Source organism: Pseudomonas sp. A-B-19 (genome assembly GCF_019947515.1).
Classification (GTDB): Bacteria; Pseudomonadota; Gammaproteobacteria; order Pseudomonadales; family Pseudomonadaceae; genus Aquipseudomonas.
Genome location: NZ_JAGYGN010000016.1, coordinates 1 through 115024, shown reverse-complemented (window position 1 = coordinate 115024; position 115024 = coordinate 1). Strand labels below are relative to the sequence as shown.

The window sequence follows — 115024 nt, the reverse complement described above, 5'->3', positions numbered from 1 at the left end:
ATGTCTGGCAGGACGATTCGACCTACATCCAGCATCCACCGTTTTTCGATGACATCGGCGGCCCGCCGCCTGTGGTCAAGGATGTCAACGGCGCCAGGGTCCTCGCACTGCTCGGCGACTCGGTGACCACCGACCACATCTCCCCGGCCGGCAACATCAAGGCCGACAGCCCGGCAGGCCAATACCTGCGCGGCAAAGGCGTGGAGCCACGGGACTTCAACTCCTACGGCTCGCGGCGCGGCAACCATGAAGTGATGATGCGCGGCACCTTCGCCAACATCCGCATACGCAACGAAATGCTCGGCGGCGAGGAAGGCGGCAACACCCGCTACATTCCCACCGGGGAAAAAATGCCGATCTACGACGCAGCCATGCGCTATCAGGCGTCGGGCACGCCGCTGGTGGTGATCGCGGGCCAGGAGTACGGCACCGGATCGAGCCGCGACTGGGCAGCCAAGGGCACCAATCTGCTGGGGGTCAAAGCGGTCATCGCCGAAAGCTTCGAGCGGATCCACCGCTCCAATCTGGTGGGCATGGGCGTGTTGCCGCTGCAGTTCAAGCTGGATCAGAACCGCAAGAGCCTGAACCTCAATGGCAGTGAAATCCTGGACATCCTCGGCTTGACCGGCGTCGAGCTGACGCCACGGATGAACCTGTCGCTGGTCATCACCCGTGAAGACGGCAGCAAGGAAAAGGTCGAGGTGTTGTGCCGGATCGACACGCTCAATGAAGTGGAATACTTCAAGTCGGGAGGCATTTTGCATTACGTGTTGCGGCAGTTGATTGCCTCATAACGGCTCGCTCCCACGCGTGCAAATCAGGCAAACTCCTCGCGCAGCATCGCCACGAACGCCTCGCGCGCCGGGTGCACCCCGGCGTTTTCGTGCCAGTAAAACAGGTTGTCGACGGCGGTCAGTTCGGGGAACTCGAACCCCGCGCACCCGGCACCTTTGGCGTACTGGTCGAACACGCCTTTGGGCACCAGTGCCACCCCGGCCCCGGCGCTGACGCAACCGACAATCGCGCCATAACTGGCCAGGCTGACAATCGGCAGTGCCTGACCCTGTCGCAGCAACCAATGCTCCAGCGCCGCCCGGTACGGACAGCCCTGTGGCCACATGAACACGGTCTGGTCCCGCAAGTCGCCGATGTCCCGCAGCGGCCCCAGGGAGGTCGAGGCGATCAGCAATAAATCCTCGCGGTACATCGGCGTGCGCTTGAGGTGCGAGCGCTCGACATCCACCGCCACGATGGCGCCGTCGAGTTTGTGATTGAGTGTGTCGTCGAGCAATTGCCCCCAGGAGCCGGTGGTCAGCTCCAGCGCCACCTGCGGAAAACGCTTGTGGAATTTCGCCAGCAGGCGCGGCAAACGCCCGGTGGCCGACGACTCGATGGCGCCGATGCGCAACGGGCCTGAGGGTTCGGCCGAAGGGTCGACCGCACGTTTGGCTTCGGCGGTGAGGGCCAGAATTTTCGAAGCGTAGGCCAGGAAGGTTTGCCCCGACGGGCTGATGCGCAGCCCTCGCCCCTCACGCAGAAACAGCGCCACGCCGAGTTCGACCTCCAGCGCCTTGATCCGTGCCGTGATGTTCGACGGCACGCAATGCAGCACCTCGGCTGCGCGGGCGATGCTGCCGACGTCGGCCACGGTCTTGAACATGCGAATCTGTGCCAGCTCCATACATCACCCATAGTGAACGGTTAGAGCATTATAAGTCAGTTGTGGTGAATGATACGCTTTCTGATACTCGGTGCATCCGCCTACAGGTGCACGACCATGACGCCGCTCACACCCTCCCCCGTTTCACCCTGGAAAATCATCCTGGCCATGGCGTTTGTCGTGGCGTGCTGGGGGTATTCCCCAACCGGCATCCATATCGGCCTGCAGGCCTACGACCCCACGCACCTGGCACTCCTGCGCTTCCTGCTGGCCTCCGTGTTCATGGCCGTGGTCGCGATATTCAAGGGCATTCGTTTGCCGGGGCTTCGAGATCTGCCGCTGATGTTCGGCCTGGGTTTCTTTGCCGTGAGCCTGCACCACGTTGCGATCAACTTCGGGCAACAGGGTGTCAGCGCCGGGGCTTCGAGCGTCCTGGCCCAGACCACGCCGTTGTTCAGCACATTGATCGCGCGCTTCGTGTTCAAGGATCAGGTGAGCCTGTGGCGCTGGGGTTGTGTGCTGCTCGGGTTGTTTGGCGTGCTGATTGTGGTGGCTGGTGATCATGGCCTGGGCAGCCTCGACGCCCACGGCTTGCTGATCCTGTTGGCGGCGGTGTCCTGGAGCCTCTACTTTGCCCTGCAAAAGCACCACACCGGGCGCTACGACGGGCTGACGCTGGTGTGTTACACGGTGTGGTCCGGGACGGTGTTGTTGTTGATTTATCTGCCCGGCCTGATGGATCAAGTCACCGCCGCGCCAATGAGTGTGCAACTCGCGGTGATCGCCTTGGGGATTTTCCCCAGTGCCCTGGCGTATCTGGCCTGGGCTTATGTGCTGGCGCATGTCGATTTGAGCCGGGCGACGATGACTCTGTATCTGACGCCACCGACGGCGATGGTCATTGCGTCTTATGCGCTCGGCGAACGGCCGACACTGATGATCGTGGTTGGTGGACTGGTGGTGTTGGTGAGTGTGCTGGCGTTGAATCTGGAGCGGCGGGTTGTGGTTGCTCAGGTTGCTCGGGTCTGATCCATGCTGTTTGCCGTCTGGACTGACGCCTTCGCGGGCAAGCCCGCTCCTACAGGGTCTTATGGTTGCCGCGGTTCTTGAGCACGCCCCGGAACCTGTGGGAGCGTGGCTTGCCCGCGATGAACGATGACGCGGTGCAACTGAATGACAGTCAAGCGGTCAGGGTCTGCTTCAGGTTCTTCGCTGTCAGGTCTGGCGCTATCGCGAGCAAGCTCGCTCCCACAGGGTTTGATGGTTGCCGCGGTTCTTGAGCACGCCCCGGAACCTGTGGGAGCGTGGCTTGCCCGCGATGAACGATGACGCGGTGCAACTGAATGACAGTCAAGCGGTCAGGGCCTGATTCAGGCTTTTTGTTGCCTGAACTGACGCCTTCGCGGGCAAGCCCGCTCCTACAGGGGTTCTACGTTTGTCGTGGTTCTTGAGTACGCCCCGGAACCTGTGGGAGCGTGGCTTGCCCGCGATGAACGATGACGCGGTATCACTGACCATCAACTGGCCGAAAACCGGTCACGACTGTTGGTCAGGTGCAACCACATGGCCGCCCTGGCCGCGTCCGGGTCCTGGCGTTTGATGGCGTTGAGAATCGCTTCGTGCTCCAGGTTGGCCAACTGGCCGAGCTTGCTCAAGTCCACTGCGCCGCGCTCGGCGGCATTGACCCGGGTGCGCGGGATCATCGCACTGCCCAGGTGCTGCATGATCTCGGTGAAGCACACATTGCCGGTGGCTTCGGCGATCAGCAGATGAAAACGCCGGTCGGCTTCGACACAGCTGTCGTTGTTGGCCAGCAGGCGTTGATAGTCATCCAGCGCTTCACGCATCTGTGCCAGCTGCAGATCGGTGCGGCGCATTGCCGCCAGCGCCGCCGCCTGGGTTTCCAGGCCCATGCGCAACTCCAGAATGCTGCGCACCCCCAACGCGGTATCGACATTCAGCCGCAACCCCTGCTCCGGCGCGCGCTCGATCACGAACGTGCCAATGCCGTGCCGGGTTTCCACCAGCCCCGAGGCCTGCAACTTCGAGATCGCCTCACGCACCACCGTGCGACTGACCCCGTGCTCCTGAACGATGGTGTTTTCCGACGGCAACTTGTCGCCGGGCAACATCTGGCCGAGCAGGATGCGCTGGGTCAGTTTTTCGACCAGATCATGGGCCAGGTTGTGAGTGCGCTTGCGGGCAGGCGCGTCGAGGTCTTCTTGCATGGAGATATCCGGAACACAGGGCTATCGAATCGTAGCACCGCGCCTGGTGGGAATCCTGTAAAAATTTCAGCCAACTTGTATGACAACACTCAACAAAACGCCCATATCAAGTCATTTTGATAGCCAGCCAGCAGCACCACAAGAATAATAATTTACCGAATAAGCGCCATTTCATTGGATAAACGGGGTTGCACGAAGAAAAAATCTAGTTGTATGATGTCTAGCAACATCGCAACACCCAGCCCTACCCCGCATAAAAATAACGAGTGGGAGAAAACGCAGTGAATACATCCATCTCCGGGATGCACGACGACGCCAATTCAGCGCTGAAGTCCGCCATCGCCAAAGTCAAACGACACGTCTTGCCGCTGTTCGTCATCATGTTCATCGTCAACTACATCGACCGCGTGAACATCGGTTTCGTCCGCGCCCACATGGAACACGACCTGGGCATTGGCGCTGCCGCCTATGGCCTGGGTGCCGGTCTGTTCTTCATCGGTTATGCACTGTTCGAGGTGCCGTCCAACATCCTTCTGCAGAAAGTCGGCGCACGTATCTGGCTGACGCGGATCATGCTGACCTGGGGCCTGGTCGCCGCGGGCATGGCGTTCATCCAGAACGAAACCCACTTCTACATCCTGCGTTTTCTGCTGGGCGTGGCCGAAGCCGGGTTCTTTCCCGGGGTGATCTACTACTTCACCCGCTGGTTGCCCGGCGTGGAGCGCGGCAAGGCGATTGCGATCTTCCTCAGCGGCTCGGCGATTGCCTCGCTGATCTCAGGTCCCCTGTCCGGGCTACTCCTGCAAATCAACGGCCTGGGGATGCACGGCTGGCAGTGGATGTACTTCATCGAGGGCATGTTTTCGGTGGGGTTGTGCGTGTTCGTCTGGTTCTGGCTGGACTCCAGGCCCCACGACGCCAAATGGCTGAGCCGCGAGGAGCAGGACGCGCTGGTCAAGGCCATCGACGACGAACAGCTGGCCCGGGAAGCGGCGACGCCGATCAAGCCGTCACTGGGCAAGTTGCTCAAGGATCGCCAGATCATCCTGTTCTGCCTGATCTACTTCTTTATCCAGCTGACCATCTACGCCGCAACCTTCTGGCTGCCGAGCATCATCAAGAAGATGGGCGACCTGAGCGACATCCAGGTTGGGCTGTTCAACTCGATTCCGTGGTTGCTGTCGATTGTCGGCATGTACGCCTTCGCGTCCCTGTCGGCCAAATGGAAACACCAGCAAGCCTGGGTCGCTGCCGCCCTGCTGATCGCCGCTGCCGGGATGTTCATGTCCACCACCGGCGGGCCAGTGTTCGCCTTCGTTGCGATCTGCTTTGCCGCACTGGGCTTCAAGTCGGCCTCGTCACTGTTCTGGCCGATTCCCCAGGCCTACCTGGATGCGCGAATCGCGGCTGGTGTCATCGCGTTGATCAACTCGGTGGGCAACCTCGGCGGTTTCGTTGCGCCGACCACTTTCGGCCTGCTCGAAGCAAACACCGGCTCCATTCAGGGCGGGCTGTACGGCCTGGCCGCGACCTCGATCATCGCCGCCATCATCGTATTTGCCGCCCGCAACACACCCAAATCCGCACCCGCCGTCGAATCGGCCAAAGCTGCGCCACGTCACGCCTGAAAGGATAAAAAAATGACTGCACAAGAAATCGCCAAGGCTCCGATCATCACCAGCATGCAGATTGTTCCGGTCGCCGGCCACGATGGCATGCTGCTCAACCTGAGCGGCGCCCACGGGCCGTTCTTCACTCGCAACATCGTGATCCTCAAGGACAACGCCGGCCACACCGGCGTCGGCGAAGTACCGGGGGGCGAGCGCATTCGCCAGACCCTCGAAGACGCACGCAGCCTGGTGGTCGGCAGCCCGATCGGCACTTACCAGAAGATCCTCAATCAGGTGCGCCAGACCTTCGCCGACCGCGATGCCGGTGGCCGCGGTTTGCAGACCTTCGACCTGCGCATCACCATCCATGCGGTCACAGGCCTTGAAGCCGCATTGCTCGATTTGCTCGGCCAGCACCTGGACGTACCGGTGGCCGCCCTGCTCGGCGAAGGCCAGCAGCGCGATGAAGTGAAGATGCTCGGCTATCTGTTTTATGTCGGTGATCGCAACGAAACCGGCCTCGCCTACCGCAGCGAACCGGACGCCGACAACGACTGGTTCCGCGTACGACACGAGAAAGCCATGACCGCCGACGCGGTGGTCCGCCTGGCCGAGGCGGCCCATGCCCGTTACGGCTTCAAGGACTTCAAGCTCAAGGGCGGCGTGCTCAGCGGCGACGCCGAAATCGAGGCGGTCACGGCCCTCGCCGAACGCTTCCCCGAGGCGCGCATCACCCTCGACCCGAATGGTGCCTGGTCACTGAAAGAAGCCATCCGCCTGTGCCGCGATCAGCACCGCGTGCTGGCCTACGCCGAAGACCCGTGCGGGGCGGAAAACGGTTACTCGGGACGCGAAGTCATGGCCGAATTCCGCCGCGCCACGGGCCTGAAAACCGCGACCAACATGATCGCCACCGACTGGCGTGAGATGGGCCACGCGATCCAGTTGCAGTCAGTCGACATTCCCCTGGCCGACCCGCACTTCTGGACCCTGCAAGGCTCGGTGCGCGTGGCGCAGATGTGCCACGAATGGGGCCTGACCTGGGGTTCGCACTCCAACAACCACTTCGATATTTCCCTGGCGATGTTCACCCATGTCGCAGCCGCCGCGCCGGGTGAAATCACCGCCATCGACACCCACTGGATCTGGCAGGACGGCCAGCGCCTGACCAAGGCCCCGCTGCAAATCGTCGACGGCTGCGTGCAGGTGCCGCAGAAACCGGGGCTGGGGGTGGAGCTGGACCTGGATCAGGTCGCCAAGGCTCATGAGCTATACAAAGGCATGGGCCTGGGTGCGCGGGATGACAGCGTGGCGATGCAGTTTTTGATTCCGGGCTGGACGTTCGACAACAAGCGGCCGTGCCTGGTGCGTTGAATCGACGGTTGCGCACTTTGTAACAATAAACCCGACCCGCCTGTAGGCGGTCGGATTTAAAAACAGGGTTTCCCCCCCTAGAATGGCGCGCACCTGAATCAACGACGGATGCAACCAACATGGACAGGCTGAAAACCATCGCCGCTTGCATGGCGATACTCGCCGCGGGCCAGTGCATAGCGCAGGATCAAATCGAGACGGCGGTAAACGCCGCTGTACAACCGGTGATGCAGGCCGAGGGTATTCATGGCATGGCCGTGGCAGTCACCGTCAACGGCCAGGCGCATTACTTCAACTATGGCGTCGCCTCGAAAGAAACCGGCAACCCCGTCACGCAAGACACCCTGTTCGAGATCGGTTCCGTCAGCAAAACCTTCACCGCCACCCTCGCCGCCTACGCCCAGGCCACCGGCAAGCTATCGCCGTCGGACAAGGCCAGCCAGGTCCTGCCGGCCTTGCGCGGCAGCGCGTTCGACCACATCAGCGTGCTGCAATTGGGTACCTACAGTGCCGGCGGTTTGCCGCTGCAATTCCCGGCTGAATATGATTCAACCGACAAGATGCTCGGCTATTACAAACAATGGAAACCGCTCTACGCCCCCGGCAGTCACCGACTGTATTCGAACCCCAGTATCGGCCTGTTCGGCTACCTCGCTGCGCAAAGCATGGGCCAGCCGTTCGACGACCTGATGGAGAAAAACCTGCTGCCGAAACTGGGCCTCAAGCATACCTATGTGCGCGTGCCGCAGGATCAGATGGCGCTGTACGCCCAGGGCTACAACAAGGACGGCAAACCGGTACGGGTCACTCCGGGGGCGCTGGATTCCGAGGCGTACGGGGTGAAAACCAGTGCAGCGGACTTGCTGCGCTATGTCGACGCGAACATGAAGCCGGCGTCCCTGGAAAAGCCGTTGCAGCAAGCCATCGCCCTGACTCATAGCGGTTACTACACCGTTGGCGATATGACCCAGGGCCTCGGTTGGGAGATGTATCGCTACCCGATCACACTGGATCGCCTGCTGGACGGCAACTCCACGCCGATGGCCATGGAGGCGCACAAGGTCCAATGGCTGAACCCGCCGCAGGCACAGCCGCAGAGCGTGCTGGTCAACAAGACCGGCTCAACCGGGGGCTTTGGTGCTTACGTGGTGTACGTGCCATCGAAGGACATCGGCATCGTGATGCTGGCCAACAAGAATTATCCCAATGCGGAGCGGGTGAAGATCGCTCATCAGATATTGAGTGCCCTGACTCAATAAGCCTTGCTGCCCTCTCCATAGATAAGGGCGACCTCCAGAGGTTAATGCCGATCAGTTAAGCCGAGACACTGACCCCGTGGCGAGGGAGCTTGCTCCCGCTGGACTGCGCAGCAGTCCCATTTTTAGGGCCGCTTCGCTGCCCAGCGGGAGCAAGCTCCCTCGCCACAGGTTAGTCAGCGCTGGTCGATCCCTTAACTGACCGGCATTAACCTCCAGAGGTCACCTTTTTTTACTTTATCGGCACACCTTCGGATGGGTCGATATTGTCCAGCGCGCGGTTCACCAACAACTCGCCCACCACTGCCAATTGCTGAATCGACAGCGCCACATTGCGGTTGGAGCTTTCCAGGTTACAGGCCAGGTCGGTGACCAGCACGTTCAGGGACGCGAGGGTTTCACAGGCGTGGCACAGCAGTGTTGGGGTATCGACGTTTGGCAGGATGGTGAAGATGTGGCTGACCGGGTCGGCGTGCTTGGGGTTGCGCAAGCGAGCGCTGATGGCGGGTTCGGTGATGTCGGAGAGTGGGGTATCTGAGTCGGATGGGGATTCCGGGGGATTCGGACTTAGCTTTTTCATGAAGAAGTACCATTGGGGATTGTCGAGAAAACTACCCATCTCACTTCCACATGAGGGTGGCAGCTGTACGCAGGTGTGGAAGTCCAGGTCAATCCACCAAAACCCGGTGCACTCGAAAGTGCTCCCGCGCACAGCCGCCAAAACGCGGCGATGTTGACATAAAAAATGTCGACTTGCGCTCTGGGGGCATTGGTAGATGGCTTGAACCAACGGACTTCCACATCCGACCGCTGATTTTCAGCGGCTGAAGAAGGTTATCGATACGGCCCAATGGGCACCAGTTCACGGGGTGCGCCACGTCATGCAGGAAATTTCCGACGCAGCTGAAGTCCTTTGCCTACGCTCGATTTTCTGAGCATCCAGTTACAAATACCTTTTTGCTCATGACCGTTGTGATGCGGGTGAAACCGTTGTATCTAATGGACCTCCCAAGCCTTGATGTCAGTCAGTCAAGGGATCGACCAGCGCCGATTAACCTGTGGGAACTCGCTCCCACAGAAAAACCTTCCATCGCCACAAGATTGAGGGTTAATCATCCGGCATTTCAGGCGGCTTGGCGGGCTTGGCCGGTTTGCCAGGTTTTGTGCCTTTGGTACCTTTGGCGTCCTTGGCCGCAGGCTCCGCTTCAGTGACCGGAGCCGCCACTGTTGCGGTGAATTCTTTCTCGGTCGCCGGTAACTGATCGACAGCGCTGAAAATCGTTTCCAGCTTGATGGCGTCCGATTGTTCGAGTTTCTTTTCGCCGTCCTTGCCGACCAGGATGACCTTGGTCCTGGCGCCGGCACCGAGCTTGAGCGAGCGGATCAGCGCCGCCGTGTCCTGTGGCCCCAGGTCCTTGCCGTCGCGCTGGCCCATCAGGTTGAGCACGGTGTAGAGCACCATGTTGCGGTCGGTAAACCCCTTGCGATTGGCCGGTTCATCCAGCGACTTTTTCAGGCCGGTCCAGATCGGATCAACAGCACTCGGAGCGATGACAATCAGTGGTCGGGCCCTGCCCTTGTCCATGTCCAGCGGTGAGTCGCCATCAGCGGCGAACGAGAGGCCGGCAAACGCCAGCAAAGTAGCCAGGGTCAGTGACCTGATGAGCATGCGCATCTCCTTTTGATATCCACGCTCTAATGATTGCGCATTGCGGCGATCGTTCCGGGTGACGTACCGCAAATATGTCTCGCCTGCCCCAAGCTTAGGTCAGGGCGGACATTGCGCAACAGGCTGGGCTAATCTGAAGACACATGACAACCCGCCTGATCCGTCGTGAGGACTCGCCCATGAGCGCTCAGTTGAACCACACCATCGTCTGGTGCCGGGACAAGCAGGTTTCGGCGAATTTCCTGGCCAGCCTCCTTGGCCTGCCCGTCCCGCAGCCTTTCGGGCCCATGCTGATCGTCAAACTGGATAACGGCGTGTCACTGGACTTCTACGATAACGACCCGCCGATAGCGTCCCAGCACTATGCATTCCTGATGGGCGACGAGGATTTCGATGCGGCCTTCGCACGCCTGCAAGCCAACGGCCAGCCTTGGTGGGCCGACCCGTGCAAGCAGCGTCTGGGGGAGATCAATGATTACGCGGGAGGTCGGCGGGTGTATTTCGATGACCCGGATGGGCATCTGCTGGAAATATTCACCCGCGAATGAAGCCGACGTGGCGCCTTGAATCAGAACGCCAGTTTGTAGCCGATCAACAACAGCATGGTCGCCAGGCAAGGGCGCAGCAGTTCGTCAGAGATGCGCCCGGTCAGGTGGCTGCCCAGGTAAATCCCCGGCAACGAGCCCACCAGCAAGTAACCCAGGACGTGCCAATCCATGTTGCCCATGCTGGCATGGCCTAGGCCCGCGACCAGGGTCAGCGGCACGGCGTGGGCGATTTCAGTCCCCACCAGGCGGCGGGTCGGCAGCATCGGATAGAGAATGAACAGTGCCACGGTGCCCAGTGCGCCGGCACCGATGGAGGTCAGTGCGACCATGGCGCCAAGAACCAGCCCGGTGATGACCGTCATCACATTCAGGCGCAATCCGCTGGGGTTGTAATGGCCGCCCGCACGTTTGTGGGCGAAGTCGAGCAGGCGCTTCTTGAACAGGATCGCCAGTGCCGTGGCAAACAACACAAAACCCAGGGCCTGCTTGATGATCGCGTTCATCGCCTCGGGGGCGCTGTGCAGGGTGCTGAGGAACCACAGCGTCAACGCCACCGCCGGCACGCTGCCCAGGGTCAGCCAGCCGGTGATTGCCCAGTCGATGTTGTTGTTCTTGCGGTGAACCAGTACACCGCTGGATTTGGTGATGGCGGCGTACAGCAGGTCGGTACCGACCGCCGTCGCCGGGTTGATGCCGAACCCTAGCAGGATCGGGGTCATGAGCGACCCGCCACCCACGCCAGTCATGCCGACGATGAAGCCGACGACCAGCCCGGCAACGACCAACCCGATGTTCACTAATTCCATGAATACGTCCACAAAGATCGCAAGGGAAATCTGGCCCGCAGCATAGCGATATTTCTTATAACCAGTTATATCGATGCGATCTATCTTTATGCCTTAGTCACTTCCCTTGTGGGAGCAGGCTCACTTGTATGTTCAGACTTGAAGGGGTGGGCCGACGGTGGGGATCGCCGCAAGCTGCCATGGATAGAGCCGGCCATGGCGAAAAAGTGCAGTAGCGGGCGGTACTGGCAAGGGAATGTTCAACGAAAAAACGGATCAGAAAATCATCAGTTCGGTACACACTCCCTGTAGGAGCTGCCGCAGGCTGCGATCTTTTGACTTTGATTGTTCAAGATCGAAAGATCGCAGCCTGCGGCAGCTCCTACACCGAATACACACAGGAGGTTTGCATGCGCACGCTTGAATTGGCCGGCGCCAGGGTCCCGGTTATCGGCCAGGGGACCTGGCAGATGGGCGAAGACCGCTCACGGCACACGGAAGAAGTCGCGGCCCTGCGCCTGGGCATCGAACTGGGCATGCCCCTGATCGACACCGCTGAAATGTACGCCGAAGGCGGCGCTGAGGAAGTGGTCCGCGATGCCATCGCCGGCCAGCGCGACAGCGTCTTTCTGGTCAGCAAGGTGTACCCGCACAACGCCAGCCGCCAGGGCATTCCCCTGGCGTGCGAGCGAAGCCTGCGCAGGCTCGGCACCGATTACATCGATCTGTATCTGCTGCATTGGCGCGGCCAGTATCCGCTGGAAGAAACCGTCGAAGCCTTCGAACGCCTGCGCGAAGACGGCAAGATCGGTCGTTGGGGCGTGTCCAATTTCGACCTCGACGACCTGCTGGAACTGGACGCCCCGGCCTGCGCCACCAATCAGGTGCTCTACAACCTGGCACAACGGGGCATAGAATTTGATTTACTGCCCTGGAGCCAGCAACAGCGGTTGCCGATCATGGCGTACTGCCCGATCGACCAGGGTGGAAAAATGCTCGCCAATGCCACGCTCAAGCAGGTGGCCGCCCGACACGGCGTGACGCCGGCACAAATCGCGCTGGCATGGATTGTGCGCCAGGACGGCGTGATCGCTATCCCCAAAGCGGTCCGCCCCGAGCATGTACGGCTCAATGCCCAAGCTGCCCGGTTGCAGCTTGAACCCGGGGATCTGGAGGCGCTGGACCAAATATTTCGCGCGCCACAACGCAAACAGCCGTTGGCCATGGTCTGAGCCAATGCAGTCTGTCAGAGAGCTTCACCATGAGAAGCACCGACCACCTGGACCCGTTCAATCTGCAACGTTTTCTCGAGGCTCAGGACCCGGTGTTCGACCGGGTTCAAACCGAGCTGAGCAACGGACACAAGCGCAGTCACTGGATGTGGTTCATTTTTCCGCAGTTTGCCGGGCTCGGCGGCAGCGAGATGTCGCGCCGCTTTGCCATCCGCTCGCGGGAGGAAGCCCTGGCCTACCTTGAGCACCCATTGCTGGGCGCCCGGCTACGCACCTGCACCCAGGAAGTGCTGAATATCCGGGAGCGTTCGGTGGCCGGGATTTTCGGCCATCCCGACGACCTGAAGTTTCATTCCTCGATGACCCTGTTTGCCCAGGTCACCGCCGCCGACAGCCTTTTCCAGCAAGCCCTGAACCAATACTTCCACGGCATCCTGGATGACTGGACCTTGTCGCTGATGGACTCAAAACAGGCCCAGTTGCCCCCCAATCAGGGTTGAGAAGTCGTCGTCGACAAACGGCAGTATCGCGTCCGCCACCGGTTGCAGTTGCCGGGTGATGTAGTGGTCGTAATCGATGGGCGCGCTACGCACTTCCAGCGGCTCGGGGCCGGCGACGGTGATCACGTAGCTGATCCAGCCGCCGTTCTGGTATTGCCGCGGGCGGCCCTGACGGTCGTTGTACTCGTCGGCCAGGCGCGCTGCGCGCACATGGGGCGGCACATTACGCTGATAGTCATCGAGGCTGCGGCGCAGGCGCTTGCGGTAGACCAGCCGGTCATCGAACTCACCGGCCAGGGTCTTGCGCACGTAGTCACGCACATAATCCTGATAGGACTGGCGCAGGAAAATCCGCGAATACAGCTCCTGCTGGAATTGCCGGGCCAGCAGCGACCAGTCGGTGCGTACGGTTTCCAGGCCTTTGTAGACCATTTCGTCGCGGCCATCGTCGCGGGTCACTAGCCCCGCGTAACGCTTTTTACTGCCTTCTTCGGCGCCGCGGATGGTCGGCATCAAAAAGCGCTTGTAGTGGGTTTCGAACTGCAGTTCGAGAACGCTTTGCAAGCCGTATTCCTGCTGCACGTGCTCGCGCCACCACTGATTGACGTGCGCCACCAGCGCGTGGCCGATCTGCGCCGCCTCCTGCTGACCATGGGCGCGACGCAGCCAGACGAAGGTCGAATCGGTGTCGCCATAAATCACTGTATGCCCTTGGGCCTCGATCAATTGGCGGGTGCGCAGCATGATCTCGTGCCCGCGCAAGGTGATGGACGACGCCAGACGTGTGTCGAAGAAGCGACAACCGCTGGAGCCGAGCACACCGTAGAACGCGTTCATGATGATTTTCAGCGCCTGGGACAACGGCGCGTTGTGTTCACGCTTGGCGATTTCCCGGCCTTCGGCCACCCGGGCGACGATGGATGGCAGGCAATGCCGGGTGCGCGAAAAGCGCGCGCCACGAAAACCCGGTACCGACTCGCTGTCGTCCGGGTGCTCGAGCCCTTCAATCAGCCCCACGGGGTCAATCAGGAAGGTGCGGATGATCGACGGATAGAGGCTTTTGTAGTCGAGCACCAACACCGATTCGTACAGTCCCGGTTGCGAATCCATGACAAAACCGCCGGGGCTGGCTTCGGGTGGCTTGCTACCAAGATTCGGCGCAACGAAACCCTGACGGTGCATCAGCGGCATGTACAGGTGCGTGAACGCCGCCACCGAACCGCCCATGCGGTCGGCCGGCAAACCGGTGACGCTGGCCCGTTCCAGCAGGAAGGTGAGCAACTCGGTCCTGGCGAAAATCCGCGTGACCAGTTCGCAGTCCTTGAGGTTGTAGGTGGCCAGCGCCGGTTTGTCCTCGGCGAACATGCGGTTGATTTCGTCCATGCGCTGGTAAGGGTTGTCGATGGACTTGCCCTCGCCGAGCAAGGTCTGCGCGACGTTTTCCAGGCTGAACGAAGGAAAACTCCAGGTCGCCGAGCGCAGGGCCTCGATACCGTCGATGATCAGGCGACCAGCCGCTGCAGCGAAGTAATGGTTGCCGCTGCCGTGTTCACGCCACTGCATCTCCTCGCCGCCACGCCCCAGTTTCAACGGCACCGCCAGGCGCCGGGCGTGTTCGTGAAGCACCCGCAAGTCGAACTGCACGACGTTCCAGCCGATGATCGCGTCGGGGTCGAAGCGGGCAAACCAGTCGTTGAGTTTTTTCAGCAGCAGGGTTCGCGAATCGCAGTATTCGAGCTGGAAATCCACCTGGCTGGCATCGCCATTGGGTGGACCGAGCATGTACACCTGACGCTCGCCGCAGCCTTCCAGGGCGATGGAATACAACTCGCCCTGGGCGGTGGTCTCGATGTCCAGGGACACCAGTTTCAGGTTCGGCCGGTAGTCGGGATCGGGTTTCATCTGGGCGTCGAGCAGCAGCCCCTCGGCATTCGGCGTGCCACAAAAGCGCACCGGCGCGGTGATGAAGCGTTCCATCATGTAGCGTTCCGGCGGGCGCACGTCGGCTTCGAACACCTCGACACCGGCCCGGCGCAGCGCGGTTTCCAGGCGCATCAACTGGCCATGTTGCTGGCAGTACAGTCCCAGGACCGGGCGATGTTCGAAATCCTGCAGGGCCAGGGGCCTGAGCTCGACGTTCTTCTCGTCATGCAAAACGCCTTCGGCCGCCTGACGCTGCGCAGCAGGAATGAACGCCACCGACGGTTGATGAGGCAGGCGGATGCGCCGGGGACCGCTGTCGGTCGCCAGCCAGAACTCGACTTCCGTACCGGCCGGGGTGTCGCGCCAATGCCGGGTCAGGACGAAGCCCTGCTGTAGATCCACCACTGCAAACCTCAACGTTGATTCAGAAGGGGATTCTACCCGTCATCCGTCGCGATAGCGCGCTTGCCCCCGGTACCAGCGGTAAACAACACCCCTGTAGGAGCAGGCTTGCCTGCGAAGGGGTCAGTACATTCAACATTGATTTTGGCTGGCAGGCCGTCTTCGCTGGCAAGCCAGCTCCTACAGGTTGCCCGGCGGCGTGACGGTGGGTTTATCGAAGAAAAACCGCCGAATGACGTTTTTTGCGCGTTATCTGCCGCTTTCGCCCTTGCCCTGATCGCTCGCGTCTACGATTCTTCAAGAACAACGACAACACCCGAGTAACCGCCATGAAAACCGTCGCCCAACTGCTCAAGCTCAAAGATCAGAAGAATCAGGAAGTGCATCAGATCAAACCCGATCACATGGTGCTTGAAGCGCTGATGAAGATGGCCGAGAAAAACGTCGGCGCCTTGTTGGTGGTGGACAATGATGAAGTGCTGGGCATCATCAGCGAACGGGACTATGCACGCAAACTGGTGCTGCACGGCCGCTCTTCGGTGGGCACGCCGGTACGCGACATCATGGTGTCGCCGGTGATCACCGTCGACACCCATCAAACCGTGGAGACCTGCCTGGGCATCATGTCCGAAAAACGCCTGCGGCACTTGCCGGTGGTGGAAGACGGCAAATTGATTGGCCTGTTGTCGATCGGTGACCTGGTCAAGGAAGCGATCGCCGAACAGGCGGAGCTGATCAAGCAGCTGGAGCAGTACATTCGCGGGGAATAAGCCTGGTTGCACTAAACACCGAAGATCCCTGTGGGAGCGAGCTTGCTCCCACAGGGTGAGTGGTGTGTTCAGGCTGGCCAATGCCGGGCGAACACCGGTGCCAGCGCCGGGTGGCGGTCGATGCGTCCCAGCCAGGCGAAAAAACCCGGCCGGGCATTACGCAAATGCTCTCGACTGCCCGCCCATCGCGAGACCACCGCCGCCAGCACATCCAGCGCCCCAGGCTTCTCGCTGCCCAGGTACAACTCGCCCGAGAACTGATCGGCAAACACCTCCCAACTCCAGTGCAGGCGCCGGCGGGCGCCCTCCATGAGGTTGTGCCTGGACGACTCGTCCGCCTCGATCAGCCAGCGTTCGGGGTAATCGATGATGCCGATGGCCGCATAGCAATTGCTGACGATGTACGCCATGCCGCGAATGGCCTGGGCCCGCTCGGCCGGGGCTTGCGGCAACAACCCCGATGCGGGAAAGGTCAGCCCGAGGTGAATCAGGATCGCGGCGCTCTCGGTCAGGACGCCGCCATCGGGTAGCTGCAAGGTCGGAATCTGTTTGAGCGGGTTGAGTTTCTCCAGCGCCTGGGCCGCCTCCGCGGAGGTCTCGACATCGATGAAGCGATAAGGAATATCACAGAGTTCAAGGGCGGCTTCGATGGCCGCCGCCCCGGAGTTCTGATAACCGTAGAGCTGGTACATAAACGTCTCCTTTCACACCGCGATCTCTGCAGTGCCTCATCATCCGTCCCGGCAGAGGAACGCGCCAGCTATCCAGTGTAGAAGCCGTCACCCGCTACACCGCGGCCATCCGACGATCGCACCATCACGCTCACAAGGGGCATGGCGCGGGTCCTATCATTGCCGTCGATGTTCACCATCACGTCAATGAAGTTCTCATAAAAAATCCCCGGCGTAACATCTGCTCCATACCCACCCACAAGCACCCCGGAGCACACCATCATGAAACGCCAGACCCTCCTCAGCATCGCTTTCTCGGTTTTCGCAGTTAACGCTTTCGCCGCAACTTCTGCTCAACCCGTGGTCGCTGAAGGCGGCTCGGATCGTCTGATTGAAAGCCGTGTGGCCGAGGGTGGTTCCGATCGCCTGATCGAGAATCGGGTGGCTGAAGGCGGCTCCGATCGTTTGATCGAAAAACGCGTCGCTGCCGATGGATCTGATCACCTGAATGGCAACCGTGTTGCTGCTGACGGCTCCGATCACCTGAATGGCAACCGTGTTGCTGCTGACGGCTCTGATCACCTGAATGGCAACCGTGTTGCTGCTGACGGCTCCGATCACCTGAATGGCAACCGTGTTGCTGCTGACGGCTCCGATCACCTGAATGGCAACCGTGTTGCCGAAGGCGGTTCCGACCGTCTGATCGAAAGCCGCGCTGTCTGAATGCAGTGCTTTACCGCAGGACTCAATGAAAACCCGGCCTCACCCGCCGGGTTTTTTATGCTTTTTTTGCAGCGCAATTACTTCCCTGCCCGCACCATGCAGCGCTGGTAACGTTCATCGACCCGTTTGGCGAACCACGCGGTAGTGAGCTTTCGGGTGATTTTCGGGCTTTGCAGCACGATCCCCGGCAACACCTCACGGGGTAACGGCCGGCCCTCAGCCCGTTCGGCCAGTTCGAAAACCCGTCGATAGAGTTTGCTGTCTTCGAACGCCAGGGTTTTCCCCTCTTCCAGTTGCTCGCGGATCGTCGGATTGCGCATGTCCAGTTGCTTGCCGAGGGTGCGCACGGCCAGCTCCGTGGTGCCGGGCATGATCGAACCGTAGTTCACCAGATCGCCATCCAGTGCCAATGGGATACCGGACGCCCGGCTCACGGCGTTCTGAAACGCGGCGTTGCGGCTGGCGTACCAACCCGCGTTGAAGTCCGCAAAACGGTACAGCGGCTGGGGGTAGCTCACCGGGTACCCAAGCAGATGCGCGATGCCGAAATACATGCCGCCGCGCCGGGTGAACACTTCATGGCGAATCGAGCCCTTCACCGGGTACGGATAACCCTTGGCCTGCTGTTCGGCAAAATCAATGCCGACTTGCATCGGCCCGCCGGTATGCACCGGATTGAAGCCGCCGAACAGTTTTTTGCCCATCGGCACCATGTCGATGAAGTCGTCGAAAATCGCGCTCAGTTCCTTTTCACTGCGCGCGGCATTCAGGCGGTCGCTGTAGCTTTTGCCGTTGGGCGAATCGAGCATTAATGCGCCGCTCACCAACAGGCCGGGAATATGTGCCCTGGCGGCACGGCGGTCGATCTCGTCGCGGGCGATTTTGCCCAGGCCCGGTACGCTCGGATCGGCCTGAAAGGTCGACTCCTGTTCAGTCACGGCCAACACCGAGCACAGGTTTTGTGTGGTCGGCGAGAGGTCTTGCGCGGTAAACGCCACCTGGATATCCGTGGCCCAACCTTGGGGATCGGCGGCCTTGGCCGGCAGCAAACGCACAATCTCGGCCTTCACTTGGGCCGGAGTGCGCGCCGCCGGTTCCTGGGTCCGTTGGCTGCCGCAACCGGCCAATATCAGCAACACGGCGACGCTTGTGATCAATCTGATTTGCATGTCTTTCCATCTGATCCGTTTGTCCGGGCCAACCATACGACCAATGGCAGGTCAGCGGCTACGTCCGTGGCAGTCCGACGGTTGCCGCCCTCCCCGACTGGACCATACTTGATTCACACAGCGAGGAGGACAGGCTCATGCACCGTAGCGACGTGTTGATCGTCGGCGCCGGCCCGACCGGGCTGGTCCTGGCGTTGTGGCTGAGCAAACTGGGTGTGCGCGTGCGGATCGTCGACAAAACCTCCGCCCCCGGCACAACCTCCCGGGCGCTGGCCGTGCAGGCACGGACGCTGGAGTTGTATCGCCAGCTCGGACTGGACGATGCCGTCGTGCAACACGGCCATCACGTAAAGGCCGGCAACTTCTGGGTCAAGGGTGAGCCCGTGGCGCGCCTGCCCCTGTCTCAGATCGGTGAGGGCCTGACGCCCTACTCGTTCCTCGAAATTTTCCCGCAGGACGAACACGAACGACTGCTGATCGAGCGCCTGGAAGCCTTCGGTATCACGGTGGAACGCAACACCGAACTGACAGGCTTCGAGCAATCCGCGGACGGCATCACAGCCACACTGCACCTGCCCGACGGCCAGCAGGAAATCTGCCAGGCCTGTTACCTGGCCGGATGCGACGGTGCCCGCTCGATTGTACGCAAGACCCTCGACACCGGGTTTCCCGGCGGGACCTACCAGCAGATTTTCTACGTCGCCGACGTGCAGGCCAGCGGCCCGACATTCAATGGCGAACTGCATGTGGATCTCGACGAGGCGGACTTCCTCGCTGTGTTCCCGCTGGCAGGCACGGGTCGCGCGCGCTTGATCGGCACGGTGCGCGACGAGCGCGCCGAACACGCCGAGACCCTGCGCTTCGAGGACGTCAGCAGCCGGGCCATCGAGCATATGAAGGTGAAAATCGAGCAACTGAACTGGTTCTCGACCTACCGCGTGCATCACCGGGTCGCCGATCACTTCCGCGACGGCCGGGCGTTTTTATTGGGCGATGCTGCCCACGTCCATAGTCCTGCGGGCGGCCAGGGCATGAACACCGGAATCGGCGACGCCATCAACCTGGCCTGGAAACTGGCGGCCGTGTTGAGCGGCAGTGCCGAGGCCAGATTGCTCGACACCTATGAAACCGAGCGCATCGCGTTTGCCCGCAAACTGGTGGCGACCACCGACCGGGTCTTCACGTTCGTCACCGCCGACGGACCGATTGCCGATGTGCTGCGTACGCGCCTGGCCCCGTTCTTGTTACCGAAAATGACCTCGTTCGAAACCTCCCGTCAGTTCCTGTTTCGCACGGTGTCACAGATCACCCTGAATTATCGTGGGATGCCGCTGAGCACGGGCGTTGCCGGGCACGTGCATGGTGGTGATCGCCTGCCCTGGGCCCATGACGGTGAGGGGGATAACTTTGAATCGCTCAAATGCCTGACCTGGCAGGTGCATGTCTATGGCGACACCAGCGACGAGATGATCGCTTGGTGCAACGAGCACCATCTACCGCTGCATGTGTTCGACTGGCGACCGGCGTTCGAAGCGGCGGGCCTGGGGCGCAACGGCTTTTATCTGCTGCGCCCCGATACCTATGTGGCGATTGCCGAGACGTGTGCGGACCCGAAAGTGATCGAACGGTATTTGCGCGATCACGGGATCCGGCCGTTTTTTGGCGCGCCTTGATTCAACACACCCCTGTAGGAGCTGGCTTGCCAGCGAAAGCGTAGTGTCAGGCAACATTGATACTGTCTGACCCACCGCCTTCGCCGGCAAGCCGGCTCCTACAGGGGATGGTGTTCAAACCGAGACCGGGCTCGGAATCTGCAACCCGCGCACCACTGCCGGCCGCGCCAGGAATCGCTCCAGTACCCGCGTGACGTTAGGGAAGTTCTGGATACCCACCAGGTCGCCGGCTTCATAGAAGCCGATCAGGTTGCGTACCCACGGGAAGGTGGCGATATCGGCGATGGTGTAGCGCTCGCCCATGATCCAGTCGCGCCCTTCAAGCCGGCCGTCGAGCACCTTGAGCAGGCGTTTGCTTTCCTCAACGTAGCGGTCACGGGGACGCTTGTCTTCGTAGTCCTTGCCGGCGAATTTGTTGAAAAAACCGAGCTGGCCGAACATCGGGCCGATGCCGCCCATCTGGAACATCAGCCACTGGATCGTCTCGTAGCGCGCAGCCGATTCCTGGGCCAGCAGTTGCCCGCTCTTGTCGGCCAGGTAGATCAGAATCGCCCCCGACTCGAACAGCGCCAGCGGCTGGTCATCCGGACCGTGGGGGTCGAGGATCGCCGGGATTTTGTTGTTGGGGTTCAACGACAGGAATTCCGGGGACATCTGGTCATTGGTGTCGAAGCCTACCCGGTGCGGTTCATAAGGCAGGCCGATCTCTTCGAGCATGATCGAGACCTTGACGCCGTTGGGGGTCGGCAAGGAGTACAGCTGAATCCACTCCGGGTACTGGGCAGGCCATTTGCGGGTGATGGGGAATGCGGACAAATCGGTCATGGGCGGGATCCACGAAGACATTGAGAGTGACGATCATAATGGAGATATCGGCTCAACGATCCCTTGAAGCCATCGATATCGCTGATAGAGGAGATCAAAAGAGATCACGACGGTTTCAGCACCATCGGGTGTAGTGTGTCCATTATTTCGAAACATCCTGTCGATAACCTTCGCTGCAACCCGTTGAAGGTTAGCGGTACATTGCTGCGCTTTTGGTCGGAATCGAACCAAACGGGTTCAGGGGACTCTGAGCACCACTCCTTTGAAAACGGACCGGTTTCAACGACATGGAAAGCACCAGGCAAATCGTGGTGTAAAGGTTTGTCAGCCTTACTTAACCGAATAGCGCTGAAGATCCCTTTATTCATGAATCTGTTCAATTTTGCCAAACGCTTTAAACATCGCGCTTACCTGTTGTTGCCTGCCTTGTTGGTGATCTGCGCATTGCTCCTGTCGCTGGAGTCCGGCCCAAGCCGCGCCCAACCGATGGATGGCACCCAGACGCTGGTGTTCCTGCGCCACGGGGAAAAACCCGCCGGCGGCCTGGGCCAGCTCAATTGCCAGGGCCTGAACCGCGCCATCGGCCTGGCCACGCTGCTGCCGGAAAAGTTCGGCAAGGCCAACTATGTGTTTGCGGCCAACCCGACCCGTAACGTCGAGGAAGGCGAGTTAGACAACTCCTACAGTTACATCCGCCCGCTGATGACCATCAGCCCCAGCGCCATCAAGCTGGGCCTGCCGGTGAACATCAGTTTTTCCGCCAATGACACCGATGACCTGGCCGAAGAACTGCTCCAGGGCAAGTATCACAACTCGGTCATCTACACCGCCTGGTCCCACGGCTACCTGCCGGAGCTGATCAACACGGTGGCCGGCGAAGCCACCGGCAAGGATGCGAAGATCATCGACGACTGGGAGTCCAGTGATTACGACTCGCTGTATGTGCTGACCCTGACCTGGCACAACGGCAAGGCCAGTTTGCAGAGTCATGTGTATCAACAAGGGCTGAACAATGGCTCGGAACTTTGCCCGACCTGAGGTTGTGCATTGCCTGAGCGGGCCCCATCGCGAGCAAGCTCGCTCCCACATTGGATCTGCGCCAAACACAAAACCTGTGTTCACCGAAGATCTACTGTGGGAGCGAGCTTGCTCGCGATGGGGCCAGTAAAACCGACATCACTTTCGTTGATTCACTCGCTCGCGCAAATACTCAAGCACCGCCCCCCGCTCCCCGGCAAACTCGATCCGCGCGTCTTTCTTCTCGCGCTGGAACGCATACATCGGATCGTAATACTCGCGCAGCAACCCTTCGATCCAGCCCCGGTGCAGATCCACCGCGCCACTGCGGGCCTGCTCGGCCAATGCCTCTTCCATCAAAGCCAGCAGGCGCCGATGACGTTCGCCGCCCAGGCGTTTCTGCACATTGTTCAGGCTCGCCAGCAACCGTTCGGAAAACAGCGCAAAGCCCTCCTCGCCATGCACGCCAATGAACTCGGCGCACAGATCCACCACGTAGTCGCGCAGGATCCGCTCGACCCGGCCTTCAAAGCTGTCTTCCAGCCAGACCATCGGGAACTGCTGCATGCCCTGGTAGAGCGGTAACGGCAGCGCACAACTGCCCACCGCACGGCTTTCGTCTTCCAGTACGAACTGCTCGATGCCCCGGGCGCGTTTTTTCAGCACGTCGATGGCCAGGCGGTTTTCGAAGTCGATATTCGAGGGTTGGCCCGTGGCGCGCTTGCCGAAACTGGAGCCGCGGTGGTTGGCATGACCTTCCAGGTCCACGCTGTTGTTCAGTTGCGTGAGCACCTCGGTCTTGCCGGTGCCGGTCATCCCGCCCAACAGGACGAAATCGCACTGGGCCACGGCTTGATCGAGGGTGTCCAGCAGGAAGGTGCGCATGGCCTTGTAGCCGCCGCCCACCCGTGGATAGTCGATGCCGGCCTCGTCCTTGAGCCATTGCTGGACAATCTGCGAGCGCAGGCCGCCGCGAAAGCAATACAGCAAGCCATCCGGATGCGCCCGGGCAAAATCGGCCCAGGCCTGGATGCGTTCGGCCTTGACCGCGCCCGACACCAGTTGATGCCCCAGCACGATGGCCGCTTGCTGGCCGTGCTGCTTGTAGCAGGTGCCGACCCGCTGGCGTTCATGGTCATTCATCAACGGCAGGTTGATCACGCCGGGAAACGCGCCCTTGCTGAATTCGACCGGCGCGCGGGTGTCCATCATGGGCCGGTCATTGAGGAAAATGTCGCGGTAATCGGTGTAATCGCCAGACATCAAAACACCTCGACCGCGTTGCTCTGTCGCTCGACCAGTTCACCGATCGGTTCCAGGCTCAGGCCCAGCTCAGCGGCCACAGAAAGGAATTGTTCGTTGCCTTCGGGCGCCACGGCGATCAGCAGGCCGCCGCTGGTCTGCGGGTCGCAGAGCACGCGTTTGTGCAGCTCCTGGAGGCGTCCGAGTTTGCTGGCGTAGCTGTCGAAATTGCGCAACGTCCCGCCCGGTACGCAGCCCTGTTCCAGGTAATATTCGACCCCTGGCAGGAGCGGTACGCGGTCATATTCAATGCGCGCCGTGAGCTGGCTGCCGTCGGCCATTTCCACCAGGTGCCCAAGCAGCCCGAAACCGGTGACGTCGGTCATCGCGGTCACGCCATCGAGCTTGCCGAAGCGGCTGCCGGGTTTGTTCAGGGTGCACATCCAGTCCCGGGCCAGGCCGATGTCACTATGGCGCAGCTTGCCCTTCTTTTCAGCGGTGGTGAGGATGCCGACGCCCAGGGGCTTGGTGAGATAAAGCAGACAACCGGCGGTGGCGGTGTCGTTGCGCTTCATGTGGCGCTTTTCCACCAGACCGGTGACGGCCAGGCCAAAGATCGGTTCTGGCGCGTCGATGGAGTGCCCGCCTGCCAGCGGGATACCCGCCGCGTCACACACCGCACGGCCGCCGCGTATCACTTCCCGGGCAACTTCCGGGGCCAGCACGTTCACCGGCCAGCCCAGAATCGCAATCGCCATCAACGGATCGCCGCCCATGGCGTAGATGTCGCTGATGGCATTGGTGGCGGCAATTCGGCCGAAATCGAAGGGATCGTCGACGATCGGCATGAAAAAGTCAGTGGTCGAGACCACGCCGCGTTCTTCGTCGATGGCATACACCGCCGCGTCGTCGCGCGAGGCGTTACCGACCCAAAGCTTCGGGTCGAGGTTCTGCGCCCCGCTGCCGGCCAGGATCACTTCCAGCACCTGGGGGGAAATCTTGCAACCGCATCCAGCGCCATGGCTGTACTGGGTCAGGCGAATCGGTTCGCTCATGGGGGCACCTCATTGGGTCAATGGGGCCGATTCTAACAGAGCGAGGCCGGCGCAAGGCGTTGCGCAGCCACAACCCCTGTAGGAGCTGGCTTGCCAGCGAAAGCGGTCCGTCAGTTACGTTGATGTTGGATGTACCGCCATCTTCGCTGGCAAGCCAGCTCCTACAGGGGTTGGGTCAAGGCAGCAGAATCACCTTGTCACCGCTGCCCTGGTTCACTTCGGCATAACGCTCCAGGCCTTCAGCCAATGGCGACTCGAACAGGCCCTGGGGCAATGGCAGCAAGTCCTGATCGAAAAACTTGCCAAATTGCTCGAGCATCGCCGCACACGCCTGTACCCCGTACAGCAACGAGTTGATCCCCACCACTGAGCCACCCTTGCGATACAACGCCAGGGCCGGCAACTGCACGTGACCGTCCACGGGCGCCGCGATGATCGCGATACGGCCGAACGCGGCCAGGGCGGGTACCGAGGCCGGCAGCCAGAATCCGGTGGTGTCGAAAATCACGTCGGCGCCGCCGGCGAACACGGCGTTGACCTGAGCCCCGAGGTCTTCGGGTTTATCCAGTTGCAGGGTCTGATAGCCCTGATCCTGCAAGTCCTTGACCTGTTCCGGACGTCGCGCGGCCGCCAGCAACCGGGCACCACGCACCTTGGCCAGGGCCAGCGCGGCACTGCCGACCGCTCCGCCACCGATGACCAGCAATCGGGTTTCGGCCGTCACCAGGCTGCGCTCCAGCGCATCCCACGCGGTGGTGTACGGCACGCCGAGGCTGGCGGCCTGGGCAAAGCTCAGGTGCGTGGGCTTGAGCGCCACGCCATTGGCCGGCAGCTTGACGAACTGCGCGTGGGAACCGTCGGCGAAAAAACCCAGTTCCCGCCCTGTGCCCCAGACTTCCCGACCGATCAGCGCCTGCGGGCCGGCCACGACCACCCCGGCAAAATCACGACCGGGAATCCGCGGCAAGGTGGTGTAGGGAAAACGTCCCAGCACGTTCTTCACATCGCTGGGGTTGAGGCCAGCGGCCTTGATCTCGACCAGCACTTCATCGGCGCCGGGCACGGGGGTCGGCACCTCGACGTAGCGCAGGGCCGAGAGATCACCGGTTTTGTCGAATTGCAGAGCTTTCATGGGCGTGTCCATTGAATAAAGGAAGGGTTCAGGAGATCCAGCCAGCCACCAGTTCTCGGCCCATCGGCCAGAGCTTTTCGCCGGCGAGCATGCCAAGCAGGCCGACCAGCGCGATGGCCGGGGGTGCGGGGGAACGAAAATCCAGGGCGCCGTAGAGCAGACCGACGCCCAGACCGATGGCCAGTGAGATGAGTAAGTTCATGGCAGACTCCGGGGGCAATTGAGGTATGCGCCGAGTCTAGAGGGCGACGCCTTTGAGCATCGGCCAAGTGCTTCTGAATTTCGGCCAAAGCCTGGCGCCTGTGAACTCAGCCCTGGCGTTGCGCCGCAGGAAACTGCGAGGGGGCGACACCCAGCTCACGCCGAAACATGTCACTGAAGCTGCTCGGCGAATAGCCCAGTTCCCGGGCAATCGCACTGACCGGTACGCCCTGGATCAACTCGGCCACCGCCGTCGCCAATTGCACCTGACGCCGCCACTCGGCGAAGCCCATGCCCAGACCGTCCTTGAACAACCGCGCCAGGGTCCGCACGCTGGCCCCACTGTTATCCGCATGTTGTTCGAAAGGAATATCCAGTGACGGCGTAGCCATGACCGCCTGACACAAATTCATCAATCGCCGGTCGGAATCGTCCGGCAGCGGGATTTTCAGCAGCGAACGCCTGGCGCGCTTGAGTTCCAGCAGCGCCAGGCCCACCAGCGCGTCGTAATACTCGGGCGGCCCGTTGTTGCCCTGTTCCACCAGACCGACGATCAGTTCGCGCAGCAAACCGCCGACCTCAATGACTTGCACGCTGTCATCCAGGGTCGCCGCCAGGGACGGGCGCAAGTAGATGTTGCGCATTTGCAGGTCGGACACCACGCGAATCCCGTGGGGCACGCCGGGCGGCAACCACACCGCCCGCTGCGGCGGCACCACCAGCGCCTCGTGCGGCGTCTCGACCCACATCACCCCGCTCATTGCATACAGCAACTGGCCCCAGACGTGCTCGTGAGGCTCGATGTACAACCCGCGCGGGTAGGTGCGAGCCAGCGGTTGCACGGGCACATCGGTGTCACTCAAGTCGGGTGGTGCGGCGAGGGCCATGGTCTATGTTCATTGGGGGAGCGGGAAGACCTTATGGTAACGAGGCGCCGACCTTGTCGCCAGCAACCGCCGCCGTCCGACAAACCGAGTGAATTTTCCAGATGGCGCGCGATCCGTTTATGTACAACAGGGAGGAACCGGAGCTTTATGAACAATGCAAAATTATTCGTCATCGAGTACACCCTCCACGGCGCTCCAAAATCATTCATCATCCGCCTGGATAAAATGGATAACGCAGAAGCCTGGCATTGGGCGAGCTGTGACGCGGGGGTGGGGCGAATCCCCCGATTCGGACGCGAGAAGGTGCAAAAGACCAGCAAGCCGATGGCAGAAAAATTCGGCGTGGAAAACGTCAAGTGGCGGCCGGCGAACTGATCACTGGCAACCATCGGGATCGGGGAGAGGGAAAATGACCGCGACACCTGTCAGCAGCCCTGCTTGGCTGGACTACGGTCTGGACACGCTATCAGGGCATATCAGCAAAAGCGCCGAGTGCCTGATCGGACTGGAGCAGGTCGAAAATGACCCATTTTGCTTCGCCATACGCGTCCTGGCACCACTGCCGGAAGATCTGGAGCAAGCGAAGACCTTGGTGGTGCGGGTCGAAGGCCGGCGCCTGCAAGGCACGGTCCGCCACAGCGAACGCCTGGAAGATGACAGCCTCAGGCTGGAAGTGGAGCCGGACTAGGCTCCACTTTTGCGTGTGCCGTGGTTATCAGTGGGCACACTTGCAGCCTTGGGAAGCGCACTCTTCGCCATGCTCGTGATGCTTGGCACAGGCTTCGCAGCAATAGTGCTTGCCGTGACGGGCAATCGGATGTTCACCGAGTTTGCAGGAACATTTCGGGCAATCGCAGATACTTTCGCGGTCAATCATGGAACTGACTCCTCTTGTGTGGTCGCCAGTGCTCAGATGCACACAGTAAGTGTAGGAGCTGCCGCAGGCTGCGATCTTTTGTGGCGAGAGGAGTATGCCTCCTCGCCACAAAAAGTTGTTCCATCAGATCCGGAACTGCCCCACCAGACCGCCCAGGCGCTGACCGAGGTCGGCCAGGCTGCGCGAAGTCTGCGCGCCGAGCTGGGTTTCGTCGGCGACGCTGTCCACCGCCACGGCAATCTGATGCACGCTGCGATTGATCTCTTCGGCCACGGCGGTCTGTTCTTCGGCGGCGCTGGCGATCTGCGCGTTCATCGAGTTGATGGTCGCGATCAGTTGGGCCATGGCGTCCAGCGAAGCCCCCGCCTCGTTGGCCTGGGCCGAGGTGCCGTCGCCGGCCTCGCTGGAGCGACGCATCGCTTCTACCGCCGAGCGGGTGCCAGCCTGCAAGCGGTCGATCATGCCCTGGATTTCCTGGGTGCTGATCTGCGTGCGGCTGGCCAGCGCCCGCACTTCATCGGCCACCACCGCAAAGCCGCGCCCGGCCTCGCCGGCACGGGCGGCTTCGATGGCCGCGTTGAGCGCCAGCAGGTTGGTCTGCTCGGCAATCGAGCGAATCACCCCGAGCACGCTGACGATCGACGACACGTCTTTTTGCAGGCTGTCCAGAGACACGCCACTGCTGCGGATGTCGTCCACCAACGCATGAATTTTCTCGATGCTGCCGGCCACCACACGCTTGGCCGCCTGGCCTTCTTCGTCGGTCTGCCGGGCAGCCACCGCGGCATTCTGCGCGCTTTTGGCCACTTCCTGAGCCGCCGCCGACATTTCGTTGATGGCCGTGGCCACCTGATCAGTCTCCTGGCGCTGGCGTTCCATGGCCTGGTCCGAACGATTGGCCTGGTCGGACACCTGATTCACCAGCCCGGTCAGTTGCGAGGTCATTTCGGTGATCTGCCGTACCAGGCCGTGGATCTTGTCGACGAAACGGTTGAACGAACCGGCCAGTTCGCCGAGCTCGTCCTGGCTGGTGATGGTCAAGCGGCGGGTCAGATCGCCCTCGCCTGCCGCGATGTCGTCGAGGTTGGCTTTCATCAGATGCAGCGGACGCAGAATGGTGTTGGCCAGCAGCATCCCGGCAGCGGCGATCACCAGCAGCACTACGAGCGCCACGCCGACGATGCTCAGCACCATGCCTTGCATGCGCTCCTGGACCTTGGCTTCGACCACCGCCACCTGTGCTTCGATGCCATCGAGATTGACCGAGGTGCCGACCGCCATGTCCCACTTGGGCAGGTATTCGGTGTAACCGAGCTTGGGCACCAGTACCTGGGTGTTGCCGGGCAAGGGCGAGCTGTATTGCAGGTAGTGCGTACCGTCCCTGGCGACTTTCACCAGGTCGCGGTTGACGTAGACTCCGTTCGGGTCGCGGTTGTCCTTGAAGCTCTGGCCCACGCCTTCGGGGCTGTTGGCCTTGAACAGGCGCACGGTGTTGGAGTCGTAGCCGAAGAAGTAGCCGTCCTTGCCATAGGTGATGCTCGACAGCAGCTTGATCACCTGGGCCCGTGCCGCCTCATCGCCGGGGGCGGCGGCGTCGTAGAGCGGTTTGATCGTGGTCATGGCCACGGCCACGTAGCTTTGCAAGGTCGCCTTGGCATCGCTGAGCAGGCGCTCGCGGGTCTGCTCGACTTCCTTGCGCGCCTGATCCTGCAGAATGAACAGCGTGGTCAGGCTGATGACCAGCGCAAACAGCAACACCGGGAGGACGGCAAGGGACAGGACTTTAGCCTTGAGACTCATGCGCATGACGTTCACTCTTTTGATTTTGTTGGCGTGGTTAAAGCTTTAACGGCACGCAGGGTCAAAAGTTGAACACTGTAGGAGCGGGCTTGCCCGCGAAGGGGCCGGTCCATTCAACATGGATGTTGGCTGGCAAGCCGCCTTCGCTGGCAAGCCAGCTCCTACAGGGGTTCCGGGTTACAGCACCATCGCGGCGATCCAGCCAAACACCAGCAGTGGCAGGTTGTAGTGCAGGAAGGTCGGGACCACGGTGTCCCAGATGTGATGGTGCTGGCCGTCGATGTTCAGGCCGGAGGTCGGGCCCAGGGTCGAGTCCGATGCCGGCGAACCGGCGTCGCCCAGGGCACCGGCGGTGCCGACGATGCACACGATCGCCAATGGGCTGAAGCCCAGTTGCACGCACAGCGGCACGAAGATCGCCGCCAGGATCGGCACGGTGGAGAACGACGAGCCGATGCCCATGGTCACCAGCAACCCCACCAGCAGCATCAGCAAGGCGCCGATGCCTTTGCTGTGATCGATGTACGCCGCCGACGACTCGACCAGTGTCTGCACCTCGCCGGTGGCCTTCATCACTTCGGCAAAGCCTGAGGCGGCGATCATGATGAAGCCGATCATCGCCATCATTTTCATGCCTTCGGTGAACAGATCGTCGGTGTCACGCCATTTGACGATGCCCGACACCGAGAAAATCAGGAAACCGGCCAATGCACCGATAATCATCGAATCCAGCAATAATTGAATGATGAACGCCGCCGCGATGGCCACGCCGGCCACGATCAGGCTCAGCGGGTTGTACTGCACCGCCACCTGCTCGACTTGTTCGATCTTTTCCAGGTCGTAGACACGTTTCTTGCGGTAGCTGACAAACGCGATCAACAGGCCCGCCACCATGCCCAGGGCCGGAATGCCCATGGCGTGGGTCACATTGATGCCGCTGATGTCCACACCGCTGCGGGCGACGTTGGCCAGCAGGATCTCATTGAGGAAGATATTGCCGAAGCCCACCGGCAGGAACATGTAGGGCGTGATCAAACCGAAGGTCATGACACAGGCGATCAGGCGACGGTCCAGTTGCAGCCTGGTCAGCACATATAAAAGCGGCGGCACCAGCAACGGAATGAACGCGATATGGATCGGCAGGATGTTCTGCGAGGCGATGGCCACGACCCAGAGCAGGCCGATCAGCAGCCATTTGACCTGGCCACCGCCGTTGGCGTGCTGGCGATCGACCATCGCCAGGGCCTTGTCGGCCAGCGCATGGGCCATGCCGGACTTGGCAATGGCCACGGCGAAAGCCCCGAGCAAGGCGTAGGACAACGCCACCGTCGCCCCGCCACCGAGGCCACTGTTGAAAGCCTTGAGCGTCGCTTCGATCCCCAGGCCACCGGTCAAGCCACCGACCAGCGCACCGACGATCAGGGCGATCACCACATGCACGCGGGACAGGCTGAGTACCAGCATGATGCCGACCGCGGCAATTACTGCATTCATTGTCATACCTCTGGGCAAGCGAAAAGAGTCCGTCCGGCAGCCTGCGTGAGCCGCCAGCGGATAAAGGAATGGGTTTTATTAGAGGGCGCGCACTTTGCCGCAGAGCACGCGCAGTGTCAAAGCCAACGCACACCTGTAGGAGCTGGCTTGCCAGCGAAGACGCCTGAATGATCGATGCAAGATTCACGGCCGCCTTCGCTGGCAAGCCAGCTACAGGGGATTCGATTTTCAAGGGGATGCATAAAGAAAGCCGGATCGCGGCCGCTACAGTGCAAAGTCTCAGATATTTATCGAATAAGGACGTCTCCATGCCGCTCAGACAACTTTCCATTCAATGGAAAATCACCCTGCTGGCCGGGTTGTGCCTGGCGGGCATCGTGACCCTGCTGGTGGGTCTTTCGCTGTACCGCATGGAGCACAGCTCCGCGCTGGTGAAAGCCTCGAGCATGGAGATGCTGACCGAAGCGGCCCAGGCGCGGATCGAGTCCCAGGGGGAAAACCAGGCGCTGGGGATTCGCCAGCAGTTCATGGACGCCTATCAGTACGGCCACGGCTTCTCGCGGCAGGTGCTGTTCCTGCGCGACCAGGCCGAGAAGCGCTTTCTCGATGCCTTCGACCTGCGCGAAGACCTGACCCGCCAGGTCAAGTCGGCCTTGCAGGCCAACCCGGAACTGCTCGGCCTGTCCCTGGTGTTCGAACCCAACGGGCTGGACGGCAAGGACGAACTGTTCGCAGGGCAAGCCGAACTTGGCAGCAACGACAAGGGCCGTTTTGCCCTCTACTGGTCGCAGCCGACGCCGGGCAAAGTGACGTCCATGGCGCTGCCGGAAAAGGACATGGCCGATACCAGCACCGGCCCCAGCGGCGAAGCGGCCAACGCCTGGTTCACCTGCCCGCGCACCACACTCAAGCCGTGCGTGATCGAACCCTACTTCTATGAGATCGACGGACAGAACGTGCTGATGACCAGCATCGTTTTCCCGCTGATGGTCAACGGCAAGGTCATGGCCTCGCTGTCGGTCGACATCAACCTCAACAGCCTGCAAGCCGTCAGTCTGGGGGCGAGCAAGAAACTCTACGATGGCCAGACCAGCGTCAGCATCATCAGCCCGGCCGGCCTGCTCGCCGGCTACAGCCCGGACGCCAGCAAACTCAGCCAGCGCCTGGATGCCGTGGACAAGGCCAGCGGCGCCGAGCTGCTGCGCATGCTCGCCGCCAGCAGCAAAACCGGCAGCCTGCACAGCCAGCAGCAACTGAAAGTGCTCGCACCGTTCCAGCCGATTCCCGGCGGTAAATCCTGGGGCGTTCTGCTCGACGTGCCGGAAAGCGTCCTGGTCGGCCCCGCCGAAGCCCTGAAAAAGCAACTGGACGACAGCAATACCACCGGTACGCTGGTCGAACTCGGTCTTGGGGTACTCGCCGCGCTACTGGGCCTGGTGCTGGTGTGGCTGATGGCCCGCAGCGTCACCCGCCCGATTCTCGGCGTGGCACACATGCTCGAAGACATCGCCAGCGGCGAAGGTGACCTGACCCGCCGGCTGGCTTACGACAAGCAGGACGAGCTGGGCCAACTGGCCGGCTGGTTCAACCGTTTCCTCGACAAGCTGCAACCGATCATTGCCGAAGTGAAACGCTCCGTGCTGGACGCCCGCAGCACCGCGGACCAGTCGTCCGCCATCGCCACCCAGACCAGCGCCGGCATGGAGCAGCAATACCGTCAGGTGGATCAGGTGGCGACCGCCTCCCACGAAATGAGCGCCACCGCCCAGGACGTCGCCCGCAGCGCCGCGCAAGCGGCCCATGCCGCGCGGGATGCCGATCAGGCGACTCGTCAGGGCCTGACCGTGATCGACCGCACCACCGCCAGCATCGACAACCTGGCCGCCGACATGAGCGCGGCCATGGTTCAGGTCGAAGGCCTGGCCGCCAACAGCGAGAAGATCGGTACGGTACTGGAAGTGATCCGTGCGATTGCCGAGCAAACCAACCTGCTGGCCCTCAACGCCGCGATCGAAGCGGCCCGTGCCGGTGAGGCCGGACGCGGTTTTGCCGTGGTGGCCGATGAAGTGCGCAACCTGGCGCGGCGAACCCAGGAGTCCGTGGAAGAAACCCGTCTGGTGATCGAACAACTGCAAAGCGGCACCCAGGAGGTGGTCGGTTCGATGAACAACAGCCATCGTCAGGCCCAGGGCAGTGTCGAGCAGGTTGGCCAGGCCGTGACGGCACTGCGCCAGATCGGCGACGCGGTGACCGTGATCAACGACATGAACATGCAGATCGCCAGTGCCGCCGAAGAGCAAAGCGCGGTGGCCGAGGAGATCAACAACAACGTGGCGACCATCCGCGATGTGACCGAGTCGCTGTCGGGCCAGGCCAATGAATCGGCGCGGGTCAGCCAGTCGCTCAACAGCCTGGCGAACCAGCAGCAGAGTCTGATGGATCAGTTTCGCGTCTGAACCTCGCAAGTCGAACAAAATACCTGTGGGAGCGAGCTTGCTCGCGATGGCGGTGGGTCAGACAACATCTTTGTTGATTGACACTCCGCCATCGCGAGCAAGCTCGCTCCCACATTTGTTTCTGCGCGCAGCCCAACAAAATGATGCCGAGTGGATATCCGCCGCAAGCGGATTATGCTTTTAGGAACCTTGCAGCATTTTGTGGCGTCAACCTCTATGCAAGACCCGCAATCCGACGACATCAGCCCCAGGGCCTGGGTACGGTAAGTATTGGTGGGAACTCCGGCCTTCAACAAGAGCAAGACGGAGAACACTCATGGCAACAATCGACACTACAGCCACGGGCAGCACGCCCAACCACGGGCTCACCAGAGAGGAGCGCAAGGTCATCTTCGCCTCGTCCCTGGGCACCGTGTTCGAATGGTATGACTTCTACCTGTACGGCTCCCTCGCGGCGATCATCGCCAAGCACTTCTTTGCCGGCGTCAATGAAACGACTTCCTTCATCTTCGCCCTGCTCGCCTTCGCCGCCGGCTTCGCCGTCCGGCCCTTCGGCGCCATCGTGTTCGGCCGGTTGGGCGACATGATCGGACGCAAACACACCTTCCTCATCACCATCGTGATCATGGGTATTTCCACGGCTGTGGTGGGTTTGCTGCCGGGCTATGCAACCATCGGCGTCGCCGCGCCGGTCATCCTGATCAGCCTGCGCCTGTTGCAAGGCCTGGCACTGGGCGGTGAGTACGGCGGCGCGGCGACTTACGTGGCCGAACACGCCCCCAAGGGCAAGCGCGGCTACTTCACCTCGTGGATTCAGACGACCGCCACCCTCGGTCTGTTTCTTTCACTGCTGGTGATCCTCACCTGCCGCACCGCTCTGGGCACCGAAGCCTTCGAAGCCTGGGGCTGGCGGATTCCATTCCTGCTGTCGATCCTGCTGTTGATCATCTCGGTGTACATCCGCCTGCAACTGAGCGAGTCACCGGTGTTCCAGAAAATGAAAGCCGAAGGCAAGTCCTCCAAGGCACCGTTGACCGAATCCTTCGCCCGCTGGGACAACCTCAAGATCGTAATCATGGCCCTGCTCGGTGGTACCGCCGGTCAAGCAGTGGTCTGGTACACCGGGCAGTTCTATGCGCTGTTTTTCCTGCTGCAGACGCTGAAGATCGACCCGCAGACCGCCAATTTCCTGATCGCCGGCTCGCTGCTGATCGGTACGCCGTTCTTCGTCATTTTCGGCAGCCTGTCCGACCGCATCGGACGCAAAGGCATCATCATGGCTGGCTGCATCCTGGCGGCCGTGACCTATTTCCCGATCTTCCATGCGTTGACCCAGTACGGTAACCCGGACGTGTTCATTGCGCAGGAGAAAAATCCGGTCACGGTCATCGCCAATCCCGGCCAGTGTTCGTTCCAGTTCGACCCGGTGGGCAAGGCCAAATTCACCAGTTCCTGTGACCTGGCCAAGACCGTGTTGGCCAAAAAGGCTATCCCCTACAAGAACATGAACGCCGAGCCGGGCGCTGTTGCGCAGGTGCGCATTGGCGAGAAAGTGATCGAGAGCTTCGAGGGCGCCGGCATGTCGGCCGCCGATTTCAAGACCCGGAACGACGCGTTCACTGCCACGCTGGCCGCGACCCTCAAGGACGCCGGCTACCCCGAGAAGGCCGACCCGGCCAAGACCAACTACCCGATGGTGCTACTGCTGCTGACCATCCTGGTGGTCTACGTGACCATGGTCTACGGGCCGATTGCCGCCTGGCTGGTGGAACTGTTCCCGGCGCGCATCCGCTACACCTCGATGTCACTGCCCTATCACATCGGCAATGGCTGGTTCGGTGGCTTCCTGCCGACGGTGGCGTTCGCCATGGTGGCGGCCACGGGGGATATCTACTACGGGCTGTGGTATCCGATCGTCATCGCGGTGATGACGGCGGTGCTGGGTATTTTCTTCATGCCGGAAACCAAGGATCGGGAGATTCATCACACCTGAATCTGACACCCCACAATCCCTGTGGGAGCGAGCTTGCTCGCGATAGCGTCGGCACATTCAACATCAATGTGACAGATAGACCGCCATCGCGAGCAAGCTCGCTCCCACAGGGTTCCTGATGTGACTTCAGGCGTGTTTGGGCAACTCGATGACGACCTTCAACCCGCCCCATTCACTGTCCAGCAGCAATAATCTGCCGCCCCAGCTATCGACGATATCGCGCACGATACCCAGTCCCAAACCATGCCCCTGGGTTTGCTCGTCCAGCCGCGTACCTCGGCCAAATACCTGATCGCGACGCTCTTTGGGAATGCCCGGGCCATCATCTTCCACACTCAGTTCAAACCCCTGCGCCTGCTTGACCACACTCAGCCGCACCTCGGCATCCGCCCATTTACAAGCGTTATCCAGCAGGTTGCCCAGCAGTTCCAGCAGGTCTTCACGATCCCAGGGCAATTGCAGGCCGGTCGGTGCGCGGTAGCTCAGCGCCAGGTGTTCGCCATGGATCATGTTCAGGGTGGCCAGCAATCCGGGGAGTTCAGCATCGCAATCAAACAGCGCACCGGGCAGAGCGTCACCGGACAACCGCGCACGATTGAGTTCGCGATTGAGCCGTTGCTCGACCTGTTGCAGCTGTTCCTTGAGGGTCTTGCGCAATTGCGGATGTGTGTCGAGTTGCTCGCTCGAGGCCAGGCTCAACAGCACCGCCAGCGGCGTTTTCAATGCATGGCCGAGGTTGCCCAGGGCATTGCGCGAACGCTTGAGGCTGTCTTCGGTGTGGGCCAGCAAGTGGTTGATCTGCGCCACCAGCGGCTCCAGTTCCACCGGCACCCGATCGTCGAGTTGCGAGCGCTGGCCCTGTTGCAACTGCGCAATCTGTTCGCGCGCCTGCTCCAGCGGGTGCAAGGCGCGGCGCACGGTGATCCGTTGCAGCAGCAGAATCAGCAGCAGCCCGGTCAAACCCAGGCCCAACCCGAGCTGTTGCATCAGCCGGAAGCTTTCGCGTATTGGCGTGTAATCCTCGGCGACGCTGATGGAGATCGGCAACCCTGAACGTCGATAGTCGGTGCGCAGTACCAGCAACTGTTGCCCTTCCGGCCCCAGTTGCAGGTCGTCGTGCAGGCCGGGTTGATCGAGCGCCGGCAGTTCCTGGTCCCATAAAGAACGGGAACGCCAATGGCCATCGGCGAGTTCGATGCGGAAATAATGCCCGGAAAACGGCCGCTGATAGGCCGGTGACAGACGTCGTTCATCCAGATGCAAGCCTTGCGGTCCTTGCACCAGTGCCGCCAGCAGGTTCTCGCTGTCATTGCGCAACCCGGCTTCGAGGTAGCGCTGCAATCCCATTTCGAACAGCCACAGGCTGGTTTGCGCCAGTACCAGGCCCACGACCACCATCACGCTGATCAGGCCCAGGCTCAAGCGGCGCTGGATCGATATCACCGGGCTTGCCCGCCGAACAGGTAACCCTGGCCACGACGGGTTTCAATCACGCTTTTGCCGAGCTTGCGGCGCAAATGGTTGACGTGGACTTCCAGCACATTGGAGTCGCGCTCGGTTTCACCGTCGTAGAGGTGCTCGGCGAGATGGCTTTTGGAGAGGATCCGCTCGGGGTGCAGCATGAAATAACGCAACAGGCGAAACTCCGCGGCGGTCAGCTGAATGTCCGCACCGTCGCGGACAACGCACTGGCGAGCTTCGTCCAGATGCAGCCCGGCGGCCTGGAGCGTTGGCTGGTTGACCTGGCCATGGGAGCGGCGCAGCAATGCCTGGATGCGCAAAAACAGCTCTTCGGGATGAAAGGGTTTGGTCAGGTAATCATCGGCGCCGGTCTTCAGGCCTTCGATGCGCTCGGCCCAGGAACCACGGGCGGTCAGGATCAGCACCGGCGTGGCCAGCCCTGTCGCGCGCCATTGCGCCAGCACCTCCAGCCCCGGCACGCCCGGCAAGCCGAGGTCGAGGACGATCAGGTCGTAAGGTTCGGTGCTGCCCTGAAGCACCGCGTCGCGACCATCGGCCAGCCAGTCCACCGCATAGCCCTGGCGGTTGAGGCCGGCCAGCAGTTCGTCGGCCAGGGGCACATGGTCTTCCACCAGCAGCAAACGCATGGATCAGTCTTCCTTGTCTTTGAGTAAACGGCCGGTGGAGGCATCGATGCCCAGTTCGCGGACCACGCCTCCAGGGGTCAGCAGCTCGACTTCATAAATGTAGACGTCGTGTTTTTCTTCGAGCTCGGCTTCCAGCAGTTTCGCGCCGGGGTAGCGATCCATCGCCTGCTGCAACAGTTGCTCCAGCGGCAGGATCACGCCCTGTTGACGCAGACGCAGGGCTTCATCCTGATCCAGATCGCGGGCCATCACTGCCGAGCAAAAAAACAGGAGCATCAGCGCTATCCAGCTACCGGTGCATCGCTTGAATAGAAACACCTTCATTACCAATCCTGATGATTCTTGAGAACCTGCCCGCTGACAGCGTCTGATTCCAGATCCCGGTCGGTGCGAGCGCAGTGAGCTTCTCGAAAGCCACAATGGTACCAGCGTCGCGCTACCTCAGCGTTGCATCGGGGTCCAGGCGAGTCACCTTAGCCCGCTGAACTTAATTGAAGCTGAATGGCCATCACGGACAGCCCCACAACCCTGTCCCTCAAGGCCGGTCCGCGCGCCTATGCGCACATCCGCGCCAACGGTCACCTCGGCGAGCGTTGGTTGACCCTTTAGTCAGGACAAACTGGTAAACTCGCCACCTGCCCGAATCGCTGCGGCGAACGCCACCTGAACAGAGCTGAAAAACTGTGGAAATCTTCAAAGAGTTCACCTTCGAATCCGCCCACCGCCTGCCCCACGTACCGGACGGCCACAAGTGCGGCCGCCTGCACGGTCACTCGTTCAAAGTGGCGATCCACCTGAGCGGCGACCTCGACCCGCACACGGGCTGGATCCGCGATTTCTCGGAAATCAAGGAAATCTTCAAGCCGCTGTACGAGCGACTGGACCACAACTACCTGAACGACATTCCTGGCCTGGAAAACCCGACCAGTGAAGTGCTGGCCAAGTTTATCTGGCAGCAATTGAAGCCATTGCTGCCGGAACTCAGCGCGATCCGCATCCACGAGACCTGCACCAGCGGTTGCATCTATCGCGGCGAATAAAGACACCGCCCACCCTGTAGGAGCGAGCTTGCTCGCGATGGACGTGAACGATAACGCTGGGAGTCTGACACCCCGCGGCGTTCTCAAGTCCATCGCGAGCAAGCTCGCTCCTACAGGGGTATGCGTTTCGTCAGTGACATGGAAAAACAGCCTTCATCGGCTGTTTTTTTATGCCTATGCTTTTTGCCTCTTCCCCCCGCCTAGAGGACAAGCCCATGGCTGACTGGCCGCTGGATCAGGTCTTTACCTTCAACGGACATCAGGTGCGCTACGCCGTAAGCGGCGAGGGCCCGCCGCTGGTGTTGGTGCATGGCACGCCGTTTTCTTCTTGCGTGTGACACCGGATCGCGCCGTATTTCACGGCCACTCACCGCGTCTACTACTTCGATCTGCTGGGCTATGGGCAGTCGGCGCAACCCGACGCCGAACTCGCCCCTACGTGCAACCATGGCTGGGAGAGCCGGGGCAAGCGGCGTTCTATCGGCAGATCGCGCAGATGGACGAGCGTTATACCCGTGAAGCTGAGCGGCTGTACCCGACGATACGCTGCCCGGTGCAGATTCTCTGGGGTGAAGACGATCAGTGGATTCCCATCGAACGTGGGCGCGCGCTGCACCGGATGATTCCAGGGTCGCAGTTTTATCCGATACCCAACGCCGGTCACCTGGTTCAGGAAGACGCGCCCGAAGCCATAGTCGCGGCGCTGCTGCGGTTTTTGCCTCTGCAACAATCTTCCTGAACCAATCCCCTGTGGGACTGCGCTGATCAATGTCACTGGCAAGAGTTGCCGACACCGAGCTAACGTAGAGGTATTGCCTAAACGATTCGCCAAAAGGATCTGCCCGATGCACATCATCAATGCCCGTCTGCGCAACCAGGAAGGCCTGCATGAGTTGTACCTGGAAAACGGCCTGATCAGCAGCATCACCCGCCAGATCGAAGCCCCGACCCTGGGCCCTGACGATCTGGATGCCGGCGGCAATCTGGTGGTGCCGCCCTTTGTCGAGCCGCACATCCACCTCGACGCGACCCTGACCGCCGGCGATCCGCGCTGGAACATGAGCGGCACGCTGTTCGAAGGCATCGAGTGCTGGGGCGAGCGCAAGGCGACCATCACCCAGGAGGACACCAAGGCCCGGGCGAAGAAAACCATCCAGACCCTCGCCGCCCACGGCATCCAGCATGTGCGCACCCACGTCGACGTCACCGACCCGCAATTGACCGCACTCAAGGCGATGCTCGAAGTGCGCGAGGACAGCCGGCATCTGGTCGATATGCAAATCGTCGCGTTCCCCCAGGAAGGCATCGAGTCCTACCGCAATGGTCGCGAGTTGATGGAAGAAGCCATCCGCATGGGTGCGGACGTGGTGGGCGGCATTCCGCATTTCGAATACACCCGCGACCAGGGCGTCAGCTCGGTGAAGTTCCTGATGGACCTGGCCGAACGCAGCGGTTGCCTGGTGGACGTGCATTGCGACGAAACCGACGATCCGCATTCGCGCTTTCTCGAAGTGCTCGCCGAAGAGGCCCGCAGCCGCGACATGGGCTCGCGGGTGACAGCCAGCCACACCACGGCCATGGGCTCCTACGACAATGCCTACTGCGCCAAACTGTTTCGCCTGCTCGGGCATTCGGGGATCAGCTTTGTCTCCTGCCCCACTGAGAGCATCCACCTGCAAGGCCGCTTCGACAGTTTCCCGAAACGCCGGGGCGTGACCCGGGTCAACGAGCTACTGGAAGCGGGCATGAACGTGTGCTTTGGCCAGGACTCGATCGTCGATCCGTGGTATCCGCTGGGCAATGGCAACATTTTGCGGGTGCTGGAAGCCGGGTTGCACATCTGCCACATGCTCGGTTATCGCAACCTGCAAAGTGCGCTGGACCTGGTGACGGACAATAGCGCCAAAGCCATGAACCTCGGCAATCGCTATGGCCTGGAGCGCGGGCGACCGGCGAACCTGCTGATTCTGTCGGCAGAGAGCGATTACGAGGTGATCCGCAGCCAGGGGTTGCCGCTGTACTCGATACGCGGGGGCAAGGTGTTGATGAAGCGGACGATGCCGGTGGTGGAGTTTGCGGGTCTGAGCTGAAATTTGCGTTGACTGGACTGGCCCCTTCGCGGGCAAGCCCGCTCCTACAGTGGATCGGTTTGGTTCACAAATTCCCTGTAGGAGCGGGCTTGCCCGCGAAGGCTATCTAACTGTCAGCCAATCATTCGAGCCGTACCAAACAGGCTGACCCGACTCAATTCCCCCATCTCCTCTTCCAGCAAGATCGGCGCCGTGCCACCCGGCATCGTCACTTTCACTTCCCCGGCAGTCACCCAACCTACCCGCCACGCCGCACTGGCCACCGCACTTGCACTGGTCCCCGAAGACGCCGTTGGCCCCTCGCCCCGCTCGAATACCCGGGCAGCGATGTGCCCGTCGGACACGCGCATGGCCCATTGCAGATTGATTCCCGCCCGACAAGGGTTGCCTGCACCGACCGGCATGGCATAGGCAATCCGCGTCAGCCCCTCACCCAGCGCCGGCTCGCGCATCTGCTCGTTGCTCGGCAGATCACTGGCACTTTCCACCAGCGTCACGCAATGCGGATTGCCGACCCGCGCAAACTGGCTGCGCGACCAGGCGCCATTGAGTGCTGACAACTGTTTAACGTGGCTGAGTTCGCGGCCATTCAACAGCACCGTTTCTACGCCCACTGCACTGACCGCTGACGACCCGAAACCAGGCTGGCCCAGATCGAGCCAGAAACCCTTCACGCCATCGACCTCTGCGGCTTTCACCGAAGTCTGTCCGGGTGAAGGCATGTCGGACTTGTCGTGGTGAACCCTGAGCAGACAGGCTTCGCTCTTCGGCAACAACCCTTGATCGCTGAGGGCCTGGGAAAAAATCGTCAGCCCATTGCCACTGCGCTCGGCCAGGGTGCCGTCAGTGTTGACGATCAACAGATCAAAGGGTGGCGAGGACTGAAACGGTCCGACCAGCAAGCCGTCGCTGCGATGATCCTTGCTGCCGGTTGGTTGAGTGCCAGGGGCCCAGCTGCAGCAAGCCTCGATGGCGGCTAGCGCCCAGGCTTCGAGGGTTTGCGCTGCCTGGCTGGCCTGATCCGGCAGCTCGATACCCTGGCGGCGCAGTTCTTCGGGCGCTACCACGATGTAAATGTTGCCCCGTGCATCGTACCGCTGCGCCATGGCGCCCTCCGTGTGTGATTTGAATGGCTCAACATATCGCGAAAGACATTGTCGCTGTGCAACGATGTCGCTTTGTTTCAGAGTAAAACTTCCGGGCGCTGATCGAACCCTCACCGGTCGATCACTGTCCGTTGAGGACGTGACGTTTTTTTGCCAGGGATTGATATGACCAGCCTCAACAATCAAACCACCTTCGTTCCCGGCCGCCTGGAACAGATGTCCACGCGCATCGCCTTTTTCATCGCCGGGTTCGGCATCGCCGCGTGGGCGCCGCTGGTGCCCTATGCCAAGGCCCGGGCCGGACTGGATGAAGGTACCCTGGGATTGCTGTTGCTGTGTCTGGGGGTGGGTTCGATTCTGGCGATGCCGTTGGCCGGGATCCTGGCCTCGCGTTTCGGCTGCCGGCGGGTGACGACCGGCGGCACCCTGCTGATCTGTGCCGCCCTGCCGCTGCTGGCGACGGTGTCATCGGTTCCGGCCTTGATCGCGGCGCTGTTCATGTTCGGCGCGGGCCTGGGCACGGTGGATTCGACGGTCAACCTGCAAGCGGTGATCGTCGAGCGCGCCAGTGGCAAAAACATGATGTCGGGTTTCCATGGCCTGTTCAGCCTGGGCGGGATTGTCGGTGCGGCGGGTGTCAGCGGGTTGCTTGGCCTGGGGATTTCCCCGCTGGGGGCCACGCTGGTGGTGATCGTGATGTTGCTGATCGCGCTGGCCAAGGCGGTGCCGCACCTGTTGCCCTACGGCAGCGAGAGTTCGGGGCCGGCGTTTGCGCTACCCCATGGCATTGTCCTGTTCATCGGGGGCATGTGCTTCATCGTATTCCTCGCCGAAGGCGCGGCGCTGGACTGGAGTGCGGTGTTCCTGGCGCAGGAACGCGGTATAGACACAGCGTATGCAGGGCTTGGTTATGCGGCGTTTGCCTTGACCATGACAGCCGGGCGTTTGACCGGTGACAAAATCGTACGGCGGTTGGGCGCGACACGGGTGATGGTGTTCGGTGGACTGACGGCTGCCGCAGGTTTGTTCCTGGCGACGTTCGCACCGAGCTGGGAAGCCGCGCTGGTCGGTTATGCGCTGCTGGGGGCCGGTTGTTCGAACATTGTGCCGATCCTGTACACCGCGGTCGGCAAGCAGACGGTCATGCCCGAAAGCATCGCCGTGCCGGCCATTACCACCCTGGGCTATGCAGGCATTCTGGCGGGACCGGCCGTCATCGGCTTCATCGCCCACGGCAGCAGCCTGAGTTTTGCCTTTGCCTTGATGGCGTTGTTGCTGGTGGCGGTGGCGATTGGCGGGAAGGTGTTGAAGGTCTGAAAAGCTTCGCTGGCAAGCCAGCTCCTACAGGGGCCAGGTACAACCGTCATTTTGCGGGTGTACGCAAAACCCGTAGGAGCTGCCGCAGGCTGCGATCTTTTGACTTTCAGTGCCTGCGCCGGGCGCAGCCACCCCCCCGAATGTGTGTGTGTCGCCTTTTGGCGCACCGGCATGGCAAAAAGCGGCAGTGCAGTTGACCCGTTTGGCCATAGATCCGGAGTTTGTCCGGCGCTTAAAGTGGCAGCCCTGAACCGACCCTGCAGAGCCTGCGATGACCGACCTGATCAAACACGAGCGACGCGATGGCGTGTTGACGCTGACCATCGACCGTCCGGACAAGCTCAATGCACTGAACAACGCCATGTACACGCAGTTGGCCGAACTGTTGCTGGCCGCCGACGAAGACGAGCAGACCGGCGTGATCATCATCACTGGCGGCCCGACCTGCTTTACCAGCGGCAATGACCTGGTGGATTTCCTCCTGCACCCGCCGACGCATCTGGACGCCCCGGCGTTCCACCTGATGAAGGTCGTCACGCGCCTGCAAAAGCCGCTGATCGCGGCAGTCTGCGGGGCGGCCATCGGCATCGGTACCACCTTGCTGCTGCATTGCGATCAGGTGCTGGTCACCCGCAACGCCAAGCTGCGCATGCCGTTCGTCAATATCGGCCTGTGCCCCGAGTTCGGCGCCAGCCTGTTGCTGCCCCGCCGCCTCGGCCATGCCCGCGCATCTCGCCTGCTGTTGCTGGGTGACGGCCTGGACGGCAGCGAAGCGGTAGCCTGGGGCCTGGCCAACGAAGCCTTCGATGACGGCGAGCAGTGTCTGGCGGCGGCCCTCAAGATCGCCCAGCGCTTTCTGGCCATGCCCCAGCAAGCCCTGCGCCAGTCCCGGCAGTTGATGAAACAGGCTTGCCTGGCCGAACTGGACGCCACCCTGCGCGAAGAAAACACGCTGTTCATTCAGCGCCTGAACACCGACGAGGCGAAAGCCGCCTTGAACGCCCTGCTCAATCGCAGTACAGACAAGAATCCACCGAAAGGAAACCAGCCATGAACACTCCGGAAATCTACGTCGTCAGCGCCGCCCGTACCGCTATCGGGACCTTCGGCGGTTCGCTCAAGGACGTGCCACTGGCCGACCTCGCGACCACAGCCGTGAAAGCCGCCCTGGAGCGAGCCGCCGTGGACCCGGCCCTCGTTGGCCATCTGGTGATGGGCAACGTGATCCCGACCGAAACCCGCGATGCCTACATCTCCCGCGTCGCGGCGATGAACGCCGGCATCCCGAAAGAAACCCCCGCCTACAACGTCAACCGCCTGTGCGGTTCGGGCCTGCAAGCGATCATCAACGCCGCCCAGACCCTGATGCTCGGCGATGCCGACATCGTCGTCGGTGCCGGTGCCGAATCCATGAGCCGCGGCCCGTACCTGATGCCAGCCGCCCGTTGGGGTTCGCGCATGGGCAACGCCCAGGTCATCGACTACATGCTCGGCATCCTGCATGACCCCTTCCATGGCATCCACATGGGCATCACCGCCGAGAACGTCGCCGCGCGCAACGGCATCACCCGCGAAATGCAGGACGCCCTGGCGCTGGAAGACCAGAACCGCGCCGCCCACGCGATTGCCAACGGCTACTTCAGCGAGCAGATCGCGACCGTGGAAATCCAGGATCGCAAAGGCGTCAAACTGTTCAGCGTCGACGAACATCCGCGCGCCACGTCCCTGGAACAGTTGGCAGCGATGAAACCTGCGTTCAAGAAGGATGGTTCGGTCACCGCCGGCAACGCCTCGGGCCTCAACGACGGCGCCGCCGCACTGGTCATGGCCAGCGGCAACGCGGTCCAGGCCAACAACCTGAAACCCCTCGCCCGCCTGGTCAGCTACGCCCACGCCGGCGTCGAACCGGAACTCATGGGCCTGGGCCCGATCCCGGCCACCCGCCTGGCGCTCAAGCGCGCCGGCCTGACCGTCGCCGACCTGGACGTGATCGAAGCCAACATCGCCTTCGCCGCCCAGGCCTGCGCCGTCAGCCAGGAACTGGACCTCGACCCGGCCAAGGTCAACCCGAACGGTTCGGGCATCGCCCTGGGCCACCCGGTGGGCGCCACCGGCGCAATCATCGCCACCAAGGCCATCCACGAACTGCACCGCACCGGCGGCCGTTATGCGCTGGTGACCATGTGCATCGGTGGTGGTCAGGGGATTGCTGCGATTTTTGAGCGGGTTTAACCCTCGAACAATCGCTGAATAACCTGTGGCGAGGGAGCTTGCTCCCGCTGGACTGCGCAGCAGGCCCTGCTTTTCAAGTGAAGAGCTGGGGCCGCTATGCGACCCAACGGGAGCAAGCTCCCTCGCCACATATAACCGCGTTTATGCAGTTGGCTCGACCTTATCCAGCACCCTATTCGCCGTGATTTCCGCCAGCATCACACTGTTGGAGATACCTAGCAGAACATTGCGCGAACTACCCTCCAGATGATCCACCAGGTAATGGACCATCACATCGACCGAGGCCAGGGTCTCGACCAGATAAACCACTAGGGTTTCAGTCGTGGCCTTCGGGTCTACTGAAAACATGGTGCTGACGGTTCGTGGGGTGGCTTTGATGTCGGCGGCTGAGGGGGCGTGGTAGTCGAGGGCCCGTTCGGTGGCCTCGTTTTGCTTTTTTGAATCGGGGCCTTCGTACGGCGATGCCAGATCGATGTCCGGCGGGTTTGGCGTTACTTTGAACATTGGCTCAATCCTCATATGAGTGAGGCTGCAACCAGTTCGCGACTAAACGAATGGGAGGCAGCTGTGCACAGGTTAGTCGACCGATGAGCCAAGAAATCGGCGCGCCGAAGCGCCCTGCGCACAGCCACCATCAAATACAGGAATTGAATACCTGTGTGATAGAGACATTGTGCGTCTTGACATCGACGGGCGACTAAACCCGATCACTGATGGGCAGTGATGGGAATCAAGTTACCGAGCAGTCCCAAGTCGCACAAGCCGGCGGATTCTGGCGTAACCGTAGGCATCGGCGCAAGGTCCTGTAGCTTTCGGGAAGTGAGCGTGAGGGGATTTAAACAACAATGTCGGATGACGTTGAATCGTCTAACGGAAGCTTCCTACAAGAGGTGCACCTTTAGAACCAAAACCGAACTCATCTATTCTTGCGAGGCAATGGTAAGCATTGGATTAGTTCTATTATCGCCAGTAGCTGAGGGCAGCAGAAAGGAGCGCCGAGCGAAGTGAAAAATGGCGTACTATCGCCAGCAGGAAGAGCCCGTGGACTGTCTGACTCATCCGAATGGTCACCGAAATATCCGGTGTGGTTCAACTCTCGATAATTTCCTCTATGAGTCCGACTCTCTACCTTTCGCGCAGACTCACAAGTAATGACAAGGTATACACGGAAGAAGCACTGCTCGCCGCTTCGAATTACGTTGTAGTCTTGGCGGAGCCCGGCGGTGGGAAAACTGAGCTTTTGAGAAGCCTTGCGCGTCAGTTGGGCGCTTCAGAGGTGACAGCAAACGTATTCAAGCACGCGGGAGCCGATGCGGAGAATTGTCCGCTCGTGATTGATGCGTTTGATGAGCTGGCAAAGGTCGATAAAACAGGCATCTACAGCCTTCTTACGAATGCTAGAAAGGCAAAACCAACACACGTAATCATTTCCAGTCGGTCCAGTGAGTGGGACAGCGCAGCTACAAACGCTTTCAAAGAGTGTCTAGGTCACACACCTCTAGTAGTCAGGCTATGCGAGTTTGATGAGGTGGAACAGCAGGCGATCTTTGATCACCATGTGGAAGGTGAAAATTTCGCAGCGTTCCAGACTGAAGTCGCTCGATTTGATTTAAAAACACTCCTTCCAAATCCTCAGTTTCTGAAGCTGTTCGCTGATGCGTATATCGAAAGCGAAAGACATTTCACTGACAAACGATCTATTTTCTCACTAGCGGTCGAACGTCTGGCGAAGGAAGCAAACAGCAGCATAGCGAGATCCAGCTCAGCACTTTCCACCACTCAAAAAGTCTATTTATCGTCAGAGGTTTTCGCCAAGCTCTTGTTGTCTGGTGCCGAAGGCGTTAGCACAGGTGAAGCCACTGAAGACCGGATGTATCCTTTGCTGGCGTCTTTATTTACCACTAACAAAACGGCTGAAGGCATTCTTGCAACTCGACTTTTTAAACCAGGTGAGAGTGCAGATCAACATCGTCCAGTTCACAAGATCGTCTCTGAATACTGTGCTGCAGGATATCTTACCAAGCGGATAGCAGCCCCTGCGGACCCTCTGACGATTCCCAAGTGCCTAGCCATCATCGCCCCGAACTCCACAGTTCGAGATGAACTCCGGGGACTCCTCGGCTGGATGGCATCGCTAGGCAACAAGCCTATACAGACCGCCGCAATAGAACTTGACCCTTATGCAGTGCTTGCGAACGGCGACCCTTCTCAGCTTGAGCCTTCGTCAAAGCGCTTGCTTGTAAAGCAACTGAAAGAAGTTGAAGCCAAGGACCCCTTCTTTCGAAGAGGGGATTTCTGGCGTAGGTTCAGTGCTGCAGGGTTCTTCACACAAGATGTTCTGGAGGACATTAAGCCTCTTCTCACGACTGGAAGCGATGGGCACTTACGCGACCTGATTCTTGAGCTTTTAGCGGGATCACCAGCAATCCAGCAATTAGGAGACGAGTTACGCCTACTTGCCTTAACACCGGGTGAAAACGAAAACACACGTTTATTAGCGAGTATGTGCTTGCTGGAAATAGGCGGTTATGACCATCAAGCTGACTTGATGGTTCTCGTTTCTGAAGCAAGTCAAACATCACTGAAGGTTTCTGCCAAGATCATCGAAGCCCTAGGACCGGAAATATTCGAACGGGCTACTCTTGCAGAATTTTTTCGAGCCTGCGCTACCCTCTACCCAGGTCACCAGGAGCAAAGTGAGCGCACGATAGGGGCTCGCTACTTCGTGAAGAGCTTCATCTACGGGCTAAATTTATCACTCATCGCGTGGCTCTTAGATGATCTGACCAAAGACCTAGAGTGTATTTGCGGAAAAAATCATTATGAGTGCGATTGCCGAAACGGCATGAGCAAAATCATTGGTTCAATGTTGGATCGCTATTTCGAACTGGCGACACCTCCACTTGATCCAAGCCGCGTTTGGCAATGGGTAAAAAACCTCAATTTTCACGAGCAAAAGTCTGCTACTAACAGTACGGCGGTAAAAGCGCTTCGAGAGCATAAAGACCTACGCCAAGGCATTATCATTCTTGCATTCGGGCAACTAACTGACCGTGATCAGATTCTCGAAACCAGAATAAATAAATTCGATTGGCACGCCCACTCCGGCCTTCACTTATATGCTGATGATCGAGAATTCATAATCGACCTCGCGTTTGAAACCGATAACACAAATTTGTGGGCGAGTTTCATGGCTGGACATCAGTACTATCGAAATAAAGAAGAACGAGGCGCAGACATCTTGCGGCGGCATATGCGCGAGCAAGCATTATTGAAACCTACATTCATGCGAGAGTGGGCCAAGTCAAACAGGACTGCCGCGCAATCCGAACAAAGCAACCGAATGCCGATGCTTCGGCATACTCGGAGGATGAAGCGTCTTCGCAAGCAACAAGCTAACAACCATGCATCGAACATCAAGTATGTCCAAGCTAACCGGCAGCTTGTCGAAAGCGGGTTCCATTGGGGTTATCTTGTTCGATTCGCCCAGCTGACACTTATGAGTCCAGATGAAATTGAGCAGTCATTTGGCGAGGAGTCGATCGTCAGGAACGCGCTCCGAAACTGCCTAAACTTCATAGCTCCGCACGTCCCAGATCTACTAGAACTCGCTGAGCTACAATGTGCTTCACAGTATCGGCAGTCAGAGTTGATTCTCTATGCGGCATGCATAGAGATATTGCAGGACAAGGGAAATCTAGAAGGAATTAACCTTTCGCTCCTGAGAGCATTGAGAACTAACATTAACATTCATTTCGACGCAGTTTCCGAGAAAGATCGCGAGGCATTAAAGCGGGAAGTTGACAGGCTAGTCTTTCCGGATACCGCGTGTGCCGAATCCTTTCTTCGACAGTACGTTGAACCGCAACTGGCAAAACCGGGATGTAGCAATCCTGAAATCTGGTTGCTACATGACGACGATATTTTCAGCCACTCACGTGCGACGATATCTATTGAATGGCTTGGGCGCTTTCGCGAACTAGCTCTTAGCACCCTAAATACACTTTTTGAAATTGCTGCTCAATATGGCAATCGTGCAGAACTGCAGAAGATCATCGAAGTTCGTTGCGAAGAGTTCCTAATCGATTGGCCCACCCCAACTGGCAATGACGAGATCGAACAAAAGCGTACATTCTGGTTCACGCGCGCATGGTACTTTCTGGATGAAGCACCAAAAACATACTGGAATTGGCTCAAAACCGACAAAGACATGGTGCTTATAATTAATGAGCATTCTGGGCGAATGAGTTCTAGCAATCGTACCTATTGGCCCAAGCTCACCCCACGCATGATAGAAGCCATTCTATTAGCCTTTTTCGATAAATGGCCCAAGACTTACCTACCCAGTCATTGGGGTACGGAAAGCCCAAAAGAAGAGAATGCATACCGTTTTTTGTCTGATGTTATCTGGTCGATCGATTCAGTTGAACACGATGATGCAATTCCTGTCCTCAATCGTCTCCTCGCCGATCCGCACCTCGCCGACCTGCACAAGGACTTGAGGAGCATACACACTGCTCAAGTCAGGAAAAAAGCATTCAGAGACTTCGAACCGCCGACGCCTCAGGAAATCGTAAATCGACTGGACCGCGACGAGGTGGTTACTGTGGAAGGGCTGCGCCAACTCGTAACCCAAGAGCTCCAAGACTTTCAGAAGTCTATAAATGGTGGGGAGTTCAATTCCGCAGACCGTTTCTACGAGAAGAGTGAGCGACTTGACGAAGAACCATGTACTGAAATTATCGCTGAGCGACTCTGCCTCAAACTACAACCGCAAAACATCACTGTGACACCGGAACATCATCTTAAGGCTTCGAAGCGAAGCGACTTCACTGTCGCAAAGATTATCGATGGAAAAAGAAGACTGCTTGTCACTGAAGTTAAAGGGCAATGGCATAGGGACCTTTTCACAGCTGCTTCCAATCAGTTGAATGATCTTTATTCCATACACCCGGACGCAGAGCGGCAGGGCATTTTCCTCGCAATTTGGTTTGGTGCGAGCGAAGAAGTTGCTGGACGTAAGATCCATGGAATTGAAAGTGCCCAGGAGCTAAAAGGCAGAATTGAAGCAACGCTACCACCAGAGCTCAAAGGGTTAATTGATGTATTCGTTCTAGACGTATCCAAATCCCAATAAGACAGACGGAACCAGTCCTGCGAGGCGGCATGACGAGCCTCACAGGGCCGACCGGCACTTGATGATTTCCAGCGTCAACTGGTCGCAATCGATCAATCCCGCCAGCTCCCCGCACCCTAGATTAGCTCCCAGAACACGAAGCCGCGCCGCCCAGCGGAACGCACAGGCCAGGCGGATACGCAGTTGCTCGACAGGTTGATTCATCCCTTGCTCCACAGCGGTTGATCGATTGCCTGCCAGTGTAGAGGCGCGACAGGTGCGCACTTGACGGGAAACGACAGGGATTGCCGTTATCCGCCAGCGTTGAAAACCGGCGAAGCAAAATGTCAGGCGACGGTTTCACCGGCTGGTTGATCGAGATACCCCCTGGATGACTAGTTCTTTTGTGGCTTGATCCACGCCAACATCCAGGCCACCACCGCACAGACCATCAAGGTCCCACCCAACGCCTGCCCCCAGGCTGCCAGCATCAGCCCGCCACCGATCAACAGGTAGTACAGCAAACCAAACAATGCCCCCGCCGTACCCAGTCGATCGCCATAGTTGACCAGGGCCGAACCGAGGATGTTCGGGATGGCCATGCCGAAGGCCAGCACCACCAACAACATCGCCAGCACGAATAGCACACTGTCCTCCATCAGCCAGACGAAACTGGCACCAAGCAATGTCAGTGATCCCGACACCTGGATCAATTGCGCAGCACTCAACCCTCGTTGCAACAGCCTCTTGTTGAGCCAGGCGCCAAGGCCGGACCCCAGGGCCAGGATGACGCCACTGTAGCCAAACCATTGCGCACTCAGGCCCAGCCGCTCAAACATAAAGGGCCCCAGGCTGTAGTAGCTGAACAGGGCAATGTTGAAGGTTGCCACCAACAACGTCGAACGCCAGATATCGCGATCCCGGAGCATTTGCCACAGCGTCTCGAACAACGCGGGCGATGCCACCTGCCGTGGGCGGGTTTCCGGCAAAACCTGCCGGCACCAGAACCACAGGACAACAGCCAGCAACAAAAGCCCCGCCGGCACGCCTCGATAACCGAAGCCTTGCACCAGGCTTGCGCCGGTGAACAGCCCGATGGCCGGGCTGGCGGCCAGCGCGATGCCCATGACCGAAAACACCCGGGCCAGTGCCGCCCCCTTGAAGCGGTCGCGCAATACGGTTTGCGTAACGACCGAGCCTACCGCTGCGCCAAACGCGGCCAAGCCTTGGGCTGCCAACAGAGCATCGAAGGTGCTGACACTGAGCGCCATCAATGAAGCCGTGGCGTACAGGGCGAACCCTGCAAGCATTGTCGGGCGACGCCCGATCAGGTCGCACATCCGGCCCCACACCACCACACCGAACGCGAACGCCAGGAAATACACGGAAAGCATTTGCGCCGACGCCTGCGGACCGACGCCGAAGACCCGGGCGATGTCCGCCAGCGCCGGGCTGTAAATGGATTGCGCCAACTGCGGGAACATCAATAGCGCGACGGCCAATACCACGACTTTCTTGTCATCCATCACCACTTCACTCTTAAAAGAAATTGCCGTGAAGCTTAAGAAATCGTGACTGGCGTATTATCAGAACCCTGCCAATTTATCGCTGAAATCGGACAACCCATGGCCTGGCTCGACGCCCACGCACATTTCGATCCCGACAGCTTCACCGCACCGGTTGTCGGCATCGCCGCAACCCTCGGTGATCACGATTCGGGCATGCATCGACATCAACGCGGGCAACTGCTGTATACCCGCCAGGGCTGTACGCGCATTACCCTGGCGCAGCAGCTGTGCCTGTTGCCGCCCTCCCGCGCGGCCTGGATTCCTTGCGGTGTGGCCCATCGCGCCGTGATGCAACAGAGCGTCGATTACCGTTCCATTTACCTGAGCCCCGCGTTATGCGCGGACCTGCCACAACAGGTCTGCGTAATTGAAGTCAGCCCGTTGCTGCGGGCCGTGCTGGAATCGATAGCCCACGCCGGCTTCGACACCGCCTGGCAGCAGGGAAAATACGTCCATCTGCTGGGGCTGTGCCTGAGCGAAATTCGTGACGCGGCCCGCCAGCCCATGCTGCTGCCGTTGCCGACTGACAAGCGTCTGGCACCACTGCTCGCGACCGTCGAGAAGCTGCCGCCGAAACTTCAGGCACTGCAAGCACGGATAGGCGCCAGCGGCCGCACCATTGGCCGAATCTTCCAGCGCGAGACGGGCATGAGCTATCAGCAATGGCGGCAACAGTGGCGCTTGATGCGCGCCATCGAATTGCTCGCGACCGGACGAAACATCGGCTACAGCGCCTTTGAACTGGGATTTGCCAGTGACAGCGCGTTCATCGCGTTCTTCAAGGACATGACCGGCCTCACCCCCGGCGACTGGATGAAATAGCACCTGACAACCGGCAGCAAAAACCACTTGCCACAAAATATTACATGCATCATATTACCTTCATCATAATACCTCCCCCGCTCCAACAGGTAATCCTCCATGACCAGCATGCCCACCGTTGAACCCGACCTGGTTGCCCCGGTGACTGCCGCCAAACCGCCCCTGCTCAAACGCCTGCTATTGCCAATACTGGGCATCGCAGCGCTGGTACTGGCCGGTGTGTACGGCGCCCATTGGTGGACGGCCGGGCGCTTCATCGAGGAAACCGACGACGCCTACATCGGCGGCGACATAACGGTGATCGGGCCGAAGGTGGCGGGTTACATCGACGAAGTGCTGGTGGCCGACAACCAGAAGGTCAAGGCCGGCGATGTGTTGATCCGTCTCGATTCGCGCGACTACCGGGCCAATCTGGCCAAGGCCGAAGGCGCAGTGGCCGCCCAGGAGGCCTTGCTGGCCAATCTCGACGCCACCGAACAACTGCAACAGGCCGTCATCGGCCAGGCCCGTGCCGGCATCGATGCTGCCGGCGCCGAGGCCACCCGCTCCCGGGATGACGATGCCCGCTACAAAAAACTGGTGACCACCAACGCCGTCTCGGTGGAAAGCGCCCAGCGGGCCAACGCCACGTTCAAGACGGCCCAGGCCCAGAGCAACCGCGCTCAGGCTGAACTGCTGGCTGCACAACGCCAATTGAATGTGATCGATACCCAGAAACAACAGGCCCGGGCCGCCTTGATCCAGGCCAGGGCCGAGCGCGATCTGGCGCAATTGAATGTCGGCTATACAGAGCTGAAGGCACCGGTCGATGGAGTGATCGGCAATCGCCGGGCCCGGGTCGGCGCCTATGCCCAGGCCGGCTCACAATTGCTCTCGGTGGTGCCGTCCAGCGGATTGTGGGTCGATGCCAACTTCAAGGAAGACCAACTGGCGCACATGGTGCCGGGGCAGCGGGTGGTGATCCGTGCCGACGTGCTGTCGGGTCAGGAATTCCACGGTCACCTGGACAGCCTTGCCCCCGCCAGCGGTTCGCAATTCAGTGTGTTGCCACCGGAAAACGCCACCGGCAACTTCACCAAGATCGTGCAGCGGGTGCCGGTACGGATTCACCTCGACCCGGCCGACAGTGTGCTCGGCCACCTGCGTCCGGGGTTGTCGGTCACCGCTGAAGTGGACACGCGCAAGGAGCCTGAAGCGCCAGCCGTGGCCCGCTTGCCATGAGCCGCGCCCTCGCCGCCCCGGCGCAACCGTTCAATGCCGCGAACATGGCCACGGCGACCAAGGTGTTCGCCTTTGCCAGCATGTGCGTCGGCATGTTCATTGCGCTGCTGGATATCCAGATTGTCTCGGCTTCGTTGCGTGACATCGGCGGCGGGCTCTCCGCCGGCACCGACGAAACAGCGTGGGTGCAAACCAGTTACCTGATCGCCGAAATCATCGTGATCCCGCTGTCGGGCTGGCTGTCCCGGGTGTTCTCGACGCGCTGGCTGTTTTGCGCGTCGGCGGTGGGCTTCACCCTGACCAGCCTGCTGTGCGGTGTGGCCTGGAACATCCAGAGCATGATCGCCTTCCGTGCCCTGCAAGGGTTTCTGGGCGGCTCGATGATTCCGCTGGTGTTCACCACCGCGTTCGTGTTCTTCACCGGCAAGCAACGGGTGATCGCCGCCGCGACCATCGGCGCGGTGGCCTCATTGGCACCGACGCTCGGACCGGTGATCGGTGGCTGGATCACCGACATTTCGTCCTGGCACTGGCTGTTCTACATCAACCTGGTCCCCGGCATCTTTGTCGCCGTGGCCGTGCCGATGCTGGTGAAAATCGACCAGCCGGAACTGGCGCTGCTCAAAGGCGCGGATTACTTGAGCATGGTGTTTCTGGCGCTGTTCCTCGGCTGCCTGGAATACACCCTCGAAGAAGGCCCGCGCTGGAACTGGTTCAGCGACCGCACGATCCTGACCACGGCGTGGATCAGCGGCCTGGCCGGGCTGGCATTCATTGGCCGGACCTTGCACGTGGCCAATCCGATTGTCGATCTGCGCGCCTTGAAGGATCGCAACTTCGCCCTTGGCTGCTTCTTCTCGTTCGTCACCGGCATCGGCCTGTTCGCCACCATTTACCTGACGCCGCTGTTCCTCGGCCGGGTGCGGGGCTACGGTGCACTGGACATTGGTCTGGCGGTTTTCTCCACCGGGGTGTTCCAGATCATGGCGATTCCGTTGTATGCCTTTCTGGCCAACCGCGTCGACCTGCGCTGGATCATGATGATGGGCCTTGGGCTGTTCGCCTTGTCGATGTGGGATTTCAGCCCGATCACCCATGACTGGGGGGCCAAGGAATTGATGTTGCCACAAGCCTTGCGCGGAATTGCCCAGCAATTGGCGGTACCGCCCGCGGTGACGCTGACCCTCGGCGGCCTGGCGCCAGCGCGACTCAAGCATGCGTCGGGGTTGTTCAACCTGATGCGCAACCTGGGTGGGGCTATCGGCATCGCCGCGTGTGCGACCATTCTCAATGACCGCACCAACCTGCATTTCACCCGGCTGGCGGAGCACCTCAACAGCACCAACGAGGCCCTCAACCAATGGTTGTCCCAGGTCGGCAACAACTTCGCCGCCCTCGGCCAGAGCGGTGACGCCGGGGTCACCGCCAGCCTGCATCAACTATGGTTGCTGACCTACCGCGAGGCCCAGACACAAACCTATGGCGACGCGTTTCTGATGATCGGGGTGTGCTTCGTCATCGCCACGGCGATGGTGCCCTTGATGCGCAAGGTGCAACCACCGGCCACGCCGAGTGCCGATGCGCATTGAGCCTGCGCACAGCTCCCGAAAAATCAGGCTTGAGGCGTTTTGCGGAAACCTACGGCCAAGCGGTTCCAGCTGTTAATCGTGCTGATCGCAACGGTCAGATCAACCATTTCCTTGGGCGTGAACTGGGCACTGACCGCTTCGTAGTCTTCGTCCGGGGCGTGGGTCAGGCTCAGTTGGGTCAGGGATTCAGTCCAGAGCAGCGCGGCACGTTCGCGCTCGCTGAAAAACGGCGCCTCGCGCCACGCAGTGACGGCGAACAGGCGACGCGATGTCTCGCCGCCCTTGATGGCATCGGCGGTGTGCATATCGATACAGAAGGCGCAGCCATTGATCTGCGAAGCGCGCAGCTTGACCAGTTCGATCAGGTTCTTCTCCAGTGGCAGCCTGGAAACGGCGGTTTCCAGGGCAATCATGGCTTTGAGGGCGTCAGGGCTAGCGGTGTAGAAGTCGATACGCGATTGCATGGCATGCTCCAGGGCAAGTGGGTGTGCCGCTACGTTAGTCCCGCGGCCGGTTTACACAAATAGCCAATCTTGCAGAAGTCGAGGAGGCCATTGGCGCAGGTGTGATGGGTTTCGCGGTTCACTTTTGGTGAGTTCACTGCCGTCATCGCGAGCAAGCTTGCTCCCACAGGGAAATGCGCTCAAATGTGGGAGCAAGCCGGCTCCGGGCGGCGATCCGACGATCCGCGCAGCGGCCATTCAAACCCGATTGCGCAACCACTGCAAAAAGCCCTTTTTCGCCACCGTCACCGGCAACTCCTGGGTCAGGGTTTTCGCTTTGAGCAGCCGGTAATCGAGCAAGGTCTGCATCGCATCGTTGATGTCGTGGCGGGCATCCAGGCACGGCTTGAGGTATGCCTTTTCGATGCGGTACAGGGCACAGAAGGTCTTGGCGGTGAACCGCGCAGGCACCGAACTGTCGGTCAGAATACCGGCCTCGCCGATCACCTCTCCGGGCCCCATGCGCCCGGACTCGAAAGGCACGCCATGCCGGGTCAGCGTCACCGTGACCACCCCGGACTCGATGATGAACAGGTGATCACTGACCTCTCCCGCCTCCAGGATCGTTTCCCCGGCGCGGAACGATTGCAAGGTCATGTTCTGGCTGAAGGTGTCTTTCTCTTCCTGGCGCAAGGTGGAGAAAATCGGCGAGCTGTCGAGCAGCGCCCGGGGCCGCGACAGGTTGCCTGGCGGATTGGGTTCCACGCTCGACAGCAGGTTGACGCCGGACGCCTGCAAGTGCCGGTAGGCCAGGTCGAACAGTTGATTGCGCACCGAACGCTTTTCGTCCATCGATGCGACAAAGCCGCTGATTTCATAGACCACGCCAGTGTTGCTGGCAGTTTTCAGGCCGACACTCGGCGACGGTTTCTCCAGCAGAAAGCGGCAGCCCTGCATGGCCCGTTCCAGGGCTTCGATCACCGTGTTCGGCCGCGCGTGGGGGCTCACTTCCAGCGAGACGGAAATGCCGAACATGTCGTTGGGCCGACTGAAATTGATGATCTTGGCCTTGGCGGCCAGGGAGTTGGGTATGACCGCCATGCACCCCTGGGAGGTCTGCAGGCGCGTGGCACGCCAGTCGATGTCAGTGACCCGGCCTTCCATGCCGTCGATGGAGATGTAGTCATCCAGTTGATAGGGTTTGGTGGTGTTCAGGACGATCCCGGAAAACACGTCGCTGAGGGTACTTTGCAAGGCCAGGCCGACGATGATCGCCAACGCACCGGACGTCGCCAGCACGCCCTTGACCGGCAGATCGAGTACATAGGCCAGGGCGGCAATGATCGCGATCAGGAAAATCACCGCACCGAGCAAATCCTGGAGCAAGCGTCCGGTGTGCCCGACCCGTTGCATCATCGCCGCGCCGATCAGCACCGTCAGCATCCGCGCGCCGAACAACCACCAGCCGATCTGCAAGCCGGTGGCCGCCAGGTGCAACGGTACGTTGTCGGCCCAGGGCGGCGGCTGCATCGGGTTCAGGCCTTCGTTGAACAGCAGAAGGCTGTATAGCGCGAAAATCGTGACCCGCAACAGAAGCTTCCAAGGGTTGCGGTTGTCACCGATCAAACGCCACAACCCGAGGTCAATCAGGATCAGCGCCATGGCGCAGATCAATGGGTGTTCGGTGAGGAAAGACAGCATCAAGCAACTCCAGCCAGGGCTAATAACGCGAAGATCGCACAGATTGGCCATAGTGTAGGAGCAATTGATTTGGCGGGATGAACACCCTCCCAAAAACACCACCCCCCCAATGTGGGAGCGAGCTTGCTCGCGATAGCGGTCAAACAGTCACTGATGTTCTGACTGTCAGGCCGCTATCGCGAGCAAGCTCGCTCCCACAGGGGGATGAGTGATTCTGAAGCTACTTGCTGTTGGCCAGAGTGCTGTAGCTGGTCATCAGGTTGCGGTAATCAGGAACGTGGTTGGAGCACAGCGTGGGGCACGTCCATGTCCTTGACGATCTGGAACAGTCCGCTCTGATGGTCGATCAACAACATGGCGGCATCGTTGGGATCGATAGTCGGTTTCTGGCCATTGAAATTGGCCGCGTTGACGGTACTCATGTGCGTTTCCTCTTTCTTTCAGGCAATAGCCATCCCTGGCCTCGGACCGGCCTACGCATCCTGTGTAGAACGGGTTGTTGAAGCGAAGCGGGTTAAGCGTGCATCCGGCCGAAGCGGCCGGACTGGAAGTCGGCAAAGGCCTGGTGGATTTGCTGCTCGGTGTTCATCACGAACGGCCCGTGACCGACGATCGGCTCGTCGATCGGTTCGCCGCTGAGCAACAGCACCACTGCGTCTTCGCTGGCCTGGAGGGTCATCTGGTCGCCCTTGCGATCGAACAGGGCCAGTTGCCCCTGGCGCACCGATTCCAGGCCGTTGACCTGAACCGTGCCACGCAAAACCACCAGTGCGGTGTTGCGCCCTTCATGCAGATCCAGGGTGAGCAACTTGCCGGCCTTCAAACGAATGTCCCACACGTCGACCGGGGTGAAGGTGCGCGCCGGGCCCTTTTGGCCATCGAACTCACCGGCGATCAGGCGCAGGCTGCCGGCGTTGTCCTTCAAGGCGATGCTCGGGATGTCGCCGTCGAGGATCGTCTGGTAGCCGGGGTCGGCCATCTTGTCTCTGGCCGGCAGGTTGACCCACAGTTGCACCATCTCCAGGGTGCCACCGCGCTTGGCGAAACCTTCGGAGTGAAACTCTTCATGCAGGATCCCCGAAGCAGCAGTCATCCATTGCACATCGCCGGGGCCGATCTTGCCGCCACTGCCGGTGGAGTCCCGGTGCTCCAGTTCGCCCTTGTAAACGATAGTCACGGTTTCGAAGCCACGATGAGGATGTTGACCAACGCCACGTCGCTCGGTGGTCGGGGTGAATTCAGCGGGGCCGGCGTGATCCAGCAACAGGAACGGGCTGATGTGTTTGCCCAGGTTGTCGTAGGAAAACAGCGTGCGAACCGGAAAACCGTCGCCAACCCAATGGGTCCGTGGACTGGTGTAGATACCGATGATGTTTTTCATGGTGTCTCCTGATGAGCTGAGTGAAGCCATGGATAAAGCTTAAAACCGTGACCTTTGTTGCACTAGACTGCAAAAATCAGCTTTAGCGTTCTATTTGGAGAACGATGGTGGAAGACCTCAACACCCTCTACTACTTCACCCAGGTGGTGGAGCATCACGGTTTCGCCGCAGCCGGCCGGGCGCTGGACATGCCCAAATCCAAGCTCAGCCGACGCATTGCCGAACTCGAAGAACGCCTCGGCGTGCGCCTGCTGCACCGCACCAGCCGGCATTGCTCGTTGACGGAAATCGGCCAGGCCTACTACCAGCGCTGCCTGGCCATGCGCGTGGAGGCGGAAAGCGCCGCCGAACTGATCGAGCGCAACCGCTCCGAGCCCCAGGGCCTGGTGCGTCTCAGTTGCCCGACGGCGCTGCTCAATTCCTGGGTCGGGCCGATGCTGACCCGCTACATGCTCAAGTACCCGTTGGTGGAGTTGTTCATCGAGAGCACCAACCGCCGGGTCGACCTGATTCACGAAGGCTTCGATATTGCCCTGCGGGTGCGCTTTCCGCCGCTGGAGAACACCGACATGGTGATGAAGGTGCTGGGCAACAGCACCCAGAGCGTGGTCGGCAGCCCGGCCTTTTTATCGCGCCTGTCGACACCGGCCTCCCCGGCCGACCTCAGCGGCTTGCCGAGCCTGCACTGGGGGGCGGCGCAGCGTGAATATCAGTGGGAACTGTTCGGTGCCGATGGCAGCACCGCGATGATCCGGCATGCACCGCGTATGGTCACCGATGACCTGTTGGCGTTGCGCCATGCGGCGGTCGCCGGGATCGGCATCGTGCACCTGCCCAGTGTGGTGGTGCGCGATGAAATCGCTGCCGGGCAACTGGTGGAACTGGTGCCGGGCTGGGCGCCGAAGAGTGGCGTGATTCATGCGATCTTCCCCTCACGTCGGGGCTTGCTGCCTTCGGTGCGCACGTTGATCGATTTTCTCGGGGAAGAATTCAGTCGTAGTGATATTGCCTGAAGGCAGCTGCAAGCTTTGAGCTAACCGCGTCGCCCTGGCGCTCGGCTACCGGCTGACCAGCCCCAAGGGTATCGCGCCGCACTGGGATTGAGCCTCAATCCTGCTCGATACTCTGCTCCAGGCGGGCCATGGCTTGCTGCAACTGGTCGACGGCATCGTCGATCAGTGCCGCGCGGCCGTCATTGCACGCCCGCTCCAGTCGTTCGCAACACTCGACCAGGCCAAGCGCTCGCACCATCAGCGCCCCGCCCTTGATCCGGTGTGCCAGCGTCTGCAGACCCGGACGGTCGCCATTGGTGTGCAAGGCCAGCAAATGCACACGGTCCTCGCGGTTGGTCAGCGCCAGATCGTGCATCAGTTGATCGATCAACTCACGATCCGAATCCGCATAGCGCTCCAGCCCGCTCAAATCGAACTCGGCAAAGCCTGGGTCGACGATCGCCGCTTGGGGTGCCCCGGAAAACCGCCGGGCCAGCCATCCCTGCAAGTCCACCAGGCGGATGGGTTTGAACAGGCAATCGTCCATCCCCGCCGCCTTGCACCGGTCCTTCTCCTCGGCCTGCGCATTGGCGGTAAAGCCCAGAATCAGCGTCGGCGACAGCCCCTGCACCCGCTCTTGCTCACGTATCGCGCCGGCCAGTTCGTAACCGCTGAGCTGCGGCATGTTGCAGTCGGTGATGAGCAGATCGAAACCGTGCCCGCGCCACTGTTCAAGCCCCTGCGCTCCATCCTCCGCGAGCACCACACTGTGGCCCAGATAGCTCAACTGCCGCGAGAGCAACAGGCGATTGGCCGGATAATCGTCGACCACCAGAATCGACAACGCCCGAGTCGTGAGCTGCGCCGGATCCCGGGACACCACCTCGGCGGGCAACGTTTGCAGCACGGGCAGCACCAGGCTGATGTCCACCCGCGTGCCACGCCCGGGCTGACTGTCGAGTTGCAACCGGCCACCCATCATTTCACACAGGGTACGACTGATCACCAGGCCCAGGCCGGAACCTTGCCGGGCAGTCTGCTGAGTGTTGCCCGCCTGTACGAACGGGCTGAACAGGCGTTGCTGGTCAAAAGCGCTGATACCGATGCCGCTGTCTTCGATCTGTACGCTGACGGCGAAATGCGCCGGGCCTTGAGGCAGCACCCGCAGTGTGAGGCTCACCTCGCCTTCCCGGGTGAACTTGATCGCATTGCTCAGCAGATTGGACAGCACCTGTTTGAAGCGCGTGGGATCGAGCATCACGTCACAGTCACTGCGCGCGTCGAGATCGACCCGCCACTGCAGATTCTTTTGCATCGCCAGCCCTTCGAAAACCCGGCAGACCGACGTCACCAGCGCGTGCAGATTGACCCGCTCCGGCGTCAGCGACAGATGCCCGGATTCGATCCGCGCGACGTCCAGGATGTCGCCGATCAAATCCAGCAACTGCTGCCCCGCGTTGGACGCCACCTCGATGGCGGCGCGGTCGGTCACCCCTTCATCGGCGCGTTTGAGCGCCAGTTCGAGCATGCCGATCAACGCGTTCATCGGCGTGCGGATTTCATGGCTCATGGTGGCCAGGAACGTGGTCTTGGCCCGGTTGGCGTCGTCCGCCGCGTCCTTGGCCTCCTGCAATTGCCCGAGCAATTGCTGACGCTGGCGAATCTGCCGCCGCTGCCAGACGATCCCGGCCAACGCGAGCAACAGCAAGACACCCGCCACGGTAAATGCCTGCACGATCGCTTGTCGGTGTCGCAGCCAGTAACTCTGCTCGACTATCGAGTCATAGCGCCAGGGTTGAGTCAGCTCGTCAATTTCTTCGGGGGGAATACTCAGTAATGCCTTGTCCAGAATCGAATGCAGCTCGGTGGCCTCGCGACTGGTTGCCAGGGTGCTTCGGGCCGGGTCGGTGCCCACGGTGCTGGTCACTTGCAGGCGATCGCGATACTGCCGGGAAATCAGGTAACGGGCGCTGATCAACGAGTTGATACCGCCATCGGCCTTGCCCTGGGCGACCATCTCCATGGCGTCCGTGGACAGCGGCGCATCCGCCAGCTGGATCAGCGGGTAATGCTGGCGAAGGTACTCGGCGGCAATGTTGCCCTGGGTCAGCGCCAGGGTTCTTCCCGCCATGTCATCCAGCGCCCTGAGGCCGTCCGTGTCCACGCGGGTCACCAGTACCGACGGGCTGCTCAGGAACGACCGGGTGAACAGCAGTTCATCTTCACGCTGGGAACTGAGGCCGATACCGGCCAGCACATCGATCTGCCCGCTCCGGATACCGGCCATCATCTCGGCCACCGACTTCATGCCCTGGATGTCAAATTGCAACCCGGTGCGCAAAGTGATTTTCGCCAGCACATCGACGCCGATACCGCGAAACTGGCCTTCGCTGTCGACAAATGAAATCGGCGGGATATTTTCGTTGATCGCGACCCTCACCCGCGGGTGGCGTTCGAGCCAATGCTGTTCGGCCACGCTCAATTGCAAAGACTGAGTGCCCGGGATAGACACCCCGTTGGCCCCCCAACGGCGCAGGATGTTCATTTGTTCATTGGTGGTGATGGCCGCCAGCGCCCTGTTGACGATGCGCAATAGCGCAACGTTGTCGCGGGCCATCGCAAAGGCAAAACGCCCGGACTCCATGGGCGAGAAGTCCGTCAGGTGCACGTTGTTCAGGTAATTCCTGCTGATCAGATAATGGGCATTGATCGCATCGCCCAGGTAGACATCGGCCTGGCCAAACGCCACGGCGCCCATCGCCGCCAGTGTCGAGGGAAACAACTGGACCTGCGCTTTGGAATAGAACTGTTGCACGCTGTATTCGGGCAAGTAGTGATACAGCATCACCAGTCGCTTGCCGGCCAGTGTAGGGTCGAGCACCGGAGGGAAATCGGTGCGCGTGACCAGCACCGGTTGATCCACTGCGTAGGCGCTGGACATCTGTAGCTGCGGATCTTCGGCTTCGAATCGGTTGGCCGTTCCCAGCAGATCGGCCCGCCCATCCTTGATGGCCTGCACCGCGTCGGCCCGCGACGGATAACGCTGAACCTCGATGACGACGTTCAACAATTGTTCGAGCAACCCGGCGTAATCGGCTGTTACGCCCTCGAACACCTTGCCTGCCGTGTTGAACTCGAAGGGGGGATAGTCGGGAGCCGAGACCGCCAGCACCAATCGGCCCTTTTGCTGCAACCAGCGCAACTCGGCTTCCGACCACCTGACGCTCAGGCCTTCGGCACTCGAGCGTCCCAACAGGGACAACGATTGTTGTGCACAGACCGTCGATGCCCAGAGAAGAAGGCCAATCAGCACCCCGCCTGCCAGTCGTCGGAGAGCGTTCATTCAGATCAAATGATTGCGCAGGGCGAAATCCCTCAAGTGCACCGACGAGCTTACGTTGAGCTTGAGGGTGAGACGGGTCTTGTAGGTACTGACGGTCTTGTAGCTCAGGTGCATGATCTCGGCGATTTCCAGGTTTTTCGAACCCCGGGCCAGGTACTGCAGAATGGTCAACTCACGGTTGGAGAGCTTGTCGATCAACTGCTTTTCACTGCGTTGCAAATCCCCCATCGACACGGAACTCGAAGGGATCTGGGCAAAATAGGTATAGCCGGCCATCACGCAATTGACCGCCGCCTTCAAGTCATCCAGGTCCTTGCTCTTGGAGACATAGGCAACCGCCCCCGCCCGCATGCAGCGGTCCTGATAGAACTGGGCCTCCAGCGAGGTGAACACCACCACGCGACACCGCGTGTTTTCGGCCTTGATACGGTCCATCACCTCAAGCCCCGCCACACCCGGGAGGCCCAGATCAAGCAGCACGACATCCGGTTGATGCCCGCGGATCAATGCCAGGACCTCATCGCCACGGGAGGCCTCGTAGATACTCCCGAATCCTTCACCCTTGAGTACGAGTTTGATCATGGAGCGAACCACCGGATGATCTTCCACAATCAGTGCTGACTTCATGGCAACTCCCGTGCAAAACGACTCGATCGGGCAAAAAATGCCCTCCAGGCACCGCAGTGATTGGGTACAACGCTGCGCATAGACTTTTGCATGGAGGGCTGGAAAGTACTACCTGACAGAAATGACAGTTCCGACGAACGGTAGTCGATGATCGACAGCACTCATCAACTGCGTAATGGACGCCAGGTCCGGCAGAGCGGCCTGGCTGACCCGGACTTTGCCCGCCACCGGCGCCACCCGAAAATAGCCGAGCTGGTTGAACAGTCGCTCGATCCGCAGGCGGTTGAAGTGCTGCGCATCGGCGATCAGGATGCGCAAGGATTTGTTCGGCAAGGTGACCTCCAAAAGGATGTCGGTTTCAAGAGGTCGCAAAGCCTACGGAAGACCCTCCTGGGTTTATGTAGGAATATTCCTAAATAAATGCCGGTTAATCTGATTCTTGCCCGGGAAACCTTGGCCGTTACTCCGTGGTACTCGGACTCCAGAACGCCTGCACCACCAGGCTCGACGTCGAAATCCGTGCCACCAGCGCATCCAGTTCATCACCATCGACCGAGGTGGTCGCCAGGGTGGCTTCGATTTCGACTTCATCCGTGCCGAAGGCATGCACATCGACATCGCTGGCCGGATAGTTGCTGCGTTCCAGCTCGGCTTCGAGCAAGGCCAGCACGGTTTTCTGCTGCCTACGCCGGGCAATGACATAGACGATGTTGGTGACCTCTGCCGAAATCACATCCAGCGGCTGACGGTTGATGTTGTTGACGATCGGCCGCAGCAAGGTGTTGGCTGCGAGCACGAACAAGGTGCCAAGCAAGGCTTCGGCCAGCAGGTCGGCACCAGCACAGGCACCGACTGCGGCCGAGGTCCAGAGCGTGGCGGCGGTGTTGAGGCCGCGCACATTGCCCTCTTCGCGCATGATCACCCCGGCGCCGAGAAAGCCGATACCGGAGACCACGTACGCCACGACCCGCACGGCGCCTTCGGCCCCGCCGAGCCGGTTGGCCATGTCGACGAAAATCGCCGCGCCCACCGCCACCAGTACGTTGGTGCGCAGGCCGGCGGTGCGTTGCCGGTACTGACGCTCGAAACCGATCAGGCCTCCGAGGATGAAGGCCGCGCTGAGGCTGACCAGGGTGTCGAGCAGGGAGGTCAGGTTGAGGTTGTTAAGTGCTTGCATGATGAATCCTTTGAAAAACACACGATCCCCTGTAGGAGCGAGCTTGCTCGCGATGACGGCGGCACATTCGACATCTATGGGGCTGACCCACCGCTATCGCGAGCAAGCTCGCTCCCACAGGGGTTGCGTTGATTGGCCAGCCTCGCGGTTTTATTGCCAGCCAAACCGGCGAATGTAGAACCCCTTCACCGCCTGGGTCAGCGCCATGTACGCCAGCAGGATCACCGGCAGGAACACGAAGTACAGCGACGGCAATGCCTGCAATTTGAAGTAATGCGCCAGCGGTCCCATCGGCAGGAAAATCCCCACGGCCATGATCAGTCCGGTCATCACCAGCAACGGCATGGCCGCGCGGCTTTGCAGGAACGGGATCTTCGGCGTGCGGATCATGTGCACGATCAGGGTCTGGGTCAGCAACCCGACCACGAACCAGCCGGACTGGAACAGGGTCTGGTGATCCGGGGTGTTGGCATCGAACACGTACCACATCAAGGCGAACGTGCTGATGTCGAAGATCGAACTGATCGGCCCGAAAAACAGCATGAAGCGCCCGACATCCGCCGGTTGCCAGCGCTGTGGTTGCTTGAGCATTTCGTCATCGACGTTATCGAACGGGATGGCGATCTGCGAAATGTCATAGAGCAGGTTCTGCACCAGCAGGTGCATCGGCAGCATCGGCAGAAACGGGATGAACGCACTGGCCACCAGCACCGAGAACACGTTGCCGAAGTTCGAGCTGGCGGTCATCTTGATGTACTTGAGCATGTTGGCGAAGGTCCGGCGCCCTTCCAGCACGCCCTCCTCCAGCACCATCAGGCTCTTTTCCAGCAGGATGATGTCGGCCGCTTCCTTGGCGATGTCCACGGCGCTGTCCACGGAAATACCGATGTCGGCGGTGCGCAGGGCCGGGGCGTCGTTGATGCCGTCGCCCATGAAACCGACCACATGGCCGTTGCCCTTGAGCAGACGGACAATGCGCTCCTTGTGCGACGGGGTCAGCCTGGCGAAGACGTTGGTGGTCTCCACGGCTTTCGCCAGTTCGGCGTCGCTCATGCGTTCGATGTCGTTGCCCATCAGCAGGCCTTGCTGCTCCAGGCCGACTTCGCGGCAGATCTTCGCCGTCACCAGTTCGTTGTCGCCGGTCAGCACTTTCACCGCCACGCCGTGGGCGGCCAGCGCCTTGATGGCCGGGGCAGTGCTTTCCTTCGGTGGGTCGAGGAACGCCACGTAGCCGATCAGCGTCAGTGCCTGTTCATCGGCCAGGCTGTAGGTGTCGCGCCCTTCGGTCATCGACCGCGCAGCAACCGCCACCACACGCAGGCCCTCGGCATTGAACGTAGCCGTGACCTGACGGATGCGCGCCAGCAGTTCTTCGCTCAAGGCTTCATCGAGCTCGCCGTGACGCACCCGCGAGCAGACCGCCAGCACTTCTTCCACCGCGCCCTTGCAGATCAGCAGGTGCGGTTGATCGCGCTCGGCGACCACCACCGACATGCGCCGGCGGGTGAAGTCGAACGGGATCTCGTCGACCTTGCGAAACGCCGTGCCGACTTTCAATTCGCGATGGATTTCGACGTGTTCGAGCACCGCCACATCCAGCAGGTTTTTCAGGCCGGTCTGGTAGTAGCTGTTGAGGTAGGCCATTTCCAGCACGTCATCGGAATCGTTGCCCCAGACATCGACGTTGCGCGCCAGGAAGATCTTGTCCTGGGTCAGGGTGCCGGTCTTGTCGGTGCACAACACGTCCATGGCGCCGAAGTTCTGGATGGCGTCGAGGCGTTTGACGATGACTTTCTTGCGCGAGAGGAACACCGCGCCCTTGGCCAGGGTCGAGGTGACGATCATCGGCAGCATTTCCGGGGTCAGGCCCACGGCAATCGACAGCGCGAACAGCAGCGCTTCGGTCCAGTCGCCCTTGGTGAAACCGTTGATGAACAACACCAGTGGCGCCATCACGAACATGAAGCGGATCAGCAGCCAGCTGACTTTGTTGACCCCGGTCTGGAACGAAGTTGGTGACCGGTCGGTTGCGCCGACGCGCTGGGCCAGGACGCCGAAATAGGTGCTGTTGCCGGTGGTGAGGATCACCGCCATGGCCGTGCCAGACACCACGTTGGTGCCCATGAACAGGATGTTGTCCAGGTCCAGCGGATTGCGCGTGTCGCGGTCCTGCTGGCGGGGAAATTTTTCCACCGGCATCGATTCACCGGTCATCGCTGCCTGGCTGACGAACAGGTCCTTGGCGTTGAGCACCCGGCAATCGGCGGGAATCATGTCACCGGCCGACAGCACGATCAGGTCGCCCGGCACCAATTGCCTGATCGACAATTCGATGCGCTGCGCGCCGCGGTCCTCAAGGTCCCGGCGCATCACAGTGGCGGTGTTGCTGACCATGGCCTTGAGGGCGTCGGCGGCCTGGTTGGATTTGGTTTCCTGCCAGAAGCGCAGCAAGGTCGAGAGCACCACCATGGAGAAAATCACGATGGCGGCTTTCATGTCTTCGGTCAGCCAGGAGATGACCGCCAGCAACGTCAGCAGCAGGTTGAACGGATTCTTGTAGCAGTGCCACAGGTGCGTCCACCAGGGCAGCGGCTGTTCGTGCTCGACTTCGTTGAGGCCGTATTGCTCGCGCAGGGCATCGGCCTCGAGTTCGCTCAAGCCGTCGGTGTGACTGCCCAGGGTGTTGAGCAATTGACCCGTGTCGCTGCCGGCAGCGGCCACCAGGGTTTGTGCCAGGGTGGGAGGGACCTCACGGCTGACCGTGGTGTCGGTGAAGGTTTCCAGCAACGCCAGGCGACGGAAGTGCCGGGCGATGTGGCGGTTACGCAGGAAACCTGCGAAGAATTCCTTGAGGGTAAGTTTCATGGCTGGTGCCCCTTTGGTCAGCCGGGAAACCGTCGAGCAGGCAGGTCCACGCCGCTGCCGCCGGAACAACCGGCAAAGCAAGGCCTGGCGCGCCGGTCACGAATGACAGGCGTGTCGATAGAGCGGCGGCCACGACAAAAAGTCGCAACCACGCACTGTTCAGCGTCGATGAGAGGGACGTCGGGACACGGCCGGGACTGGCCATGATCGGGATGCCGCTGCTCGCTTGTTGGCGAGACAACGGCACAGGAGACTGCGCGTTATCTTGCCGAGAAAATGCCGGTTACCGAGACCGGCCGACAACTGTCACTCGAACAAGTACCCACTGTGGGTCTCCGTTATGGATGAAAACGCGCGAAGCTTACGCCCCGATGTTTGGCGAGTAAACCCGATACAAAAGCTTGCCGGGGTAAATCGTGGGGCTCTTCAGGAAGGGTTCAGGAATCAATAGTTGTGGTGTTCTTTCCGGCCCCATCGCGAGCAAGCTCGCTCCCACATGGGTTCTGTGAACACCGGTCCATTGTGGGCGCGAGCCTGCTCGCGATGGCGGTCTTGTGGTCGCCGCTGGACTCAACTGGCTACAGCGGCCCGGTTCCGTTTTCTGCTTGCGACGTATGGCTGTGTGCGGCCGCCCTGAGTTGCCCGGTATCGACGCGGACAAAAGTGGAGTCGCCGACAGCGGTCAGGACATCCCCGGCGAAGACCTCGCAAATGACCCGGCTTTTGCGCCCGACATCGCCCTCGACTTTGGCACGCAGTGTCAGGGGGACACCCATCGGGGTGGGCTTGATGAACTTGATGCCCAGATTACCGGTGACGCAGGTGATGTGGGGCAAGCTGCCCGCTTCGCGCTGCTCTGCCCGGTAGTGATAAGCCATCACCGCCCAGTTGGAATGACAATCCACCAGCATCGCGATCAAACCGCCGTAAACCAGACCCGGCCAGCCGCAGTACTTGTCATCCGGCAAATGCTCGGCCATGACATGCACCCCGTCTTCATGCCAGAAGCTCTTGATGTGCAACCCGTGGGGGTTCTGGCTGCCGCAGCCATAACAAACGCCTTCTGGCGCGGCGATGTCTTGAAGCGAGGTGTCCTGCGTGGTCATAGTGTGTTCATCCTTGATACTGCGGCGAATCGTCGTGAGAAAACATGACTGCTCCTGTAGCCGAGATGCTCTGGTGCTCGCATTGCCAAACCTCGACCGTCAAGAGAGGTGACAGGGTTCGTAGAAGGAGGAGATGCTTTCACCTTTCCCAGCGGGAGCGAGCGGCGGGCAGCATCGGGCCGATGCCGATAATACATAGGCGATACGGTCTGCGGAAGATGTGCCCGGCAGCGCTCTCATTATTCCCGAAGGTATGAGAATTGCTGTGCCAGAAATGACGCAATACCCTGAGAGTCAGGGGTATTCCTGCCGAGCATGCAACACGCTCAATATTTCGATTCGATCCGTCACTCGGTAAACCACCAGGTAGTTGGGATGCACGACAATCTCCCGAGTGCCGGGTACTCGACCGAATCGATAAAGGTAGGGATGTTCGGGAAGGGCCGATGTAGCAGCCTCAATGGCTTGAAATAGCTCGCTGGCCGCTATGAAGTTTCGGTCGCCAATGTCATTCAGGATTTGCCAGAGTCCGGCCCGTGCTTCGGGCCGCCACTCAACCAGCATCGTGCTTGTTGCGCTTTGATTCGATGAGGGCTCGCATATCAGCCATCACCTGATCGTGCGGGACATTCTGGCGCGGGTCGTCAATCGAAGCTTGCACCTTGGCGCGGAACCAATGGTCATGGCTGGCGGCCTGCTCTTTGGTCTCAAACTCTGAAACGATGGGGGAAAGTTCGGCGCTCATAATGGCCTCCGGGGTCAATGGGTAGCAGTTTAATCGGTATCGGGGATGCTGTCGTCGATCGCAAGATGAAGTGTCATTTGCCAAACCGACCAATGCGTAACGTCAAATCGTAAGGGCTGTACTTCCGAGGGCCAACCGCAAACTTTCGTAGGACTCTTCCTGCCGCCCCCGAGGAATTCAACGCTCTTTGACAAGGCATGACAGCAGGTTAAAAACCACTCGATAGCGCCTGTTTAAACGGCCTACAGGTTACTTCGTGAAAGCCACAACGCCTTGCGCCGTTGCCTACAGGTACGCCAGAATCCGCCGGCTTGTGCGCCTTGGGGGTCGTCGGTAACTTGATTCGGGTCACTGATTGTCAGTGATCGGGTTTAGTAGCCCGTGGTTCTATCAGCTAGGTGTAAAAGCTCTATCAGTCAGGCTTGCCTGAATTTGATGGTGGCTGTACGCAGGGCGCTTCGGCGCGCCGGTAAATGCTGATCTCCCCGGTCTACTAACCTGCGTCCAGCCGCCACCCTTCTTTTAGTAGAGAACAATGAGCGGCTCCATTCAGGAGTAATCAGCATATGTTCAAAGTAACACCCAATCCGCCAGACACCGACCCGGCCTCGCCGTACGAAAGCCACGACTCAAAACAATTCCACGAAGCCGCCGAACGTGCGCTCAATCACGACCTCAACCCGGGCGCCAACATCATGGCCACCCCGCGCACACCCGGCACCATGTTCATCGTCAATCCCGAACTCAGTACCGAAACCCTGCTGGTGCATGCGTGCGAATCGCTGGCTTCGGCCAATGTCATGGCCAACGATCTGGTGGATCATCTGCAGGGGACAAGTCGCCATGCACTGTTGGGGATTGCACAGGTGATCATGCTCGGGGAACTGGCGGTGAATCGGGCGCTGGATCGGCTTGATCCGCCTTAGTTATCTGAGCCAGTGCAAGACAACCTGTGTGGCGAGCTTGCTCGCGATGGGGCCCTCACAGACAACTCACACCCCCCGCCAAATGAACTCTCGGCTACCCCGACCAGTCAGCTGAATAGGCCCTCAGGTTCCCGGAGTTTCGCGACAATGGCTGATCACCCCGAACGCCAAAGCCCCATCGACGCCCACGGCATCATCGGCGACATGCGCAGTGCGGCGCTGGTCAACGACAAGGGCAGTGTGGATTTTTTCTGCTGGCCGGAATTCGACAGTCCGTCGATCTTCTGCGCGCTGCTGGACACCCCCGAGGCGGGGGTTTTCCAGTTGTCGCCGGACTTGCCCGATGCCCGCCGCGAACAGATTTACCTGCCCGACACCAATGTGCTGCTCAGCCGCTGGCTCAGCGATCGCGCCGTGGTCGAAGTCACCGATCTGCTGCCCGTCGGCGACACCGACGATGACCTGCCGCTGCTGATGCGGCGGATCCGCGTGGTCAGCGGCAGCGCCACTTTCCACATGCGTTGCGCTGTGCGCCATGACTACGCCCGTGCCACGACCCACGCACGCATGGACAAGCGGGACGTGATCTTCGAGGCCGCCGGTCAACCGTCGTTGCGGCTGTCTTCGGATCAGGCCTTACGGATCGACGCCAATGCGGCGCTCGCCGAATTCACCCTCGAACAAGACCAGACAGGCCAGTTCCTGCTCGGCGCCGTCAACGATGCCCGCTTCAAGGAAGGCGCTGGCGAACTGTGCCTGCAACGCACCCTCAAGTTCTGGCGCGACTGGATCGGCCAGTCCAACTACCGCGGCCGCTGGCGCGAGATGGTCAACCGCTCGGCTCTGGCAATGAAGCTGCTGACCTCGCGCAAACACGGCGCGATTCTCGCCGCCGCGACGTTCGGCCTGCCGGAAAGCCCCGGTGGCAAACGCAACTGGGACTACCGTTTCACCTGGATCCGCGACGCCTCATTCACCGTTTACGCGTTCATGCGCCTGGGCTTCGTCGAAGAGGCCAACGCCTACATGCGCTGGTTGCGCGGGCGGGTCAGCGACTGTCAGGGCAGGCCGACGAAGCTCAACATTCTCTACGCCATCGACGGTCGCCAGGAGTTGCCGGAGGTCGAGTTGCCGCACCTGTCCGGCCATGCTGGCGCACAACCGGTGCGCATCGGCAATCAGGCCTGTGAACAGGTTCAGCTCGATATCTTTGGCGAACTGATGGATGCGATTTATCTGGTCAACAAATACGGCGAAGCCATTTCCCATGAAAGCTGGAAACACACGGTGGAAGTGGTGGATCAAGTCTGCGAAACCTGGGAACAAAAGGATGTCGGCATCTGGGAAATGCGCGGCGGGCAATACCATTTCCTGCATTCACGGCTGATGTGCTGGGTCGCCCTGGACCGCGCCATCCGCCTCGCCTCAAAACGTTCGCTGCCGGCACCGTTCGCGCGTTGGGACCAGACCCGTCAGGCGATCTACGCCGACATCTGGGAGAACTTCTGGAATGAAGAGCGCGGGCATTTCGTCCAGCACATCGGCGGCACCGGCCTGGATGGCTCGATGCTGCTGATGCCACTGGTACGCTTTGTCAGCGCCCGCGATCCGCGCTGGCTGGCGACCCTGCAAGCCATCGAAAGGAGCCTGGTGCGTGACGGCATGGTCTACCGCTACCGCAACGACGACACTCAGATCGACGGCCTGCCCGGCAGCGAAGGCGCCTTCGCCGCCTGCTCGTTCTGGTACGTCGAATGCCTGACCCGCGCCGGCCAATTGGACAAGGCCCATCTGGAGTTCGAACAACTGCTCAGGTACGCCAACCCGCTGGGGTTGTATGCCGAAGAGTTCGACAGCCATGGGCGGCATATGGGCAACACACCGCAGGCACTGACGCATCTGGCGTTGATCAGTGCGGCGTGCTTTCTGGACCGGAGGTTGAGCGGGGAGAAAAACGTCTGGCAGCCGTGAGTACAGGTAAACAATGTTCGAGCTCAGGCAGAAGGTGGCTCAAGACAGTACTGGATCTGCGCTGGCACTGACCGAAAACCGCTCCCGATAAGCCTGTGGTGTCACGCCCATGGCCCGCAGGAAACTGCGGCGCAGGGTTTCTTCGCTGCCGAAGCCGCATTGCACCGCCACCCGTTTGATCGGCACACCGGTGTCGCTGAGCAAACGCCGTGCGGTTTCGACACGGATCAGTTCGATGGCCCGGGCCGGGGTCTGGCCGGTGTCGGCGCGGTAGTGGCGCACGAAGCTGCGTTCGCTCATGCCGGCCTGCAAGGCCAGGGTCGGGATGCCCAGGTCCTTGGTCAGGTTTTCACTGATCCAGGCGTGAAGTTCGTCGAAACGGTTGCCTTCCTGTTGCAGGGACAGGGTTACGCTGAATTGCGACTGGCCACCCGGACGCTTGAGAAACACCACCAGTTGCCGGGCGACCTCCAGGGCCATGTTGCGCCCCAGGTCCTGTTCGACCATGGCCAAGGCCAGGTCGATACCGGCAGTCACGCCTGCCGAGGTCCAGACCGGACCGTCGTTGATGAAGATCGGATTGGGCTCGACCTGCAAGCGCGGGTGCTGCTGCGCCAGTTGCTCGCAACGGGTCCAGTGGGTGACCACGCGCCGGCCGTCGAGCCAGCCGCTGGCCGCCAGCAGAAACGCACCGGTGCACACCGATGAAACCCGTCGGCAGCCATGGGCATGATCGCGAACCCAGGCGACCAACGACGCATCTTGCGCCGCAGGGTAAACACCCCAGCCACCGGCGATGATCAGCGTATCGCTGCCCCCATCCGGCAATGGTTCAGCCAACAGCGCCAACCCCGCCGACGACATCACCGCCCCGCCGCCGCTGGCAATCACCGTCGGCGCGTAGGGTCGCGGCAGGCCTTGCTGACGGGCAATGTCGTTGGCCGAAGCGAATACCTGCAGCGGCCCGGTGACGTCGAGCAATTGCACGTTGGCGAAAGCGAGCACATGGATGGTTTTCGACATTTGGCGTAATTCGTGGGGATATTGGCGTATGCGCCAAAGCCTACGAGCCTACAGTCAAGCCGTCCACCCACTTCACGAGAAATTCACCATGACGTTGCAGATCGGTTTTCTGTTGTTTCCACAGGTTCAGCAGCTGGACCTGACCGGCCCTTATGACGTGCTGGCCTCGCTGCCGGATGTGAAAGTGCATCTGGTCTGGAAAGACCTGATGCCGGTCACCGCCAGCACCGGCCTGCTGTTGAAACCGACCACCACCTTCGATGATTGCCCGGCGCTGGACGTGATCTGCGTGCCGGGTGGTAGTGGCGTCGGGCCGTTGATGGAAGATGACCAGACCCTGGACTTTCTCAAGGCACAGGCCGCCAACGCCCGCTACATCACGTCGGTGTGCACCGGCGCGCTGGTGCTGGGCGCGGCGGGATTGCTCAAGGGCAAACGCGCCACCACTCACTGGGCATATCACGAACTGCTCAAGCCGCTGGGTGCAATCGCGGTGAAAGACCGGGTGGTTCGCGACGGCAATCTGTTGACCGGTGGCGGCATCACCGCCGGTATCGACTTCGCCCTGACCCTGGCCGCCGAGCTGTTCGACCAGGCCACCGCCGAACTGGTGCAGCTGCAACTGGAATACGCCCCGGCCCCTCCGTTTAGCGCGGGCAGCCCGGAGACGGCCCCGGCCAGTGTGCTGGAGGAGGCTCGCCAGCGGGCTGCCGGCTCATTGAAGCTGCGGGCGCAGATCACCGAACGCGCGGCGGCGAAACTCGACCGACAGTGAAAAAATGGCGGCGGGAACCCGGTTCCTGCCACCGCGACTTTTCATGGACGCAAAAAAACCCGCCGAAGCGGGTTTTTCCAAGACCATGACGACTCCTTGTCGTAGCATTCCTTGCAGATGGTCGATCATCCGTGATCCTGAGCACATCCTGTGCTTCAGTGGGTGAGGCCAGAATACGCATCGGATCCAATTTGTAACAGGCGTTTTCGCTACTACCGCGTGTAAGACATTCGCTATAAATCACCTTCCGAAAACCCTTAGACGCCTCAGGTTCGGAGCCGACATCAGCCACTCTGTTGTTCGTGGGACTTGGCATTGTCGGTCAAAAACTGCTCGATATTGTTCATTTGCTCTTCCCAGCCACGACTGTCCATGCGGAAGGCCTTTTCGCGACGACCCTGGGGAATGTGATCGAAACCGGACTCGGAGACCTTGAGCAACGTGCCGTTGTCCATGTCTTCGAGCTCGAATTTCACCAGTGTGGTGGGCTCCTGGGAGTAATCGACTTCCGGGTTCACGGCATAGGGGTGCCAGCGAAACGAAAACAGCCGTTCCGGCTCGACTCGCTCCACCAGTACATTCCAGCGCAAATGCTCATAACCTGGATAGGTAACCTGCCCCTGGGTCCACTCGCCTGCCACAAAGCGCTTGCCCTGCAGTGCCACGCCAAACCACTGTCCGAACATTTCGGCATTGGCCAGCACGCGCCAGACCTGTGAACGCTTGGCCTTGAGCAGGATTTTCCTTTCGATGCGATCAGATGCTGGGTTCATAAGTCACCTCCTGTACTTGAACAGTAGTCAGTAAGACCACACGATCAACCCTAAAGTTGTACCAATCGGGATGTGCAATCAACCATGCCCGAGACATTCGATTGCATTTGTGCGGATAGTTCTGGGGCAATCACGACGTCAGAGGGTCGAAACTGCTAACGTTCTGCCTCGAAACAGCATCGAAAAGGATAGCGACATGAAAAAATTGCGCGGCAGTTGCCTGTGCAAGGCCATCGAATACCAACTCGACAGCCTCGACATGCCCATCAGCCACTGCCATTGCCAAACCTGTCGCAAGGCACACGCAGCCGCTTTTGCATCGACCGCCGGGGTCATGCGCGAGCATTTTCGCTGGACCAAAGGCCAGGATCGCCTGAGCCGCTATGAATCGTCGCCGGGCAAGTTTCGGTATTTCTGTTCGGCCTGCGGTTCACACCTGATAGCCGAACGGCTGGCCCAGCCACACGTGATTGTGCGTGTGGCGACACTGGATACCAATCCGCAGATGACTCCCCAGGCGCATATCTGGACGGCCCATGACGTGCCATGGCTGGAATACGATTCGGTGGAAAAACACGCTCAATGGCAAGCGTAACGGGCTGAATGCTCCTCGGCGCTACAATGCACCTCTCTTTCGGTTACAACGAGCACTCCAGCATGAACCCACGCTTACTCTTGGCGCTGACGCCCCTGCTGTTCACCCCCATGGCTGTCGCCGTGGACTGCGACAACCCCAGCGACCAGTCGACGATGAATCAGTGCGCGGCGCAGCAGAACGCGGCCGCCGACAAGGAATTGAATGCGCTTTACCAGCAGATCACTTCGCGACTCAAGAGCAACCCGGACAGCAAGAAGCAGTTGGTGGGTGCGCAGCGGGCGTGGGTGGCGTTTCGCGATGCCGAGTGCAGGTTCTCGGCGTCCGGGGTGGAAGGCGGGAGCGTGTATCCGCTGATCTACAGCAATTGCATGACTGAATTGACCAAGGCGCGGATGGAGATGTTCAAGACTTACCTGAAGTGCCAGGAGGGGGATCTGGGATGTCCGGTGCCGGGGGTTTGATTTTGTGCTGTTCTTGAGGGCCTCTTCGCGGGCAAGCCCGCTCCTACAGTGGATTTGTGGTATTCACGAAAACCTGTAGGAGCCGGCTTGCCGGCGAAGGCGTCAGGTCAGGCGCAGCAATTACCGGACAAAAATCTGCGCCGTGGTTATCGCCATGTCCCCGCCCGGCAACTTGATGCTGCCCGTCTGTTTCAGGCTGTCAGCATCGAAGACCGCCACGTCGTTGAAGGTTCCCGCCAGGTAAATCTTGCTGCCGTCCTTGTTAAAGGAAATGCAGTAGTAGGAGTGATCGAGCGTGGCGGACTGGAGCATTTTCTTCTGCTTGATGTCGTATTTGGCCAGGCGGTTGAGCACGCCAAACATCAGGTTCGGGTCCTTGGGCGAGCGCATGCCGCTGAAGTAGATCTCCGTCAATGGGCCGAAATCGGTGGTTTCGGTCTTGCCGGTTTTCAGGTCGACGCTGAACAGGCCGTACAGGTATTCGGCGGTGGCCGGGTCCTGTTTCTTGTCCTTGAACTTCGCCGCGGTGTACAGCAGCGAGAAGTCATGCCGGTACGTCTGCTGGTTCCACACGTAGAGCACATCCGGCGCGCTGTAGTTCGGGCGTTTCCAGTGACGACTGGGGATCAGCACGTCGAACTTGCCGGTTTGCACATTGACCTTGTAGACGTCCGCCCCGGCCACGTACAGCGTGCCATCGTCACCGCTCTGCATGATGGTCAGCTGGCGCGGCGCAGGGAAACTGCGCACAGGTCTGGCGTCCATGCCGGCGTCGGTCTTGTACACGTCGAGTCGTGGCTGCTGCACTTCGTAGCGGTCGTTCATCATCAGCGTCGGGTTGGCGACGGTGTACAGCTCCTTGCCGTCGTGGCTGAGGGTGAAGGCGAACATCGAGCGTGCTTTCTCCCCCGGCTTCTGGGTGATGCTGGCATGGAATACCTGTTTGCAGTTGTCCAGTTCGACGCCGTAGACATCGGCATAGTGATTGTTCAGCACGTAGGCGGTCTTGCGGTCCGGCGACAGCTGCACAGTGCCGGGGCCGAAGGCATCGGGCATCTTGCAGGTCTTGAACAGGGTGTCGGTGGCCAGGTCGATCACGTGCAGGTTGTTCGGGTAGTTGGTGGTCACCATGTATTCGTGACCCACTTGCAGCGCGGTGTTTTCATCGGCCAGAACACTGACCGAACAGCTGCTCAGGACGGCGAACGCGGCCAGGCCGCAGGCTTTGATGTTGTGCATGCTGGAATCCTTCTTCTGTGATCACTTGTCTTTGGGGAAGACAGTGCCGAGGTTGCGCCAGTTGTCGTTGGACGCCTGGGCATCCTTGTTCCAGTCCGGGTAGGTGCTCATCATGTCGGGCACCTGGGCCGGCCACCAGCAAGGGTCGGAGCAACCGTAGAGGTCGGCCTCCATCGGCTGGCACAGCGACGACACACCGCCAAACGCATCGATTTCCCAGCCCGGGTCGGTGGTCGAGGCACAGCCCGCCACGGAACTCATGGCCACCACTTCTTCAATGCGGTTTTCATCCGCAGCCTGATCCAGCTTCAACGCTTTGTTATTGATTGCCTTGAGATGTTTCATATCAGTGAGCCTTGCGCGGAGTGATGTAGCTGCTGATGAACGCAGGGTTATTGGCCATGATCCGGGTGTAGACCTCGATGCCGAAGTCGACCCAGTCACGCATCAGTTCGCAGTAGTGATAGGTCGGGTGCGTCGGGTCGCCGTAACGGGCGTAGCTCTCGTGGTAGCAGCCGCCGGAACACAGGTTGCGGATCTGGCAGTCTTCGCAGCCGGTGTTGGTGCGGTCCAGGCGCTGGGACAGGAAGTCGTTCAACTCCACCTGTTTCACGCCGCTGTGGACGTTACCGAAGGTCGGCAGGCTCGAACCGGTAAAGCGGTGGCACAGGTTCAGCTCGCCCTTGTGATCGACCGCCAGCATCTTCAGGCCCGCGCCGCATGGCAGGGCCTTTTTGTGGCCTTCGTGGATGTCGGTGATGAGCTGGTGCAGGTTGGAGAAACCGATGTTGCGGTGCTCCAGCGCCGCTTCCAGGTAACGACGACCGAGCTTCTTCATGTTGGCGAAGACTTCGATCAGCTCGTCACTGGTGAGGTTGAAGCTGCTGATGTCGCCGGAGGTCACCGGGGCGAAACCGACTTCAGCGAAACCCAGTTCGTTGAACAGGTGATCCCAGATGGTTTCGACATCGGTCACGCCGGTGGTCAGGGTCACCCGCGCCCCCACCGGACGGCTGTTGTAGCGCGACAGCAACATCTCGGCCTTGCGCCGCACCACGTCGTAGGTGCCCTGCCCGCCCACGGTGATGCGGTTGCGGTCGTGCACGGTTTTCGGCCCGTCGATGCTCACTGACAAACCAAAGCGGTGGGCGTTGAGGTAGTCCACGGTGTCTTCGGTGAGCAGCGTGGCGTTGGTGGTCATCACGAATTCGACGAACTTGCCGGCCTCGCGAAAACGCTTCTCGCAATAATCGACCATGTACTCGATCAGCTTGCGATTGCTCAGCGGTTCGCCACCGAAGAACACCACGGTGAAACGCTCTTCGTCCGGGGATTCACGCAGCAGCATTTCCACCGAGGCAATCGCCGTCTCGACGTCCATCTTCTTGCCCGCCGACGGCTTGTCGAGGTCTTCCTTGTAGCAATAGGTGCAGCTCAGGTTGCAGCCGGTGTTGACGTTGAGCACCACGGTATTGATCGCCGTGCGCTCGACCCGTTTGGTGGCGATGTCCGGGGTCAGCGGCGAACCATCGCTGACCAGTTCCAGGGCCATCAGTTCGCGCAGGGTCTCGGTGATTTCCTCGCCGTTGAAGCGCGCGGCCAGGCGCTGGATCAGGTCGTCCGAGGAACACCCAGGCCCGCGCAGGGTATCGATGATGGTGCCCGTCAGTTCATCGCTGGCGAACAGCGAACTGCTGGGGATGTGAAACAGCATGCGGTCGGCATCGACCTGCACTTCATGCAGGTTGCGTTCGACCAGATTCAAGATAGCGCCCATAACCAACCTCCTGTGCAAACCCCGGTTTCGAGGCTTGCGGTCATTCCAAAAAATGTCTGAAAACGTGTGCGTTCAGCCAACTTATGGAATGGGTGGATTGTTCCAGCGTTGCACGGTGACGATCATGTGGCCTTCGCCGGTCAGGGATTTCCCTGCGTCGTCGACGGCGGCGATCACCTTGAGGTTGCCGGCATTGTTGGTGGACATCTTGCGCGCCGGGTTCGGCCCGGCATCACCCGGGGTGAATACGCCGGCGTCGGCCTGCATGGTGCCGGCGAACTTGACGTCTTCGTCTTCCCTGGCGCGGTCATCGAAGGCCTCAACTTTCCATTGCGCCGGGAACACACCGATGCGGTACGGCTTGCCGTCGGCGCCCTTGCCCCAGGCTTCCGCGTCGAAACGGCCCTGGACCTTCGGCGTCGAACCGCCGCCCTCGCCGATCCGCGCCACCGAGAACTCCGGCACCACCTTGACCGAGGCGATCTTGCTGTACACCGACAGGCTCGGGCCTTTCAGCGTGCCGACGCTGACCGCGCGTGCACCCGGTTGAGCATTGGCGGCGGCTTTGAGCCGGACCTTGATCTGCTGCGGGCTCTGCGAGACGACTTCGAGCACTTGCACGCCTTTGCCGAAGTCCGGCTTGCCGGTCAGGCCACTGCCGATCAGGGTCACTTCGGTTTCGCTGCCGGCCTTCACGTAGCCCGGTTGCACCGCCAGCAAACGCTGGGAACCCTGTTTGGCGGCGACGAAGTCCAGGCCGCGCTCGTCGTGCTCGGCCTCGAACATCCGGCCCTGCATCGCATTGCCTTGAGCGGCGAACACCTGACGCATGGTCACGCCGTCGATGGTCACGTTGCCGCGCCACTCGTAGCCGGTGTAGAGAATCGCACTGCCGTCGCCATTGAACGGGCTGCCGTCGGCGTACTGGCCTTTGACGCTGACCTTGAAGGTGTCGCTGCCATCGGCACTCACGGTCATGACACCGGCCAGTTCACCCTTGCCCGGCAAGTGGCCGCTGAAGCTCCAGTCGCCCACCAGCGCAGCGGCTTTCGGCGCCACGCTCTGCCATTTTTTCCAGGCCGGGTTGTCCAGCGGATAACGCTTGGCCAGCAGCGGCACCATGTCCTTGCGGGCGATGTCGAACCAGTCGCGGTCCCGGGACAGCGCCTGGTACTCCAGGGATGGCCACTGGCCGAGGTGGAAGTTCACCAGGCGTTCCCACTCCTGGGCCGGACGCCGTTGCAGGGCGACCCGCGCACCGGAGTGGCAGCGGCCACACATCTGGCTAGTCTGGTCGTCGAAATGCTCGACAGTGTTGAGCCGACGCTCCAGCGCATAGCGCACGCCGTCGGTTTCGCTCGGCGCCAGGCCCTGGGTGTCGGCCAGGTACTTGACTAGCGTGCGGCGGTCGTCATCGCTGATCTGCAAGCCGTGCATGGTCTGCATGCGGGCGATGCTCATCAGCCAGCCTTCCGGCGTTTTGCGCTGGTGGCTGATGCGGCTCAGGGCGTTATCGGCTTCGGGGGTATGACAGCCCTGACAGGTTTCCTTGAGGATGGTCTGGGCGTCGCGGGCTGCCAGGCTATGAGGCGAATGCAGCGCTACACAAGCGGCTACGGCCAGCAGGCTGGCGCTCATGCCTGATCGGAGTTTTCTCTTCATCAACGTCGAACCTCGCACGGTGCGTTCTTATTGTTGTGGCTTATCGTTTTTATGGTTTCTGCCGTCAGCTTTGATCCGCTGACGGAGGCAAGAGAAACGTCTGAGATGTGCAATACACAGAGCGTGCCAGCTTGCCGATAAGCTTTCTTATCAACCACTTGCGTTGAATTGACTGCATTGAGCCATGCCCGGACGCCATCTGCCGCGTCTAGTTTCGCGACAGCTGTTGCAGTCTGAGACAGCGTAGTTGCCCGGCCCGAACAGCTCATCGCCCGCCGATTGACGGGGCCTGCCCAGCCGGTAAGAAAAGGGGATCGGGGGAGGATTGCCCAAAGGCCTGCGCCGCACCACGGGTGTAGTGCGGCAGGCTTGGGTTCAACTGTTAAACGTCGGGTGCATGCCTTTGTGCGCGTTGATTTCCTGTTGCATCTGCACCACCAGCGTCGCAATCGCGTGGGGTGTATTGAGCTCCCAAAGCGGGACGTGGGTCGCCACCAGGTCGACCTTGCCGGTCACGCAATCACACACGCGAATGGTCATGGACTGATCCTGCCCCACGCTGCACGTGCATACCGACGGCAGAAAGCTGTGTTCAATGATGTTTTGGATTTCCAGGGTTGAAAGGTTCATCGCTGCCTCCCTCACACCAGATGTGTTGCCGGGACAATGCTCCGTCATTTCGCCCGCCAGGCGAGAAAATTCTAGCCCTCGCCACAGGCGCTCTCAAGATCGCGAACGGGTTGCTCGTCGTCTCACCGGCTGTCGCGAAATGCGACAAACACCCCTGCCCGGCCCCCTTGATCCGCTGCGGAAAAACCCCGCCCGACCACGGTCCTCCGGCGCTTTGGGGGACTTGGCACAGCCATTGCGAAAGCCCGGTTCTCACGAACAACAAGAGGCCTCGCCAATGTCGCTCCCACATGTGCTTCCCGCCACTTCGGCATTCATCCAACGCGCCCCGCGCATGCTGATCGGCGGTGACTGGGTCGAGGCCGCCGACGGCCAGACCATGCCCCTGCACAACCCGGCCACCGGCGAAGTGCTGTGCGTGGTGCCACGGGCAACGCCTGCGGATGTCGACCGCGCGGTGCTTGCCGCCCGCCAGGCGTTCGACGATTCAGCCTGGACCCGCACCCGTCCCCGGGAACGCCAGAACCTGTTATGGAAACTCGCCGACCTGATGCAGCGCGACGCCGAGCTGCTGGCGCAACTGGAATGCCTGAACAACGGTAAAAGTGCGGCGGTGGCCCAGGTGATGGACGTACAACTGGCCATCGACTTCCTGCGCTACATGGCCGGTTGGGCGACCAAGATCGAAGGCTCCACGGTTGACGTGTCGGCACCACTGATGCCCAACGACCAGTTCCACAGCTTCATCCGTCGTGAAGCAGTGGGCGTGGTCGGCGCCATCGTCGCCTGGAATTTCCCGCTGCTGCTGGCCTGCTGGAAACTCGGCCCGGCCCTGGCCACCGGCTGCACCGTGGTACTCAAACCTGCCGACGAAACCCCGCTGACCGCCCTGAAACTCGCCGAACTGGTGCTGGAAGCCGGGTATCCCGAAGGCGTGTTCAACGTGGTCACCGGCACCGGCATCACCGCAGGTTCGGCCCTGACTCACAACCCGCTGGTGGACAAGCTGACCTTCACCGGTTCCACCGCCGTGGGCAAGCAGATCGGCAAGATCGCCATGGACTCCATGACCCGGGTCACCCTGGAACTGGGCGGTAAATCGCCGACCATCGTCATGGCCGACGCCGACCTGAAAACCGCTGCGGCCGGGGCTGCAAGCGCGATTTTCTTCAATCAGGGCCAGGTCTGCTGCGCAGGTTCCAGGCTGTATGTACAGCGCAAGCATTTCGACAATGTGGTGGCCGACATCAGCGACATCGCCAACGGCATGAAACTGGGCAACGGCCTGGACCCGAGCGTCGAAATGGGCCCGTTGATCTCGGCGCGCCAGCAGGAGCGCGTCTACGGCTACATCGAAAAAGGCCGGGAAAGCGGTGCGACCATTGCCTGCGGTGGTGAGCAGTTCGGGCCGGGGTTCTTCGTCAAGCCGACGGTGATCGTCGATGTCGATCAGAAGCACTCACTGGCGCAGGAAGAAATCTTCGGCCCGGTGCTGGTGGCCATCCCGTTCGATGATGAAGCCGATGCCCTGCGCATGGCCAATGACAGCCCTTACGGGTTGGGCGCGAGTATCTGGTCCAATGACCTGGCGGCGGTGCACCGGATGATTCCACGCATCAAGTCAGGCTCGGTGTGGGTCAACTGCCACAGCGCCCTGGACCCGGCGCTGCCGTTCGGCGGCTACAAGATGTCCGGAGTCGGGCGCGAGATGGGGTATGCGGCGATCGAGCATTACACCGAGTTGAAGTCGGTGTTGATCAAGTTGTGATTCGTAGCGTCCTTTAGGCCGCCTTCGCGGGCAAGCCCGCTCCTACAGGGGACTTGTGTTCAACGCAAATCCCCTGTAGGAGCGGGCTTGCCCGCGAAGAGGCCGGTCCAGGCAGCTCAAATATCAGGGTTTGAAACCTTGAGCCAACAACCAACTCCTGACCATTCTTCCCTGCTCCACCGTCAAACCAGCCAGCACCCGCTCAGCCGGCTCGCTGCGCAACCGCCGCACCAACGCCGCCACCTCGACCCCCTGCACATGCCAGATGCCCAACGGCTGATCCGCCGTGATCACCACCTCGGCTTCATCGACAAAACCTTCACGCAACACCGGCGCCCGTTCGATTTTCAGCGCCGCAAAATCCACCGCGGCATGAGCCACCTCGGCATCCGGCCAGTTCCGCCGTGCCTGCCAGAACGGCTGATCCAGCCAGCGTTGCTCATCGGCATAAAAATCCCGGCCGATCCGTGCAAAACGCAAAAACAACTGCTCCACCCGCTGTTGGTGGAAACGCTGGGCCAGAGCCGTTCGTTCAGGTTTGCACAGCAGCGTGTTGATCACCGCTGGCGCCTGCAACGCCGAGGACAACGACTGAAAGATCCCGTTGCCCGACAGCGGGTCGACGGCCATTGCCGCGTCGCCGACCCGAATCCAGTTTTCGCCACACACCTGCGGGCTCAGAATCGCCGTGCTGCTGCGGGCGTGCAGCTGCAGATCACTTTCCGCTTCGCCTGCAAAAAATGCCATGGCCAGCCGCGAACCCCGGCGCCGCTGTCGGCAGTATTCGAGCAACATGGCCTTGCCCGGCAACCCGGCGCTGGCCACGTCCACTGTCCATTGCCAGTAGCACTGACCGTCGGCGCGTCGGGCCATCCACGCCCAGCCGTCCTCAAGGCTTTCCACGGCGCTGGCGGTGCTGCCCGGCGAACCTTGCCAGCGGCTGAGCAAGCTGACGGTCTCGGGGCCACGCATGCCCTTGCCGATAGCGGGGGCCTGACGCCCGCGGGCTTCGACGAGAAACGGAGTGAGCAGCGGTTCGCGGCCGTCGATTTCGATTCGATGGCCATTGGCCGATGACTGAACCGTCAACACCCGGCCTTCGATCAGCTCAACCCCCGCCCGGCGCAAATCCTCACGCAGGCCTCGGTCAAAAACCGGACGGTCGAGCAAGTATTCGATGTTTTGCGCATGCTGCTGGCCATTCCAGTTCACCTGGCGTTGAGAAGGCAGCGTCGCCTCCGTCAACGCCTGATGCAGGCCGGCGCTGCGCAAGGCTTCCAGTACCCGCACGGACACGCCTTCGAGCGCCGCAAACCGGCGCCATTCACTGATCAGCGTGACGCCATGACCCAGCCGCCGCAATCCCAGCGCGACCGCGGCCCCTGCCGGCCCGGCGCCCAGAATGACGATGTCCGTCATGGCCCGAAGCGCCGTTCAGGACCATGGTAACGAGCATGCTCGCGCAACCACTCGACGACTTGCTGATTGCTGGCGTCAGGCCGTTCGGCGAGGAACCCGGCGATGTGCCCGCTCAACGCAGCACAACCGAGGCTCGCCCCGGATTGCCCCGGATAGGTGCCCTGCACACATGCAGCGAAATCCGCCTGGGCAGTGTTGAGCCACGACCATTCCTGCTCGGTGCAGCGCGCATCGCCGGTCACCCGCAACACTTGCGGATAGTTGGCCGGAAACACCCCTTCCCCTTGGGCCGGACTCGACGCACACAGCAGCACGCCCCGTGTCACCGCCGCTGCGCAGGCCGCGCGCAACAGGTTGCGATCCTGGCGCAGGCCGAGGCTCAGATTGATCAGTCGCACGTCCTGCGCCAGCAGCCAGTCAATCGCCGTGGCGATCTGCAAGGCGCTGGTGACACCGCGCTGGTCGAACACCTGGGCCACGCAAAACTGCGCGGAGGGGGCACGCCGGCCGATCGCCTCGATCACCGCACTGCCATGCCCCAGCGGATCGTCGCGCAAGTCGCCCTCGGCCAGGCCGTCTTCGAGCAATGCAAAGCGCCGACCGGCGATCACTCGCACCCGTTGTGCCGCCGAGTGGCCGCTGTCCACCACGCCAATGCGCAATTCAGGTTTCATGCAGCACCGTTTTCGAGGTCAGCACGCCGTCGAGCAATTCGAAACGCAGGTCGGCATCGGCCAGGGTTGATGGGCGATGGCTGATCAGGATGCGCGTGCGCCCGGCAAACAAGCGGTCGATGGCGTCGATGACTTCGCGCTCGGTAGCTTCGTCGACCGCGGACGTGGCTTCATCGAGCACCAGAATCAAAGGGTCCTGCAACAGCGCCCGGGCAATCGCAATGCGTTGCTTCTGCCCGCCGGACAACTGCTGGCCGCGCTCGCCCAACGGACTGTCGAGGCCTTCGGGCAAGGACTCGATCAGGCTGTCGAGTTGCGCCAGCCGCGCCACGTCGGCAATCGCCTCGCGGCTGGCGTCCGGCACCGCGTAGGCCAGGTTGTCGGCGAGGCTGCCGCGAAACAGCACGATATCCTGGCTGACGATGGCAATGCGCCGACGCAACTGGAACAGATCCAGTTCGCGCAGATCGACGTCCCCCAGCAGGACCCGACCCGATTGCGGATCGTGGTGACGTTGCAGCAGGTCGATCAGGGTGGACTTGCCCACGCCTGAACCGCCGCTGAGGGCCACTTTCAAACCGTAGGGAATCCGTGCCTCGATGCCGCGCAGGGTCGATTGGCGGCCGGGATGGGCAAAGTGCACGCTGTCGAACCAGAGATCGCCGCCACTCGGCATCGGGCGTGGCGTGACGGGCGTCGACACGGTCGGTTGTTCGCCGCGCAATTCCATGACCCGGCCGAGGCTGACGGTCATCCGCTGAATGGCAACGTAGAGCCCGAGCAGGCTTTGCACCGGCCCCACGGCCATGCCCAGGTAGGTGGAAAACGCAATCAGGGCACCGAGCTGCCAGGTGCCCTGCACCACCCAGTAACCGCCGATCAGAAATGCACAGGCCCGGGACAGCGAGGTCAGCGTACCGGGCACGGCCTGGGTGAAAAACTCGGTGACTTGCAGGCGCAGCAACTGGCTCATGTAACCCTGCCCCAGCGTCTCGAGGCGCCGCGCTTCGCGCTGTTGCTGGCCGGCGGACTGGATGAACTTCATCACCGGCAGCGTCTCGACCATGAACGACGACATGTCCGCCGATCGCTCGCGCAACTGCCGCACATCGCGCTCGACCTTGCGCCGCATCCAGCGCAGCCAGAGAACATCGAGGGGAATCAGCACCACCGCCAGCAGCGAGAGTTTCCACGACAACGTCAACAGCATCGCGATGGCCACCACCAGACCGATCACGCTCGACACCGCCGAGAACAGCGAATCCACGGCGAATCGCTGGATTTCCGCGACGTCGCCATCGAGGCGCGACATCAGGTCGCCGATGCGTCGCTGGCCGTAGAAGCTCGGCGACAGGGTTTGCAAATGCCGATACAGGTCATCGCGCAGGGCAAACAGCATGCGCCCGGACAGGCGCGTGTGCAGGTAACGGTTGATGCCCGACAGCGCCGTGCCCAGCAAGCCGGCGACGATCATCAGCCCGGCGATCAATACCAGCATCGGGAAGTTGCGCGCCAGCAGGCCGTCGTCGATCAGCAGTTTGGTCAGCCACGGCTGCACCAGCACCAGCAGCGAGGCGCACACCGACAGGCCCAGCAGCCCGGCAATCGCCAGGCGATGGGGGCGCACGAAGCTGTACAGCCAGCGCAGTGACGCTTGCAGCGCCTCGGGGTTCTGGCTGTCGATCAGCCGAACGATCAAGCGCTGCATCACGAACGCAACTGTTTGAGCTTGCGATACAGGGTCGCGCGGCTGATGCCCAGGGCGTCGGCGGCGGCCGAGACGTTGCCTTGGTGCGTGTCCAGGGACTGCCGGATCAGCTCCAGTTCGTTTTCCCGGATGCTGCCGGCCTGGGGCCGTTCGCTGGTGGTCAACTCGTCGAGCATGCTGTCGGGCAAGTGGTCGAGGGTCAGAACGGTTTCCCCCGGTTCGCGCATCGCCAGCGCGGTGCGCAGGACCATCTCCAGTTGGCGAATGTTGCCCGGCCAGTGATAACCGCCGAGCAAGCGATTGAGATCGTCGTGCAGGACCGCGTTGGGGGCGCCCAGTGTCGTCAGCATGCGGCTGACCAGCGCGGCGAAATCTTCGCGTTCGCGCAGGGCCGGAAGCATCACGCTGATGCCGTTGACCCGGTAGAACAAGTCCTCGCGAAAGTGTTTTTCTTCCACCAGACGCTTGAGGTCGCGGTGGGTGGCACAGATCAGCGCGACGTCGATGTCCTGCTCTTCGCCTGCGCCCAGGGGCGCGACCTTGCGATCCTGCAATACCCGCAACAGCCGGGCCTGCAAGGCCAGGGGCATGTCGCCGATTTCATCGAGGAACAAGGTGCCGCCATGGGCCTGCTGCAAGCGCCCGACCATGCCGCCCCGGCGTGAACCGGTGAACGCGCCTTCGCGATAGCCGAACAGTTCGGACTCGATCAGGCCTTCGGGAATGGCCGCGCAGTTCACTGCCACGAAGGGTTTGTCGCAGCGCGCTCCGGCCATGTGCAGGGCGCGGGCGATGACCTCTTTACCGGTGCCGGTTTCGCCCAGCAACAAGACGGGTAGCTCATTGGCCAGGCCTTGACGGGCCATGCGCAAGGCACGGGCATAGCGTGTATTGCTGCCGGCCAGCGCCTCCAGATCCGGTTTTGCCTTGGCCGGTTTCGCCGCAGTGCGCGGTGGGCTGCTGACATTGATCGAGTGTTGCGGCGCGCGCAGGGTTTTGTAGAAGAATTCTCCCTTGGCGGTTTGCAGGCTGCCGGCCCCGCCCTGATGCAGGCGCGCCAACAATTGCAGGCCGTCGACTCCGAGAAACTCCTCGCAGCGCCGACCGACCAGGGCCGAACGCTCGGCGCGGAGCAACTGACAGGCCTGGGCGCTGACCGCGAGGATCTGCCCGCCGAGGCTCACCGCCAGCAGGCCTTGCCACGGGGATTCCAGATACTGCCTGCGGCTGTGGAAGGCCAGGACGATTTCGTCCGGATAGCTGGCGTTGAACACCCGGCTTTCGATCTGGCTGACGGCCATGGCCAGCAGCGCCGTGCTGTCGTGGGCGCGGCCGAGGGGGCCTTCGCGGGTCAGGTCGAGGACGCCAAGAATGTCGCCCTGAGGGCAATGGATCGGCACCGAGGTGCAGGAAAAATCACTGAGGCGATCCAGATAATGTTCGCCGCAATCGATCAGGGTCGGCCGGGCTTCCACCAGTGCCGTGCCGAGGGCGTTGGTGCCGCGGACCGCTTCGCTCCAGCAGGCGCCGAGGGTGATGTCCTGAAGGCCACTGCCCTTGAGACGGTCGGCGCGGCCTTCGACGGCGAGGATGGTGGCGTCGGAGTTGGCCAGGATGATCAGCCCCTCCTTGCCCTGACGCTCGGCCAGGTAATCGATCGCCGGCAACGCGGCGTCGATCAGCAAGCGGTTGCTGGCCAGCAATACGTCGAGGCTGGCACTCGATTCCAGCGCCAGTTCGTGCTTGGCGTTGAAATGCACGCCATGGCTCAGGCTGCGTCGCCACGAGGCATCGATTTCCGCACGCAGGACGCCATCCGGCACTTCGCCTTCCAGGTGCAGCTTTTCCCGGGCCAGCCGGGCCTCGCGATGCAGTTTGGGGGAGTTTGTTTTTATTAGCGTCATCAAGCGCTCCGGGTCATCCGCCCTGCGCCTTCATACGTTGGCGCCCTGGCGCAATCTTTACGTTAACGTAAGGGCTATGGCAAGTGCCGTAGGGCGCTTGTGTTCCGTCAGGTGGACCGGGTTATCGTTCATCGCTGGCAAGCCAGCTCCTACAGTTGATCGCGTTGAAGGTTATTTTGCTGTCATCGCTGAACCTGTAGGAGCTGGCTTGCCAGCGATGGCGGTATCCCGGACAGCGGATAACTCAGAGCTTCCACACCTCGGCATTCACAAAAACGCTCGCGCATTATCCTCCAGACTCTCCAGGTGATACCCGCTCTCCTGAACGATCAGGCACGGCAACCCAAGGCTGCGTATCCGCTCGCCGGGCACGGCAAACCCTTCGCGGATCACCGCCCGGTTCAAGGCAGCGGCGACGCGTTACTGGGCGCCATAGACGTCAAAATAGAAGTACTTGTCGCTGATCCGCGCGCAAGTACCGTTGGCGAGCATGGTTGCCAGGGCTTTGTTCAAGTCTTCGCGCAACGCGACATCCCGCGCATTGCTGGTCCGGGCCAGCAGGCGATGACCAATGCGATGAGGACGATGCCGGCCACAGGGACGATGACGCCCGTCAGTTCGATGCCAAGCAGAAGTTGCCCGACCAGCGACGGGACAAGTATCAGCGCCACGCCAGTGGCTGCCTCGATGATCGCGGCGAAAACAAGCAGTCCTTTCATTAAAGGGGTGCTCCGTCCCGGGCTGTATAGGTGCAAGACTGGACGGCCCTGGGGAATTGGTTAATCCGATTGGTACTAAGCCTTAGTGCTTATCGTGATTAGCCTTGGTGGAAAGTTCCGATACAGCAGCAATACTCCACCCTGCTGCGAAAACCATTCGCAGTATGGCGTGGGGCAATAAGTCATGAACTTCAGCGTCTGCGAAGCGAATGAATCTCGATTTTCGTTAATCAAGCGATGCCTCCGCCAGCCGCTATTGCACTTTCTGATCGCCGGCTTTGCACTCTTTGTGTTGTACGGAGACTTACAGCATTCAACCCTTGATCAAAATCCGCAACGCATCGAAATCACCCCTGAAGTTGTTCAGCGAATCGCGATTTCCTGGCTGGCGCGATGGCAGCGACCCGCATCGGAGCAACAGTTGCAGGGCCTGATTGAGGAATATGTAAAAGAGGAAATCCTCTATCGCGAAGCACTGAAACTTGGCCTGGATAAAGACGACACTATTATTCGCCGCCGACTGGCGCAAAAAATGGACTTCCTCGCCGAGGATGTAGCGTCACTTCGCGAACCGGCACCCGGTGTACTTGAGGCCTGGTATAACCAGCATCAGGACCAATATGCCCCGCCGCCACTTTTGACCTTCCATCATTTGTTTTTCGCCTTCGACAAACGTGGTGCGGATGCGCAAGCGCAGGCTCAGTCCGCACTCAGTGGGCTGTCTGACAAGAGCAGTGGTGAAGGCGATGCCTTCATGTTTAAAAACGCCTATACAGAACAATCCCGGGATCAGGTGGCGCGGGTCTTTGGTTCAACGTTCGCCATTTCATTGTTCAAGCAAACGCCGGGGGGCTGGGTGGGGCCTGTAGAGTCAGGTTTTGGCTGGCATCTGGTATGGATTGATGCGCTGGCCAAATCACCTCCTCCGTCCTTCGAAACCGTAGCCCAGCAGGTCAAGTCCGATTGGTTGTCCGAACAACGCAGCGCATCGAAACGCGCGAGTTTCGATGCGCTCAAAGCACGCTATGAGGTCGTAGTGATGATGCCTGCTTCCTCCGGTGCGATTGCCGCCACACAGACGCAGCGGCCGCGATGAAACGCGCAGTATGGCTGCTGTTGGTGCTCTGGCTCATGGGACTGACGGCCATGGCCCATGAGTCGCGCCCCGCTTACCTGGAACTCAACGAAACGGCCGCCGGGCGCTATGACGTACTGTGGCGCACGCCGGTGCTTTCAGGCATGCGATTGCCAATTGCGCTCCGTTTTGCCGTAGGTGTGCGCACTGTCGTTGAGCCCGTGGAAAGCGAACTGAATGATTCACTGATCGAGCGTCGCGTCATTGATGCCGGTCCGGCAGGACTGGTCGGGCAACGTATTGAATTCATCGGCCTGCAAGCGAGCATCACCGATGTACTGGTGCGTGTCTCGCGCCTGGACGGTAGCCTGACGACCACCCTCGTCCACCCTGCGCAACCCTGGATAGAGATCGCGGCCACGCCGGGAGCGTTCTCGGTGGCCGGTGCATTTCTGTTTCATGGCATACAACACATTCTGGGGGGGGTCGATCACCTGCTGTTCGTCTTCGGTCTCCTGCTGCTGGTGGGTAATGGCTGGATGCTGGTGAAGACTATCACCGCATTCACCCTCGCCCATTCCATCACCCTGGCACTCGCTACACTGGGTGCGGTGCGGCTGCCCAGCCCTCCTGTGGAAGCGACGATTGCGCTGAGCATTCTGTTGTTGGCAGTGGAAATCGCCCGCAAGAACCGTGACGAAACCAGTTTCACCCTCCAGTGGCCATGGGTGGTGGCGTTCTGTTTTGGCTTGTTGCATGGCTTCGGTTTTGCCGGTGCGCTGGCGCAAATCGGTTTGCCGCAGCGCGATCTGCCGCTGGCGCTGTTCACCTTCAATGTCGGCGTCGAGATCGGCCAACTGATGTTCATCGCCGTCGCGTTGAGCCTGCGCGCACTGCTGCTGCGTTGTCGACTGCCACGGCCTGCAGTCCTGTATGCCCGACCGATTGCTTCTTACGGGTTGGGTACGCTGGCTGCCTTCTGGTTTTTCCAAAGAGTCTCGAGTTTCTTGTCCTGAGTTGCACCCTGTCATTGCCGTATTCCGGAGACGTGGAATATGAAAAACCCTACACACTTCACCGCGCCAACACTGCTCGGTTACGCCGTGTTAACCGTCAGCACGCTGGCATTGGCAGAGGGCAACCCGGATCGCGAGGTTTACTTTGGCCAGACGCACTCGCATAGCTCCTGGTCGATTGATGCCTACCTGATCGGCAACCACCAGGTCGATCCCGAGCAGACGTACCAATACTCACTTGGGATGCCGATCAAGCATCCAATGGGGTTTGAAGTGCAACTCAAGGGGCGCCCGCTGGATTTCCATGGCGTGACCGACCATTCGGAATACGTGGGCGTGATCGCCCTGGCCAACGATCCGAAGTCAGACTTCAGCAAGCTGCCCATCGCGCAAAAGCTGATTGTCAAAACCCCGGAAGATTTCAATCGGGTGTTCAAATGGATCGCCGGCAGTTTGAGCCACCCGATCAAGGAGCTGATTGATCCGAAGGTTGCCGGCAATATCTGGCAGCAGAACATCGCCATCGCCGACAAGTACTACAAGCCCGGCAAGTTCACCACGTTTGTCGCCTATGAATGGACCTCAGCCCCCAACAATCAAAACATGCACCGCAATGTGTTTTTCCGCGACTCGAAGAAGGTGCCGGACATGCCCTTCACGGCCCTCGATTCGGACAAACCGGAGGATTTGTGGGGCTGGATGGACGACCAACGCAAAAAAGGCAACGAGGTGCTGGCAATCTCTCACAATGCCAACCTCAGCAACGGCCTGATGTTTCCGGTGGACGTGGATGACCGTGGCCGCCCCATCGATGCCGCCTGGGCCGAGACGCGGATGCGCAATGAATCCCTCACCGAAATTCACCAGGTAAAGGGCACCTCGGAAACCCATCCCGAACTGTCACCGACAGACGAATTTGCCAATTATGAAGTCATGAGTTTCCTGCTCGGCATCGACAACAGCACATCGAAAATCAATGGCAGTTACGTAAGGCAAGCCTGGCAAAACGGCATGGCTTTGCAGCAAGCTCGTGGATACAACCCTTACAAAATGGGCATTGTCGGCGCCAGCGACTCGCACAATGGGGTGATTCCTTATTCCCAGAGCTACAACTTCGGCTCCCACGGCTTTACCGACAGCACCCCGGCGGCGCGTCTTTCCGACAAACAGAACTCAGGGTTGACTGCCTTGCAAACCAGCACCTCCGGTCTGGCGGGTGTCTGGGCCGAAGAGAACACCCGTGAATCGATCTTCGATGCCATGAAGCGCAAAGAAGTCTATGGCACCAGCGGCGTACGCATTCCCGTGCGCATGTTTGGTGGCTGGGGCTTCGATAGCGGTTTGTGGAGTGAAAAGGACTGGGTGCATGCTGCCTACGCCAAGGGCGTTCCCATGGGCGGCGACTTGCCGGCAAAACAGGGCAAAGAGGCTCCGTCCTTCGTGGTGTGGGCGGTCAAGGATGTCGACGATGGCAACCTCGACCGAATCCAGATCATCAAGGGCTGGACCAAAAACGGCCAGACCTTCGAGAAGGTCTACGACGTCGCCTGGTCTGGTGATCGCCAACTGGACCAGGCCACCGGCAAAATCCCGCCGGTGGGCTCCACGGTCGATGTTTCCAAGGCGACCTACACCAATACGATTGGTGCCACCGAGCTGAAAAAAGTTTGGGTCGATCCGGATTTCGATCCGGCCCTGCACGCGTTCTACTACGCCCGCGTGCTACAGATTCCAACCCCGCGCTGGAGCACCTATGACGCGGCCAAGTTACAAGTGCCGCCGCCGGCCGATGTCTCGGCCACCGTCCAGGAACGTGCATGGACTTCGCCGATCTGGTACACGCCAACAGTTGAGGACAGCAAGCTTGTCGCTGCTGGCAAAACCATCGACCAGCTAAAAAACGAAGGCGCCAAAGCGCTCACTGACGAGCAGTTGCAAGCCTACGTGGTGGGTAAAACCATCAAGGTGCGCAATACCGTCACCGGTCAGACGTTCGAGATCGTCTATGGCACAGAAGGCCAACGCCTGGTCACCAGCGTCAATGGCAAGCCGCCTGCGCAAGGGGAATACCTGAATATGTTGCATGACGGCCAGTTTGGCGTGCCGGCCAAATATGAAATCAAGGACGGACATCTAGTGACAACACTCAGTGGCACCCCCTTCGAGGCCACAGTATTCGAGCAAAACGGCAAATACATGGCGGCTCGCAGCAACGAGTTCGGCTATGTGAATTACGAGGTTGAGGAGGTCAAGTAGCGCCGAAGCCAGTACCGATGCTCTGCATACATCGTTACTGGCAGATTGACGAGGACAGATATTGCCGTAGCTCAGAAAGAAAGCTGTTCGCGAATCGACCCCAATGTACTTACTCAGACATTGGTACTTGAATGGTCGCTGTTGCCGAAAGCAGTCATCGATGGAAGACCGCTTAGGGTCGCACGCGGCCCTTCGCGACAGGCACCGACCGGCCAAAAGCATCCCCTCAGCGGCCCGGTATCGCTTGGAAATCTTCAAAATGATGTCGTAACAACATCACCCCTCGCCAATAACCAACGTAGACACGTTCTCGCCGATAAAATCCCTCCTGGCAAGCGAGATAAATAGCTAGCTATTTGTTAGTGAAAGTCTGAAGTATTCATTTGAACTTTCAGATTCTTTCACCGCGCGGCCTGTGCCTAACATCGACTCCACAGCGAACCAGGCGCCTGGCAGCCTGGCGCCGTCGAAGTGCTTTTGCAGCAGGCCCTGGGATTTTTGAGGATCACCGATGAAGCTGGAAATTTTCCGCACGCTGTGGGGCTACACCGCCAGCAAGGCTCAGGTGCTCGAGGAGTTGCTGCACGCGGGCTTTGATGGCATGGAAGCACGCCTGCCACTGGACGCCCGTGAACGGGCCGGATTTGGCGCCTTTCTCCAGGCCAATCGCCTGGGTTACATCAGCACCGTCTTCACCGCGTACGACGTGCTGCCGGACCAGTCGGCGTCCCCTGCCGTCCACCTTGATGACCTCAACCAGAAACTCGCCTGGGCCGCCGAACTCGGCCCACGCTTCGTCAACGTGCTGGCAGGTAATGACCGCTGGTCCTTGCCACAGCAAGTGGAGTTTTTCGGCCAGGCGCTGGATCTGGCGCGCAAGCACGGCCAGGTCTGCAGCTTTGAAACCCACCGCTCGCGTTCGCTGTTCAACCCTTGGGTGACCCTGGAGTTGATCCGGCAATTGCCCGACTTGTTGTTCACCAGTGACATCAGCCACTGGGTCGTGACCTGCGAGCGCCTGTTGAATGACCCGGCCGATGACCTGAGCGCTTTCATCGAGCGGGTGCACCATGTCCAGGCCAGGGTCGGTTATGACCAGGGCCCGCAGGTTCCGCACCCGGCGGCGCCCGAATATGCAAAAGAACTGGCGTTCCATCAGCAGCACTGGGAAAGCATCTGGCGCTCGCAGCAAGCCCGCGGTTACCAGGTCAGCACCCTGACCCCGGAATTCGGCGCCGACGGCTACCTGCATCATTTGCCCTTCACCAATGTCCCGGTCGCCGACCTGTGGTCATTGAACGTGTGGATGGGCCAGACCGAGCGCGAACACTTCGAGCGTTTCAGCCACTCAAGCCATCCTTAGGGAGCCGATGCGTCATGCCTGACAATAAAAACAGCAGCGCCAGCACTGACACACACAAAGCCAACTTCAACAGCATTCCGGTGGTCAACATCGCCGGTCTGTTCAGCGTTGAACTGGAACACCGCCTGGCCGTGGCCGAACAATTGGGGCGCGCCGCCAGCGAGGTCGGGTTCCTCTATATCACCGATCACGGCATCGACCCGCAACTGATCGCCAACCTGCGCCAGGCTGCCAAGGACTTTTTCGACCAGCCCCTGGACACCAAGATGCGTCACTACATCGGCACCTCGCAAACCCACAAGGGCTTTGTACCCGAAGGCGAAGAGGTCTATTCCAAAGGCAAGCCGGACCACAAGGAAGCCTTCGACGTCGGCTTCGAAGTCCCGGCCGATGACCCGTTGGTGCTGGCCAACACCCCGTTGCTGGGGCCCAACGACTGGCCGCAGTTGCAAGGATTCAAGGCGTCGGTACAGGCCTACTATGCAGCCATCTTCGCCTTGGGCCGGCGCCTGTTCGGCGGCTTCGCCCTGACCCTGGGCCTGGAAGAAAACTATTTCGACAGCCTGGTCACCCGCCCACCATCCAAGCTGCGCCTGATTCACTACCCCTTCGACGGTGCCGCCCATGATGCACCGGGTCTTGGCGCCCATACCGATTACGAGTGCTTCACCATCCTTTTGGCCGACAAACCGGGCCTTGAGGTGATGAACAATCTTGGCCGATGGATCGATGCACCACCGATGGCCGATGCCTTTGTCGTGAACATCGGCGACATGCTGGAAGTGATGACGGCAGGCGCTTTCGTTGCCACTGCGCACCGGGTACGCAGCGTGAAGGAGGAGCGTTATTCCTTTCCGCTGTTTTATGCCTGCGACTATCACACCCAGATCAGACCGCTGCCCGGGTTCGCCCAGGCAGACAGCGGCTACGAAGAAATCACCATCGGCGAACACATGTATGGCCAGGCGTTGCAGACCTACCGGTATCTGCGCCAGAGGGTGGCCAACGGGGAAGTTCAACTGCCAGGCAAGGCACGCAAGCCCGCCAGTTTCGGACATTTGAAAAATCAGGCGCAACCGTCCTGATTGAAATTTTCAGCTACCCCCTACCTACGCCGGAGTCAGTAAATAATGAAAATCAACAAGAAAAACCTTTTGAACCTGGCTGTATTGGCAGCCGGCATGTTCGGTGCCTCGGTGAGCATGGCCGCGGCAGACACGCTCAAGGTCGGCATGGAAATCACCTACCCTCCTTTCGAATCCTACGACAAGGACAAGAATGTGGTGGGTTCGGACCCCGAGCTGGCAACGGCTCTGGCCAGGCAGATGAACGCCAGGGTGGAGTTCGTCGACACCAAGTTCCCGAGCCTGATCCTGGGGCTGAACTCCGGCAAGTACGATGCAATCATCTCCGGCATGTACATCACACCGGAGCGCCAGACCCAGGCCCAGACCATTGCCTATGCCAACACCGGCGCCGCGGTCATGGTGCCCAAGGGCAGCGAGATCAATGCGAAGAAGCCTGAAGACCTGTGCGGCTTGAAACTGGGCCTGGAACAGGGCACGACCTGGGTCAAGGAATTCAGGAAGCTGTCGGATGAATATTGTGTGCCGAACAACAAAGGTGCGATCACCGTCAGCGAGTACCCCTCGGCACCCGAAGTGACCCAGGCCCTGCTGTCCAAAAACATTCAGGCCCAGGTCGAAATCGCTGGCGCGGCAAAAATGATCGCGGAAAAGACCAATGGCCGGGTCGTGATCACCACCGAACACCCGATCTATCAGCAAACCCTGGGCATCTTCGTCAAGAAGGGTAACGACGAAACCTACCAGGCCGTGCAAAAGGCCTTCGAGGAGAGCAAAAAGAGCGGTGAATACGCCGCAATCCTCAAGAAATATGGCTTGGAAGAACCGACTGCCAACTAAGAACCTGTCCTTGTAGTCTGGTCATCTGCCGCCCCTGCACCGGGGCGGCAGATCGAGGTGCCCCATGCAATTCGATTGGTCGTATTTCTTCTCCCTGTTCTCCCTGCCGGACTTCTGGAATGCCTGCGTCACGGTGGTCCAGCTCAGTGCCCTGGCCTGGTTCATCGGCATGCTGCTGGGTTTTGTCCTGGCCACGGCCAAGCTGTCCCAATCGCCCTTGGTGCGCATTCCCGCAGCGGTCTACATCTGGTTCTTTCGCAGCATCCCGTTGCTGGTGCTGGTGGTGTTCGTCTACAACCTGCCGCAATTGTTTCCCGGTAGCGGATCGATTCTGTCCAACCCCTTCTACGCAGGTCTGCTGGCCCTGGTGGTTACGGAAGCGGCGTACATGGCGGAAATCCATCGTGGCGGCCTGATTTCCGTGGCCAAGGGCCAGAAGGAAGCCGGACGCGCGCTGGGTGTCGGCCTGCTGGGCATGCAACGCTTGATCGTGATCCCTCAGGCTTTCCGTATTTCGCTGCCCACCCTGATCAATGAATACATCACGGTGGTCAAGCTGACCTCACTGGTCTCGGTCATTTCCCTGACCGAAATCCTCACCGTCGGCCAACGCCTCTATGCCACCAACTTCCTGGTCATGGAAACCCTGGCCGCGGTGGGCGTCTACTACGTGTTGATCGTCACCGTGTTCGGCTATTGCCTGCAGCGCCTGGAGCGCTACCTGGACCTGAACTTGCGTAAGCCGCACACACTTGACGCGGCCACCATCGCCAGGTTCAAGGCCAGCGCCGAAGCGTTGCCCGACACGGCGCGCAAGGTAGCAGGCAGCAACGCGACGCCCATCCTGCAACTCAAGAACATCCAGAAGAGCTATGGCACGCACAAGGTGCTGCTGGGTATCGACCTGAATGTCGAATGCGGCCAGGTGGTCTCGATCATCGGGCCATCCGGCTCCGGCAAGACTTCGCTGATCCGCACGGTCAACGGCCTGGAAACCATCGATACCGGCGACATTCTGTTGTTCGGCGAAAAATTCATCGAGGCGTCGGACAAACCCAACAGCTCCCGCCTGCGCAAAGGCGTGCAGCACATCGGCATGGTGTTCCAGAGCTTCAACCTGTTCCCGCACCGCACCATTCTCGACAACGTCACCCTGGCACCGCGTTACCACGGCCAGGCGGGCGAGCTGAGTGAACATCGTGCCTATGCGCTACTGGACAAGGTCGGCCTGCTGGCCCATGCCCACAAGTACCCGCACCAGCTCTCCGGTGGGCAACAGCAGCGCGTGGCGATCGCTCGAGCCCTGGCGATGGAGCCGCAGATCATGCTGTTCGACGAGCCGACCTCGGCCCTCGACCCGGAACTGGTCAACGACGTGCTGAGCGTGATCCGCGACCTGGCCAAAGAAGGCATGACCATGCTGATCGTGACCCACGAAATGGACTTTGCCATGTCGATATCCGACCGGGTCGTGTTCATGGAGAACGGTAATATCCAACTGGATGCCGCACCTGAAACCATACGATGCGATGCCAAAGCAGAGCGAGTGCGGCGCTTCATGGGCATCAGTACCCGATTGCCAAGCCTGGCTGCAACGCTGGATCATGCATGAGCATGAGTGCAGCCACCTTGCGGGATGCTTTTTTTGTGCCTGGAATTCGCCCTTCAAAACATCACCACCCCCTGTGGGAGCGAGCTTGCTCGCGATCGCGGTGCATCAGTCAGCTCATATACTGAATGTGACACCGTCATCACGAGCAAGCTCGCTCCCACAGGGGATTGGGGGGGGGGGCATAAATCGCTGGCACAAAAAAAGCACCCCGTAGGGTTAATGCCGATCAGTTAAGCCGAGACATTGAACCCGTGGCGAGGGAGCTTGTCGATCCCTTGACTGATTGGCATTAGGCCTCGCCCGGGCGAGCGTTGCTGATCAGGTTTTACGCGCAATGATCACCTGACTTTTCGCCACCACGGCATCCAGCGCCTGCTTGATCTGTGCACCCCGCGGCGAGGCCAGGATCGCCTGCCAGGTATCCGCCCAGTGGTTGAGCAATGGATGGTCCGGGTTGCTGAAGTCGACCTTGGCTTCCCAGAACAACAGCATCCACATCGACCAGTAGAATCCGTACTGGCTATGGCTGATCACTTCCAGGCCGGCATCGCTGACCATGGCCTTGAACTGTTCTTCGCTGATGATGCGAATGTGGTTGGGCTTCTGGAAGTATTCGGCCGCCGCGATATCTTTCTGCAGGTCTTCGGAGCTGGGATGCGGGACGCTCAGCAGGTACAGCGCGCCCGGTTTGCCGACGCGCACCAGTTCCGCGAGGAACTGGGCCGGATCGTCCACGTGCTCGATGACCTCGGTGGACACCACCCGCGTGGCGGTCGCATCGGCAATCGGCAGCGGGTTGCAGTCGGTGACGTGGCATTCGACGTCGCGGGCCGGTGTATCGGTCAGGCGCTGGCGAGTCGCTTCGACCTTGGCTGCGTCGATATCGGCAACGATGATCTTTGCCCCGCGCCGGCCGCAGAATTGCACGTTGCCACCGTCACCACAGCCCACATCGATCAAGGTGTCGTCAGCCGACACCGGGAATCCGGTGAACAGTTCGCCGGTCTCCTGATTGAACCAGCCGCTGAGCATCGCGTCGTGCAGCCCGAGCATGTACGGATCGACCTTGTTTTGCACCGGGGCCGGAGCAGGTGTCGTCGACGTGAGTTTCTTCAAAAGGCTCAGCATGAGGTGGCTCCAGAGGATGTGACGGCGGTTCGGGATGTGCCGAGGCGCTGCACCAGCGTGGCGCCACGGTTGCGCATGGGCATTTCGATGAAACGGAAATTCAGTTCGCTGAGCAGCACAATCAGCCCGAAGGCGATCAGCAGCGTAAGCACGGGATGCCCGGCCGGACTCGGCAGGCCGGCGCTCTGCAGACGGAAAATCAATTCGCGAACCAGTTGCCAGGCCGGAATGTGAATCAGATAAATGCCGTAGGAACGGCTGCCAATCCACGCCATCAGCCGCTGCAATCCACCGGCGGGCAACAGGTAGTCGCGGTTATAGGAGGCAATCCAGACCAGCACCGCGCTGAGTATTGCGATCAAGCCGACGCGGTAATTGGCGGAGGTGAAACGGTCGGTAGCCATGAAGCTCAACAGCAATCCGAAAACGATGAGTGTCGACACCCCAGCCCAGGGCCGGTGCAAAAGCATCGGCTGCCAACGCCTGTAACTCGGCTGCACACTCCACATCGCCAACAGCACGCCAAGGCCCAGAGCGTCAGTACGAACCACCATCAGCAATATCGTGCGCGGCGCGAACAGTTGCACCGCGACCAGTACCAGCAACGCCCACACCAGATGTTTGCGGCATAGGAAAATCAGCAGCGGGAACAGCAGATAAAACTGCTCCTCCAGCGACAGGCTCCAGTATACGAAACTGCTGCCGTACTCGTAATGAAGGAGGCTGTCGGCAAAACGGAAATTGGCGTACTGCAACACCCCCGCCAGCGTGGCCTGAAGGTTAGCGTGCAACGTGCCGAACGTGCCGGAGCGGTTAAGAAACACGCACACCAGCAGCGTCAGCGCCAGCCACAACCAGGCCGATGGCAACAGGCGAAATACCCGTCGCAGCCAGAAATTGCGTGTCTGCTCCCAGTATTCCTGACGCGTGGTGCAGCCTTGCAGCGCCGGGATCAGGTTGCGGGCAATCACGAAGCCGGAAATGGCGAAAAACAGATCGACCCCCCACCACGGCTGCCCCCACGCATGGATTTTTTCAAGCAACGGTACAGGATCAGTGAACAGGTTGCCTCGCATGTGATGGAACAGTACGCCAAGCACCGCGATGGCCCGCAATACTTCGATATCCATGATTCGTTTGCTGCTCATGGCAAACCTCCATCAGTCAGAGGCTTGCGCGCGATGATCACCTGACTCTTGGGCATGAAACGGTCAAGCATCTGTTTGATCACCAATCCGTCAGGCTGCGTCAGCAAGTCTTGCCAGGTTCGGGCCCAGCTCTCCATCAGCGGTGGATACGGCGCATGGATGCGATCACGCACTGCACCGCTCAGATCCCGCCCGGCGGCGCGTTCACTGGCCCAGAAGAAGATCATGCCCATCACCCAGAAAAATCCGGTGGCCTGACGATGCTCGATCACAAGGCCCGCGCCCTCCACCAGCGCGGCAAAACGCTGCGCGGTGAAAATCTGCACATGGTTGGGTGACTGGTAATAACTGGCGGGGGCAATGCCTTGTTGCAAATGCTCGCCAACCGGCGCCGGCACGCTGAGCAGATACAGCGCGCCGGGGCGGCCCATGCGCACCAGTTCGGCCATGAACGGCTCAGGCTGCTCGATATGTTCAAGCACCTCCATGCACACCACTTTGCTCGCACAGCCGTCGGCCAGCGGTAATGGCAAGCTGTTGCTGACCAGCCCCAGATTCGGCTTGGCGGATTGCGCATCTACTTGCCTGCCGAGGTCGCGCACCTTGTCGTGCTCGCTGTCGGTGAAGATCACCGATGCGCCCTGGCGTACGGCAAACAAGGTCGCTGCGCCTTCGCCACAACCGACATCGAGCAAGGTGTCGTCCTCGGTGATGGCAAAGCCCTTGAGCAGTTCGCCGCTCTCGTTGAGAAACCAGCCATCCAGCACAGCGTCGTGCAGGCCGACATCCCGGGGCGAAAGGTTCGCCGGCAACGGTTCAGGCACAGGTATCGGTACGGGAGCCGGTGCGGGTTGCGGGGCGGGCAGCAAGCGTCTCAGTATCCGGCGGATCATGCTCCCGAAGCCTCGATGGCAGACTCGGCGCGACGCTCGAACAGCCGCTCGAAAAAACTCTGCAAGCGCTGTTCAGCCACGGCCTGGCTGCAAAACGCTTGCAAGCTGGCCACGGCCTGCACCGACATCTGCGCATAACGCTGCGGATCGTTTTTGGTCACTTCATAACTCGCCCGATAGGCTGTACACACTGACGTCCAGTTGGTCGCGTAACGCAGCGTACGGTAGGCCCCGCGCGGATCGTGCGGCCAGGCAGTAAGTTCGTCCGTGGACTCGATCAGGAACGCGTTGTCAGCACTCAGATAGTCGATCATCGCCGTCGTCAATGGCGCCACCGCCGGTTTGCCGCAGGACATGAACTCCATCAAAGGCAGGCACTGGCCTTCGCCGTAGGACGTATTGACCACATAGCGCGTCGCCTGTACCAGCCGCTCGTAGTCCGCGTCTGCGAGGTAACCGTAGATCAACACAATGCGGCAGCGGTAGGTCTGGTTTTTGTACAAGTGATGAAGGATGTCGCTGAGCGCCTCTTCAGCATCGTGATGGGTGAGTTTCAGCACCAGTGTTGCGTCTTCAATCTCACGGAACGTTGCGCAAAAGGCGCTGATCATGTCTTCCCAGTTTTTGCGTCCGTCGCTGGGATTGAACACAGAGGTGTAAACCACACCCTCGAGCAACAACTCTTGCTCGATGACCGGCGCCTGGAAGTCGAACCCCGTGTTACTGCCCACATCCGCGGATGCGAAGGCATTCAAGTCGAGCTGTCGACTATCGGCCACCAGGCCTTTGATCTTCAATCGCACGGAATCCGTCGGTGCCTGCCCTCTCAGTTGTTCACCGCGAGCCGCAAATCGGTCCCACACTGGCGCCGGTACCGCGACAATCGGGTAATCGGCGCCCATTGCCTCGTACACCGAGTTGACCGTGTAGCCGGAATGGGTAATCGCTGCCCCGCAGGCATTGAGCACTGTGCGCCAGTCGTTGCGCGGTTCGCCGGCAAACGGCTCATCAGGGATGGTGCTGAACTCCCAGGCGAACACCGGCAGGGTTGGGCAGGCCAGGTGCACAGGCGTACGATGCGGTGGCGAGAACGACAGGAACACGCAGGGCTCGCCACGGGCCAGGCATTGCGCGTACAGCGCATCGACTTCACGTTCCGGGTCAATCACTTCGATCACCCGCCCGAGGCGCTCAAGCACCGGACGATATTCCTTGAGCACGAAGAAATAGCTGTACTCCGAGCGGCCCAGATTCTGGGCAATGGTGTGCCGGTTGGTTTCCGAATGGATGATGATCAGCATGAGGCGTTATCCGTCACCGGGGCGGTATTACCGGCTTGTGGCACAAGCCCGAAAAAGTCGGCCATGCGCTGCTGCAGCGCGGGGGTCGCGCAGTAATCGTGCATGCGTTCGACAGCGGCAGCGGACATGCGCCGGTACTCCTGCGGCTGGGTCCTGGCCATCCGGTAGCTGTTTTCATAGGCGCTTTTCAGCGACCCCCAGTCCGGCCGATGGCGCAACGTGCGAAAGAGAATGCGGGTGTCTTGAGGCCAGGTGGTCAGCTCTTCGCTGGACTTGACCACGAACGCCACCGAGTCGTCGATATAGTCTTGCATCGCCGTGTGATCGGGGGCGATCACCGGTTTGCCGCAGGCCATGAATTCCATCAGCGGCAGACACAGGCCTTCGCAGTGCGAGGCGTTGACATAGAAACTGGCGCCCTTGTAAAGCTGCGCGTATTGCTGATCATCCAGATAACCGTGGACCATCACCACCCGACAGGCAAACGGTGCCAGTTGCGCCAGCGGGGTCATCAAATGGCCGTAGCAGATTGCCAGATCGCGCTGGGTGATTTTCAGCACCAGCGTAGCGTCGGGGGTATCACGGAACGCCCAGCAGAAAGCGGTAAGAATCTGAAGCCAGTTCTTGCGCCCATCCGTGGGGTTCAGAACGGCAACGTAGACCACGCCGTCGACGGTGGTTTCAACCACTGAAGAAGTGTCCGGCAGGTCCCGCGGAGGCGGCTCGGCCACCACCGGTACCGCCTGCGGGCCGGCGATATCGGGCAGTCGCTGGCCGAGCCAGTCGTGCACTTTGTCCGGCAGCAGATCCCGAACCCCTTCCCAGTACCAGTTGTGCAGAAACTTCACCCGTGGCACCGGCTCCGCTTGCTCGCGACCCAGATCCAGCGCCCACAGACGCAGGTAGTGGCGGGCAATGACGTAACGTCGCTTCAGGGTCAGCGGCGGCGGTCTCGATGCTTCGAGTTCGGCTTCCTGTTCCGGCGTCGGTGGTTTTGGCAACAGGTTATCGGGGCTCAGGCTCAACTGGCGTGAATCGAAGATGCAGCCTTTGACGGTCAGGGTCACGCCGGCATTGACCGGCGCACTGACGTGCTGCTCACGAATTGCCGCGAAGTTTTCCCACAACGGCGTCGGCAACACCAGCACCGGGAAGTCCTCCCCCATGGCCCGACGAATCGCCCGGGCCGTGTGACTGGAGAGCGTGATCACCCGGCCCTGCCGCGCCAGCATTTGCGTCCAGTCCTGGCGCGGGTCGTTATCCCATTGTTCATCGGGAATCGAATCGAACTCCCAGGCCACCACGCAGATCGTCGGGCACGCAAGGTCGTTCGGGGTTTTCTGCGGCGGGGCGAACGACAGGAACAGGCTGTCTTCGCCGGCGGCCAATAACTGTCTGTAGAGCGGATCGACCTCGGCGGTGGAGGACACCACATGCACTCGTCCAAGGCTCTCGAGCACCGGGCGATAGGCCTTGAGCACGAAGTAGTAACTGTACTCGGGACGGCCGAGACTCTGGCTGATGGAGCTGTCGTTGACGTCGGAGTAAAGAATGAAATTCATGGCATCCCACGGTGACGCCGCCATCCCGGCGGCCTCACGCTATGACGGGGAGAACACGGTTCGAGTCAGTGTTACTGGCACTCGTCCATCGTCCTGCTGCCCGTCTTCGTTCTTGTTTTAGTGGTCAGTTTCTCGCAGTTTCGAAGCGACGCTGGCGAACCCCGGATAATCGTGACCAGGGGCATTCTAAACACATCCATCGAGGGTTCGTGAACCGCCCGGCGAGAATAAATCGGGCTACGCTGAGGAGAACTTATCAGTCACTTTTGGACTTGTTGAAATTGCAGAGCAAATGGCACAGATTGGCTACCAAACAACTACAACAAACATTTCACCTGTCTTTCGAGCGATCATATCGACTCGTGAAACCTTTCCATGAAGACCGTGGAAACTGGATGAAATGCATGACCAAGGGGTCGCTGTTTGAAAAAGCGTCTGTTTGTCACGGGGCTGACCGGATTCGTCGGACAACACGTCCAATTGCGATTGCAGGCTGATGCCTCGGAATGGGAAATTCTGGTGGCGCCTGACCGCTACGATCTCGCCGCGCCGGACAGCCTCGAAAGCCTGTGGCCGCAAATGCCTGATGCGGTGATTCACCTGGCCGGCCAGACTTTCGTCCCGGAGGCCTTTCGTGATCCGGCGCGCACCCTGAGCATCAACCTGCTGGGCACCCTGAACCTGCTGCAAGCCCTCAAGGCGCGCGGCTTCACCGGCACATTTCTGTACGTCAGTTCCGGTGATGTCTATGGCCAGGTTACCGAAGAGCATCTGCCCATCACTGAATTGCAGCCACCCTGCCCGCGCAATCCCTATGCCGTGAGCAAACTGTCGGCAGAGTTCCTGAGTTTGCAATGGGGCCTGAGCGAAGGCTGGCCGGTACTGGTCGCCCGCCCGTTCAACCACATCGGCACAGGGCAGAAAGACAGCTTCGCCATCGCCAGCGCCGCCCGTCAGATCTGCCGGATCAGGCAAGGCCTGCAAGGGCCACGACTGGAGGTCGGGGACATCGATGTCACACGCGATTTCCTTGATGTCGCGGACGTGGTCTCGGCCTACCTGGCCTTGCTGGAGAAAGGCACACCGGGGCAGGTCTACAACATTTGCTCGGGGCGCGAGCAGAGCATTCGCAGTTTGATCGAGCAAATGGCAGGTATTGCCGAGGTCGACCTGCAATTGGTCCAGGACCCCGCGCGACTTCGCCGCGCGGATCAGCGCCGGGTGTGTGGCAGCCCTGCCAGGCTGATGCAGACCACCGAATGGAAGCCTGAAATCACAACACAACAATCCCTGCGGGCGATCCTGTCCGACTGGGAGAAGCGAGTACGACAAGAATGACTAAAAGTGCATTGATCACAGGTATCACCGGCCAGGATGGCGCGTATCTGGCCAAACTGCTGCTCGACAAGGGCTACAAAGTCCACGGCCTGGTGGCGCGTCGCAGCAGCGACTCGCGCTGGCGCCTGCGTGAGATGGGCATCGAGGCGGACATCGTCTACCTGGACGGCGACATGGCCGATGCCTGTTCAGTGCAGCGCGCAGTGATCAAGTCGGCGCCGGACGAGGTCTATAACCTCGCCGCGCAAAGCTTTGTCGCGGCCTCCTGGGATCAACCGGTGACCACCGGCATCGTCGACGGTCTGGGCGTTACCCACCTGCTCGAAGCGATTCGTCAGTTCAGCCCGCACACGCGTTTTTACCAAGCGTCCACCAGCGAAATGTTCGGCCTGATCCAGGCCGAACAGCAGGACGAGAACACGCCGTTCTATCCGCGCAGCCCGTATGGCGTAGCCAAGTTGTACGGCCACTGGATCACCGTGAACTACCGCGAGAGCTTCAACCTGCACGCCAGCAGCGGCATCCTGTTCAACCATGAATCACCGCTGCGCGGCATCGAGTTCGTCACACGCAAAGTCACCGACGCCGCCGCCCGGATCAAGCAGGGCAAGCAGCATGAACTGCGTCTGGGCAACATCGACGCCAAACGCGACTGGGGCTTTGCCGGAGATTACGTCGAAGCCATGTGGCTGATGCTGCAACAGGACAAACCCGACGACTTCGTGGTGGCCACCGGCGTGACCACCACCGTGCGCGAGATGTGCCGGATCGCCTTCGATCATGTGGGCCTGAACTACCGCGACTATGTGAAGATCGACCCGGCGTTCTTCCGCCCGGCCGAAGTGGAAGTGCTGCTCGGCAACTCGGCCAAGGCCCAGCGTGTGCTGGGCTGGAAACCCAAAACCGATCTGGATGCCTTGATCCGCATGATGATGGATGCGGACATGAAACGCGTCGCCAAGGAGTAGGCCATGCTGATTCCCGTGATTCTCTCCGGCGGTGCCGGGACCAGGTTGTGGCCGGTGTCCCGTGAGGGCCATCCCAAACCCTTCATGGCCTTGCCCGACGGCCAGTCGCTGCTGGGCAAGACCTATCGGCGGGCCGCGGACCTGCTCGACGGCTGGGGCGATATCGTCACAGTGACCAACCGCGAGTACTACTTCCAGAGCAAGGATCACTTTCGGGACGCGCACCTTGGCCGACATCGCGGGCACTTCCTGCTGGAGCCGACGGGTCGCAATACGGCGCCGGCCATTGCCGCCGCCGCCCTCTCCCTGCAGGCCCTGCATGGCGACGACGCGATCATGCTGGTGATGCCCGCCGACCACTTGATCGTCAATGTCGACGCACTGAAGGACGCGGTCGAGCATGCCGTGACATTGGCCAGGCGTGGTCATCTGGTGACCTTCGGGGTGGTGCCGACCGCTCCGGAAACCGGTTTTGGCTACATTGAAGCCGGCACATCACTGGACGATAAGGGCGCTGCCAGCGTGCGGCGCTTCGTCGAAAAACCAGACCTGCAAACCGCGACGCATTATCTGGAAAGCGGCAACTTCCTGTGGAACTCCGGGATGTTCTGCTTCTCGGTCGCCACCCTGCTGGCCGAGCTGAAAACCCATGCTCCCGACCTGCTGGAGCAGACGCAGAGCTGCATGGCCGCCAGCGCTCCCGTGGAAAACGCCGGGGATGTACAACAGGAACTGTCACCGACCCTGTTTGGCGAAATCATGGATATTTCCATCGACTACGCATTGATGGAGCGCTCCGACAAGGTGGTGGTCGTGCCGGCCCGTTTCGACTGGAGCGATATCGGCTCCTGGGGTGCGGTGGCCGCGCTGGTACCGGCGGATGCGCAGAACAACCGCGCCGTCGGCGAGTCGATATTCATCGACAGCCACAACAATTTCGTCCAGAGCGATAACCGTCTGGTGGCGACCGTGGGCGTGGATAACCTGATCATCGTCGACACCGCCGACGCGGTGCTGGTGGCCCACGCCGACCGCGCCCAGGATGTGCGCCGGGTGGCCAGGCAGCTCAAGGAAAAAGAGCACGAAGCCTATCGCCTGCACCGTACGGTCAGCCGGCCATGGGGCACCTACACCGTGCTCGAGGAAGGCCCGCGCTTCAAGATCAAACGCATCGTGGTCAAGCCCGGCGCCAAGTTGTCGTTGCAGATGCACCACCATCGCAATGAACACTGGGTGGTGGTCGAAGGCATGGCCAAGGTCACCAACAACGGCACCGGCACGCACCTGGTGGCCAAGAACGAATCGACCTTCATTGCTGCCGGGCACAAGCATCGCCTGGAGAATCCCGGCGTGATCGATCTGGTGATCATCGAGGTGCAAAGCGGCGAATACCTGGGAGAGGACGACATTGTCCGCTTCGAAGATCAATACGGCAGGACGGTTTGAATGCTGCTTTCCCTTTACCGCACGCTGGGCAGCTATCGAGGGTTCATTCTCGGTAGCGTCCAGCGAGAATTTCAGGCGCGTTATCGCAATTCGTTGTTCGGTGCCCTGTGGACCGTGCTCAATCCGCTGTCGATGATCATTGTCTACACCGTGATTTTTTCCCACATCATGCGCGCGCGTTTGCCAGGGGTAGATGACGGCATGGCCTACAGCATCTACCTCTGCGCCGGGTTGCTGACCTGGGGCTTGTTCGCAGAGATCACGGTGCGCAGCCAGAACATGTTTCTGGATAACGCCAATCTGCTGAAAAAAATCAGCTTTCCACGGATCTGCCTGCCGGTGATCGTGCTGTTGAATGCCGGGATCAACTTCGCAATCATCATCGGCCTGTTCCTCGGCTTTCTGTTGATCACCGGTCGCCTGCCGGGCCTGGCGCTGTTGGCGCTCATTCCTCTGCTGGCGTTACAGGTGATGTTCTGTGCCGGGTTGGGGATCATTCTTGGCGTACTGAATGTGTTTTTTCGCGATGTCGGGCAGTTTTTCGCCATCTGCCTGCAATTCTGGTTCTGGCTGACGCCAATCGTTTACCCGATGAGCATCCTGCCCGACTGGGTGCAGCGCTTGCTGCAACTCAACCCCCTGACCAACCTGATCACCAGCTACCAGAACATCTTCCTGTACGGCGCATGGCCCGTCTGGAGTTCGCTGCTGCCGATCATGGTCGCCAGCGTATTGCTCTTCGTCATTGGCCTGCGGCTGTTCCGGCAGAGGGTCGGTGAAATGGTGGATGAACTCTGATGGGGCACATACGCGTCACCGGACTGGGCAAGGCCTATAAACAATACCCTACCCGCTGGAGCCGACTGGCCGAGTGGCTGATCCCGTTTTCGCCGATCCGTCATCGCCAGCATTGGGTGCTGCAAGACGTGACCTTCCAGATTGCCCCCGGAGAATCGGTGGGCATCGTCGGGGTCAACGGCGCCGGCAAGAGCACCTTGTTGAAGATGATCACCGGCACCACCCAACCCACCTGCGGCACCATTGAGCTGGAAGGCCGCGTCGCTGCCCTGCTGGAATTGGGCATGGGTTTTCATGCGGACTTTACCGGCCGGCAGAATGCGGTCATGGCCGGGCAACTACTGGGCATGCAGGTCGAAGAAATAGAAGCGTTGATGCCGCAAATCGAACGTTTCGCGGAAATAGGCGACGCCATCGACCACCCGGTGCGCACCTATTCCAGCGGTATGCAAATGCGCCTGGCGTTCAGCGTGGCCACCGCGCGGCGCCCGGACATTCTGATCGTCGACGAAGCACTGTCGGTGGGCGACGCCTACTTTCAGCACAAAAGTTTCGACCGCATCCGCAGCTTTCGCAAAGCCGGCACCACGCTGTTGATCGTCTCCCATGACCGCTCGGCGATTCAGTCGATCTGCGACTCGGCGATCCTCCTGGAAAACGGCCACATGGCCATGCACGACACCCCCGAAACCGTCATGGATTACTACAACGCCCTGCTCGCCGAGCGCGAAGGACAGACCGTGCGCCAGGAGGCCCTCGCTGGCGGCCAGGTCAGTACCATTTCGGGAACGGGTGAAGCCAGGATTCTGAGCGTGCGCCTGCTCGACCAACAGGAACGCTCCATCGACGCCGCCGAAGTCGGCCAGCCGGTCGTGCTGGAGGTGAATGTCGAGGTTCGCCAGGACATCGAACGGCTGGTACTGGGCTTCATGATCAAGGATCGCCTGGGCCAGGCGATGTATGGCATCAACACCCATCGCCAGGATCAGGCACTGACCGATCTGCAGGCTGGCGAGCGCGTGAGTTATCGCTTTGCGTTCGTCATGGGGCTGGGCAAGGGTAACTATTCCGTAGCGTTGAGCTTGTCACGCCTGGATTCGCACCTGGACCGCAACTTCGAATGGCGCGATTACGGATTGGTGTTCCATGTGATCAACAACCGCCAGGAAGATTTTGTCGGCTGCTCGTGGCTGGCCGCGAAGACCACCGTCACGCGCTCGAGCGCGCCGGTCACCTCGGGGAGCACGCCATGACGCGTCTTTTGGTGGAATGCACGCACGTATTCCAGCACCCCAAGGTCAATTCGGGCATCCAGCGGGTGGTGCGCAACGTCGTCAACCAGCTACCGGAATCGGTCGACGGTGTTGAATGCATCCCGGTTGTGATGCTCAAGGGCAAGCTCTATCGGGTATTGAAACTCGGCGCGCTGAACATTCCGTTTTTCGATCCGTTGATGACGTTCGGCGGGCGCCTTGGCCGGCTGGCACATCGTTTCTGGCAATGGCACCAGCGGCTCGATAAACACCTGGCATCACGGCTCGCCCGGCGCGTGGCATACGTGGCCTATCGACTGACAGCGCTGACCTGCTTCAGCGTGCCGCTGCGCCTGATCGACCAGCTCGATCAGTATCAACTGCCCAAACGTTGTACGCCGTTGCAACACCAACCGGGGGATCAACTGGTGCTGCTGGACTCGTCCTGGCACACCGACTTTTTCCCGTTTGTCGAACAGCTCAAACGTGAAGACGTGGGTATCGTTTCAGTCATCTACGATTTGATTCCCCTGACTCACCCGCAATTCTACGACTCACGGCTGGTGCAGGTGTTCAACGAGTGGTTCGACTGGGTCACCCAAACCGCCGATGGCTACGTGGCGATTTCCGCCACGGTGCGTGACCAGGTGCGTGAGGAAGTTCAGCGCCGTCTGGGCTGCGCCAAGGCCACCGGGTTGTGGTTCGATTATTTCCACCTGGGCTCCGAACTCGATCTGAGGGAAGTCGACGCCGCCGTGGAACCGCGTCTTGCCCGGCTGTTCGCGACATCGGAACCGGTGTTTTTGATGGTCAGTACCATCGAGCCGCGCAAGAACCACGCCTACCTGCTGGACGCCTTCGAACGAGCCTGGGCGGCAGGCTCCAAGGCCCGGCTGTGCATTGCCGGGCGGGTTGGCTGGAAGTGCGACGCGCTGCTGGCCCGGGTCCGTAATCACCCGCAGCTGAATCAACGACTGTTCATGTTCAATGACCTGAGCGACACCAGCCTCGAACATGCCTACACCCACGCCAGCTCACTGGTGTTTCCGTCTTTCGTGGAAGGCTTCGGCCTGCCCCTGGTAGAAGCCATGCAGCGTGGGCTGCCGGCCATGGGCAGCGACATCGCGGTCTTTCGCGAAATCGGCGGCGAGTTCATGGCGTACTTCGATCTGGCAGAGCCACAAAGCCTGGCTGATCTGGTCATCGGTTTCGAGAGCAGCGGTCAATTCCCGGCCACTCGCGACGTCGCGCACTGGCACTGGATCGGCTGGCGTGAAGCCAGTGCGCAACTGGCTTCACGCACCCTGCGCAATCTCCCGGATGTGCCGCTCGAACAAGAGAAGCAACATGCGCATTGCCCTTAACGCCCGCATCCTCCAGGCGCCGCGCACCGGCATCGGCCACTACGTCGCCGAACTGGCGAATGCCCTGGCGGGTGAACCGGATATTGAACTGGCGCTGTTTCATGGCTGGGGCTGGAGTGATGTGCTGCCGCAAGCGGCCATGCCCGGTTATTCCCGACTGACGCCCTTGCTGCGGCAGATTCCGGGGGCCTATCAGGCCCGACGGTGGCTGGAGCAGAAACGCTTCGATCAGGGCCGCACGCAAGCCATCGACCTCTACCACGAACCGAGTTTGTGGCCGCTGTCGTTCGACGGTCCGACCGTCATCACCCTGCATGACCTGACTCACCTGCACTATCCTGAAACGCAGCCACCAGCGCGCTTGCGAGAAATCGAACGGCGCGTGGCCGACGGCGTGCGACAGGCAAGCCTGATTCTGACCGACTCGCAGTTCATTGCTGACGAAGCCCAGGCACATTTCGGGTTACCGGCCGAGCGATTTGTCGTCGCCCCGCTCGGTGTAGCCGCGCGTTTTCACCCGCGGTCCCCCGAGACTATCGACACCGTACTCAAGACCCATGGCGTCGAAGCGCGGGAATACTTCCTCTGTGTCGGCACCCTGGAACCGCGCAAGAATCTGTCCCTGGCCCTGCGCGCCCACGCCCGATTGCCGGAATCGCTCCGTCAGCGTTTTCCTTTGCTGATCGTCGGCATGGCCGGCTGGCAGCACGAGCAGTTCAGCGAAGAATTGCACCAGGCCCTGGCCAGCGGTCATGTCTGTTTGCTGGGCTATCTGCCTGACGAGCACGTTGCACAACTGTTGGCCGGCGCCCGGGCATTGATTTTTCCGTCGCTTTACGAAGGTTTTGGCCTGCCGGTGCTGGAGGCCATGGCCTGCGGCACGCCGGTCATTCTGACCAGGCGTTCGGCCATGCCCGAAGTGGCAGGTTCTGCAGGTAACTATGTTGAACCGGATGAAACCGACGGTTTGTGTGATGCGATGAGTCGTCTGATCGAGGATCCAGCGCATTGGCAGGCATGCCGGGAAGACGGATTGCTACAGGCAAGGCTTTTTTCCTGGGAACGCTGCGCGCAAGTCACGGCCAGCGCTTATCGCCAGGCAATGGGAGGTTGAATGCGAGTTCTTCATTTTTTCAAGACGTACCTGCCTGACTCGGTCGGCGGGATCGAACAAGTGATTTTCCAGTTGTGCGAAAGCGGTGCCCTGCACGGTGTTGAAGGCAAGGTACTGACACTCAGTGCCGATCCGACAACGCCGGTGGTACAGCTCGGTCATCATGAAGTCCATCGGGCCAAACTCGACATTCAGTTCGCCTCCACAGGGTTTTCCTGGAGCGTCTTCAAACAGTTTCGCGAGTTGGCAGCCGAAGCCGACGTGGTCAATTACCACTTTCCCTGGCCGTTCATGGACCTGGTGCATTTCGCCAGCGGCCTGAACAAACCCAGCGTGGTGACGTACCACTCGGACATCATCCGCCAGAAAAACCTGCTCAAACTTTACCGGCCGCTGATGAATCGCTTTCTGCACAGCGCCGACCGGATCGTCGCTGCATCGCCCAATTACCTGCACACCAGTGATGTGCTGCAACAGTTTCAGCACAAGACCCGAGTGATTCCCTATGGGCTGAACAAGGCAGGTTACCCGCAGCCGGACAGCAATCGAACGGCCCACTGGCGGCAAAAGCTCGGCGACAAGTTTTTTCTGTTTGTCGGTGTGATGCGCTACTACAAAGGTTTGCACATCCTGCTCGACGCCCTGAAGAACCTGGATTACCCGACAGTGATTGTCGGTGCCGGCCCACTGGAAGCAGAGCTGCATGCCCAGGCGAGCGCCCTGGGTTTACGCAATGTTCACTTCCTCGGGCGTCTGGGGGACGAGGACAAGGTAGCGCTACTGCAACTGAGCTACGCCATCGTGTTCCCGTCGCACCTGCGCTCCGAAGCCTTCGGCATTTCGCTGCTTGAAGGCGCGATGTATGGCAAACCGATGATCTCCAGTGAGATTGGCACTGGCACCAGCTACATCAACATCCATGACGAGACCGGGCTGGTGGTGCCGCCGAGCAATCCATTGGCGTTCCGTGAGGCGATGCGCACGCTGTGGGAAAACCCGGTGCTGGCGGCGCAAATGGGCGAGAAGGCGCAGGCCCGTTATCAAAATCTGTTTACGGCAGACGAAATGGGTCGCAAATGGACGGCCTTGTATGAGGAACTGCTGGAGGAAAAAGCCCTCGCCTACGCATGAGCATCCATGATGCCGGTGTAGGAGCTCGCTCGCGATGGTCGTCAACGCTGACGCTGGCTGCCTGGGGCCACCAGGGGGGTCCTGGCGTTGTTCGCGAGCGAGCTCGCTCCACAGGGACCGGAAAAACAAAACCCCTACCTGCATGCGCAGATAGGGGTTTTGGAATTTAATCTTGACGATGACCTACTCTCACATGGGGAAACCCCACACTACCATCGGCGATGCATCGTTTCACTGCTGAGTTCGGGATGGGATCAGGTGGTTCCAATGCTCTATGGTCGTCAAGAAATTCGGGTACCGAAACGTCTTTCGACGGTTCAGCAAATTGGGTATGTGACAGCTTTCGGTGTTTTGTGAGCGTCGAACTTTCGGTTCATTGCGTCTTCACACACCGCAATCTGATGCTTCTTTCGAAGTAGGCAGATTGCTTGGGTGTTATATGGTCAAGCCTCACGGGCAATTAGTATTGGTTAGCTCAACGCCTCACAGCGCTTACACACCCAACCTATCAACGTCGTAGTCTTCGACGGCCCTTCAGGGGACTC

The 115024-nt window shown here is 60.5% G+C and carries 101 protein-coding genes, 2 rRNA genes and 5 pseudogenes (1 of these 108 cut by a window edge); 50 read left to right on the top strand and 58 right to left on the bottom strand.

Annotated elements, in window-relative coordinates:
- Nucleotides 1-794, top strand: partial view of an aconitate hydratase AcnA gene (gene acnA / locus KGA81_RS18585; protein ID WP_223547619.1) — the end only. The gene continues 1948 nt to the left of window position 1, outside the view; 794 of the gene's 2742 nt are visible here — the last part of the coding sequence; its start codon lies off the left edge, out of view; it ends in the stop codon at nt 792-794.
- Between the two features lie 23 nt (nt 795-817).
- Here acnA and KGA81_RS18580 read toward each other — a convergent pair whose 3' ends face one another.
- Nucleotides 818-1681, bottom strand: coding sequence for a LysR substrate-binding domain-containing protein (locus KGA81_RS18580; protein ID WP_223547618.1), 864 nt, complete (start codon nt 1679-1681; stop codon nt 818-820).
- A gap of 96 nt (nt 1682-1777) precedes the next feature.
- Between KGA81_RS18580 and KGA81_RS18575 the strand changes: the two genes are divergently transcribed.
- Nucleotides 1778-2689, top strand: a complete 912-nt coding sequence (locus tag KGA81_RS18575) for a DMT family transporter (protein ID WP_223547617.1) — start codon at nt 1778-1780, stop codon at nt 2687-2689.
- A 488-nt stretch (nt 2690-3177) separates the two neighbouring features.
- Here KGA81_RS18575 and KGA81_RS18570 read toward each other — a convergent pair whose 3' ends face one another.
- A complete protein-coding gene (locus tag KGA81_RS18570; protein WP_223547616.1) occupies nt 3178-3888 on the bottom strand; it encodes a FadR/GntR family transcriptional regulator in 711 nt (236 codons plus the stop codon).
- Nucleotides 3889-4169: 281 nt separating this feature from the next.
- On the opposite strand from KGA81_RS18570, the gene KGA81_RS18565 reads away from it, so the two are divergent.
- The 3 genes from KGA81_RS18565 to ampC all read left to right on the top strand — a co-directional run bounded on the left by KGA81_RS18565 (nt 4170) and on the right by ampC (nt 8131).
- Nucleotides 4170-5516, top strand: coding sequence for an MFS transporter (locus KGA81_RS18565; RefSeq protein ID WP_223547615.1), 1347 nt, complete (start codon nt 4170-4172; stop codon nt 5514-5516).
- Between the two features lie 12 nt (nt 5517-5528).
- On the top strand, nt 5529-6872 hold the full coding sequence (gudD, locus tag KGA81_RS18560) for a glucarate dehydratase (RefSeq protein WP_223547614.1): 1344 nt from the start codon (nt 5529-5531) through the stop codon (nt 6870-6872).
- A 149-nt stretch (nt 6873-7021) separates the two neighbouring features.
- A complete protein-coding gene (gene ampC / locus KGA81_RS18555) occupies nt 7022-8131 on the top strand; it encodes a class C beta-lactamase (RefSeq protein ID WP_411736566.1) in 1110 nt (369 codons plus the stop codon).
- 229 nt (nt 8132-8360) lie between these two features.
- On the opposite strand, the gene KGA81_RS18550 is transcribed toward ampC, so the two are convergent.
- Together KGA81_RS18550 and KGA81_RS18545 are read right to left on the bottom strand one after the other, a co-directional pair.
- Nucleotides 8361-8708: a DUF6124 family protein gene (locus KGA81_RS18550; protein ID WP_223547612.1), complete on the bottom strand. Its 348-nt coding sequence runs from the start codon at nt 8706-8708 to the stop codon at nt 8361-8363.
- Between the two features lie 528 nt (nt 8709-9236).
- Nucleotides 9237-9797 carry a DUF4174 domain-containing protein gene (locus KGA81_RS18545; RefSeq protein ID WP_223547611.1) on the bottom strand — a complete coding sequence of 187 codons (561 nt, stop codon included), beginning with the start codon at nt 9795-9797 and terminating at the stop codon, nt 9237-9239.
- Nucleotides 9798-9976: 179 nt separating this feature from the next.
- Here KGA81_RS18545 and KGA81_RS18540 point away from each other — a divergent pair, with 179 nt between their 5' ends.
- Nucleotides 9977-10345 carry a VOC family protein gene (locus KGA81_RS18540; RefSeq protein WP_223547610.1) on the top strand — a complete coding sequence of 123 codons (369 nt, stop codon included), beginning with the start codon at nt 9977-9979 and terminating at the stop codon, nt 10343-10345.
- 20 nt (nt 10346-10365) lie between these two features.
- Here the strand turns inward: KGA81_RS18540 and KGA81_RS18535 are convergent, their stop codons facing one another.
- Nucleotides 10366-11151, bottom strand: coding sequence for a sulfite exporter TauE/SafE family protein (locus KGA81_RS18535; protein ID WP_223547609.1), 786 nt, complete (start codon nt 11149-11151; stop codon nt 10366-10368).
- 389 nt (nt 11152-11540) lie between these two features.
- Here KGA81_RS18535 and KGA81_RS18530 point away from each other — a divergent pair, with 389 nt between their 5' ends.
- Together KGA81_RS18530 and KGA81_RS18525 are read left to right on the top strand one after the other, a co-directional pair.
- Nucleotides 11541-12362: an aldo/keto reductase gene (locus tag KGA81_RS18530; RefSeq protein ID WP_223547608.1), complete on the top strand. Its 822-nt coding sequence runs from the start codon at nt 11541-11543 to the stop codon at nt 12360-12362.
- Nucleotides 12363-12391: 29 nt separating this feature from the next.
- Nucleotides 12392-12862, top strand: a complete 471-nt coding sequence (locus tag KGA81_RS18525; RefSeq protein WP_223547607.1) for a DUF1810 domain-containing protein — start codon at nt 12392-12394, stop codon at nt 12860-12862.
- Here the strand turns inward: KGA81_RS18525 and KGA81_RS18520 are convergent.
- A complete protein-coding gene (locus KGA81_RS18520; RefSeq protein WP_223547606.1) occupies nt 12827-15187 on the bottom strand; it encodes a DNA polymerase II in 2361 nt (786 codons plus the stop codon). The genes KGA81_RS18525 and KGA81_RS18520 overlap by 36 nt on opposite strands.
- A 329-nt stretch (nt 15188-15516) precedes the next feature.
- Here KGA81_RS18520 and KGA81_RS18515 point away from each other — a divergent pair, with 329 nt between their 5' ends.
- Nucleotides 15517-15957 carry a CBS domain-containing protein gene (locus KGA81_RS18515; RefSeq protein WP_223547605.1) on the top strand — a complete coding sequence of 147 codons (441 nt, stop codon included), beginning with the start codon at nt 15517-15519 and terminating at the stop codon, nt 15955-15957.
- Between the two features lie 68 nt (nt 15958-16025).
- Here the strand turns inward: KGA81_RS18515 and KGA81_RS18510 are convergent, their stop codons facing one another.
- The gene (locus tag KGA81_RS18510; protein WP_223547604.1) at nt 16026-16649 is read right to left on the bottom strand and encodes a glutathione S-transferase; all 624 of its coding nucleotides are present in this window, start codon (nt 16647-16649) and stop codon (nt 16026-16028) included.
- Nucleotides 16650-16910: 261 nt separating this feature from the next.
- Here KGA81_RS18510 and KGA81_RS18505 point away from each other — a divergent pair, with 261 nt between their 5' ends.
- Nucleotides 16911-17351, top strand: a complete 441-nt coding sequence (locus tag KGA81_RS18505) for a hypothetical protein (protein WP_223547603.1) — start codon at nt 16911-16913, stop codon at nt 17349-17351.
- Between the two features lie 77 nt (nt 17352-17428).
- On the opposite strand, the gene KGA81_RS18500 is transcribed toward KGA81_RS18505, so the two are convergent.
- On the bottom strand, nt 17429-18520 hold the full coding sequence (locus KGA81_RS18500) for a DUF1615 domain-containing protein (RefSeq protein ID WP_223547602.1): 1092 nt from the start codon (nt 18518-18520) through the stop codon (nt 17429-17431).
- Between the two features lie 137 nt (nt 18521-18657).
- On the opposite strand from KGA81_RS18500, the gene KGA81_RS18495 reads away from it, so the two are divergent.
- Nucleotides 18658-20193, top strand: a complete 1536-nt coding sequence (locus KGA81_RS18495) for an FAD-dependent oxidoreductase (RefSeq protein ID WP_223547601.1) — start codon at nt 18658-18660, stop codon at nt 20191-20193.
- 114 nt (nt 20194-20307) lie between these two features.
- Here KGA81_RS18495 and KGA81_RS18490 read toward each other — a convergent pair whose 3' ends face one another.
- Nucleotides 20308-21018, bottom strand: coding sequence for a glutathione S-transferase family protein (locus KGA81_RS18490; protein WP_223547600.1), 711 nt, complete (start codon nt 21016-21018; stop codon nt 20308-20310).
- 366 nt (nt 21019-21384) lie between these two features.
- On the opposite strand from KGA81_RS18490, the gene KGA81_RS18485 reads away from it, so the two are divergent.
- Nucleotides 21385-22056, top strand: coding sequence for a histidine phosphatase family protein (locus tag KGA81_RS18485; RefSeq protein ID WP_223547599.1), 672 nt, complete (start codon nt 21385-21387; stop codon nt 22054-22056).
- Between the two features lie 138 nt (nt 22057-22194).
- On the opposite strand, the gene mnmH is transcribed toward KGA81_RS18485, so the two are convergent.
- From mnmH to KGA81_RS18460, 5 genes are all read right to left on the bottom strand, one after another.
- The gene (gene mnmH, locus KGA81_RS18480; protein WP_223547598.1) at nt 22195-23298 is read right to left on the bottom strand and encodes a tRNA 2-selenouridine(34) synthase MnmH; all 1104 of its coding nucleotides are present in this window, start codon (nt 23296-23298) and stop codon (nt 22195-22197) included.
- The gene (selD, locus tag KGA81_RS18475; protein ID WP_223547597.1) at nt 23298-24332 is read right to left on the bottom strand and encodes a selenide, water dikinase SelD; all 1035 of its coding nucleotides are present in this window, start codon (nt 24330-24332) and stop codon (nt 23298-23300) included. The genes mnmH and selD overlap by 1 nt, the downstream gene beginning before the upstream one ends.
- A 175-nt stretch (nt 24333-24507) precedes the next feature.
- Nucleotides 24508-25464 carry a zinc-binding alcohol dehydrogenase family protein gene (locus KGA81_RS18470; protein WP_223547596.1) on the bottom strand — a complete coding sequence of 319 codons (957 nt, stop codon included), beginning with the start codon at nt 25462-25464 and terminating at the stop codon, nt 24508-24510.
- A gap of 28 nt (nt 25465-25492) precedes the next feature.
- Nucleotides 25493-25666, bottom strand: coding sequence for a DUF1427 family protein (locus KGA81_RS18465; RefSeq protein WP_223547595.1), 174 nt, complete (start codon nt 25664-25666; stop codon nt 25493-25495).
- A 106-nt stretch (nt 25667-25772) separates the two neighbouring features.
- Nucleotides 25773-26552: an AraC family transcriptional regulator gene (locus KGA81_RS18460; RefSeq protein ID WP_223547594.1), complete on the bottom strand. Its 780-nt coding sequence runs from the start codon at nt 26550-26552 to the stop codon at nt 25773-25775.
- Between the two features lie 147 nt (nt 26553-26699).
- Here KGA81_RS18460 and KGA81_RS18455 point away from each other — a divergent pair, with 147 nt between their 5' ends.
- Nucleotides 26700-26927, top strand: a complete 228-nt coding sequence (locus KGA81_RS18455; RefSeq protein ID WP_008152143.1) for a DUF6555 family protein — start codon at nt 26700-26702, stop codon at nt 26925-26927.
- 34 nt (nt 26928-26961) lie between these two features.
- The gene (locus KGA81_RS18450) at nt 26962-27240 is read left to right on the top strand and encodes a hypothetical protein (protein ID WP_223547593.1); all 279 of its coding nucleotides are present in this window, start codon (nt 26962-26964) and stop codon (nt 27238-27240) included.
- A 27-nt stretch (nt 27241-27267) separates the two neighbouring features.
- On the opposite strand, the gene KGA81_RS18445 is transcribed toward KGA81_RS18450, so the two are convergent.
- The 4 genes and pseudogenes from KGA81_RS18445 to KGA81_RS18435 all read right to left on the bottom strand — a co-directional run bounded on the left by KGA81_RS18445 (nt 27268) and on the right by KGA81_RS18435 (nt 30723).
- Complete coding sequence (locus KGA81_RS18445; protein WP_007982401.1) at nt 27268-27429, bottom strand: metallothionein; 162 nt, start codon at nt 27427-27429, stop codon at nt 27268-27270.
- 123 nt (nt 27430-27552) lie between these two features.
- Nucleotides 27553-28308, bottom strand: a complete 756-nt coding sequence (locus KGA81_RS30255; RefSeq protein ID WP_411736565.1) for a methyl-accepting chemotaxis protein — start codon at nt 28306-28308, stop codon at nt 27553-27555.
- 102 nt (nt 28309-28410) lie between these two features.
- Nucleotides 28411-29229, bottom strand: a pseudogene (locus KGA81_RS30250) (cache domain-containing protein); the annotation flags it as partial.
- 177 nt (nt 29230-29406) lie between these two features.
- Complete coding sequence (locus KGA81_RS18435; RefSeq protein ID WP_223547591.1) at nt 29407-30723, bottom strand: Na+/H+ antiporter family protein; 1317 nt, start codon at nt 30721-30723, stop codon at nt 29407-29409.
- 167 nt (nt 30724-30890) lie between these two features.
- Between KGA81_RS18435 and KGA81_RS30245 the strand changes: the two are divergent.
- From KGA81_RS30245 to KGA81_RS18425, 3 genes and pseudogenes are all read left to right on the top strand, one after another.
- Nucleotides 30891-32321: pseudogene (locus KGA81_RS30245) on the top strand (HAMP domain-containing protein); the annotation flags it as partial.
- 102 nt (nt 32322-32423) lie between these two features.
- On the top strand, nt 32424-33179 hold the full coding sequence (locus tag KGA81_RS30240) for a methyl-accepting chemotaxis protein (protein WP_371924791.1): 756 nt from the start codon (nt 32424-32426) through the stop codon (nt 33177-33179).
- A 316-nt stretch (nt 33180-33495) separates the two neighbouring features.
- Nucleotides 33496-35172 (top strand): MFS transporter, encoded by a 1677-nt coding sequence (locus tag KGA81_RS18425; RefSeq protein ID WP_223547589.1) that lies wholly within the window; start codon nt 33496-33498, stop codon nt 35170-35172.
- 126 nt (nt 35173-35298) lie between these two features.
- On the opposite strand, the gene KGA81_RS18420 is transcribed toward KGA81_RS18425, so the two are convergent.
- From KGA81_RS18420 to KGA81_RS18410, 3 genes are read right to left on the bottom strand one after another with little or no spacing between them, the layout of a single operon-like run.
- Nucleotides 35299-36615 (bottom strand): sensor histidine kinase, encoded by a 1317-nt coding sequence (locus tag KGA81_RS18420; RefSeq protein ID WP_223547588.1) that lies wholly within the window; start codon nt 36613-36615, stop codon nt 35299-35301.
- Nucleotides 36612-37280 (bottom strand): response regulator transcription factor, encoded by a 669-nt coding sequence (locus KGA81_RS18415; protein ID WP_223547587.1) that lies wholly within the window; start codon nt 37278-37280, stop codon nt 36612-36614. The genes KGA81_RS18420 and KGA81_RS18415 overlap by 4 nt, the downstream gene beginning before the upstream one ends.
- A 3-nt stretch (nt 37281-37283) precedes the next feature.
- Entirely contained in the window at nt 37284-37604 is a 321-nt protein-coding gene (locus KGA81_RS18410; protein ID WP_223547586.1) for a PepSY domain-containing protein, read from the bottom strand.
- Nucleotides 37605-37963: 359 nt separating this feature from the next.
- Here KGA81_RS18410 and queD point away from each other — a divergent pair, with 359 nt between their 5' ends.
- The 4 genes from queD to codA all read left to right on the top strand — a co-directional run bounded on the left by queD (nt 37964) and on the right by codA (nt 40410).
- Complete coding sequence (gene queD / locus KGA81_RS18405; RefSeq protein ID WP_223547585.1) at nt 37964-38320, top strand: 6-carboxytetrahydropterin synthase QueD; 357 nt, start codon at nt 37964-37966, stop codon at nt 38318-38320.
- Between the two features lie 215 nt (nt 38321-38535).
- Nucleotides 38536-38658: a hypothetical protein gene (locus tag KGA81_RS30020; protein ID WP_263293392.1), complete on the top strand. Its 123-nt coding sequence runs from the start codon at nt 38536-38538 to the stop codon at nt 38656-38658.
- Entirely contained in the window at nt 38655-39059 is a 405-nt protein-coding gene (locus KGA81_RS18400) for an alpha/beta fold hydrolase (RefSeq protein ID WP_223547637.1), read from the top strand. Before KGA81_RS30020 ends, KGA81_RS18400 begins: the two co-directional genes overlap by 4 nt.
- A gap of 106 nt (nt 39060-39165) precedes the next feature.
- Nucleotides 39166-40410 carry a cytosine deaminase gene (gene codA / locus KGA81_RS18395; RefSeq protein ID WP_223547584.1) on the top strand — a complete coding sequence of 415 codons (1245 nt, stop codon included), beginning with the start codon at nt 39166-39168 and terminating at the stop codon, nt 40408-40410.
- A 113-nt stretch (nt 40411-40523) separates the two neighbouring features.
- On the opposite strand, the gene KGA81_RS18390 is transcribed toward codA, so the two are convergent.
- A complete protein-coding gene (locus tag KGA81_RS18390) occupies nt 40524-41516 on the bottom strand; it encodes a diaminopimelate epimerase (RefSeq protein WP_223547583.1) in 993 nt (330 codons plus the stop codon).
- A gap of 165 nt (nt 41517-41681) precedes the next feature.
- Between KGA81_RS18390 and KGA81_RS18385 the strand changes: the two genes are divergently transcribed.
- The 3 genes from KGA81_RS18385 (at nt 41682) to KGA81_RS18375 (ending at nt 45065) form a co-directional block, all read left to right on the top strand.
- Complete coding sequence (locus KGA81_RS18385; RefSeq protein ID WP_223547582.1) at nt 41682-42833, top strand: MFS transporter; 1152 nt, start codon at nt 41682-41684, stop codon at nt 42831-42833.
- Between the two features lie 271 nt (nt 42834-43104).
- Nucleotides 43105-43887: an enoyl-CoA hydratase-related protein gene (locus KGA81_RS18380; protein WP_223547581.1), complete on the top strand. Its 783-nt coding sequence runs from the start codon at nt 43105-43107 to the stop codon at nt 43885-43887.
- A complete protein-coding gene (locus tag KGA81_RS18375; RefSeq protein WP_223547580.1) occupies nt 43884-45065 on the top strand; it encodes an acetyl-CoA C-acyltransferase family protein in 1182 nt (393 codons plus the stop codon). The genes KGA81_RS18380 and KGA81_RS18375 overlap by 4 nt, the downstream gene beginning before the upstream one ends.
- Before the next feature lie 141 nt (nt 45066-45206).
- Here KGA81_RS18375 and KGA81_RS18370 read toward each other — a convergent pair whose 3' ends face one another.
- Nucleotides 45207-45569, bottom strand: a complete 363-nt coding sequence (locus tag KGA81_RS18370) for a DUF6124 family protein (RefSeq protein ID WP_223547579.1) — start codon at nt 45567-45569, stop codon at nt 45207-45209.
- A 607-nt stretch (nt 45570-46176) separates the two neighbouring features.
- Here KGA81_RS18370 and KGA81_RS18365 point away from each other — a divergent pair.
- Complete coding sequence (locus tag KGA81_RS18365; protein WP_223547578.1) at nt 46177-50202, top strand: NACHT domain-containing protein; 4026 nt, start codon at nt 46177-46179, stop codon at nt 50200-50202.
- A gap of 39 nt (nt 50203-50241) precedes the next feature.
- On the opposite strand, the gene KGA81_RS18360 is transcribed toward KGA81_RS18365, so the two are convergent.
- Complete coding sequence (locus KGA81_RS18360; RefSeq protein WP_223547577.1) at nt 50242-50406, bottom strand: hypothetical protein; 165 nt, start codon at nt 50404-50406, stop codon at nt 50242-50244.
- A 170-nt stretch (nt 50407-50576) separates the two neighbouring features.
- On the bottom strand, nt 50577-51707 hold the full coding sequence (locus tag KGA81_RS18355) for an MFS transporter (RefSeq protein WP_223547576.1): 1131 nt from the start codon (nt 51705-51707) through the stop codon (nt 50577-50579).
- A gap of 99 nt (nt 51708-51806) precedes the next feature.
- Between KGA81_RS18355 and KGA81_RS18350 the strand changes: the two genes are divergently transcribed.
- The 3 genes from KGA81_RS18350 to KGA81_RS18340 all read left to right on the top strand — a co-directional run bounded on the left by KGA81_RS18350 (nt 51807) and on the right by KGA81_RS18340 (nt 55381).
- Nucleotides 51807-52571 carry an AraC family transcriptional regulator gene (locus KGA81_RS18350; RefSeq protein WP_223547575.1) on the top strand — a complete coding sequence of 255 codons (765 nt, stop codon included), beginning with the start codon at nt 51807-51809 and terminating at the stop codon, nt 52569-52571.
- Nucleotides 52572-52670: 99 nt separating this feature from the next.
- On the top strand, nt 52671-53792 hold the full coding sequence (locus KGA81_RS18345) for an HlyD family secretion protein (RefSeq protein ID WP_223547574.1): 1122 nt from the start codon (nt 52671-52673) through the stop codon (nt 53790-53792).
- Entirely contained in the window at nt 53789-55381 is a 1593-nt protein-coding gene (locus KGA81_RS18340; RefSeq protein ID WP_223547573.1) for a DHA2 family efflux MFS transporter permease subunit, read from the top strand. Before KGA81_RS18345 ends, KGA81_RS18340 begins: the two co-directional genes overlap by 4 nt.
- A 23-nt stretch (nt 55382-55404) precedes the next feature.
- Here KGA81_RS18340 and KGA81_RS18335 read toward each other — a convergent pair whose 3' ends face one another.
- The 4 genes and pseudogenes from KGA81_RS18335 to KGA81_RS18320 all read right to left on the bottom strand — a co-directional run bounded on the left by KGA81_RS18335 (nt 55405) and on the right by KGA81_RS18320 (nt 58906).
- Nucleotides 55405-55845 carry a carboxymuconolactone decarboxylase family protein gene (locus KGA81_RS18335; protein ID WP_223547572.1) on the bottom strand — a complete coding sequence of 147 codons (441 nt, stop codon included), beginning with the start codon at nt 55843-55845 and terminating at the stop codon, nt 55405-55407.
- 237 nt (nt 55846-56082) lie between these two features.
- Entirely contained in the window at nt 56083-57525 is a 1443-nt protein-coding gene (locus KGA81_RS18330) for a mechanosensitive ion channel family protein (RefSeq protein WP_223547571.1), read from the bottom strand.
- 305 nt (nt 57526-57830) lie between these two features.
- Nucleotides 57831-57947: pseudogene (locus KGA81_RS18325) on the bottom strand (hydrolase); the annotation flags it as partial.
- A 92-nt stretch (nt 57948-58039) separates the two neighbouring features.
- Nucleotides 58040-58906, bottom strand: a complete 867-nt coding sequence (locus KGA81_RS18320) for a pirin family protein (protein ID WP_223547570.1) — start codon at nt 58904-58906, stop codon at nt 58040-58042.
- A gap of 104 nt (nt 58907-59010) precedes the next feature.
- Here KGA81_RS18320 and KGA81_RS18315 point away from each other — a divergent pair, with 104 nt between their 5' ends.
- On the top strand, nt 59011-59919 hold the full coding sequence (locus KGA81_RS18315) for a LysR family transcriptional regulator (RefSeq protein ID WP_223547569.1): 909 nt from the start codon (nt 59011-59013) through the stop codon (nt 59917-59919).
- A 94-nt stretch (nt 59920-60013) separates the two neighbouring features.
- Here KGA81_RS18315 and KGA81_RS18310 read toward each other — a convergent pair whose 3' ends face one another.
- The 8 genes from KGA81_RS18310 to KGA81_RS18275 form a co-directional block, all read right to left on the bottom strand.
- The gene (locus KGA81_RS18310; protein ID WP_223547568.1) at nt 60014-63241 is read right to left on the bottom strand and encodes a transporter substrate-binding domain-containing protein; all 3228 of its coding nucleotides are present in this window, start codon (nt 63239-63241) and stop codon (nt 60014-60016) included.
- Nucleotides 63242-63868, bottom strand: coding sequence for a response regulator transcription factor (locus tag KGA81_RS18305; protein ID WP_223547567.1), 627 nt, complete (start codon nt 63866-63868; stop codon nt 63242-63244).
- A 108-nt stretch (nt 63869-63976) separates the two neighbouring features.
- A complete protein-coding gene (locus KGA81_RS18300; RefSeq protein ID WP_223547566.1) occupies nt 63977-64201 on the bottom strand; it encodes a hypothetical protein in 225 nt (74 codons plus the stop codon).
- A 127-nt stretch (nt 64202-64328) separates the two neighbouring features.
- Nucleotides 64329-65045, bottom strand: coding sequence for an MgtC/SapB family protein (locus KGA81_RS18295; RefSeq protein ID WP_223547565.1), 717 nt, complete (start codon nt 65043-65045; stop codon nt 64329-64331).
- 150 nt (nt 65046-65195) lie between these two features.
- The gene (mgtA, locus tag KGA81_RS18290; protein WP_223547564.1) at nt 65196-67910 is read right to left on the bottom strand and encodes a magnesium-translocating P-type ATPase; all 2715 of its coding nucleotides are present in this window, start codon (nt 67908-67910) and stop codon (nt 65196-65198) included.
- A 578-nt stretch (nt 67911-68488) separates the two neighbouring features.
- Entirely contained in the window at nt 68489-69016 is a 528-nt protein-coding gene (locus KGA81_RS18285; protein WP_223547563.1) for a PaaI family thioesterase, read from the bottom strand.
- Between the two features lie 294 nt (nt 69017-69310).
- Nucleotides 69311-69580, bottom strand: a complete 270-nt coding sequence (locus KGA81_RS18280; RefSeq protein ID WP_223547562.1) for a type II toxin-antitoxin system RelE/ParE family toxin — start codon at nt 69578-69580, stop codon at nt 69311-69313.
- Nucleotides 69570-69761: an antitoxin gene (locus tag KGA81_RS18275; RefSeq protein WP_223547561.1), complete on the bottom strand. Its 192-nt coding sequence runs from the start codon at nt 69759-69761 to the stop codon at nt 69570-69572. The genes KGA81_RS18280 and KGA81_RS18275 overlap by 11 nt, the downstream gene beginning before the upstream one ends.
- Nucleotides 69762-70327: 566 nt before the next feature.
- Here KGA81_RS18275 and KGA81_RS18270 point away from each other — a divergent pair.
- Together KGA81_RS18270 and KGA81_RS18265 are read left to right on the top strand one after the other, a co-directional pair.
- Nucleotides 70328-70687, top strand: a complete 360-nt coding sequence (locus tag KGA81_RS18270; protein WP_223547560.1) for a DUF6124 family protein — start codon at nt 70328-70330, stop codon at nt 70685-70687.
- Nucleotides 70688-70834: 147 nt separating this feature from the next.
- Nucleotides 70835-72658: a glycoside hydrolase family 15 protein gene (locus KGA81_RS18265; protein WP_223547559.1), complete on the top strand. Its 1824-nt coding sequence runs from the start codon at nt 70835-70837 to the stop codon at nt 72656-72658.
- A 39-nt stretch (nt 72659-72697) separates the two neighbouring features.
- Here KGA81_RS18265 and KGA81_RS18260 read toward each other — a convergent pair whose 3' ends face one another.
- On the bottom strand, nt 72698-73681 hold the full coding sequence (locus tag KGA81_RS18260) for a GlxA family transcriptional regulator (protein ID WP_223547558.1): 984 nt from the start codon (nt 73679-73681) through the stop codon (nt 72698-72700).
- Nucleotides 73682-73769: 88 nt separating this feature from the next.
- Here KGA81_RS18260 and inhA point away from each other — a divergent pair, with 88 nt between their 5' ends.
- Nucleotides 73770-74456 carry an isonitrile hydratase gene (gene inhA / locus KGA81_RS18255; RefSeq protein WP_223547557.1) on the top strand — a complete coding sequence of 229 codons (687 nt, stop codon included), beginning with the start codon at nt 73770-73772 and terminating at the stop codon, nt 74454-74456.
- A 284-nt stretch (nt 74457-74740) separates the two neighbouring features.
- Here inhA and KGA81_RS18250 read toward each other — a convergent pair whose 3' ends face one another.
- Complete coding sequence (locus tag KGA81_RS18250) at nt 74741-75229, bottom strand: SRPBCC family protein (protein WP_223547556.1); 489 nt, start codon at nt 75227-75229, stop codon at nt 74741-74743.
- A 196-nt stretch (nt 75230-75425) separates the two neighbouring features.
- Between KGA81_RS18250 and KGA81_RS18245 the strand changes: the two genes are divergently transcribed.
- Together KGA81_RS18245 and KGA81_RS18240 are read left to right on the top strand one after the other, a co-directional pair.
- Entirely contained in the window at nt 75426-75824 is a 399-nt protein-coding gene (locus KGA81_RS18245) for a GFA family protein (RefSeq protein WP_223547555.1), read from the top strand.
- Nucleotides 75825-75886: 62 nt separating this feature from the next.
- A complete protein-coding gene (locus KGA81_RS18240) occupies nt 75887-76288 on the top strand; it encodes a lysozyme inhibitor LprI family protein (RefSeq protein ID WP_223547554.1) in 402 nt (133 codons plus the stop codon).
- A gap of 120 nt (nt 76289-76408) precedes the next feature.
- On the opposite strand, the gene peaD is transcribed toward KGA81_RS18240, so the two are convergent.
- The 5 genes from peaD to KGA81_RS18215 form a co-directional block, all read right to left on the bottom strand.
- Complete coding sequence (peaD, locus tag KGA81_RS18235; protein WP_223547553.1) at nt 76409-77527, bottom strand: quinohemoprotein amine dehydrogenase subunit beta; 1119 nt, start codon at nt 77525-77527, stop codon at nt 76409-76411.
- A 21-nt stretch (nt 77528-77548) separates the two neighbouring features.
- Nucleotides 77549-77872, bottom strand: a complete 324-nt coding sequence (gene qhpC, locus KGA81_RS18230) for a quinohemoprotein amine dehydrogenase subunit gamma (protein ID WP_008016081.1) — start codon at nt 77870-77872, stop codon at nt 77549-77551.
- A 1-nt stretch (nt 77873) separates the two neighbouring features.
- Nucleotides 77874-79304 (bottom strand): quinohemoprotein amine dehydrogenase maturation protein, encoded by a 1431-nt coding sequence (gene peaB, locus KGA81_RS18225; RefSeq protein WP_223547552.1) that lies wholly within the window; start codon nt 79302-79304, stop codon nt 77874-77876.
- Nucleotides 79305-79385: 81 nt separating this feature from the next.
- Nucleotides 79386-80966: a quinohemoprotein amine dehydrogenase subunit alpha gene (gene peaA / locus KGA81_RS18220; protein WP_223547551.1), complete on the bottom strand. Its 1581-nt coding sequence runs from the start codon at nt 80964-80966 to the stop codon at nt 79386-79388.
- Nucleotides 80967-81341: 375 nt separating this feature from the next.
- On the bottom strand, nt 81342-81596 hold the full coding sequence (locus KGA81_RS18215; RefSeq protein WP_223547550.1) for a DUF1652 domain-containing protein: 255 nt from the start codon (nt 81594-81596) through the stop codon (nt 81342-81344).
- A 277-nt stretch (nt 81597-81873) separates the two neighbouring features.
- On the opposite strand from KGA81_RS18215, the gene KGA81_RS18210 reads away from it, so the two are divergent.
- Nucleotides 81874-83364, top strand: coding sequence for an aldehyde dehydrogenase family protein (locus KGA81_RS18210; protein WP_223547549.1), 1491 nt, complete (start codon nt 81874-81876; stop codon nt 83362-83364).
- 123 nt (nt 83365-83487) lie between these two features.
- Here the strand turns inward: KGA81_RS18210 and KGA81_RS18205 are convergent, their stop codons facing one another.
- The 7 genes and pseudogenes from KGA81_RS18205 to KGA81_RS18180 all read right to left on the bottom strand — a co-directional run bounded on the left by KGA81_RS18205 (nt 83488) and on the right by KGA81_RS18180 (nt 89788).
- On the bottom strand, nt 83488-84783 hold the full coding sequence (locus tag KGA81_RS18205) for an NAD(P)/FAD-dependent oxidoreductase (RefSeq protein ID WP_223547548.1): 1296 nt from the start codon (nt 84781-84783) through the stop codon (nt 83488-83490).
- Entirely contained in the window at nt 84780-85457 is a 678-nt protein-coding gene (locus KGA81_RS18200) for a S8 family serine peptidase (protein ID WP_223547547.1), read from the bottom strand. Before KGA81_RS18200 ends, KGA81_RS18205 begins: the two co-directional genes overlap by 4 nt.
- The gene (locus KGA81_RS18195; protein ID WP_223547546.1) at nt 85447-87165 is read right to left on the bottom strand and encodes an ABC transporter ATP-binding protein; all 1719 of its coding nucleotides are present in this window, start codon (nt 87163-87165) and stop codon (nt 85447-85449) included. The genes KGA81_RS18200 and KGA81_RS18195 overlap by 11 nt, the downstream gene beginning before the upstream one ends.
- A complete protein-coding gene (locus tag KGA81_RS18190) occupies nt 87165-89069 on the bottom strand; it encodes a sigma-54-dependent Fis family transcriptional regulator (protein WP_223547545.1) in 1905 nt (634 codons plus the stop codon). The genes KGA81_RS18195 and KGA81_RS18190 overlap by 1 nt, the downstream gene beginning before the upstream one ends.
- A gap of 244 nt (nt 89070-89313) precedes the next feature.
- A pseudogene (locus KGA81_RS30090) lies at nt 89314-89465 on the bottom strand (histone deacetylase family protein); the annotation flags it as partial.
- Nucleotides 89466-89489: 24 nt separating this feature from the next.
- A pseudogene (locus KGA81_RS18185) lies at nt 89490-89603 on the bottom strand (ABC transporter substrate-binding protein); the annotation flags it as partial.
- Nucleotides 89579-89788 (bottom strand): hypothetical protein, encoded by a 210-nt coding sequence (locus KGA81_RS18180; protein WP_223547544.1) that lies wholly within the window; start codon nt 89786-89788, stop codon nt 89579-89581. The gene KGA81_RS18180 and the pseudogene KGA81_RS18185, both read right to left, overlap by 25 nt.
- A 184-nt stretch (nt 89789-89972) precedes the next feature.
- Here KGA81_RS18180 and KGA81_RS18175 point away from each other — a divergent pair, with 184 nt between their 5' ends.
- The 7 genes from KGA81_RS18175 (at nt 89973) to KGA81_RS18145 (ending at nt 99035) form a co-directional block, all read left to right on the top strand.
- A complete protein-coding gene (locus KGA81_RS18175; RefSeq protein ID WP_223547543.1) occupies nt 89973-90884 on the top strand; it encodes a peptidyl-prolyl cis-trans isomerase in 912 nt (303 codons plus the stop codon).
- Nucleotides 90881-91879 (top strand): HupE/UreJ family protein, encoded by a 999-nt coding sequence (locus tag KGA81_RS18170; protein WP_223547542.1) that lies wholly within the window; start codon nt 90881-90883, stop codon nt 91877-91879. The genes KGA81_RS18175 and KGA81_RS18170 overlap by 4 nt, the downstream gene beginning before the upstream one ends.
- 39 nt (nt 91880-91918) lie before the next feature.
- Nucleotides 91919-94135, top strand: a complete 2217-nt coding sequence (locus KGA81_RS18165) for a DUF3604 domain-containing protein (protein WP_223547541.1) — start codon at nt 91919-91921, stop codon at nt 94133-94135.
- Between the two features lie 511 nt (nt 94136-94646).
- Nucleotides 94647-95498 carry a sugar phosphate isomerase/epimerase family protein gene (locus KGA81_RS18160; RefSeq protein ID WP_223547540.1) on the top strand — a complete coding sequence of 284 codons (852 nt, stop codon included), beginning with the start codon at nt 94647-94649 and terminating at the stop codon, nt 95496-95498.
- A gap of 14 nt (nt 95499-95512) precedes the next feature.
- A complete protein-coding gene (locus tag KGA81_RS18155; protein WP_223547539.1) occupies nt 95513-96583 on the top strand; it encodes an isopenicillin N synthase family dioxygenase in 1071 nt (356 codons plus the stop codon).
- 45 nt (nt 96584-96628) lie between these two features.
- Nucleotides 96629-97423, top strand: coding sequence for an ABC transporter substrate-binding protein (locus KGA81_RS18150; RefSeq protein ID WP_223547538.1), 795 nt, complete (start codon nt 96629-96631; stop codon nt 97421-97423).
- Between the two features lie 64 nt (nt 97424-97487).
- Nucleotides 97488-99035 carry an amino acid ABC transporter permease/ATP-binding protein gene (locus KGA81_RS18145; RefSeq protein WP_223547537.1) on the top strand — a complete coding sequence of 516 codons (1548 nt, stop codon included), beginning with the start codon at nt 97488-97490 and terminating at the stop codon, nt 99033-99035.
- Between the two features lie 318 nt (nt 99036-99353).
- Here KGA81_RS18145 and KGA81_RS18140 read toward each other — a convergent pair whose 3' ends face one another.
- The 5 genes from KGA81_RS18140 to KGA81_RS18120 are packed head-to-tail and all read right to left on the bottom strand — an operon-like array spanning nt 99354 to nt 105067.
- Entirely contained in the window at nt 99354-100163 is an 810-nt protein-coding gene (locus tag KGA81_RS18140; protein WP_223547536.1) for a class I SAM-dependent methyltransferase, read from the bottom strand.
- A complete protein-coding gene (locus KGA81_RS18135; RefSeq protein WP_223547535.1) occupies nt 100157-101311 on the bottom strand; it encodes an acyltransferase family protein in 1155 nt (384 codons plus the stop codon). Before KGA81_RS18135 ends, KGA81_RS18140 begins: the two co-directional genes overlap by 7 nt.
- On the bottom strand, nt 101308-102204 hold the full coding sequence (locus KGA81_RS18130; protein ID WP_223547534.1) for a class I SAM-dependent methyltransferase: 897 nt from the start codon (nt 102202-102204) through the stop codon (nt 101308-101310). Before KGA81_RS18130 ends, KGA81_RS18135 begins: the two co-directional genes overlap by 4 nt.
- On the bottom strand, nt 102201-103505 hold the full coding sequence (locus KGA81_RS18125) for a glycosyltransferase (protein WP_223547533.1): 1305 nt from the start codon (nt 103503-103505) through the stop codon (nt 102201-102203). The genes KGA81_RS18130 and KGA81_RS18125 overlap by 4 nt, the downstream gene beginning before the upstream one ends.
- On the bottom strand, nt 103499-105067 hold the full coding sequence (locus KGA81_RS18120; RefSeq protein ID WP_223547532.1) for a glycosyltransferase: 1569 nt from the start codon (nt 105065-105067) through the stop codon (nt 103499-103501). Before KGA81_RS18120 ends, KGA81_RS18125 begins: the two co-directional genes overlap by 7 nt.
- 423 nt (nt 105068-105490) lie before the next feature.
- Here KGA81_RS18120 and KGA81_RS18115 point away from each other — a divergent pair, with 423 nt between their 5' ends.
- Genes KGA81_RS18115 through KGA81_RS18080 form a run of 8 tightly spaced genes read left to right on the top strand, consistent with a single transcriptional unit; the run spans nt 105491 to nt 114479 of the window.
- A complete protein-coding gene (locus KGA81_RS18115) occupies nt 105491-106405 on the top strand; it encodes a GDP-mannose 4,6-dehydratase (RefSeq protein WP_223547531.1) in 915 nt (304 codons plus the stop codon).
- Nucleotides 106402-107373, top strand: a complete 972-nt coding sequence (gene gmd / locus KGA81_RS18110) for a GDP-mannose 4,6-dehydratase (RefSeq protein ID WP_223547530.1) — start codon at nt 106402-106404, stop codon at nt 107371-107373. Before KGA81_RS18115 ends, gmd begins: the two co-directional genes overlap by 4 nt.
- A 3-nt stretch (nt 107374-107376) precedes the next feature.
- On the top strand, nt 107377-108819 hold the full coding sequence (locus KGA81_RS18105) for a mannose-1-phosphate guanylyltransferase/mannose-6-phosphate isomerase (RefSeq protein ID WP_223547529.1): 1443 nt from the start codon (nt 107377-107379) through the stop codon (nt 108817-108819).
- On the top strand, nt 108820-109617 hold the full coding sequence (locus KGA81_RS18100) for an ABC transporter permease (RefSeq protein WP_223547528.1): 798 nt from the start codon (nt 108820-108822) through the stop codon (nt 109615-109617).
- Nucleotides 109617-110870 (top strand): ABC transporter ATP-binding protein, encoded by a 1254-nt coding sequence (locus KGA81_RS18095; protein WP_223547527.1) that lies wholly within the window; start codon nt 109617-109619, stop codon nt 110868-110870. Before KGA81_RS18100 ends, KGA81_RS18095 begins: the two co-directional genes overlap by 1 nt.
- Entirely contained in the window at nt 110867-112234 is a 1368-nt protein-coding gene (locus KGA81_RS18090; protein ID WP_223547526.1) for a glycosyltransferase family 4 protein, read from the top strand. Before KGA81_RS18095 ends, KGA81_RS18090 begins: the two co-directional genes overlap by 4 nt.
- Nucleotides 112218-113348 carry a glycosyltransferase family 4 protein gene (locus KGA81_RS18085; RefSeq protein ID WP_223547525.1) on the top strand — a complete coding sequence of 377 codons (1131 nt, stop codon included), beginning with the start codon at nt 112218-112220 and terminating at the stop codon, nt 113346-113348. Before KGA81_RS18090 ends, KGA81_RS18085 begins: the two co-directional genes overlap by 17 nt.
- Complete coding sequence (locus tag KGA81_RS18080; RefSeq protein WP_223547524.1) at nt 113349-114479, top strand: glycosyltransferase family 4 protein; 1131 nt, start codon at nt 113349-113351, stop codon at nt 114477-114479.
- Between the two features lie 170 nt (nt 114480-114649).
- Here the strand turns inward: KGA81_RS18080 and rrf are convergent.
- Both rrf and KGA81_RS18070 read right to left on the bottom strand, forming a co-directional pair.
- Nucleotides 114650-114765, bottom strand: a 5S ribosomal RNA gene (rrf, locus tag KGA81_RS18075).
- A gap of 153 nt (nt 114766-114918) precedes the next feature.
- Nucleotides 114919-115024, bottom strand: a 23S ribosomal RNA gene (locus tag KGA81_RS18070); the annotation flags it as partial.

Bases quoted from the DNA above. Each gene is read 5' to 3' on its own strand.
- KGA81_RS18080 (WP_223547524.1), top strand. From the start codon at position 113,349: ATGCGAGTTCTTCATTTTTTCAAGACGTACCTGCCTGACTCGGTCGGC.
- KGA81_RS18210 (WP_223547549.1), top strand. From the start codon at position 81,874: ATGTCGCTCCCACATGTGCTTCCCGCCACTTCGGCATTCATCCAACGC.
- ampC (WP_411736566.1), top strand. From the start codon at position 7,022: ATGGCGATACTCGCCGCGGGCCAGTGCATAGCGCAGGATCAAATCGAG.
- KGA81_RS18340 (WP_223547573.1), top strand. From the start codon at position 53,789: ATGAGCCGCGCCCTCGCCGCCCCGGCGCAACCGTTCAATGCCGCGAAC.
- KGA81_RS18315 (WP_223547569.1), top strand. From the start codon at position 59,011: ATGGTGGAAGACCTCAACACCCTCTACTACTTCACCCAGGTGGTGGAG.
- KGA81_RS18465 (WP_223547595.1), bottom strand. From the start codon at position 25,666: ATGAACTTACTCATCTCACTGGCCATCGGTCTGGGCGTCGGTCTGCTC.
- KGA81_RS18350 (WP_223547575.1), top strand. From the start codon at position 51,807: ATGGCCTGGCTCGACGCCCACGCACATTTCGATCCCGACAGCTTCACC.
- KGA81_RS18415 (WP_223547587.1), bottom strand. From the start codon at position 37,280: ATGCGTTTGCTGCTGGTGGAAGACCATGTGCCCCTGGCCGACGAACTG.
- KGA81_RS18455 (WP_008152143.1), top strand. From the start codon at position 26,700: ATGAACAATGCAAAATTATTCGTCATCGAGTACACCCTCCACGGCGCT.
- KGA81_RS18375 (WP_223547580.1), top strand. From the start codon at position 43,884: ATGAACACTCCGGAAATCTACGTCGTCAGCGCCGCCCGTACCGCTATC.
- KGA81_RS18500 (WP_223547602.1), bottom strand. From the start codon at position 18,520: ATGCAAATCAGATTGATCACAAGCGTCGCCGTGTTGCTGATATTGGCC.
- KGA81_RS30020 (WP_263293392.1), top strand. From the start codon at position 38,536: ATGGCTGACTGGCCGCTGGATCAGGTCTTTACCTTCAACGGACATCAG.
- KGA81_RS18135 (WP_223547535.1), bottom strand. From the start codon at position 101,311: ATGAGCAGCAAACGAATCATGGATATCGAAGTATTGCGGGCCATCGCG.
- KGA81_RS18335 (WP_223547572.1), bottom strand. From the start codon at position 55,845: ATGCAATCGCGTATCGACTTCTACACCGCTAGCCCTGACGCCCTCAAA.
- KGA81_RS18410 (WP_223547586.1), bottom strand. From the start codon at position 37,604: ATGAAGGTGTTTCTATTCAAGCGATGCACCGGTAGCTGGATAGCGCTG.
- KGA81_RS18495 (WP_223547601.1), top strand. From the start codon at position 18,658: ATGCACCGTAGCGACGTGTTGATCGTCGGCGCCGGCCCGACCGGGCTG.
- KGA81_RS18205 (WP_223547548.1), bottom strand. From the start codon at position 84,783: ATGACGGACATCGTCATTCTGGGCGCCGGGCCGGCAGGGGCCGCGGTC.
- KGA81_RS18580 (WP_223547618.1), bottom strand. From the start codon at position 1,681: ATGGAGCTGGCACAGATTCGCATGTTCAAGACCGTGGCCGACGTCGGC.
- mnmH (WP_223547598.1), bottom strand. From the start codon at position 23,298: ATGTCTGGCGATTACACCGATTACCGCGACATTTTCCTCAATGACCGG.
- KGA81_RS18125 (WP_223547533.1), bottom strand. From the start codon at position 103,505: ATGCTGATCATCATCCATTCGGAAACCAACCGGCACACCATTGCCCAG.
- KGA81_RS18245 (WP_223547555.1), top strand. From the start codon at position 75,426: ATGAAAAAATTGCGCGGCAGTTGCCTGTGCAAGGCCATCGAATACCAA.
- KGA81_RS18450 (WP_223547593.1), top strand. From the start codon at position 26,962: ATGACCGCGACACCTGTCAGCAGCCCTGCTTGGCTGGACTACGGTCTG.
- KGA81_RS18445 (WP_007982401.1), bottom strand. From the start codon at position 27,429: ATGATTGACCGCGAAAGTATCTGCGATTGCCCGAAATGTTCCTGCAAA.
- KGA81_RS18460 (WP_223547594.1), bottom strand. From the start codon at position 26,552: ATGGCCCTCGCCGCACCACCCGACTTGAGTGACACCGATGTGCCCGTG.
- KGA81_RS18095 (WP_223547527.1), top strand. From the start codon at position 109,617: ATGGGGCACATACGCGTCACCGGACTGGGCAAGGCCTATAAACAATAC.
- KGA81_RS18485 (WP_223547599.1), top strand. From the start codon at position 21,385: ATGAATCTGTTCAATTTTGCCAAACGCTTTAAACATCGCGCTTACCTG.
- gmd (WP_223547530.1), top strand. From the start codon at position 106,402: ATGACTAAAAGTGCATTGATCACAGGTATCACCGGCCAGGATGGCGCG.
- KGA81_RS18180 (WP_223547544.1), bottom strand. From the start codon at position 89,788: ATGAAAGGACTGCTTGTTTTCGCCGCGATCATCGAGGCAGCCACTGGC.
- KGA81_RS18535 (WP_223547609.1), bottom strand. From the start codon at position 11,151: ATGGAATTAGTGAACATCGGGTTGGTCGTTGCCGGGCTGGTCGTCGGC.
- KGA81_RS18195 (WP_223547546.1), bottom strand. From the start codon at position 87,165: ATGCAGCGCTTGATCGTTCGGCTGATCGACAGCCAGAACCCCGAGGCG.
- KGA81_RS18435 (WP_223547591.1), bottom strand. From the start codon at position 30,723: ATGAATGCAGTAATTGCCGCGGTCGGCATCATGCTGGTACTCAGCCTG.
- mgtA (WP_223547564.1), bottom strand. From the start codon at position 67,910: ATGAAACTTACCCTCAAGGAATTCTTCGCAGGTTTCCTGCGTAACCGC.
- KGA81_RS18285 (WP_223547563.1), bottom strand. From the start codon at position 69,016: ATGACCACGCAGGACACCTCGCTTCAAGACATCGCCGCGCCAGAAGGC.
- KGA81_RS18165 (WP_223547541.1), top strand. From the start codon at position 91,919: ATGAAAAACCCTACACACTTCACCGCGCCAACACTGCTCGGTTACGCC.
- KGA81_RS18215 (WP_223547550.1), bottom strand. From the start codon at position 81,596: ATGAACCTTTCAACCCTGGAAATCCAAAACATCATTGAACACAGCTTT.
- KGA81_RS18155 (WP_223547539.1), top strand. From the start codon at position 95,513: ATGCCTGACAATAAAAACAGCAGCGCCAGCACTGACACACACAAAGCC.
- KGA81_RS18305 (WP_223547567.1), bottom strand. From the start codon at position 63,868: ATGAAGTCAGCACTGATTGTGGAAGATCATCCGGTGGTTCGCTCCATG.
- KGA81_RS18570 (WP_223547616.1), bottom strand. From the start codon at position 3,888: ATGCAAGAAGACCTCGACGCGCCTGCCCGCAAGCGCACTCACAACCTG.
- KGA81_RS18530 (WP_223547608.1), top strand. From the start codon at position 11,541: ATGCGCACGCTTGAATTGGCCGGCGCCAGGGTCCCGGTTATCGGCCAG.
- codA (WP_223547584.1), top strand. From the start codon at position 39,166: ATGCACATCATCAATGCCCGTCTGCGCAACCAGGAAGGCCTGCATGAG.
- KGA81_RS18100 (WP_223547528.1), top strand. From the start codon at position 108,820: ATGCTGCTTTCCCTTTACCGCACGCTGGGCAGCTATCGAGGGTTCATT.
- inhA (WP_223547557.1), top strand. From the start codon at position 73,770: ATGACGTTGCAGATCGGTTTTCTGTTGTTTCCACAGGTTCAGCAGCTG.
- KGA81_RS18385 (WP_223547582.1), top strand. From the start codon at position 41,682: ATGACCAGCCTCAACAATCAAACCACCTTCGTTCCCGGCCGCCTGGAA.
- KGA81_RS18130 (WP_223547534.1), bottom strand. From the start codon at position 102,204: ATGATCCGCCGGATACTGAGACGCTTGCTGCCCGCCCCGCAACCCGCA.
- KGA81_RS18540 (WP_223547610.1), top strand. From the start codon at position 9,977: ATGAGCGCTCAGTTGAACCACACCATCGTCTGGTGCCGGGACAAGCAG.
- KGA81_RS18355 (WP_223547576.1), bottom strand. From the start codon at position 51,707: ATGGATGACAAGAAAGTCGTGGTATTGGCCGTCGCGCTATTGATGTTC.
- KGA81_RS18190 (WP_223547545.1), bottom strand. From the start codon at position 89,069: ATGACGCTAATAAAAACAAACTCCCCCAAACTGCATCGCGAGGCCCGG.
- KGA81_RS18380 (WP_223547581.1), top strand. From the start codon at position 43,105: ATGACCGACCTGATCAAACACGAGCGACGCGATGGCGTGTTGACGCTG.
- KGA81_RS18270 (WP_223547560.1), top strand. From the start codon at position 70,328: ATGTTCAAAGTAACACCCAATCCGCCAGACACCGACCCGGCCTCGCCG.
- KGA81_RS18550 (WP_223547612.1), bottom strand. From the start codon at position 8,708: ATGAAAAAGCTAAGTCCGAATCCCCCGGAATCCCCATCCGACTCAGAT.
- KGA81_RS18105 (WP_223547529.1), top strand. From the start codon at position 107,377: ATGCTGATTCCCGTGATTCTCTCCGGCGGTGCCGGGACCAGGTTGTGG.
- KGA81_RS18515 (WP_223547605.1), top strand. From the start codon at position 15,517: ATGAAAACCGTCGCCCAACTGCTCAAGCTCAAAGATCAGAAGAATCAG.
- KGA81_RS18330 (WP_223547571.1), bottom strand. From the start codon at position 57,525: ATGCTGTCTTTCCTCACCGAACACCCATTGATCTGCGCCATGGCGCTG.
- selD (WP_223547597.1), bottom strand. From the start codon at position 24,332: ATGAGCGAACCGATTCGCCTGACCCAGTACAGCCATGGCGCTGGATGC.
- KGA81_RS18545 (WP_223547611.1), bottom strand. From the start codon at position 9,797: ATGCTCATCAGGTCACTGACCCTGGCTACTTTGCTGGCGTTTGCCGGC.
- KGA81_RS18470 (WP_223547596.1), bottom strand. From the start codon at position 25,464: ATGAAAGCTCTGCAATTCGACAAAACCGGTGATCTCTCGGCCCTGCGC.
- KGA81_RS18160 (WP_223547540.1), top strand. From the start codon at position 94,647: ATGAAGCTGGAAATTTTCCGCACGCTGTGGGGCTACACCGCCAGCAAG.
- KGA81_RS30255 (WP_411736565.1), bottom strand. From the start codon at position 28,308: ATGGAACGCCAGCGCCAGGAGACTGATCAGGTGGCCACGGCCATCAAC.
- KGA81_RS18085 (WP_223547525.1), top strand. From the start codon at position 112,218: ATGCGCATTGCCCTTAACGCCCGCATCCTCCAGGCGCCGCGCACCGGC.
- peaB (WP_223547552.1), bottom strand. From the start codon at position 79,304: ATGGGCGCTATCTTGAATCTGGTCGAACGCAACCTGCATGAAGTGCAG.
- KGA81_RS18150 (WP_223547538.1), top strand. From the start codon at position 96,629: ATGAAAATCAACAAGAAAAACCTTTTGAACCTGGCTGTATTGGCAGCC.
- KGA81_RS18175 (WP_223547543.1), top strand. From the start codon at position 89,973: ATGAACTTCAGCGTCTGCGAAGCGAATGAATCTCGATTTTCGTTAATC.
- KGA81_RS30240 (WP_371924791.1), top strand. From the start codon at position 32,424: ATGGAGCAGCAATACCGTCAGGTGGATCAGGTGGCGACCGCCTCCCAC.
- KGA81_RS18090 (WP_223547526.1), top strand. From the start codon at position 110,867: ATGACGCGTCTTTTGGTGGAATGCACGCACGTATTCCAGCACCCCAAG.
- KGA81_RS18240 (WP_223547554.1), top strand. From the start codon at position 75,887: ATGAACCCACGCTTACTCTTGGCGCTGACGCCCCTGCTGTTCACCCCC.
- KGA81_RS18275 (WP_223547561.1), bottom strand. From the start codon at position 69,761: ATGAGCGCCGAACTTTCCCCCATCGTTTCAGAGTTTGAGACCAAAGAG.
- KGA81_RS18120 (WP_223547532.1), bottom strand. From the start codon at position 105,067: ATGAATTTCATTCTTTACTCCGACGTCAACGACAGCTCCATCAGCCAG.
- KGA81_RS18280 (WP_223547562.1), bottom strand. From the start codon at position 69,580: ATGCTGGTTGAGTGGCGGCCCGAAGCACGGGCCGGACTCTGGCAAATC.
- KGA81_RS18170 (WP_223547542.1), top strand. From the start codon at position 90,881: ATGAAACGCGCAGTATGGCTGCTGTTGGTGCTCTGGCTCATGGGACTG.
- KGA81_RS18200 (WP_223547547.1), bottom strand. From the start codon at position 85,457: ATGAAACCTGAATTGCGCATTGGCGTGGTGGACAGCGGCCACTCGGCG.
- KGA81_RS18390 (WP_223547583.1), bottom strand. From the start codon at position 41,516: ATGGCGCAGCGGTACGATGCACGGGGCAACATTTACATCGTGGTAGCG.
- KGA81_RS18510 (WP_223547604.1), bottom strand. From the start codon at position 16,649: ATGTACCAGCTCTACGGTTATCAGAACTCCGGGGCGGCGGCCATCGAA.
- peaD (WP_223547553.1), bottom strand. From the start codon at position 77,527: ATGCACAACATCAAAGCCTGCGGCCTGGCCGCGTTCGCCGTCCTGAGC.
- KGA81_RS18145 (WP_223547537.1), top strand. From the start codon at position 97,488: ATGCAATTCGATTGGTCGTATTTCTTCTCCCTGTTCTCCCTGCCGGAC.
- gudD (WP_223547614.1), top strand. From the start codon at position 5,529: ATGACTGCACAAGAAATCGCCAAGGCTCCGATCATCACCAGCATGCAG.
- KGA81_RS18310 (WP_223547568.1), bottom strand. From the start codon at position 63,241: ATGAACGCTCTCCGACGACTGGCAGGCGGGGTGCTGATTGGCCTTCTT.
- KGA81_RS18140 (WP_223547536.1), bottom strand. From the start codon at position 100,163: ATGCTGAGCCTTTTGAAGAAACTCACGTCGACGACACCTGCTCCGGCC.
- qhpC (WP_008016081.1), bottom strand. From the start codon at position 77,872: ATGAAACATCTCAAGGCAATCAATAACAAAGCGTTGAAGCTGGATCAG.
- KGA81_RS18425 (WP_223547589.1), top strand. From the start codon at position 33,496: ATGGCAACAATCGACACTACAGCCACGGGCAGCACGCCCAACCACGGG.
- KGA81_RS18575 (WP_223547617.1), top strand. From the start codon at position 1,778: ATGACGCCGCTCACACCCTCCCCCGTTTCACCCTGGAAAATCATCCTG.
- KGA81_RS18295 (WP_223547565.1), bottom strand. From the start codon at position 65,045: ATGCAAGCACTTAACAACCTCAACCTGACCTCCCTGCTCGACACCCTG.
- KGA81_RS18365 (WP_223547578.1), top strand. From the start codon at position 46,177: ATGAGTCCGACTCTCTACCTTTCGCGCAGACTCACAAGTAATGACAAG.
- KGA81_RS18490 (WP_223547600.1), bottom strand. From the start codon at position 21,018: ATGACCGATTTGTCCGCATTCCCCATCACCCGCAAATGGCCTGCCCAG.
- KGA81_RS18370 (WP_223547579.1), bottom strand. From the start codon at position 45,569: ATGTTCAAAGTAACGCCAAACCCGCCGGACATCGATCTGGCATCGCCG.
- KGA81_RS18260 (WP_223547558.1), bottom strand. From the start codon at position 73,681: ATGTCGAAAACCATCCATGTGCTCGCTTTCGCCAACGTGCAATTGCTC.
- KGA81_RS18525 (WP_223547607.1), top strand. From the start codon at position 12,392: ATGAGAAGCACCGACCACCTGGACCCGTTCAATCTGCAACGTTTTCTC.
- KGA81_RS18250 (WP_223547556.1), bottom strand. From the start codon at position 75,229: ATGAACCCAGCATCTGATCGCATCGAAAGGAAAATCCTGCTCAAGGCC.
- KGA81_RS18320 (WP_223547570.1), bottom strand. From the start codon at position 58,906: ATGAAAAACATCATCGGTATCTACACCAGTCCACGGACCCATTGGGTT.
- KGA81_RS18505 (WP_223547603.1), top strand. From the start codon at position 16,911: ATGAAACGCCAGACCCTCCTCAGCATCGCTTTCTCGGTTTTCGCAGTT.
- peaA (WP_223547551.1), bottom strand. From the start codon at position 80,966: ATGAAGAGAAAACTCCGATCAGGCATGAGCGCCAGCCTGCTGGCCGTA.
- KGA81_RS18265 (WP_223547559.1), top strand. From the start codon at position 70,835: ATGGCTGATCACCCCGAACGCCAAAGCCCCATCGACGCCCACGGCATC.
- KGA81_RS18360 (WP_223547577.1), bottom strand. From the start codon at position 50,406: ATGAATCAACCTGTCGAGCAACTGCGTATCCGCCTGGCCTGTGCGTTC.
- KGA81_RS18345 (WP_223547574.1), top strand. From the start codon at position 52,671: ATGACCAGCATGCCCACCGTTGAACCCGACCTGGTTGCCCCGGTGACT.